We start from the raw sequence: 115343 nt of genomic DNA on the forward strand, positions 1-115343 counted from the left end.
GCCGTCCGGGAGAAAGGGGGGACAGGATACATGCCGCGCCGAACCATCTGACGACGCCCAAGCTTTCCCTGGTCGAGTTTCCTGGACGGGCGGCGCGCCCGGCATGCGCCTGTGTCGCGGGCCGCAGTGACATTGATCGTCCGCGCCGATGGGAACCAACCATCGCGTGGCCCGACGCGGATTGACCGGCAAACAGCTTCTCGAAAATCGGCTTCGACCATATCCGCGACATATGCGGCCGCGCGGGCCTCGAGCTGCACGGTGCATCGTGACCCGCGGACACCCAGAAAAAAGGACCGACAGGATGCGTGACCAATCGCAGGAACCCATGTTCACCGCCAAAGCGCGGCAAAAGCGGCTAAGCGCGGCACAGGTCGCTGCGCCCGAAACCCAGCGCGATGTGATGCGCCGCGCACAGACCGACAAGGACCGCAGACCATGGGCCTGAAAGAAATGTTCAATGTCCGGTCGCCGTTCTTTGCCCCGAAGGGGCGCAGAGTGGCCGTCTGCGCAATCGCGTCGGGCTGGGCGCTGTTCGAACTGGCGAATGGCAATGTCTTCTGGGCCGCCGTGACCGCAGCGGCGGCGGCCTGGTGCATCTACGAGTTTTTCGTCGTCTTCGATCCGGAGAACTACAAGGATCCCGACGATGGCTGATATGCTCGGGAACCCTTTGGCTCACGCGGCAAGGGGCATCAGATCACCCAAAGCGACGGCTGGCGCTCTGTCGGGTTCTCGCTCCATCGCCTGAATCGCGGGCGCGGGTCAGGGCTCGGATTTGGGCTGGCGCATCACCAGAGATTGCGCCGTGTAAACCAGGATCGCGATGCCGACCGCGCCCGCGGCCGCGATGCCGAGAAACACGATCACATCCACCGGACCACCAAGATCGGTGAGCTTTGAACTGGTCATCACCAGCACGAACCAGACCGCAGCGATCGCGCCGATGGGCATCGACAATTGCGCCAGCAGGAACTTGCGCCACGAGATGCTGTGATCGCGTATAAGCACGTAGAGATAGGCCATTGTCACAAGCGCCGCGACGACGACCATGGCCCAGAAAAGCCCGATGCCGAAGATTTCCTCGAACACGGCCAGAATGGTTCCGAATGTGAGATCTTTCATGATGTGTCTCCTCAGGCCCGACCGCGCAGCATGGCATTGTAGGTGGCCTTGAGCGCCACTTCCTTCATCAGCCAGCTGATCCAGAGCTCTTCCAGCGGGGCGATGATGCCGGGAAAGGACGGGACAAGATTGTTGTGGTAATCGAACTCGACCAGCATCGCCCGGCCAACGCGGGTGATCATCGGGCACGAGGTGTAACCGTCATAGGTTTCGGTGGCCTCGCGGCCCTCAATGGCGGCAAGGATGCCATCCTCGACCACGGGCACCTGCCATTTGACCGATGCCGCGGTCTTGCCCTTGGGCACACCCGCCACGTCGCCCAAGGCCCAGATCGTGTCGTAGCGCAGGTGCCGCAGGCTGGCCATGTCACACTCGACCCAACCCTGATCGGTCCATTTGTCAGCCCAGCTCAGGCCGGACTGGCGGATCACCTCGGGGGCGCGCTGCGGCGGGATGACGTGGATGTAATCATAGTCGCGGGTCACGCTGCCGTCAGGCGTGTCGAACGTGGCGGTCCTTGCACCGGCGTCGATGCCGCGCAGGACATGCGAATAGGCCGGCGTGATGCCCCGGTCCCCGAACAGCATGCGGACCTTCTCGGAAACGATCGGCACGCCGAACAGGCTGTTGTTGTTGGCCATGTAATGCACGTCGAGCTTGCCGCGCGTGCCCACTGTGCGGGCGATATCCTCGATCAGGAAGGTGTGCTTGAGCGGCGCGCCGGCGCATTTCATCTCGGTCGCGGGGCGGGTGAAAAGGCCCACGCCGCCGGTTTCCGTATAGGCCTGCGCCGCTTTCCACGTCGCGGCGGCGTATTGCGGACCGGCATACAGCGCGCCGATGCCGTTCTGTCCCACCATGTCGAGAGAGAAGCCTTCGATCGCGTCGTGATCCAGCACAAGCCCCGGTGCGACGACCAGGAAATCATAAGCCACGCTTTGACCGCTCGCCGTGGTGACGGTCTTTGCGTCCGGATCGATCTCGGCGGCGGCCTCGGCGATCAGGGTCACAGTGTCGGGCAGCCAGTCGGTTGTCTTGGTCACGACGTAATTGGCGGGTTTCAACCCGGCGGCAACCAGCGACAGGCCGGGTTGGTACAGATGCTCGACCCGTGGGTCGATCAGCGTGATCTCGGCCCCGTCCAGTCGCGTCACCAGCCGGTTGGCCAGCGCGGTGCCCCCGGCGCCTGCACCGATGATGACGATCCGCGCCTTCGTGGCAACCTGCGCCCGGACATCGCCTGGCGCAGCCAGCGCCGCCGCAGCGGCACCACCAGCGGCAAGCCCGAAGAACTGGCGCCTTGTTGCGGTCAGCTTGGTCATGGGATCCTCCTCGGGATATACATTCCTGCCGTTGCATATGACATTTCTGAGATGCAGGATTTGATATGTATCAAACCCATCAAGAACCGGCCCGCCCCGGCCGGTTGGCGGGGCGGGGGCTGTCTGATGACGGATGTCAGTAGCTGGCGATCCGCGCATTCGGCGCGGTCATGGCAGCCGCCATGGCCGGGGGTTGTGCCACGGTGACACCCTCCATCAGAACATCGGCCTGCGCCCCCTTGCCGGGCAGATAGATCGCGCAGACCTCGATCTTTGCGTTCGGCAATTCGGCGATCTTGGACAGAAGTCCTTTCGGGCTCATGTCGCGCGGCGGTTGCGGGGCTGTGGCAGAGGCCGGCGCGTCTTTCAGCGCGATGTCTCCGGCGGGGCCACAGAGCAGGATATGCTGCGCAATCCCCTGCTGCGCCGATGACATGGCCAGCACCATTGCCATCAACTGGGTCTGCGGCTCGGGTGCGGTCAGGATCGTCACCAGCGTGTCAGGCGCGTCCTGCGCCAGGGCCGGTCCGGTCAGTGTGATGGCCGCACATGCGGCGAGGATCAGGTTTTTCATCTGTTTTTCGTCCTTTTCAGGTTGCTTGAAAGTTGAGCGTTGGGTGTTGGACCGCTTGCCACGGGCAGGAAGACCGCCCTGCCGACCGGCATGTTGACCGGCGTCCGGCGCGACGGCGATGCGACCCACGGGCGTGACGCCGTTCCTTCCCTTTGGCCGCGGTAGGCACAGCGAAAGGAAAGCACAGACCGGCCTAGAGCGATTTCGTGGAGAAATACCAATCCTTGGTGTCATAGCCTTCGGACAATCGCGCCTCGGCAGCGGCGGCCGTTTGCGGTGTCGGGACGATCACATCCTCGCCCGGTTTCCAGTTTTCCGGCGTCGCTACCTTGTGGGTGTCCGAGGTCTGCAAGGCCTGGATGAGCCGGTAGAACTCATCAACCGAACGCCCATTGGTCATCGGGTAATAGACCATCGCACGCAGGATGCCCTCGGGGTCGATGATGAAGGTCGCACGAACCGCCTGGGTGTCCGATGCGCCGGGCTGGATCATGCCGTAGGCCTGCGCCACCTTCATGTCGAGATCGGCAATGATCGGGAAGGGGATGTCGATGCCGAAAGTGTCCTTGATCGACCGGACCCACGCGATATGGGCGTAATGACTGTCGATCGACAGGCCCAGAAGCTGCGTGTCGAGGGAGGCGAAATCATCGGCCCGGCGGGCGAAGGCGGTGAATTCGGTGGTGCAGACGGGGGTGAAATCTGCCGGGTGCGAAAACAGGATCAGCCATTTGCCGCGATAATCGGCCAGCGTCTTGCGACCATCGGTGGTCAGCGCGTCGAACGCCGGAGCGGGTTCGTTGATGCGGGGAAAGGCCATTGCGGTGGCGGCGGTCATGTCGGTGTGAGCGTTCATCTTCGATCTCCTTGTGGTCTGTGAGTCGACGATAGGCGCACTGGTTATATTCTGGAAATTGAATTAAAAGGAGATGGTGATCTGGAAAATCGATAAGCGTGACCCCCATGACAACCCTGCGGCAGATGCGATTTCTCGTGGCCCTCGCCGAGACCGAAAATTTCTCGCGCGCAGCCGAGCTTTGCAACGTGACCCAATCCACCCTGTCGACCGGCCTGAAAGAGATGGAGGCCCGGCTTGGCGTGAAGGTGGCGGAACGCAGCACCCATTCCGTCCTGATGACGCCGGTCGGACAGACCCTTGCCGACCGGGCGCGCGATATCCTTGCGTGCGTCGCCGATTTCGAGGCCGTCGCACAGGCCGAGCTGTCTGCCGGCATGACCCGGCTCAGGCTTGGCGCCATCCCGACAGTGGGTCCGTTCCTGCTGCCGCGCGCCGTGCCGAGGCTCAGGGCGGCGCGGCCCGACATGAAGATTTTCATCCGCGAGGAATTGACCGATGCGCTGGTGGCCGGCCTTCTGGACGGACGGCTTGACCTGATCCTGATCGCGCTGCCGCATGACTTGCCGCCGCAGCTACAGACCGAGCTGCTGTTCGAAGACGGCTACAGCCTTGCCACACCCCGCGCGCATCCTCTGGCGAACCTGTCGCGGATCGACGGGTCCGATCTGGCGGGGCGCGAATTGCTGCTGCTCGAGCGCGGCCATTGTCTTCAGAAACACGCCTTGTCCAGCGTTCCGGGTGTCGCGCTCGAGGAAGACGCGTCGTTTGCGGCGACCAGCCTGCCGACGCTTGTGTCGATGGTCGAAGAGGGGCTCGGCATCACCCTGTTGCCGGATCTCGCCACCGATGCGGGCCTCGCGGCGGGGCACGACCTGCACCTGTCAGAGCTTGCCGGCGCCAATCCGCGCCGCGTGGTGCTGGCCTGGCGGCAAAGCACCGCCCATGCCGATCTCTTCCGCGAGATTGCAGAGACCTTGCGCCGGGCCAGAGCCCGCTATCTGGACAAGCGCGCCGCGTCCTGAGCCGGGTTGAACCTGCCGAAGTCCGGGCGTGGTCCAGGCGGTGGCCGGTCGCCGGATCGAAGAGGTGCGCCTGACCGTCCTGAACGCGAAACCGCATGTCGCCGCCCACGCTGGCGAACGGGTGGACACCCGGCAGGCTGATGGTGAACTGTTCACGGCTGCCCGCGATCTTGCCATGCAGAAGCGTGTTGGCGCCCAGCGGTTCGGTCAAGCGCACCGAAACCTTCTGTGTCAGGGACGTGTCAGAACGAAATCCGGTGAAATTCCAGACCGTTGGATGGCACTGGGTACGTCACTATCCGCAAAGAAACCATATCCGGCAATCAGCGCCGACCGCACGCCGGCGGCCTGCGCGCCCAGGATGTCGGTATGCAGGCTGTCGCCGACCATCACGATCCGGGACCGGTCGATCGGCCCAAGCCGGGCGAAGGCCAGATCATAGATATTCGCATAGGGTTTGCCGAAGAACCGTGGCACCACGCCCGTGCTTCTGGCCAGGCGATGCGCGAAATATCCCGGCTCGACCGAGAACCCGATGTCGCGCGGCGCCACGATGTCCGGGTTGCCGACAAGAACCGGACGGGGCCTGGCCTTCAGGGCGCGCTCCAGCCGGGTTTGCCGCTCTTCCGTCCAGGTCGCGCTGCCGATCAGAAGAAAGCCCCCGGCCTGCTCATAGGCGTCCGGATCGTCCAGCAGTTGCGTCGTCCGCACGGTTCCCAGATCGTCGAGCCCATCGACATCGCCCCCCATGAGGCCCCAAAGCCTGTCGCCTGCGCCATCCAGCGCCCCGGCAAGCGATTGGCGACTGGTGACGATATCCTCGGGTCCGAACGGGTATCCGAGACGCCGGTATTTCCCCACCAGACTGGTCAGCGGGACGCTCGCGGCATTCGAGACGACAAGCACCCGCTTGCCGGACGCGATCAGGTCGGCGACCCGCTCCTGCACACCCGGTATGGCCTGTTCCCCGATGTTCAGAACCCCGAAGGCATCCAGCAGAAAGGCGTCGAAACGATCGCTCAGCGCCGAGAGATCCTCGAGGTAGACGGCAGCGGTTGTGGCAGAGACGACCGGCGGCAAGACCTGCCGCACGGCCTCGTATTCGGCGAACGCCTGGTCTGCGGTCATCGAGATCAAATGATCGCCCCCCGGACCTTGGCCGACACCCACTCGCCCAGAACGACGGCGACAAGAATGACGATCAGGATGAGGCTCACCTGCGGCCAGGCCAGCACGTTGAGCGAGGCCGACAGCTGCAGCCCGATGCCGCCCGCGCCGACAAGGCCGAGCACGGTGGATTCCCGGATGTTGATGTCCCAGCGGAAGACCGCGATACCGGCGAAGGCGGGCATGATCTGCGGCACGATCCCGTAGGCCATGACCTGCCAGCGGGACGCACCGGTGGCGGTGATCGCCTCCACCTGCGCCGCGTCGATCTCCTCGATGGCCTCGTAAAGCAGCTTGGCGCAAAAGCCGATGGACCGGATGGCGATGGCGACGACCCCGGCAAAGACGCCCGGGCCGATGATCGCAATCAGCAAAAGCGCCCAGATCAGCGAATTGATCGACCGTGTCGCCACGATGATCAGCAGCGCGACAGGTCGGACGAACAGCGCCGACGGCGTCGTGTTGCGCGCTGCCAGGAACGCCACCGGAACGGCAAGGAACAGGGCGATGATCGTGCCCAGCGTCGCAATGTTGAAGGTGTCCCAGATCGGGCGCCCCAGTTGCGTGATGTATTCCCAGCGCGGGGGTGTCGCACGGGTCCAGATGTCTTCGGCGATCCGCGGCGCGTCCCAGACGAAGAACCATGTCGTCGAGTCCGATATGCGTTGCCAGCACACGACAAAGACAGCGACGCCGATCAGCCACCCGAACCAGCGGATCAGGCTCTGGCCGGTGGTCCGCCTGCGCCATTCCCGGACGCCGTTCACATCCTCGAGCACCGGCATTACTGCACCCTCGCGCGAATGATGCCCGACAGGTATTCGAGCGCCATCACGATCCCGATGATCAGGAGCAGGATCGCGGCGGCGGTATCGTATTCATACCGATCGAAGGCGGTGTTCAGCGTCGCCCCGATGCCGCCGGCACCGACGAGACCGAGAATTGCACTTTCGCGGAAATTGATGTCGATGCGGTACATCGACAGGCCGACAAGACGGGGCATGACCTGCGGCTGAACGCCGTAGTTGATCCATTGCGTCCAGCGGGCGCCCGATGCGCGGATCGCTTCGGCCTGCACCCTGTCCATCGACTCGATGTCCTCGGCCAGCAGCTTTGACAGGAATCCGATCGTGGCGAAGGACAAGGTCAGAAAACCTGCAAGCGGGCCGAAACCGAAGATTGCGACCAGCAGGATCGCCACGATGATCTCTTGCAGGGCGCGGCTGATGGCAACGATGCCCCGGCAGATCAGGTAGATCGGCATGGGCGCGATATTGCGGGCCGCCCCGAGACCGATCGGGATCGAGATCAGGATGCCGACGACAGATGCCGCCACCGTCATCACGATGCTTTCCAGCAGCCCGCTCCAGATATCGCCGGCCCGCGAGACGAAGTCCGGTTTGGCAAAGGCCATGATGAACTGGCCGCCACGGTCCAACCCGTCGTAAACCCGGGACCAGTTGACGTCGATCGTCATGAAGGCGGCGATCAGGTAGGCGATGAACCCCAGGATCAGCACCCAGCGGAGCAGGGGGTTTGGCACGAAGCTGGGCTTGCGCCATTTGGTTCCCAGCATGTCGTCAAGTTCGCGATGGCTCATTCCGCGGCCTCGATCTCGTCTTCTTCGTCCACCTTGGCGATTGTCGCCTCCCAGTCCTCCTCGCCGTAGATTTCGGTCAGCTTGTCGGAGGTGAGACCGGTCGGCAGCCCGTCATAGACGATCTCGCCAAAGCGCAACCCGACGACACGCGGCACGAACATCTGCGCCAGGGCGACGTCGTGAATGTTGATGATCGCGGCAAGGCCGCGCTCCTGACACAGCTCGGTGATCAGGCGCATGATCTGGCGGCTGGTCTTCGGGTCCAGCGACGCGGTCGGTTCGTCCACCAGCAGGAGCTTGGGATTCTGAATCAGCGCGCGGCAGATCCCGACCCGCTGGCGCTGACCTCCCGACAGTTCGTCGGCGCGCTTGTCCGCCATGTGCAGCAGCCCGACGCGATCCAGCAGGCGAAACGCCTCGTCCACATCCGGTTGCGGATACTTGCGCAGGAAACTGCGCCAGAAGCCGACATAGCCCAGGCGTCCGGACAGGACGTTTTCCATCACCGTCAGACGTTCGACCAGCGCGTATTCCTGAAAGATCATCCCCATCTCGCGCCGCGCCTTGCGCAACGCGCCGGAGCCCAGTTTCGACAGGTCCACATCGTCAAGCAGGATGCTGCCGCCGGTGGGTTCGACCAGCCGGTTGATGCATCGGATCAGGGTCGATTTTCCGGCTCCCGACGGACCGATCAGGGCAAGGACCTGACCTTTCGGCACCTCGAGGTCGATGGATTTCAGGGCCTGGTCCCCCGTCTTGTAGGTTTTGACCAGCTTGTTCAGGCGCAGCATAAAAGACCCCTCGCAAGGGTTGGTGACAGGCCCGGGGATGGGCCTGTCGATCAAGGGCTAGGCGGTTATTCGCAGGCGTAGCTGACGCCGTTGGCCGCGTCGATCTGACGGATGACGGCCCAGAACTCCTTGTAGTTCATCGGCAGGAACTGGCCTTCGTTCGACTTCGAGAATTCTTCCTCCAGCGACGTGCCTTCCCACTGGAAATTGATGAAGGCATCGCGGATCTGCTCCTGCAACTCCGGCGTCAGGTTGTGCGCGGTGCCATAGCCCGTCGTCGGAAAGGTCTGGGATGTGTAGATCGACACGATCTGGTCTTCGGTGACGACCTCGCGTTCGGTCATGCGGTGCAGCACCGAGTTCGCGATCGACGCGGCGGGATAGTCCTTGTTGGCGACGCCCAGGATCGAATTGTCGTGCTTGCCCGAGAAGACCGGTTCGAAATCGCGTTCGGCGACCAGATCATACTCGGCTTTCAGGATCGCCGAGGGCGCCTTGAAGCCGGAATTCGACGTTGGCGAGGTGAAGGCCAGTTGGCCGCCCTTGATGTCCTCGACCTTTTCGATGCCGCTGCCCGGATAGGTGATGATTTCCATCTCGTAGCCGAAACTGCCATCTGTCGCCGCCATGAGCGCGAAGGGGCGGAATCCGGCGCAATTCACGGCGAGCGGATTGGACCCGGTGTTGAACCCGGCCACGTGCAGACGGCCCGACCGCATCGCTTCGATCTGTGCCGCGTTGCTTTGAACGGGGAAGAAGACCACTTCCTTGCCGGTCACCTCGGACAGGTGGTCGATGAAATCCGACCATGCCGTCGCATAGACAGCCGGGTCTTCGACCGGCGTATAGGCAAAGACGAGCGTATCCGGATCGACCAGGTCGCCTTCATCCGTCGGGATATCCGCGATCAGGTCGCCATCCGTGTCGCAATACCGGTCATCCAGCGCACCGCGCGGACAGTCCTGCGCCGAGGCCGTGGCCCCGAAAGACAGCAGGGCCATCGCGGATGCGCCCAGAAGCAATGTGATATTCAGTTTCATGGTTTCCTCCCAGTTTTTGTTTCTTATCTAGCCAGCCGGTCCGGCCACGCAGATTTCCACTTGTGCCGCTTCCAGCGCCGCAAGAAGCGTCCCTTTCGGTCGCGCATCGGTGAACAGGGTCGACAGGTCCTGCATCGCGCCGGCCCGCGCAAGGCCCGCGATTGCGAACTTTTCGGAATCGATCAGGACAGCGCGCACCCGCGCCCGGCGCAACATTTCGCGTTTGACCGCCGCAAAGCCGCGTACGGTTTCGGAAATGCCCTCCTCCGACACGCCCGACGCGCCGATCATGCACCGGTCGACCCGAAAATTCCGAAGAAATTCCAGAGTTTCCGTGCCGATCACGGCGCCTTCCGCCGATTGGTATTCACCCGGGCACAACATGACGTTCGCGACTCCATGGCCCAGCGTCATCGCCACGGGCAATGAATTGGTGATCACGGTACATGCGACACCGCGAAACGCCAAAGCCTTTGCAAGCTCGATCGTGGTCGAGCCGGAATCGATCATCAGCGTCTCGCCCTCCTGAACCGAGGCCGCCGCGATCCGGGCGATCCGCGCACGCTCTTCCACGCGGGCGGATTTGCGTTCGTCCAGGCTGGGATAATGTCCCTGCGACGGCGCGGACGCCCCGCCATGGGCGCGGTCGATCAGCCGGTCTTTCGCAAGCGCGTCGAGATCCCGTCGCAGGGTCTCGGGCGAGACATTGAAACGCTCTGAAAGGGCACTGATCCGCACATGCGGCCGGAGCTTGAGTTCAAGCAGGATCTGTCGACGTCGCTCGGATTTCCTGAGCTTTCCGCCGGCCGTCCTGGGCCCGTTATCCAGCATGATCTGTTCCGACACGCGACTCACTCCCTGATCTGGAAATTGTGGCTATTTCTTCGTTTTTGCAAATATTTTGTTGGATTACCCTCGTTTTGGCTTCAGCGCCGATGACGGACCGAGGCCGGCAGCTTGTCGATCGTCACACATCCGCGCCTGATCGCCGGTGTCGGGTTCGCAAGCAAACAGGCAGGGCGCGGCCCGTGCGTGATTGTTCTTGCTTTTTCAAAGGCGCGTATCATAGTTCGAGAACGCGTCTTACAATTCAAGATTGATCGATCCCATGCACGTGGACCGCCTGATATCCCTGCTCGAAGTCGTTGCCGTCGCCGGGCGGCCCGTATCGGCGGTCGAGATCCAGAAGGCGACGGGGCTGCCCAAGCCGACGTGCTACCGGTTGATCCAGACGCTTCAGGATCACGGGCTCGTCGAGGCACCATCGAAGGACGGGCGTGTGGTCATCGGCGAGCGTCTGATCCGGATCGCCTTGCTGGGCAAATCCGACGTGGATGTCCGGCGTGCCGCGGCGCCGTTGCTCAAGGCGGCGGCGGTCCAGTTCAATGAAACGGTGTTCCTGTCGCGGTTTCGCAACGAACAGGTCGAGATCATCCATGTCGAGACACCCGTCGACCCGGCCCGCGCCTATATCAGCCCCGGCCTCGGCGTGCGCCCCTTGCATGCCTGTTCCTGTTCCAAGGCGATCGCGGCCTTTGCCGAACCCGAGTTTCAGGCCCGGATCATCAGCGGCAGCCTCAAGGCCTATACCGAACACACCAAGACCACCGAAACCGAGTTGCGTGCGGAATTCGACCGGATTGTCGCGCAGGGTTTTGCGGATTGCGACCAGGAGATCGATATCGGCATCGCCAGCGTCGCGGCCCCGGTCTCGATCGGCAATATCGGCGCGACCTTCAGCGTGGGGGCGGTGGGCCCAATCCGGCGCTTCGGCAGGACCTATCGCTCCGAAATCGGTCGCAACCTTGTCGATTTGGCCAGCCGCGTCAGCGGAGCCATTCAACTGTGCAACGTGGCCGAGGTTTGAGGAGACCTCGGCCCGAGCCGAAGAAAGGAAACACGTCACGACGGCCCGTCAGGGACCACAACATTCAAGGGAGGAATTCACATGACTTTGCGACCTGATCCGACATTCCATGCCACCGCCCAACTTGCCATGCAGGCCCCCGTGGAGAACTATGCCTTCACGGTGATGCTCAGCCCCGACGGCGCGCAGCCCGACGGGATCGCGGTGATCGATCTCAACCCCGGTTCCGACAGCTACGGCACCATCGTGCATACGCTGTTGATGCCGAACAAGGGGGACGAATTTCACCATTTCGGATGGAACGCCTGTTCGTCCTCGCTGTCGCCGCTTTCCGGTCATGCCTTTCTTGAACGGCGCTACCTGATCGTGCCGGGCATCCGGTCGTCGCGGATCTACGTCATCGACACCAAGGATCCGCTGGACCTGAAGATCCACAAGATCATCGAGCCCGAGGAAGTGTTTGCCAAAACCGGCTATTCGCGGCCCCATACCATCCATTGCGGCCCCGAGGGCATCTATGTCTCGACCCTTGGCGGCGGTGGCAAAGACGGCATCGATGGGCCTCCGGGCATCTTCATCATGGATTGCGAAACCTTCGAGATCATCGGCCAATACGAAATGGACCGGGGCAAGCAGGACAAGCATTACGATTTCTGGTGGAATCTGCCGCAGGATTACATGGTCAGTTCGGAATGGGGCCTGCCGCCGCAATTCGAAAACGGCATCGTCGCCGAGGATCTTCTGTCCAACAAGTACGGCCATTCGATCCATTTCTGGGACCTGCGCAAGCGCAAGAACATCCAGACCATGGATTTCGGCGAGAATTACCAGATGGCGCTGGAAATCCGGCCTGCCCATGACCCGAAGAAATCCTACGGGTTTTGCGGTGTCGTGGTGGACACCACCAACCTGCAAGGCGCGATCTTCACCTGGTGGCGCGGCGAAGACGGCACCTGGCAGTCCAAGAAGACCATCACCATCGACCCGCGCCCGGAAGACCCGGCCAATCTTCCGCCGCTGTTGCAAGGGTTCGGGGCCGTGCCGCCGCTGGTCACCGATATCGACCTCAGCCTTGATGACAAGTATCTGTATGTCGCCTGCTGGGGTCTTGGCGAGATGCACCAATATGACGTGTCGGACCCGATGAACCCCAAGCTGACCGGCAAGGTCGAACTGGGTGGCATCGCGCGCGGCACCAAGCATCCGGGTGGGGGTGACTTCGCCTTCGGCCCCCAGATGGTCGAGATCAGCCGCGACGGAAAGCGGGTCTACTGGACCAATTCGCTCTATTCGACCTGGGACAAGCAGTTCTATCCCGATCAGGAGGGCGGCCAGATGGTCATGGCCCGTGTCGGAGAAAACGGCGGGCTGACGCTGGACACGGATTTCTACATCGATTTCCCCAAAGGCCACCGCGCCCACCAGATCAGGCTCGAGGGTGGAGACTGTTCGACCGACAGCTTCTGCTATCCCAACGTCTGAATGGAAACCGATGCAAGCACGTTGACGGCCCTCTGGGGGGCCGTCATCTTTTCCGGTTTCTATCACGGGATCAATCCCGGCATGGGCTGGCCGCTTGCCGTGTCGGCCGGGCTGATGGAGGGGCGTCACAAGGCGATGGTCAAGGCCATCCTGGCGCTGGCGCTCGGGCATCTGCTGGCGATGCTGGCGATCCTGCTGCCGTTCTCGATGATGACGGCCCTGATCGACTGGGAAACCGAAATCCGCATCGGGGCCGGAGCCTTGGTGGTTGCTGTCGGGATCTACCTGCTGATCAATCGCAGGCACCCGAGGTTCCTGGCGCGGGTGCATCCGTCCAGGCTGGTGCTCTGGTCGTTTCTCGCGGCCATGGCGCATGGGGCCGGGTTGATGCTGGTGCCGATTTACCTGGGCATCTGCGGGGTCGATCCGGGTGAGGGCGGGCACGAAGCCGCGCGGCAACTGATGGGGCAGAACGTGGCCTCGGCCTTCTTCGTGGCGCTGGCGCATACATTGGCGATGACCCTGGCGGGCGGCGTCATTGCCGCCGCCATCTATTTCTACTTCGGGCTGAAATTCCTGTCGCGGACGTGGTTCAACCTCGACATCCTCTGGGCGCTGAGCCTGATCCTCGTGGGGTCCTTCGGGATCTATTTTGCCCTGCACGGCCACTAAGCGCGCGCGCACATCCCCGTTCGGCCGATGCCGCCAGACGAGGCTGATCCTGTCGGCTGCACATGCCATCGGCTAGAGGCGCGGCGTCACTCCGAGGTGGTCGCAAGCCCACGCATGAAGCACGTCGCAGGCCTTGCCGAAATCCGCGAGATCCATCGCCTCGGCCGGGTTGTGGCTTCCGTTTTCGTTGCGGATGAACAGCATGGCCGACGGGATGCCCTGATCGGCGAATGTCGCGCAATCATGCCCGCCGCCCGAGGGCAGGTCGAGGGTCTCGATGCCGCGGCTCTGCGCCGCCGCGACCAGCCCGCGCCGGAGTCTGCCATCCATCGGGGCTGCTGCTGCCTGGGTGAAGGGGCCAAGGTCGATCCGTACGTCCCGGCGCTCCGCGATGATCCTTGCCTGCGCCTGCACCCAGGCCTCGAAGCGGTTCAGAACGGCGTCGTCCTGGCTGCGCACATCAATCGTGAAGGTCACGAGGCCAGGCACCTTGGTGATGCCGTGCAGCGCGGTGTCCGTGCTGAATTCGCCCAGCGTGAGAACCATGTCGTCGCCCCTGGCCTCGACCGCCAGCCAATGGGTTTCCATCGCATGGGCCAACTCGGCCCCTGCCAGCACGGCGTCCCGGCGGCTCTGGCGGGGCACGCCGCCGGCATGTGTGGTCTCGCCCTCGATCCTGCAAAACCTGTGCCGGATATTGCCCCGGATCGCGGTGACGATCCCGACAGGGCGCTTCGCTTCGACCAGAACCGGGCCTTGTTCGATATGGACCTCGACAAAGGCCGCGATGCTGTTCCGGTCAAGCAGCGGGCGCCCGTCGCGGATCGCCTGCGGATCGAACTCCGCTTGCGTCATGTGGTCGGCCAGGCTGCGCTTGGTGTCGCTGCGGCGCACGCGGTCGGGGGCGTCTTGCGGCAACAGTCCAAAGGCGGCCCGGCTGCCAAGGTAGTGTTCGGGAAACCAGATCATCTCTTCCGCGCGAATGGCCATCAGGGTGACATCGCAGGGCGGTTGCGGCCCGCACGCCAGCCGCTCCAGCAGCACCAGCCCGGCAAGAACCCCCGCTGCACCGTCGAAATTCCCGCCATGAGGCACGCTGTCGAGATGCGAGCCGGTCATCAGCACAGGCGCGTCGCGATCCGTTCCGGGGAGCGTGACGTAAAGATTGCCGATGGCGTCGGTTCGCGTTTCCAGACCCAGCGCGTCGGCCTCGCGGCGGATCATCGCATGGGCCGCGTCCTCGATCGGGCCAAAGCTCGCACGTGTCACACCAGGCGCGTCGGCGCTCATCTGAAGCAGTTCGTCGAACAGCCGTTTCGCACGGGCGAGGGGCGTTCTGCCGGTCACGTCGTCGCCCGTCCGACAGTGATCCGGGTGCAAACCCTTGTGCCGGCGGTCCTGCGTGCGGTGATGATCCGAGGCGTCATGCCTCGGGCGCCTTCACGCGGCTGGCGGGATGTCCTGTCCGGATGCGCGACCGGATCTGGCGGATCGCCTCTTGCGTGCCGTCGATGATCGGGACCGGGCAACGCGGTGCGATCCGTGAGGCAAGCCCCGCAAGCGGCCCACCTCCCATGACGATGCTTCTTGCGCCTTCGGTCACGCAGTCGTTGCACAGGTCCAGCAACCGCAGGAACCGATCATCCGCGACCGACGCGGGATCTCCGGGCAACGGCTCCGGCAGCGCGGCCACCCGCAACAGGACATGCCCGACACCGTGCTCGATGGCCTTGTCACGCAGGGGCGGAGCGACCTCGGGCGCGAAGGTGACGATGGCAAAGGAGCCGCCGATATGGCGCGCGGTCTCGAAGGCCGCTTCGGCGATGCCGATGACCGGAATGTCGGGCCACAGGGCGCGCACCTCTTCGGCCCCGGTATCTCCGAACGATGCCAGAACGATCCCGTCCGGGCGTTCGGGATGCCGGCGAATGGTGGCGACCACGCCGCGCGCGGCCTCGACCCCGTCCTGAGCCGTGACGATCAGGTCCGGCCCGAAGGCGGCAGGCAGGGTGATGACATGCTCGCCGGGCTGCGCCGCGGCCTGGGCAGCCAACGCGATCCGGTCGGTGATGCCCTGCGACGTGTTGGGATTGACCACAAGCAGCCGCATCAGACGATCACCGACGGCAACCAGAGCGAAATCGCCGGAAACAGGTTCACGAGGACAAGCGCTATCAGCATGGCGCCGATGAACCACAGCATCGACGGGATGATCTTGGCAATCGAGATCTTGGCGATTGCGCAGGTGATCAGCACCACAGATGCCACCGGCGGGGTCTGTTGCCCGATGCCCAGGTTGATCGTCAGGATCAGGCCGAAATGCACCCGGTCGATGCCCAGCTGATCCGCCAGCGGCAGAAAGATCGGCACCAGCATCAGGATCGCCGGAGTGCCGTGAATGATCGTGCCGGCCAGCAGGAAGAACACGTTGATCGCCAGCAGGACGACCCAGTAGCTCTCGGAAATCCCCAGGATGGCCTGCGCGATTTCTTGCGGGATGCGCTGGTTGGTCAGGTACCAGCCCAGCAGGGTCGAGGTCGCCACGATGAACATCAGCATCGCCGACCGCTTGCCCGCCACCCGCAGCGTGTCGATCAGCGTGCCCATCCGAACAGTGCGGTAAACCAGCGCCGCCAGTACGATCGACCAGAAGGCGGCGATGGCGCCCGCTTCGGTCGCGGTGAAGATGCCGCCAAGGATGCCGACAAGAATGAGGATCGGCAGGGTCAGCGGGATCGCCGCGTCCTTGCCGGTTTCCGCCACCCGCTTGAGGGAAAATTCGCCCTCGGTCGGATACCCGCGCTTGACCGAAATGACATAGGCGGTGCCCATCAGCAGGGCGCAGACCATGATGCCCGGCAGGATGCCCGCCGCGAACAGCTCCGCGATCGAGGCATTGGCGACATAGGCATAGAGGATCAGGTTCAGCGAAGGCGGCACGATGATCGCCATCGTGGCCGAGGTCGACGTGACCGCCGCTGCAAAGGCCGCCGGATAGCCGCGCTTGCGCATCTGCGGGATCATCACCGATCCGATGGCGGCGGCATCCGATGTGGCGGTGCCCGAGATCTCGGAAAAAAACAGCGATGTCAGGATGTTGACATGCGCCAGTCCGCCCCGGATATGGCCGACCAGCGAGGCCGCGAAGGCGATCAGCTTTTCGGCGATCTTGCCCTGGTTCATGATTTCGCCCGCGATCATGAACAGCAACGCCGCGACCAGCAGGTAATTGTTGGCGCCACCAAAGGGGATCAGCCCGATGATCTGCGGCACCACCGCCGGATCAAGCAGGATCATCGTGGCGGCTGTCACACCCAGCACGAAGGCGATCGGCAACCCTGCAATCAGCAGCACGAGAAGCAGGATCAGGATCATCCAGCCGGGATCAAGGAACATCAGGCGTCACTTTCCGGAAGAAGGTCATCAGGCGCGATACGCCCGGTTGCGATGCCGACAAGGCGCACCGCGCAGAAAATCGTGATGAGCAGACCGCCCACGGCCATCGTGCCGCGAAACAGCATCATCGACAGATCGACCGAGATCAGGGTCCGTCCCGCGAAACTCAACGCGGCGATCCCGCCGTACCACGCCATCAAACCGCCGAAGCCCCCCATCAGGATCAGGTTGATTCCCGTGACCACGCGCTTGAGCAGGGGCGACATGACCCGCAGGACCGCGTCGAAGCCGAGGTGTTCGTTGGTTCGGGTCAGATACGCTGCACCGATGAAGGTCAGCGCGGCCAGAATATGCGCCGGAAGCTCTTCGCCCCACGACACGCTGTCGTTCAGGACGAACCGGGCGAAGACCGCCCAGTTCAGAAGGATCAGCAGAAGTCCCGCCATGGCGATCACCAACGCGTCGAGCACGGCTGTCGTCCAGCGGTCGAGGATGTCGATCAGATGCGCCAGGCGGTCCATCACCGGTTTCCCTACTCGATTCCAAGCGCAGCCTTGGTCGCGGCGATCATGTCTTCCCCAATCACGTCGACGAAGGTCGGGCTGGCATAAAGCGGGGCAGCGGCGGCCTGAAACGCGGCAAAGTCGATCTCGTTCACCGCCAGTTTGTCCGACAGCGCCGCGATGGTCTCGGTATCGGTGGTCTCGCCCCATTCAAAGGTCCACGGTGCCACCTCCCGGGCCACGCTCAGAACCGTGTCTTTCAGGGCCGGATCGAGACCGGCAAGGAACGGCTCCCCGAAGACGAGGAAGGTCGGAAGATAGACGTGGTTGGACAGAGACATGTAGCCCTGCACCTCGAAAAGCTTGGCCGTGTCGACGACATTGGCGGGGTTTTCCTGACCGTCGATGGTGCCCTGATCAAGCGCTGAATAGACTTCGCCAAAGGACAGCGGCGTGGCGTTGGCGCCCAACGTGTTGAACATCTCGACGCGCTGCTTGTTCGTCGGGGTGCGGATCTTCAGACCTTCGAGGTCGGCGGGCACGACGATCGGGCGCACCTTGTTGGTGATCTGCCGGAACCCGTTGTCCCACATCGCGGCAAGCACCATACCTGTTCCGTCAAACCCGTCGGTCAGCATGTCGCCTGCGGGGCTCGCGGCGAAGGTCTGAACGGCGGCGCGGTCTTCGAACAGGTAGGGCAGGTCAAAGATCGCCGTGCGTGTGTTGATCTGGGACACCGCCGATGCCGACAGCGACGCATGGTGCGTGCCAAGGGTCAGGCCCTGAAGCACGTCCTCTTCCTTGCCCAATGTGTTGGACATGAAGATCTGGACGTCGATCTCCCCAGGCGCTGCCGCTTCGAGGCGGGTTTCGTATTCCTGCAGGAACACATGGGCGAAGGATCCGTCCGGCAGGGATGAATTGATCTGCAGCACGGTCTGGGCCGAGGCGAGGACAGGCAGGGTGGCGATGGTGGCTGCCAAGAGCAGATGATGGGTCATGGTGCGATTCTCCTGATCGAATGAAATAAAAACCTGGGTGATGTGAAAACAATTTTTCCCCAATTTCATGATAGGAAAAAACCTTTTCCCATCCGGCAGGCCGGGATTCCTGACGCCTGCATAAAATCTGGGCGTTTGCTGCGGGGGAAAGATCGGCTTTTGACCGCCGGTGAATCGGGCGTCACGGCGCGTTGCGGCTAAAGTTCCTCAAGACGGTCATGCATGTCCTCGATATGCCCCATCCGCTGACGGCCCTCCGGCCCCGACAGTTCGAGAGTGCGCGCGGCCAGCAGGTTGCAGACCGCCATCACACCGACATGGTTCAGCAACGGGCCCGCAGAGGTGGTCGCGCAGGGAAGGTGCCACCGCGCGGGCAGGGCCTCCATCGAGGGCACATCGCCCAAAAGCGCGACATGTGCTCCGGTGGCGATGGCGGCCTCGGCCAATGTCCAGGCCATCTTGGGGTTCCGCCGCAGCAACAGAAGGATGACCACGTCCTCCGCGGCCATGGTGGCCACCGATTCCGCAAGCGTCTCTCCGGGTTTGGGAAGCACGCTGACATGCGGCAGGACCTGCTGGATCTGCCAGCCAAGATAACTGGCCAGCGGATAGCCCGCACGGAACCCGGCCAGCCAGACACGCCTGGCCGCATGCAGGGCCTTGGCAATGTCATCGACGGACTCCGAGGCGAGACCTTCGTAGGTCGTGTCGAGGTTCAGGCGGGATTGTTCGAGATGCTGCGCGACCGTGCCGGTCCTGGCGTCCTGCGCCGTCCCGAACCGCAATAGCGCCGAGCCGGTGCGCCCTTCTTCGCGCACCGCCTTTCTGGCCTCGTCATAAGATGCATAACCCAACTTGCGCACGAAGCGCGACACCGTCGCATTCGACACCTTGGCAAGTTCCGCGATCTCGGATGCAGAATAGCCGGCCATGTCGCCGGGAAAATCAAGCACCGCTTCGGCCAGACGACGTTCCGTCGGGTGCAGATCGGGCAGGATCGCGCGAACGCGCGCCATGAAGGTTGTGGGCGAAGGACGTTTCATGCATGCAAATTGCTTTTCCTGGCCGCCAAGGTAAAGCGCGAACTGACCCTGGCCTTGACCGACAAGACAGTCCGACGCGCCACGCTACGCGTTCACGGGGTCGGACAGGCCGGAAAGCGCAAGGTTTCGAATTGGGGCGCGAAGGCAATAAGGGTGAGAACAAAAGTTGCATTCCAACCCCAAACGCAAGACATTCCAGTCATTTGAGGCGGCTGCCCGTTGAATTTGATCGCTGACTCCTGCTGTGATCGTGCCAATTGCAGCGGAAATCGGCGGCGGTTCGGTCGCAAAAGGAATAGAGAATGCCATTTGGAACTGCGATCCTGAAACGCAAGATATCGCGATCTTTCGAACTCTGGCGCAAGGTGATCGCGTTGCTGCGTTACAGCAGCCGCAGGCTTGGCCTGATCGTTCTGATCGCCACCATATTCGAAACGATCTTCACGCTGGCCGGACTCTTTTCCATCAAGTTCGTGGTGGAAAGCGTTGCGACTGCTGAAGATTTTCGCGCCAACGCCACTGAAATCCTGACCGCCGTCAGCCTGGTTCTGGTGCTGATGCTGGCCGGCCGCATCCTTCAGTCGGTGACGAACTATTACAGGGCGGCGCAGGGATATGTCGTCAGCGATTACGTCAACCAGGTCATCCAGGAACGGGCGGTTGCGGCCGATCTGAGTTTTTACGACAGCGATCTTTATTTCGACAGCCTCGAAAGGGCCCGTCAGGCCGGGCCGCAACGACCCGCCGCCGTCATCGCCAACGCACTCAATGTCTTTCGCGGCGGCGTGATGCTTCTTGGGATCACCGCGATCCTGTTTGCCGTGGAATGGCGGTTGCTGCCGGTCAGCCTCGTGGCAGTGGCCCTCATCCTGTATGTTCAGGTGCGCTTCACGCGGGAGCGGTTCAATCTTCAGCGTCAGCTTGTTCCGAAAGAGCGCCGCGCCTTTTATGCGGATTGGCTCATGACGGCAGGATCCTTCGCCAAGGAAATCCGGCTGTGGGATCTCGGGGATTACCTGCGCAAGGTTTTCCTGGCGCTTCGTGTCGAGATACGGCAGGACTACATGCAAATCGAAAAGCGCAAGGCCATGTCTGAGGCTCTGGTCGCCGTAGTCGGCACGTTGCTTTTCGTCTTGGCCGGGGCCTTCATCCTTTACCGCTTTTCCGTCGGAGCGGCGGATCTTGCCGATCTGGTCATGGTGCTTGTCCTGTTGATCCGGGCCGAAGCCGCAGGACGGGATCTCGTGTCCAGCCTGTCACGGCTTTATGACGATCAGCTGTTCCTCAATCAGCTGTTTGCGTTTCTCGAATTGAAGCCGGTCATGAAACGGGAAGGAGCCACAAAATCCGTTCCTGCCGTCACCGAAAAGGGAGTTCGCCTGGAGAATGTGAGCTTCTCTTATCCGGCCACGACGACGCCGGCTCTGGAAGATGTGACTTTGGAAATCCGGCCTGGCCAATTCGTGGCCCTCGTTGGCGGCAACGGATCGGGAAAGACGACTTTGATCAAGCTGTTATGCCGACTTTATGATCCACAGGAAGGGCGCGTTCTCTTCGACGGGCACGATGCGCGCGAATACGACCCCACCGAGTATCGCCGCCAGTTCAGCGTGATCTTTCAGGACTTCGTGCAATTCGCCTATTCCGGCCGCGACAATATCCGCCTGGGTGATATCGAAGGCGAAAGCGACGAAGGGCGGTTGCGCGCCGTATCGACGCTGACGGGCGCCCATGAGGTGTTGACGGCGCTGCCGAACGGATATGACACGATCCTGTCGCGGATGTTCGAGGGCGGGGCCGAACTCAGCGGTGGACAATGGCAAAAGATCGCCTTGTCCCGTGCGATGTTTCCGCATTCGAAATATATCATCCTCGATGAGCCGACCAGCGCGATCGACCCGAATGCCGAGGCTGAACTTTTCGATGGGTTCCGCGGCAAGATGGAGGGGCGGGGAGCGCTTGTGATCAGCCATCGTCTTTCGACAATTCGTCAGGCCGATTACACCTATGTGCTCGAAGGCGGTCGGATCGTCGAACACGGCACACACGAAATGCTCATTGCGCAGGATGGCCATTATGCCGGCATGTTCGAACGTCAGGGGCGCGGGTATCGGGCATGACAATTGCATCGGCGGGACTTGCACGGACCGGACACGCATCAACACCGGACGTTGTGGTGGATCAGTCGGAATTGCCGCAGTCTTCAACTGATTCTCGGACGTTTCGATGGCTTTCGGTAAAACTACCTCAGATTGCGCGGATTTGGCGTGTTTGCGTTAACAGTAGAAAACCTGCGCCGGGAGTCCGAGGCAATTCGGGTCGATCTGCATGGAAAAATGTCAAAAATTGGGCAAAAACGGCTTCGGATGTGGCGTGTGCGCTGGAAAATGTTGTATAGAGAAGTGCGATATTCTAATTTCTGTATGCAATATTGTTAACATTACTGGGAGACGAAAATGAACAAAGCACTTTATGAAGCCCCTGTCATCCGTGCGCATGGCAAGGTCGAGAATATCACCAAGGGTCAGGCGACTGGTTTGAATACCGACGCGGCCTTCTCAACTACAACGCCGCTTGCGGATGTGACATTCTCTTAACTTGGGTCATGCGGTTTTTTCGCCGCTCCTGAACCCATGTTAAGCATGTGGGCATGCTCCTGACCGGAAAGGGTTCACATGTCGTCCGGGCTGGAATTGGTCTGGGCATCACTACCTGCGCTTGTTGACGCAAGCATATCCAAAACTGTTTAACGGAGTATAGAATGAACAAGTTACCATACGAAGCGCCGATTGTTCGGTCGCACGGCAAAGTGGAAGACATCACCAAGGGCGGCTCGACTGGTCTGCGCCTTGACGCGTCTTTCCCGGCCGGCACGCCTTTCGGCGATCTGACACTGTCATGATCGGTATCTGGCCATGTTACGTGGCCAGATATTGACCGGGCTATAAGCTCCCGGTCACTAACAGGTATGGTCAATGCCCCTATTTGGCATTGGCCATATTGTTTTCTCGGATGGCAGCCTGGTGTGTCCCTGCTGATGCAAAGTCTGTCCATCCTCAAGGAACATGAATTTCAAATATCAAGACGGGCACGGTCCCATGACTTTTTCCGAGACTCGCTACATTGCGCAAGACAATATCATTGATTGTGATCTGGGAGGAGAGCGTGCTCTTCTCAATTTGAAATCAAACGATTATTTCACCATGAACGGGACAGCCTCGACGATCTGGCTTTCATTGAAAGAGCCGAGATCAATGGATGATCTGATCGACGCCGTGACCGAGAAGTTCGATGTGGCCGCCGACCTGTGCCGTCCGGACGTTCAACGGCTGCTGGCCGAGATGCTGAAAGCCGGCATCATCGACACTGTCACGGTTGATGCGCAGGTGTGATGAAGTACCTCCGCTGGTCTGCAATATACACGGTTTGCATTTTCGTGGTCGTGATCGTTCGCATTGGCCTCTGGGTGACGACCTATCAACGTATTCATGGATGGCTCGTGCGGCCTTGCCCCCATGACCCTCAGCCCGAGCGCGAACATACCGTGGCGCGGATCGTGCATGCTGTCGAACGCATGGCCCGGCTGATCCCGGACGCGACTTGCTTGACCCAGACAATTTCGGCGCAGGCTGTCTTGTCATGGAAAGGCATTCCCTCGACCATTTCCATGGGCCTCAGGAAAGGGTCCGAAGATGATTTGCGGGCGCATGCCTGGCTGGTCTGGAACGGACGGATCGTGCTTGAAGGCGACGAGGGAACCTTGAGCGCATTCACGAAGATGCTCGACCTGCCGACCCCCTTGTCCCCGACCATTCCCAAATGACGCATGCCTTTGCCTTTCGTGCGCCGCTCCTGACGGGCAGTTCCGGATCGGTCGGGATCAAAGATCGCCTGATGCGACTTGGGGCGGCTGGGTGGCATGTGTCCGAACCCGCGCCGCAGACGCATGTGGCGCAACAGGGCATGGCCGGATTCGTGGAAAACGATCGGCTGATCCTTGCCGGAATGGTGTTCCTGGATGACCGCGCGGCGATGGCAGGTAAGCTCGGACGCGAAATTGACCCCGATGAGACCGATCTGGACTTGGCGTTGGCGCTGCGGATTGCCCGCGGCCCCGCATTTGCAACGGATCTGCCGGGCACCTTCTCGATCGTGGTGCTTGACCGGGTGACCGGAACCCTCGAGGGCTTCCGCGACCATTTCGGGGTCTTCCCTTTCTATTATGCCACTGCAGAAGACAGCTTCACCTGTGGTTCTGATATCCGATCCGTCCTGCACCTGTCCGACATGCCGTTGAGCGCCAATCCCCTGCGCCTCGCGGATTTCATCGAAGGTAGCGAGCTGGACACGAGGATCACCGCTTATGACGGGCTGCAACGCTTGCCCACGGCGCATATGCTGACGCTGGAGGGCGGAACGGTCGACACAAAGCGGTATTGGACCCTCAAGGCCGACGATGACCCGACCATCAAGGATGACGTGGCCGCGTCACGGCTTCGCAGCACGCTGGCATCCGCCGTGGATGCCCGACTGGACGCGCCGGGTCAGGTCGGTGCCATGCTGAGCGGCGGGCTTGATTCCTCGTCGCTTGCCGGATTGGCCGCAAAGGCCGCAACCGACCGGAACCTTGCGCCGGTCAAGACCGTGTCGCTGGTCTACGGGGCGGACAAGGCATATGACGAGACCCGTTTCATCACCTCGGCCAACGACACTTTTGGAACCGACCCGAAACTCATCCAGATTACGGCGCCACCGCGACTGCGCGACATCGGACCGCTGATCGAAGAACAGATGGAGCTGTTTCTGGGATTTGGACTGCCGAAGAGCAGGTGCATCTATCCCGAGGCGAGCGCGTTTGGATTGGGAGCCTTGCTCGACGGGCATGGCGGCGACGAGGTCATTTCCCATGGATATGGGCGGTTGGTCGAACTGGCGATCGAAAGACGCTGGGTCAAACTGTTTCGTGAATTGCGGGGGGCGGCAGAGGTTCACGGAACCGACTTCTGGTCCTCCTACCTTTCGTATATCCTGCGGTATGGCGGAATGCGAACGCGTCATCCGGTGCAGCGGGTCCTGCGCAAGGTCGCGCGAAAACTGCACAAGGGCTCTCGGGCATCGGGGACTGCCATTCGACCCGGGCAGCTTCTCTCGGTTTCATTGGCCAAGACCGTTGAAGCGACTTATCGCTACAACACCAAACCGGAATCCCTTGATCTGAGGCGTCTTCGCAAGGCTGAAAAACTCGCGCACCACGAGTCCCTGACAAACCCGTTGATGCAGCATGGCTTTGAAGTGCTGCACCGAAGCGCGGTTTCTGCCGGTATTCTTCCGCTTTACCCATTTTTTGATCGCCGCGTTGTCGAGGCGTGCCTTGCGATGCCGTCGGATATGAAACTGCGCGGAGGCCGGACCCGTTGGATCCTGCGTGAAGCGATGCGGGGACTTTTGCCCGAAGACATCCGCACCCGACCGGACAAGGCAGAATTCGGCGACGAGTTTGCCGAATCCGTGCGGGAGTATTTCCGTTCCGAGGGTCTTGAGAGCTTGAACACCCTTGGCCCGTTTGTCGATCTGGACGAGGCAAGGGCGCTTTGGGAACAGGTCTCGACGAAACAGAAACCAGAAAACATAGATGCGTTGCGCGCGCTTTGGCGCCTGGTCATTCTTGCGAAATGGCTTGACGCTCTGGACGTATGGCAAGACCAGCAAAGGCGCGGCACCCTGATATGACAGTCCCGTATCACTATTCCGTCTTCGGTCTGACCCTGGCGTCCGATTTCGATTTCGAGGTTCTTGAAAAAGCCGATCCCCCCGTGGCCGGGCCGGATGTCACCGTCAAGCGGGTCATCGGCATGACCCGTCCGACCCATCCGGCGGATCCCTTTTTCGACATCACGCCCGATCGGCAATATCTGCATTGGCAAGCGGTCGCCGCGTTCTCGATCGAAAGCCCCGGCCTGGTTCTCGTCGAACCGCATGACGGCATTTCGGATCACCTCGTGTCGCAGGCGTTCCTGGGCTTGGTGATTTCGCTGGTGCTGGAACGACGCGGCGTGCTTTGTCTTCACGCCAGTGCCGTAAGCGTCAATGGACGTGCCGCCTTGTTTCTCGGTGACAAGGGCGCTGGTAAATCCACGACATCCTGCGCGGTTCAGTCGCGTGGGCATTCGCCGCTGACCGATGATCTGGTTGCCGTTGCGGACGCGGCAGGGGCGGTTTCAGCCCCTTTCGTACAGCCCGGGTTCTCGAGCATGAAGCTTTGGCCAGACTCGATCGCCGCGCTCGCACTGCCCGAGGACGCGGATGACCGCCGCGTGCATCCTTCGGTCTCAAAGATTCAAAAGCGCATGCCGATGGAGATCGCCAATGACCCCGCGCCGATGGGTGCCATTTTCCTGCTGCGACGGAGTTCGGAAACCCAGGCTCCAAAAGTTTTTCGACTCCCGCCGCACCTCGCCTTGCAGGCTGTGCTGCGGTTTACCTTCATGGCACGCTACGGAGAGTCCAGGCTGGGTCCCGACCACCTGGTCTTGCATATGAAGCGCTGTGGCGGGGTCGTGGCGAACGTGCCTGTCTTCGATTTACACATACCAGCGAACCTCGACCTGATCTCGGACGTGGCCAAGACCATCGAGGAGTGCATGGACCAGACCCGGTCACACGCGCGCATGTAACTGATACCGTACAAATAGATCTTTTCCGAAAAAAATACGCAGGTGACGCAAGGCGCCACCTGCGATGCCTTGATCACTTTCCGGTGCGGTTCAGAACAGCTCCGACTGTGGCCAAAATGACTTTCAGGTCCAGCTTCATGGAAATGTTTTGGATGTACTCCACGTCAAGCAAGACCCTCTGTCGGTAGGTAATATCGTTTCGTCCTGAAATCTGCCAAAGACCCGTCACACCCGGACGGACCGAAAAGTAATCGCGTTTGTTGCAGCCGTATTTCCGAACTTCGGCCCGCACGATCGGGCGCGGCCCGACAAGGCTCATGTCACCTTTGAGAACATTCCAAAGCTGCGGTAGTTCATCCAGACTGGTCGCTCGGAGAAATGCACCGAAGCGGGTGATCCGGGGGTCGTTTTCGAGTTTGTGGTCACGTTCCCATTCTGCGGCCGCTTCCGGATTGGCATCCAGATGAGCGCGCAGCTTTTTCTCGGCATCGGTAACCATGGATCGGATTTTCCAGCACCTGAATGTCTTGCCGTTCTTTCCGATCCGCTTGTGTCCGAAGAATATCGGCCCGCGATCACCAGAGACCACCATGACAACCGCGATCAGCAGAACAATGACCAATGTTGGTGGAACGGCGAGAGCGGCAAGGGTGAAGTCAAGAATTCTCTTTCCCGTTTCGCGGTAGGAAATGCGCCCGGCTTGAATGTGCTGGGCCCCGAGAGAAGAGATCGCTTCGGAATCTGGTTCCTCAATCAAAGCATAATGTTTCAATCTACTCTCCAATCAATAACACTTTGGATGATAACGAAGCGTGGAAAAGCGGAAGAAAATGCCCGCCCGGTTTCCACACGTTAATCATCCGACTAACTATCTACATGCTCGATTAAGAATTTTTTTATTATGATTAATGGTTAGCACTCTGTTCTGAAGGTGAGAAGAACAAATTCGGGCGGGCTCGCTGCAAACGAAGGCGTTTGTCAAATTTTGCCTAAAAAGCAGACGGATAATCGGGAAAAATGGCGAGAATCTGGCGGCAATGTGTCCAACGGTCAGGCCGCAATTTCCCGCTAAAGCCTCCCTCGGACGCCGAATCACAACCATTTCAACGGCCTGACAGCCGTGTGGTCATAGAATCACCATGCTTCGGTCATGTTTGTGCGCAGCAGTCTCCGAGGGCTTCAGCCGATTTGCCGGCGAACGGTTTTCACGCGTCTCAATTCGCTGATCGCGTTCGGAGTTTCGGCGGCGTTCTGATAAAGAGTGGTGTGACCTATTCCGGTTTCTTCTTGGGGTTGAAGGGCCGGAATTGCCTGCAACATCACAAGAATGTGACAACGGCTTTAAGCCGGTTCACCATCCATCGCCCGAATACGCGATCTCGCCCGCCGCAGATCGGGGATACAGCACCTTGCGGATCGGTGTCTTGAGATGAATTGTTATTTGGGCCGATTTTCAACCATTCCGTGTTTCTGCTGCATTTGTGTTTGCCAAGTCAACCAGGCCCGGACTTGCACGATCCGAGCCAGACCGCTTTGGCCAGACCGCTTTGGCCGGAACGCTTTGGCCGGAACGCTTTGGATTGTACGCGAATTTGAGCAAAGACTGGAGGAGCGTGCTTAAATCGTAGTCAATCCCCAGCTTTTCTGGGCGATTGTTGAGCGATTATCCTCTTCCGCAATCCCTTTCTCCCTTCTAGTATGAGGACACGCGTATCGTTCCTCGGAGCGCACATTATGACAACGCATGTTTTCTGAAGACGAAGTACGAAGAAGTTTTTGAGATGAATGATTTGCAAGACGTTTGGTCCGGCGGAGCTCCGTTTCTCGACCTGGCGTCTTGGACAAGAGTTTAGGGTTCCGGCGCAGATATGAACGAAATGAATGATATGAACGAGTACAAGCCGCGGGAAGTTCAAACGCGCTATCAGACGGATGCCGACGATACGCCCATCGGCTTCGTCGCATTGTGGCGGCTCTTGTGGCGGAACAAGCTCAGAATTCTGATGCCGGCCATTCTTCTTTCGCTGCTGGCGGCCTATGTCGTCACGCGGAGCAGCGATACCTATACCGCAGAAGCACAGATCATCCTGACCCGGGGCAACCTCGAAATCATCGAAGTGGACGGGGTCAACAGCAGCGAACTCACCTCCGGTGCCATTGCAAATGCCATGACCATCCTGAATTCGCGCAGTCTGGCGGTTCAGGTCGTCGATCGGCTTGACCTTGTCAACGATCCCGAAATCAACCCACTGCTCAGCGAAACGTTCGAGACCGGTACCAGCTGGCGCGACTGGCTCTCGTCCTGGACCCAGGCGTCCGACGAAGAGGATGTCCCCGTCGAGGTCATCGAACAGGCCGACGAGGCAACACTGGCCCGGCAATTCGCTCTGGAGTGGTTGGGCGAGTCGACCGCGATCGTGCAGTTGCCCGGCACCAATGTGGTGATCATTCGCGCCACAACGTCGGATCCGATCAAATCTGCCGCGGTTGCCAATGCATACGCGGAAAATTATCTGGAATATCAATTGAGTTTCAGCTTGCGCCAGGTCCAGCGCGCCACGGATGCGCTTGCCGACCGGGTCGGAGAACTGCGCCTTCGGGTCCAGGAGGACCAGCGCGCGCTTCAGGACTTCGGTTCCAGTTCGCCGACGATCAGTCTCGATTCCCTTCCGACCCTGGTCTCCCAGGCGAACAACATTCGCGTTCGCCTTCAGGATGCCCAGGAGAGGCTTTCGGATCTCAATGGCGCGCTGGCCAAGATCGACGGCCTTGAAAACGATCCCTCGCGGGACGGCCGTGCAGAATTCAATGCGGACCCGCTTCTGACCGAGATGGAGACCACCGTTGCCGGAGGCGCGATTGCCGCAGCAGAACTGAGGTCGCGTCTGCCCGACATTCGCGCCAGAGCAATCGAGCAACGCGACCAGGCAGTGCGGCTTGAAGCCGCGCTCAGGGAAAGCCTGCAAAGCCTCGACGAGCGGATCGTCGAAAGCAACGATTTCGAAATCGGGTATCGCGAACTCGAGGTCGAACTCGAGACCACCTCGCAGGTCTACGAGACCTCGCTTGCCCGCCTGAAGGAACTGATCATCCAGAGCGGAGTCAGGGACGCAGGTGCGCAAATCCTTGCACCGGCCGAAGTCCCGCTGCGCTATGACATCCAGGGCCGGCGCCGCCTGGTCGTGATCGCCTTCATCCTGGGCCTGTTGCTGGGCTCGGCCTATGTGCTGGCGCGGGAATCGACCAACGACCGTGTTCGCAAGACGTCTGACCTCGAAGACGCCAGCGGCGCTTACGCTGTCGTCGACATGCCGAAACTGCGGCGGGGGTTCTGGCGTCGCGACCTGCAGCGCAACGTCAGCCTGACAGAAGGCAGGTCACTGTTCTTCGAAGGGGTCCGCACGCTTAGACAATCCTTGATCAAGAGCGGCCCACCCAGACATGGCGGTCGCGTGATCGGCGTGTTCTCGGGGCTGCCGCGTGAAGGAAAAAGTCTGGTTTCGGTCGCCCTGGCGCGTTCCTTCGCGATGATGGGCCATTCGGTTTTGTTGATCGATACCGATTTGCGCAGCAGCAGCCTGCATCGCACCCTGACCCGCGGCACCAGGGGCTTTGGCCTTCAGGACGGACTCGGACCGGAACCCGTCGAATTGTCCCAGCTTGTGGTGAGCCAGCCCACGTTGCGGTTTGACGTGATCTTCGCCGGCAAAAGCACCAGGAGCCCGGCCGATCTTCTGGCCTCGGAGAACTTCGCAAAACTGATTTCCGAAGCAAGGGAACAGTATGATTTCGTCATACTCGATACTCCACCGATCCTTGTTGTGCCGGATGCAAGCCAGATCGCCCAACACTCGGACCAACAGGTTCTGGTCGCCGAGTATGATCGCAGCCCCATGATCGCCGTGCGCGACGCGGCATCGATCCTGCGAAATTGGGGCTCTGACGAGGTGATCGCCGTTCTCTACAGTGCGCCTCAGGTCTTCGGCCAACAATATGGGATCGATCGCAGCGATTTCTCGAGGTACCTGAAAAGTTGAGCCAATACGCGATATGCCCGGATCGAGGACGACGCGCGCGGTCGCGTTGGTGTGCATCTCCGGTCGCGCCCGATCTGAGGCTGGGCGAAGATTTCCAAGCACCGACAGATGACGAAGGAATTTGAGGAATGACAATTAGAGCGGCAACGTCCTGGTTCCGTACCGGCTTGTTGGCATTGGTTTTTTTGACGGCTGGTCTGACAACCGCGTGGGCGCAGGAATACCGGCTGGCGCCCGGCGATGTGATCCGTACACAGATCACCGGGTTGAACGACAGTTTCTATCTTGCGCAACTGGACATGACGGGCACCATCCGTCTGCCTTACCTCGGGACATACAAGGCGCAGGGCAAGACACTCGACGAATTGCTCAACGAGATTTCGATCGTGACCGCAGGTCGCCAGATCGAAGTGAGCACCAACGGCATCAATCAGGTTATCGTCCTGAACCAAAGCGCGATTTTCCTGGATATCGAACAGTACAGGCCGATTACGGTCATCGGTGCTGTCGCCTCACCAGGCCAGGTGGCGTTCGAACCGGGCCTGACCGTGCGGTCGGCAATCGGGATTTCCGGCGGTTTTCTTGTGCCCGGCCTGACGCAGAACCAAAGCAATCTTCCGAACCTGCGCATCCGTATCGAAGAGGTGCGCCAGAACGAAGCCTGGCTGGCGGCGGATCTCTGGCGTTTGAGCGCCTTGCTGTCAGAAGCCGACAGGGACAATCCGCCCGAAGAATATGCCTCCTTGATCCGGAACCAACTCACAGAGGCCGATATCGAGTCCCTGCGAGCCCGCATCGCGGGAGAGTTCGACCAGCTTGCGCGTGACCACGAAGACCTCAAGGCGCGCATCGAATTGTCGGGCGCGCAGGTCGAGCTGCTCAAGGTGGTCCTCGATCAATACAAAACGGCGTCCGACACCGAGGAAGAGCGGCTCGCCCGTGTCGCGTCCTTGTCGGATCGCGGATTGACCACGGTCGATGTGCTTGAACGTGCACGATCTTCGGCTCTGAACATGTCGACGCGCCTGTTGACAACACAGGCGGAACTCGCAGAGGCCGAACGTGAATTGCAGGCGTTGCAACGTCAACAGCTTGAACTGGATGCCGCGTTTCGTCAGGGGGTTCTCGAAGAAAAGGCACGTGTCGACCAGCAATTTGCCGAAGCCCGCGTGCGCTCGAAGGCCATTCGCGGCGAACTGGCGTTGGGCGCTCTGGTCGAGGATGCGGATGACACGGTGACGCCCGCATATCGCATTGTGCTACACCGTCGCAGCAACGGCGCGGAAACCAGCGCTCTCAGTGAACTGGGCAAGACTCTGGAGCCCGGCGACGTGGTGGAAGTCCTGCTTGGCGACACCTGATCGCCACGTCCAATAGACACGGGCCTGCGATCAGACGCGGGCCCGAACCCCTGTTGGGTACATGTCGGCGCAATCGAGCATCCCTGCGACAAGCCGTCTGCTTCCTGGCGCGCTAGCGCTGAAGGGCCGCCCTGGGAAGCAGGGACAGAATGGACGTATCAACCCGCAAGTTCGTCCGGCACCAGGTCACCGCCATGATGGTGAACAGGATGCGCGACACCAAAAGCCCCATGGCCGCGCCGACGATCCCGAAAGCCGGGATCAGGAACGGAAGAAGGCAAAGCCCGATCCCGTCCGAAACCAGGGTCATCTTGACGTAGTCGCGTTCGCCTCCGGCCATCAGCATCAGTTGCGGTGTCGGTCCGCCCAGGCCGAAGAACAGAAAGCTCATCGCGAGCACCACCAACGCAGGCGCGGCGGATGCGTAGGCCGGGTCGAACAGGGCCAACAGATTGGGCGCGAGGATGACCAGGAACAGGGCCCCGCCAAACAGAGGAGGGGCCAGTATGATGGCAAGCTTGCGCCCGACATCCTGAAGGTTCGCATTCTTCCCCTGGCTGTGGAACCGCGCAAAGGTCGGGGCGGCCACGACGTTGATCGCCATCACCGGCAAGAGAAGCAGCTGCGATGTCTTGTGGGCGGCGAAATAGGCGCCGATCTGGTCGTTGCTCAGGAACGGCGACGCCACGACGATGTTGAGGCTTGCCCCCATCAACGCCAGCGACGCGATCCACATCCATATGGATATCTGCTTGGGCGACTCCGTTTGCGCCGTGCGCGGCCCGGCGAACATCCGGCGGTTCCTCGAAAAGAAATAGCCCATCTGAAGGAAGATGATCAGCATCAGGATGCCGGAAATGGTCACCATCGCCGAAAGCGCATCCGGCATGACCCCGGGCCACGAGAGCGCAGCAAGACACAGCAGGATGATGCAGGCGCGCCACACGATATCGCGCGGGACCAGGGCGGCGGAAATGGCACCGAAGGCGCGCACCTGATTTGCGACCAGGTCGCTGAGCGCAAACGGAAGAATGAACGCCGAGGCCCCGACGATGATCGGCAGGCTGAAGCCCATGCCAAACCGGTTCGCGGAAAAATAGGTCAGGAAGAAACCGCCGACGCAGAGAACCGTGACCACCGCGATGATGGCATAGGACCGCAGCACAAACCGTCGTCGCGTCGCGCCTTGACCTGGCTTCTCCTCGAGCGACGACAAGACCTTGATGCTCATGGTGTGTTGACCACACAGCGCCAGCACGCCGCCGAACGTCCCCAGGGAAAACATCGTCCCGAACTTGCCGTATTCCTCCGCGCCCAAGGCCCTGGCGAGAAACAGGAACATCAGGAATGTCAGCCCCGCACTCGCGATCTTGATACCCGCCGACAGGACACTGCCAAGCAACAGCTTTTTCATCAATGTTCGCTCCAGTGCCCGATATGGTTTGCTTGGTTCGGTCTGTTGACGATGAGGCCCGTGGGGCGTGACCGTGTGGGCAGCACCTGTTTGCGTGGCCACAACCGACCCTCCGGGAGAGCCCTGTCGCTGGCATAGACTCCGAATGCCAACCCGCACACGACATACATGTGCCGCCAGTGGATCGCCCCGACGACCATCATCAGCACCAGGAGGCCCATGAGAACGGACAGGATCAGGGCGTATTTCGTCCATCCTGGCCGCTGGTCCATCACCTTGGTCGCGCATCGAAACAGCGATGACCCGTAGATGAGGATCAGACCGATACACGCGAAAATGCCATTGTGCATGGCAAAGGCGATGAACGTGTTATGCGGCAGGTACCCATAGACGAAGCGCGCCTGCACCGGTCCGATACCAAGCGGGTGCCGCAGGATCTGTACGGTCGCATCCGCGACGAAAGCAAACCTGGTGGTGTCGTAGCTTTGCAGGCTCAGCCGATCCGCGAAAAACGTGTCGGCGAGACCTGCCACGATCCGGTCTAGAAACAGCAGAACGACAAGACAGATGGCAATCGCAAGATACAGGATGATCGAAAACACCGCGCGGGATGTCGAACGCAAGGCAAGCAGGGCGCCTGCCATGACCATCAGGGAGAACAGCGCATGAACCCATGCACCGCGCGAAAAGGTCGACACCAACGAAATGAGCAACATCCCCAGCACGCCAAGGGCAAGAAAACGGTACCGTTTGGATTCGACCAGGATCCAGGTCACGAACAATATACTGGGCACCAGGAAGGGGCCAAAGACATTGGGATCCTTGAAGGTCGCCTTGACCCGATTGCGAACGCCCTCGCCGCGATAGAAAATGTCACTGTTCGGGATCAGGTCCAGAAGGGCGACAACCGTGACGATGCTCGCCAGAACGCCCCCGATGACCAATGCCAGCAGGATTGCCCGAAAGGCCTCGTCGCCTCTGGTTCGGGCGTAGTAGGCGGTCATCACGAAAAGGCCGATCATGTAGAATTCGATCAGCACGGCGCGATAGGCACCGATCGGATTGTACTGGACGAAAAACAGGCTGATCACGGAGAAGATCAGGTAAAGAAGCACCCCTGTCGTCGCCGCGCCACTCAGGAAACTGGTTGTCTTGGGCCGGGAAAAGCCGAACACGACCAGGCCGATCATGAAAATCAGGTCGCACAGCGCGGGTTCGATCACGACAAGAAAGCTGGTCGTGATGGACAACAGATAAAGACGCCATGCCAATTGCTGCATCCCGTCAGAGCGGCTTTGCGCGCTGCTGAAGATACCTGCAGAGCTCACGGCCGTCTGCGCCAATCCGACAGATCCCGATCAAGCAGCGTCTCGAGCCGCGCGATTTCGCCGGCATGCCGATCCGCGAGGATCGTCCAGTCTTCCGGGGTGTCGTAAAGCTTGGGCACGCGGCTTGGGCTGAACAGCAACCGGTCCATGAGCGGGTTGTTCTTCAGCTTGCTGAGCGCACCGCTCATTCCGGCGGCACGCATCGTGATCGCGCCCCTTTTCAACAATCCGTTCAGCCTGGGATTCCGGGCCGCCCTGGCAATGTTCTTGGCGTTGCTGTCGTCCGTGGATATCTGGCGCCGGCTCACGCCAAGGAAATCGTGCAGCATGTCCGCCGCCTTCTGCGGCTCCGAGCGGATGTCGTCGAACCACAGGATCAGCGTGTTTTCCCGTCCGAAAAGGCGCCATGACCGTTCGATCGCGTCCGAATAGGCACTGCATTTCGTGAGCAGGTGATGCGCGAACATCAACTCGTCCTTGAGCGCGCCCGTCGATTGGCCCGTCCGCAACAGGTGCTGGTAGGCCGACCAATCCCGATCGACCGGATTGCGCAGCGAAAAGAACACCTTGGCGTCCGGAATATGCTGGGCGAGCCGGTCAGCCGGTTCAGGCAGGAACAGGTAATCCGTGGTCAGGTCGACGCGGGCTACATGCTGCGCTTGCGCCTTCGAATACAGACGCTCGTACCACTCGATACCGCGGTCATAATAGTCGGTGAAAAACTGGACATATTTGCCCTCGGGCACAAAGACTTCGGGATGCCTGTCGAGCAGGTCATATATCCAGGACGATCCCGCCTTGGGAGGGCCACCGTAAATATAATTGGGCAAGGTCATGGGTCATCGTTCCCCTGCAAATGGCTAGGCAATAAATTAGTCAACACAATGTCGGTCTCTTCATACTATGGAACTCGCGAACAATCACAGCGCATGGTCGATGGGGTGGTCTCGTTCTCCTTTCAACGGGCGTTTGTGTCGCCCCACATTGTCGTCAGCAAAAAAGCGCAAGTGGGATGTGTCTCAATTCCGGCAGACTGTTCGTTCAAAATCGGTCCAAATCCGGACCCTGTTGAAATCAGTAACTTATCCACAAGGAAAATTCAAATCCGAACATCGTTTCTCGAAGTGTTATGACCGGATATCGCATGAAATTCAGGCAGTCATTGTCGGCTCCGTGAAAACGCCGATCCATGTGGCACAACGGCCATGCCGTGACGGGCGCGCAACATATGTCATCGTTTCCCGCGCAGCCGCGAAACCGTTCTCAGAAACAGTCTCGGAAGCCAGGCGATTTCGTCGAATTTCCGTTTGAGTTCGGCATGTTCCGCTTCGAGGTTCTCGAAACACGTCCCGAGATGCTGATGCGCATCGTGCAGTTCTTGCCAGGCTTCGCCAAGGCGTTTGATTTCCGCCGCATCCTTGGAATGTTTCGCAAGAAGTTCGGGATGTGCGAGATCCAGGATCGGACGTAACTTCTGTTTCAAAGGGTCTGCAAATGTCGGCTTTTGTGCAAGACATGCGCGATCCACGAAAAGCAGGATGTTCTGGCGATACCAGGGCTCGACTTGGGGAATATCCCAAATCCGCCCGCGCAAGACGTCAAGGCAGGTGTATCCTTTCGCCTCGAAATGACGACACCAATAGCTTGGGAGGGCCTCGTTGACGTGCCCCTCGCCACCCTGGCCGGGCAGGGCGGCGGAAAAGAGAATGACCGGGCTCAGCGCGGTGAGATTTCCGACAAGCGTTTCCGCGGCGCTTTCGGGCAGGTGTTCGGCGGCTTCGAGACAGAGCGCCAGATCGAAGCGGCGGCCAAGGCCCAGCGGTTGCCCGATATCCGCGGCAACGAAGTTTTCGACCGGGATCCGCAGCGTTTCTTGAGCAACCCACGGCCCATCAATCCCGAGGACATCGTCTGTGCCCCAGTCACTCGCCGCCTTTGCCCAGGCACCTGACCCGCATCCGACATCGACGAGGCTCTTGGGGTCAAGCGCATCGAGAACCATCGGCAGAACGATTTCCGCGGAACGTCGGCTGCCTTCTTCGAGCGCGGCGTGATACTCGGTATCGTAGACGCCCGTCTGCGGCACATCGGGAGGATCAGCGGGGCTCATTTTGCGTCACACGTCCCTGTGTCGGTGGGCGTACCAGCGCCCAACCAAGGTATGTCAGACCGGAAAGATACCCCCGGACCACGTCCCCGGACAAAACCGCGTAGTGGAACATGTCCTCGCCGGTATATCGCCAGAGGGCGCGGGAGATCAGCCTGCCGATGATCCATTTCGGAAGGTCGAAGAACGCCTGTCGCAGGTTGCGCCAATCCCGATCATACGCGAATTGTGCAAAAAGCGCGACGAGATGGCCTTTGAAATAGCCACGCGCCTGTTGCCGAAGGTCTTTCCAATCCGCGCGATGCACATGGCGGACAACGGAAAGCGGCTCGTAACGCGCTTCGTGGCCGGAACTAAGCGCGCGGTACCAGAATTCGGAATCGTCGCCACAGCCGCCGGCCGCGCCCGGCCCGATGCGTTCGTCAAACCCGCCAAGCTTGAGGGCCGTACTGCGCCGGATCGCCATGTTCGCACCCGCGCCGATGTCCCAGACCGGAATGGCCGTGCGCGCGAAGTGGCAAAACTCCCGGTCAAAGCGCAACGGGACGACGCCCATTCCGCCGAAGCCGAAACAGAACTCGAATCCGACCTGCGCATCGGTTTCCAGTTTGAGAGGCAGGACCAGCCCGCAGACGACCGCCACCCGGTCCGTTTCGAAGGCTGCCAGCAGCGGGTCGATCCAGCCCGGTTCCGGGCGCACGTCGTCATCGACAAAGACCACGATCTCTGCCGTCGCCTCGGCAAGCGCCGTGTTTCGTGCGTTGCTCAGTCCGCGTTTCGGTTCGGGCACGTATCGCGTCCCGCCGAATTCCGCGACAATGGCCTGGGTCCGGGGCGAAGGGGCGTTGTCGATCACGAGGATCTCTCGCCCGGCATCGATCTCGGCCTCCAGGGATTTCAGGCAGGCCCGAAGCGGCCCGGGGCGGTTGGCGGTACAGATCGCAATTGTGGCCGACAGGTTGGACCGCCGCGCAGTCCGCCAGTCCATCATCCGCTCGATGCGCTGTGACACGTCGTTGGTACTGACCGACCGGATGTCCTCTGGAAAGGTGCGGGCCGCGTGCACCGAGACCGCGGAAAGGTAGGTTTCCCCGGACGAAACAAGCGCGGGCAGGGCGGGTTGAACCGCCTGCACGGCCAGTTTCAGGAATTCGCGCCTGTGCAACGGAAATTCGCCCGCCGACAGTTCCAACCGGCCAAGATACGCCCCCTTGAACCACAAGAGCACCAGCACGGCGCGACACGCATCCGGCCGATCGATCATGTCCGGAGCGGCGTCCAGGGATACGTTCATAATCTTCCAGGGGGCTTTCGGGATCATGCGTCTTTCTCCGCCTTGCGCAGAGAAACGCGTTTCTGGCTTCGTTCATATTCACCCAAGCAGCCTGCAAGCGCCCCGGCCAGTTCAGCCCAGTTCAGACGCGGCGTCAAAGGGCCGCGCCCGGCCAGCGAAAAGACAAGGCGTTTTGCCCGCTGCACGACATAGGTCGCGAGGGTGCGTCGCTGAAGCTTGAACATCTGCGGGTCGCGTGCCTTCGTTTTTCCCAATAGGGCCCCGTTGGACAGGCCCCAGGAATGATACTGCTTGCGAAGCCCCGGCATGTCGCGACGGTGTTCGTGATGCACCATCAGACCCGGCAGATAGATCACCGGATGACCGGCCCTGATGACGCGGTAGAAGCTGTCGCTGTCGCCTCCGCCCGGCAAGGGCGGGCCGGTATCGAGCGCCTCGTCGAAACCGCCGATCTCGCGCATGACATGCGCCGAAAAGACCATAGACGCGCCGGTTCCGAAATTTCCCTGACCCGTCGGATGAAACGGATCGCCATACCGTTCCCGGGCGAAGCGCTTGAACTGAAAGCCTTTGCCAAACCCGCCGCTGCGCTCGAACCGCATTTGCGCTTCGGTCTCAAGCATCATGGGCATGATCGGACCGGCAAAACCGCCCGCAGTGGGGCTGTCGGCGATGCCCTCGATCAGCGCGTCAAGCCATCCGCGATCCGGTATCGCATCGTCGTCGATAAACCCCAGCCAGTCGCCCTTTGCCTCGACAAGCGCGCGATTGCGGCCGAAATTCAGACCGGGCACGGGTTCGACGACATATCGGACCGATGGAAAGTCGGCGACGGCATCGCGGGTGCCGCTGTCGCTCGGTGCGTTATCGACCACCACGAGGTCGACCGCCGCTCGGGTGGCCTGGTCACGGCGTTCGACAAGCGCCTCGAGACAGCGGCGCAAGAGGGCAGGGCGGTCGCGTGTGCAGATCGCGATTGTAATCGCAGGAGCCGGTTCGGGTGTCCGGGCGGGGGCAAGATCATCCAGGAAGGCCGCGCCGAAACCGGCGTCGAAGACGTGATCCACATGGGTTTGCAAAGTGTCGATGGGCACGACGTCCCCATGCAGGGCTCGGGACAGCCAGAACCGTCCCACCGGGCGATCCCGAAACCGGACAAGCACATGCGCCCCGTTGATCCCTTCGGCAAAGGCCAAAGGCTCCAGCGGGGTGTCCAGCGCGATTTCGACCATTGCAAAGGGTGGCGTCGTGAAATGTCTGTCCCACATAAACTCATCCGTCCTGCGCGATGCGGCTCTCTTCGTTGAACAGGGCCGCGTACACGCCGTCCCGTGCCGCAAGGTCGGAGGGCGTGCCCTGTTCGATCACGCGGCCTGCGTCCAGGATGACGACATGATCCGCCGTCTCGATGGTTTCCCGGCGATGTGAAATGACCAGCGTCACACGGTCTGCCCGCGTCTTGCGGATCGCGTTGCGCAACGCCAGGTCGGTCGGACGATCCAGTGCGTTCGTGGCTTCGTCGAGGATCAGCAAGGCCGGGTTCCGCAACAGCGCGCGGGCAAGTGCGATGCGTTGCCGTTGACCGTGGCTGAGCTGCACACCGGTATCCCCGATGCGGGTCTCGTAGCCGTGCGGCAGGTCGCGGATGAAATCGTCGGCTTCAGCGGCGCAGGCCGCGGCTTCGATCGCGGACCGGCTTGCCGAAAGGTCTCCGTACCGTATGCACTCGTAAACCGATGCGTCGAACAGAAACGCGTTTTGCTCAACGACCGCGATACGGTCATGCCACGCGGTCGGATCGATCTTGTCGAGATCGACTCCATCGACACGAACCCGCCCCTCGCTGGGCGGCGTGAACCGCATCAGGACCGAGGCCAGGGTCGATTTCCCCGCGCCTGACCGCCCCAGCACCGCCGTCACCTCTCCGCGCTTGATCGTGCAAGTCACATCGCTCAGGGACGGCGCAGCCGCGTCCGGATAGCGGACAGTGACATCCTCGAAGACGATCCCGTCCGTGATCTGCCTTATCGCCATCCCATTCCGGCCTTCCCGCCGGCGCGGTGACGGTTCGAGCGCGCGTACCATTTCCTCGATCGGAGCGGCAAATCCCTGAAGCGCGGTTCGGGCGCCCAGCACCTCTGCCACGCGGGGTTGCAGGCGATAGGCAATCGCAAGGAAACCGATCAGCAGGCTGATCGAATCGCCCTGCCCAAGCGCGATGGCCAGAAGGACCCCGACAACCAGTATGTTCATTGTCTGCGAGATCGGCGCGACCAGGCCAGACCGGATCTTGAACCGCAGCAATATGTTCGAAAGACGGCTTGAGCTATCGGAAAACCGCGTTCCCTCGTAACCTTCACGCCCGAAAGCGCGGATGGTGCGCAATCCCCCGATCACCTCCCAGGTCAATGACAGGAAGCTTTCGTTGGCGTTTTTCGACTCCAGCCCCAGCGCGTGGACGGCGCGCGTGGCAAGATGCACCAGGCTTGCCGTGACGAGTGTCAACAGCACGAGGGCAAGTGTGTAGATCGTCGACAGCGACAGAAGAAAGCTGAGGAATACAAGGCAGAAGACCAGGTTCACCAGGGCTCCGATGATAACGAAGACCGCGTCACAGACCTGCCAGGGAATCTCCCAGATATTGTTGATGAGCTTGCCGCGCGACGCGCCTTCGACGTCCGATAGCGGTCGCGTCAAGACCTGGTCGAAAACGGAAAGGCGCAGATTGTGGGCCAGTCGGATCGCAAGCACGTTCGAAACGATCATGTTGACGAAGCTGATAAGAATTCCGGCAACAAACGCCCCGAGGATCACCGCGACCACCATGACAGGGTCCGGCTCATCCGTTCCGCCGAACCAAGCCAAGAGCGTCCCGACAAATGCAATGTCGGTCCCGTTCGTTTCCCCTGTGACCACTTCGACCAATGGGATCAAGAGCGACAGACCCAACCCCTCGAAGAAGGCCGACATCATGGCAAGCATGATGATCAGGCCGATCAACGCCTTCTCGCTCCCGGCAAGACCGAGAACCCGCCTGAGATTGCGAATTTCGGCTGACACGGACATCCCTGTCAATTTCGCGCCGGGTGGTACAGCGTCGATAGATGCAGGATCGGTCACATCACGCTTGGGTTTCCGGCCAAGGCGAACCGAGCGGCGGTCGTTTCTCAGGGCTGAAAACGCATCCAACCAGACCCCCAGTCGGCCCGCCGCCAGATCACGCGTTCCGTACCTTGTCGACCTGCGCCATGTTCTCACGGAACCACTCAAGTGTCATGCGGACGCCATCTTCGTACCGAACCTCACACTCCCATCCGGGAAGTATCTTTCGAGCGAGAGTAAGGTCGGGACAACGATTGGTCGGATCCTGTGGCGGCGAGGGTTCATGAACGATCTTGCACCCCCCCATAATATCGGAAATGTATTTTGCGACGTCGAGCACCGGAATTTCCCGGTCATTGCCGATATTCAAGGGACCCGCATAGTCGATCGGATCGCGCCAGAAATACCGTGCGAGGCCTTCGACGATGTCGTCCACATATCCCCAGCTGCGTGTCTGCAGTCCGTCACCGTACACGGTCAGCGGTTCGCCGTTCAGGGCTTGGGAAATGAAATTGGACACCGCGCGGCCGTCATCGACACGGGTTCTGGGGCCGTAGACGTTGAAAAGACGCGTGACGCGAAGATCCAGACCGTTCACCCGACGCTCTTCGAAAAGCAGCGATTCGGTTACACGCTTCGACTCGTCGTAAGATGACCGTGGACCCGTGCAATCCACGGAACCGCGATAGCTCTCGGGCTGCGGCGAGACTTTTGGATCTCCGTAGACTTCCGATGTCGAGAAAAAGCAGAACCGGCCTCCTTTGGACAGCAGGTCAAGAAGACGCAAGGCGCCACCCAAATTCGCCGATATCGTACGTCGGGGTGCTGCCATATACCAGGGAGGGGACGCAGGCGAAGCCAAGTGGTATACTTCGTCAAACCGTTCCGACGTCTGGAATGTCTCGATGTCGGACAGTTCAAACTTGAATCGCGGGTCAGAGATATGTGCGATATTGTCGGCCAAGCCGGTCCAAAGGTTGTCGACACAGACAAGAAGCGAAACGTCACGCCGTTCAAGCAGCCGATCGCAAAGTTGGGAGCCTATGAAACCGGCTCCTCCTGCCACAAGAATGCGCTTTCCAATTTTATCGTGTAACACCATGTTGATCTCACTAAAATAAGTTTCGAGATAATCCTGTGTGATTTTGCACACAATCGTTAACGTGTCTACAGTAGAGAAGAGACCTGCGTCATCAAAGATCTTTGAGTCGAAACCCAACTCTATCTGCCGAATTGCCCGAAGCGGTACCTGTTCTGCAAAAAAAATAGCCGCTTCCTTGACGAAAAAAGAAAGCAGCGCATGGAATCAGTGTGTTGGAAACAATAGGGACCCTTCGCAATGCAACCGGTCTGAATTGCTTTCGCGATCACGCGGTCAATTGGTCATTGGGGCCATTGAATGTCGCTGGCAAGAGCACGTCGTCATGAACCTCAAGACACCAGCTTGTCTGCAAGGGGCACGACAATCCCGCCGGGGGCAAGCCGGCGGGATACTTGACGTGAGTGGCGAATCGTACGGAAAGATAAGCGCGATTTTTGTAAGTTGAATCAAGTCAGCACTTATCAACCCAAAGGTGCATACAGGCTGACGCCGTTTATTCTTTTCCGTCTATTTTGATTTGACGTGAAAATCCTGGTGAGACGTGATCACAAGAATGACACCGAATAAGACTGTCGGTGTCACTCTCGATTTCCAAGGCCACGTTTACGAGAATGCTCCCGCAGCGACAGGTTCGGATCTTGAATTTCCAGCAGCATCAAACCGGAAGATACCATTTGCAAACTCCGCCGATACGGATCGGGCAGGAGAGTCTGATCTCACTCTGAAATCCTGGGCGTCTGGATCCAGAAATAACGGGTCGACATCCACCAGGTTATCCGCAATCAGGAACGCGTTTCTTCCCCTGAACTCGTTTACGTAACCGGCAGCGCCATCACTTTTGAAGATGATGTTTCCGATAAAGTCGAAATTTCGAACAATTCCGTTTGCCTGCCAATCATCATCGGCCCAGGTGTCCAGGCGAACCGAATTGGCATAGCCCAGCTGGTTGCAATTGTAGACCGTGTTGAACCTTATGCTCACATTCGTGATCTCTCCGTTCGGCCCGTCTCCCGGATGCCCCTGGCAATAGATCCCGGACTTCTGCATGTCGCGAAGAAGATTGTTGTAAACATTGATGTTTATCAATGATTGCGCAAGCGTCACCGGATCCGGATCACTCGTGTCGGATTCTCGCGCCAGCGTGATTCCAATCGCACATTCCCACACGTGATTGTTGTAGATGTCGATATTCTCGATCGTGTTTCGGCCGGTATCCAGGTAAATACCATAGCGTTCAATGTTCCATACGCGGTTGCCATGGATCGCACCACCCGACACTCCTGCCTTGTAGTCGATGCCATATTGGCGGCTGTCGTGAACGTCATTGTAGCGCGTAATGATGTCTCCACAGCTGGAAGAAACCGTAATGCACTCGTTTACGCCGCCACCGGGCCGACCGGTCGCGTCATTTGACAGGTTCTGATTGAAATCAGACAGCATATTGGTGCTTGAAACGTCATTGTATTCGATGACGACATCTCTGGTGCGGGGCATGGGTTCCGACTCCTTGCGCCCCATCCAGGGTGGAAAGCCGACGACCATGATTCCGGGATTTCCCGTGCGTCGAATAAGGTTGCCGGAAATGACATGGTGGCCATAGCTGGTGCCTTGCTCACGGCCCAGTATGTAAATGCCCTCATACGAGCAGTCCTGGATGGTGAGATTGCGGATATGGATATGGTTCTGTGCCTCGATCCGTACGCCGCTCCGCCAGGCCATGCCCGATCTCGCCCCGGTCCCGCCATACACCGCATGATTCTGGAGATCGCCCTGGATCACCGCTTGGCGTTCTTCACCCGGCAGGGTCGTGATGGTGATGGGTTTTCCGGGCAAGCCGGAGGTCTGGACGATAAACGGGTCGTAGCTCCCCGCGCGCAGGTATACCGTGTCTCCCGGAAGCGCGGCAGCAAGCGCCGCGGTGGGTGTCCGGAACGGCGACGCAATCCCTCCGGTGCCGCTCGAATCATTGCCGCCGGGCGATACGTGAATCGATCGCGAGCCGCCAAGATCAAGCTGCCCTTGACGTCGCAAAGCCTGGTCCGAGACTTCCCAGCTGACCGCGACATTTCCGTCTTCGCTCGCAAGACGTAAAGAGACGAACCCGAATGTCAGGTCGCCATTCACGTTCAAGAATGCATTGGTGTCATTGTCTGCCGCGACCAGATCGACACTGTGCACGCCCGGGGCATAGGACAGCTGTTGGAACGCGAAGGGGCCGGAATTGTTCGTGAACAACCCCGTCGTTCCGTCGTTTCGCAGGATGCTGTAGGCCAGAACATAGCGCGCCCCCGGCGTAAGCGGGCCCAAGGCCCGCGATACAATCGACCCGCTGCCGGCAACGCGACCGGGCTCTGTCGTCTCCGCCAGTTCCGGCCCCTCGGCGAAAGACGGAAGGTCGATATTCCATTGCGCCTTGCGGCACGAGACGAATCCGAAGGTCACTGACCCATCAAGATGCATCAGGCTGGACGACGACACGTTTTCGGCGCGAACCAGGATGTTGTGAATGCCCAGATTTGTGGGAAGCGACTGCGGTGCAAACGGGCTGTCCTCAGCTGCAAACCGCAAATCGTCGCTCCCGCCGGACCCGGTAATCTCGTAAGACACCAGGTAGGCGATGCCGATTTCCAATGGCTGCGCCAGATCCGAGACGTTCAGGTTCGATCCCGAGACCAGCCCCGGATTTGGCGTCTCCGCCAGTTCCGGGCTCGTCAGGTCCAAAGCCGGAACCTGCTCGCGCATCGAAATGCCATCAATTACAAGCTGCGAAACCGTCAGGTCATCGGGCCGATAGGCGCTGGCCTCGGTCAGGCGCAGTGTCATCCGGGATTGCGTGCGATCGAAATCCGACGCAACCGTGAATGCCGCTATTTGCCGTTGCTCGGCGCCGATTCTCCTGAATCCGAGTCCGATCTTATTCATGGCTGACGGAGGCATGTATTTGGGTTTCGCTGTAGCCCCAGACGCGACTGCCAGAGCCGCCAGGCCACAGATCGCTGATCGTCTCGAAAAAGATGTCATAGGGTTTCAGCCGGATACTGCCGTCTATTGTCATCGGCGCGGCAATCGTACCGCGTTTCACGAAAAGATCATAGCTGCTCAGGTTTTGGACTCTGAGGCTGGTGACATCGTTCTCCGTCAATTCCACCCAGGAATCTGCATTCCCTTGGATATTTCGCTCACTCATGGCTAAGCTCCTGTTTGAATGGAAGATACGCGATCACAGGCGCGCCGTGATCGCTCACGCCGTGTCGGTATCTGTCGGGCAGCGTTCTGCAACGCGTTGCGGAAGACCTGCGAATTGGAAAGGCACACGGGGTCGCGCTTCCGCCTCGGCTCTTCTCCGACGCGGCGAATTCCGGTCGAAGCCGTCGCCCCGATTTTTGAAATAGTCCTTGCATCGCACATCCTGCGCAAAGGGTCGGCTTTGAAGCAAAGCGTGAGGTAAAAGTCTTTACCGGCGGTTAGACGGGCAGGCGGCTCAGCAACCGCTTGTTAACTATTTCGAAAATGGAAACGAAGAGTTGCGATTCGATGCTGGCGAGACAGGCGCGGCTGATGTAGCAATGCAAAATGGCTTCAATGTATGTTGCGACATTCCTGATCCGTCCGGCCGCGCAGCTTGTGATTTCAGCCGACAGCGACCGATTGCCCGAATTCTGGGGGAGCCGTTAAATTGATCGATCCGCATTTGGCTTCCGGTGACGTCCGTTTGCAGATTCTGCTCGCCAAGGTCAGCCTGAGCGCCGAGGAACGCGTTGCCGCGGCAAGCCTTGCGCGACAGGTCGAAGACTGGGACGCTTTGCTCGAGACCGCGGCGCGAAACTTCAGCCTGCCGATGATGCGCCTTCATCTCGGTCAGATGCCGGCAGAGGTCGTTCCGGAAGACGTTCTTTCCCGGCTGAACGAAGCGGCCAATGCATCGGCAATCCGAAACATACAGCTGATTTCGGCTCAGGCCGAATTCGTCGAAAAATGTCTTCAACCGCTCGGGATTGATGGGATATTCTTCAAGGGCGTCAATATTGCCCAGCAGTTCTATCCCGATCTGGGTCTCCGCCCCTGCCGTGACATCGACATCTTGCTGCCGCCAGGTTCGATACGCGCTGTGACGATGAAAGCGATCGACCTCGGCTACGAATTCGTCATACCAAGGCGCTCTGGGAAGCCCCTGAAGACCAAGGACGAATTTGAGGCAGCACTTTACTATCGTGGGGACGCCAACCTGATTTCCCCGGGCGGCGCGGCCATTGATCTTCAGGAAAAGCTCGACAAGCATTCCGGTATCTTCAGTGGGCTGGACGTATTCGCCCAAGCTGTTCCGATGAGCGTCGGCGGAAGAAAATTCCTGACCATGCCTCCGGCCTTGCTGTTCAATTACATCTGTCATCACCATGCGCGACACACCTGGTCGCATCTTCATTGGCTCAGCGATATCGACGCGATGGTCAATTCCCCGACATTCGATCGCGCCGATGTCCTGTCCCTGGCCGATCAACTCGGACAGCGGGGAACCGTGGAGGCCAGCCTTGAAATGCAGCAGTTGATGTCGCCTCTGGCCTCCTGGGACCGGACACCGGAAACGAAGCGAGGGTTGCAGTTCCTCGAACTGTGCTTGCTCAATCTTCCGGGGCGACTGGATCTGGAAAAACGCATCGCCATCAAGATGACCGGCGGCGAGTTCATGTTCGATTGGCAGGCGAACCCGGAACTGATCCGTCGGGCCCGTTGGCGTCAGATGCTGCACATCTTCAAACCGACGGTGCAGCAATATGACAGGTTCCCGCTGCCGCGCGGCCTGCGCTGGGTGTATGTCGTCCCGCGACTGGTCGACGTTCTCTATCAAGCCCGCGTGCGCACACGAAAACGCCCGCGCTAGGGCGGCACGGTCCAGGCGGAAACCTCTTCGCCGTCGGCACCCTGCCGCTGTCCTCGGGTGGGCCTGAACCACTGAACCACCGCGGCTGCGTATCCATTTCCCCAACCCTACCCGGCCCAGTGCGAACGGATTGCCCCCCTGCGCCTTCTGTCCTACCAAGGAGATATGACCGACGGCGTGATGATCGAAGCAGCGGAATTGCGGATGGTGCATCTGCCCTTGTTGACGCCCTTCGTCATCTCGACCGGGACGATGACCCACAAGACATTCCCGCTACTGATCCTGCGCGGCGAGGGGCTCGAAGCGGTGGCGGAAGGGGTGATGGACCCGCTGCCCGACTATCTTGAGGAAACCACCGCAGGGGCGCTGGACCTGTTGCGAGGCGCGGTGCTGCCCAAGCTGGTGGGTCAACGGATCGCGTCCCCGTCGGATATCGACCCTCTGCTGGCCCCCTGGCGCGGCAACCGGATGGCCAAGGCGGTTGTCGAGATGGCGGTCTGGGATCTCTGGGCGAAATCGCTTGACCAGCCGCTGCATCGCCTGCTGGGCGGCGTGCGTCCTGCCATCGAAGTGGGCGTCAGCCTTGGCATGGCCTCGCTTGACCAGACGCTCGACCGGATCAGTGCATCGCAGGCCCAGGGCTATCGGCGGGTCAAGCTCAAGATCGCGCGGGGGCATGACCTGGCGCTCCTGGCCGGCGTCCGGGACCGCTTTCCGGACATCAGGCTGACCGTGGATGCAAATACCGATTACGCCCTGTCGGACCTGGCCCTGATCCGAAGGATGGACGCTTTCGATCTTGATTATATCGAGCAACCGCTGGCCTTCGACGACATCTTCGACCACGCAAAGTTGCAGCAAGCGATCGGCACCGCGATCTGTCTCGACGAGAGCATCCGCTCGGCCAGGGATGCGCGGGTGGCGCTTGAACTTGGGGCCACGCGGGTCATCAACATCAAGGTGGGCCGCGTCGGCGGCTTTGCCGAGGCGCGCAGGATCCACGATGTCTGCGCCGCGTTCGATGCGCCGGTCTGGTGCGGCGGCATGCTCGAAAGCGGGGTCGGGCGGGCGCACAACATCCACCTCGCGACGATGCCGAACTTCACCAAACCGGGCGATACTTCCAGCGCCAGCCGCTATTTCGACCGGGATATCGTCAACGAACCGCTCGAGGCGACAGATGGCCTGATGCCGGTGCCACCGGGGCCGGGCATCGGGGTGAGCCTGGACTACGAATATCTCGACCGGGTCTCCGAGGTGGTTGAGGTCTGGTCAGCATGACCGACCCGGTGTTGCGCGACCTTGCCTCGCTGTCCGAGATGAAAGCCGCGGAATCCTTCCAGCGGCTGGTCTGGGGCAGGGACGACCCACCCGACAATTCCGACATGCTGCTGGCGATCCAGCACGAGGGCGGATTGGTTGCCGGGGCGTTTGTCGGCGATGTGATGGTGGCCTTCCTGTTCGGCTTTCCGACCAGCGACCCGCAGGCTCAGCATTCGCACCGCCTGGGGGTGCATCCCGACTGGCAGGGGCAGGGGCTTGGCCTGCGGATGAAGCTATACCAGAAGGACTGGTGCGCTGCCCGCGGGATCAGACGGGTTCGCTGGACCTATGACCCGATCCGTCGCGCCAATGCGGCGCTGAACATCGACCGGCTTGGGGCGACCGCCTGCACCTATTACCGCGATTATTATGGCCCGATGGAGGGGATCAATGCCGGTGTGCCCTCGGACCGTTTGCTGGCCGAATGGGATCTGACCCGCCCGGCCAAGCCCCATGTGACTGCCGAACGCATGGTGCCGATCCCGCCGGATTTCACAGCGCTTGTGCAGGACGATCTGGGAAAAGCGCAATCCGAACGCCTGCGCGTCCGCGCCGCGTTGGAATCGGCCTTCTCTGACGGGCTGCACATCGCGGGCTTCGACCGCGCGCAGACCGCCTATCTTCTGGCGCGGGGGTGATTCTAGAGACTGTCCCGGAACGTGGTCAGGAACGCCTCGGCATTGGTGCGCAGCGACGGCCCGAGATAGCCGCCTTCCTGGATGAGCACCGTCGGCAACCCCATCGCGGCGATGCGGCGGGCCATTTCGGCAAAGCCTTCAGGATAGACATCGACAGCCGCCAGCGGATCATCCGCCGCCATGTCGAACCCCAGCGACACCACCAGCGCCTCGGCGCCGAAATTCTGGATCGCGGCGATGCCCCGGTCCAGAGCCGCCATCACCTCGGCCTCGCCATCGCCCATGTTCAGCACCGCGTTGAGCGTCGCGCCCAGCCCGTCGCCTTCGCCGGTCTCGTCGGCATAACCAAGGTAGAAGGTCGGATAGACCGCCGGGTCGGGATGCAGGGAACAGAAGAACACGTCGCCCCGGTCATAGAAGATATCGAGGCTGCCATTGCCGGTATGCACATCCACGTCCAAAAGCGCCACCTTGCCCCAGCGCCCGCGCATGTGATGCGCTGCGATGCAGGCGTTGTTGTAGAAACAGAACCCGTTCGAGCAGTCGGTCATCGCATGGTGCCCCGGCGGGCGGCTCAGCCCGTAAGAGGCGCGCGCGCCGTCCATCACGTCTTTGGCCGCCGAAACCGCCGTCTGCGCCGACCAGTAGATCGCCTCATAGGTGTCCGGCGTCAACGGCGTCGACGTGTCGGTCATCCACCAGCCCATCGCGCCGTTGATGTCCTTGGGACAGCGCCCGCGCCGCGTGCCGGGATGGCGTGTCGGGATTCCCAGCGCGCCTTCGGGGGCCTCGGCCAGGAACCGCGCATAGGCATCGGCGAAGAAATCGACATAGTCGGGATCATGCACAGCCTTGACCGGACCCAGCCCGAAATCGCCCGGAGCCTCGACCGGAAAGCCGTTCGCAAGCAGCATGTCGCGGATCAGGATGGCGCGTTCGGGCTGTTCGGGATGCGGCATCGGCGCGCCGCCGCGATAGTAGACCTCGGGTTTGTGGCCCAGCTGGCGCTCGTCGAAAAAGGCTTTCATCGGGTCTTCCTTGGTTGGTCTCAATAGCCGGTGGTCTTGTCCACCGCGGCGGTCGGGCGCTGGCCGCGTTCGATCTCCTGCACGGACCGCACCAGCGTATCGCTGACCGCCTTGGGCGACGTGACACTGGCTTCGTGCGGCGTGACGATGACCTTGGGATGGGTCCAGAACGGGTGATCTCCGGGCAGGGGTTCTGTGTGGAACACGTCCAGCGATGCCCCGCCGATCCGACCACTGTCCAGCGCCGCCAGCAAATCGTCCTCGACCAGATGCTGCCCGCGCCCCAACTGGATCAGCACCGCGCCCTCGGGCATGCGGGCAAACAGATCCGCATTCAGAATGTCCCGTGTCGCATCGGTCAGCGGTAGCACGTTGATCAGGATGTCGGACCGCGCCGCCACCTGCTGCACCGCGTCAGGCCCCGCGACGCGCGTGATGCCGTCACCGCTGTCGCCACCGGTGCGGGTCGCAGCATGCACGGCAAAGCCCATCGACGCGACGGTTGTGGCAATCGCCTGTCCCATCAGCCCGTAGCCCAATACGCCGACCGTCACCTGCGATGGCGGGCGCAGCGTCTTGATCGTCGTCCGGTCCCATGTCCCGGCCTCTTGCGCGGCCAGGTAATTGCCCATGCGCCGGTGATGCCAGACCACGTGCCACGCCGCGAACCCCGCCATGATCGCGGCCTGTTCATCGTCATGCACTCGCGTGACCACCGCCCGTTCCGGCAGGCTCGGGTTGCGCAGAACGCCGTCCACACCGGCGGCGATCACCTGCACCAGTGCGATGTTCGGATACGCCTCGAACGCATCGGGCGCGGGCCGCCAGACCAGCGCAAAGCGGATGCGCGACGGGTCGGGCACGTCCTCGGGACGGTAAAGCTTGAGCCCCGGCGCGGCCTCGACCGCCGCGCCGAACAAATCAGGCAGGTCCAGTGCCGAACACAGGTAGACGCCTTCGATCACGTCCGCTTCGGCTTTGACGGCCAATTTGCTCATGCCTGCGCCTCTTTCTGCGCGGCCAGGGCCGCTTCGTGCGCCTTGCCCGGAATCGCGTCCAGCAGCGATTGCGTATAGGCGGTCTGCGGATTGCCCAGCACCTGCGCCGAGGGCCCGAACTCCACCATCTCGCCGCGTTGCATGACGATGATGCGGTCGCAGACCTGTGCCGCCACGCGCAGATCGTGGGTGATGAAGATCATCGACAGGTTCAGCCGGTCCTTGAGGTCGGCCAGCAGATCCAGCACCTGCGCCTGAATTGACACGTCCAGCGCCGACACCGCCTCATCCGCGATGATCACCTCGGGGTCGAGCGCAAGCGCACGGGCGATCCCGACGCGCTGCCGCTGCCCACCGGAAAATTCATGCGGAAACCGGTCCATCGCCGACGGATCAAGGCCCACGACGCTCAGCAATTCGCGCGCCTTGTCCCGCGCGCTGGCCTTGTCGGTGCCATAGGCGATCAGCCCTTCGGTCAAGATCGTGCCGATCCGCGACCGGGGATTGAGCGACGAATAGGGATCCTGGAACACCATCTGGATGCGCCGGCGGTGTTGGCGCAGCGCGTCGCCGGTGATCTTGGAAATGTCCTGCCCGCCGATCTTGACCACGCCGTTCTGCGGGGTAAGCAGCCGCACAAGGCACCGGCCCAGCGTCGATTTGCCGGACCCGCTTTCGCCCACGATGCCGATGGTTTCGCCCTGGTACAGGTCGAACGTGGCCTTCTGAACCGCCTTGACCACGCGGGGTTTCTTGAAGAACCCGCCGGTGCGGCTGGTGAAGGTCATGTCCAGATCACGCACGCTCAGGATCGGCTGCGCGGTCTGTTCGACGCTGTCGCGGAACGTCAGCTTGGGAATCGCATCCAGCAGCGCGCGGGTATAGGAATGTGTCGGATCGAGCAGGACTTTGTCCGCCTCACCGGCCTCGACCACCTCGCCGTGCTGCATGACGATCACCCGGTCGGCAATGTCGGCCACGACGCCGAAATCATGGGTGATGAACAGAACCGCCATCCCGTGCCGCTTGCGCAGATCTTCGATCAGGTCGAGGATCTGCGCCTGCGTCGTCACGTCGAGCGCCGTTGTCGGCTCGTCCGCGATCAGGAGCTTCGGCTCCAGCGCCAGCGCCATGGCGATCACCACGCGTTGCCGCTGACCGCCGGACAGCTGGAACGGATAGGCGCGAATGGTCGTGTCGGGGTCCGGCAGGCCAACCTCGTGCAGCAGTTCCAGCGCGCGTTTGCGGCGCTCGGGCGGGGTCAGCAGGTCATGCGCCTCGAACACCTCGGCGATCTGGTCGCCGATCCGCATCAGCGGGTTCAGCGCGCTCAGCGGTTCCTGGAAGATCATCGAGATGTCCTTGCCGCGCAGGGCCAGCATCTCGGGCTCGGACAGTGTCAGCAGGTCGCGCCCTTCGAAGGTGATACTGCCTGCCGAGGGCGTCACCCCTTCGGGCAAGAGCCCCATCAGCGCATTGGCCGACATGGATTTGCCCGACCCGCTTTCGCCGACGATGCAGAGGATCTCGCCCTTGTCCAGGGTGAAGGACACGTCCTTGACCGCCAGCTCGCGATCCGCACCTTTCGGCAGGGCGATGGACAGGGTGTCGATGGCAAGCAGGCTCATGACGTGCGCTTTCTGAGCCGGGGGTTCAGCGCGTCGTTCAGCCCTTCACCGATCAGGTTCAACGCCAGCACCGTCAGCAGGATCGCGACACCGGGAATGAAGCTGAGCCACCACGCGCTGCGCAGCACGGTCCGCGCGGCCCCGATCATGTAGCCCCAGGACATCACGTTGGGATCGCCAAGCCCGAGGAAGGACAGCGAACTTTCCAGCAGGATCGCCGTCGCCACCATCAGCGAGGCCAGAACGATGATCGGGGGCAGGGCATTGGGCAGCACCTGCCGCAGGATGATGCGCAGGTTGCTTTGGCCCGACAGCGTGGCCGCCTCGACAAATTCGCGATTGCGCAGCGACAGCACTTCGCCGCGCACCAGACGCGCGACAGGGGGCCAGGAGACAATCGCGATGGCAAGGATCACGTAACTCAGCGTCGGCTGGAAGATCGCCAGCAGAACGATGGCCAGCGCAAAGCTCGGAATGGTCTGGAAGAACTCGGTGAAGCGCATCAGCGCGTCATCGACCAGACCGCCATAGTAACCCGCAAGCGCGCCGATCGGGATGCCGATGGCCAGCGCCACGACGGTGGACACCAGCCCCACCAGCAGCGACACGCGCGCGCCGTGGAACAGGCCCGACAGCACGTCCCGCCCCAGAGCATCGGTGCCCAGCGGCAGGCCGTCCATCTCGAACGGCGGCAGGAACGGGCGCTGCACCATCGACCACGGGCTGCGCGGAAACAGGAACGGGGCGGCGATGGCGCAGGCGATCACGATGGCGATGATGACAAGGCCAATGACGGCGCCACGGTTTTGGCGGAAACGGGACCAGAACGCCTTCATTGCGCCAACCGGATGCGGGGATCGACGATACCGTACAGGATATCGGTGATCAGGTTGAACAGAAGCACCATCGCGGCCGAGATGAAGAACACGCCAAGGATGACGTTGTAATCCCGCTGGCTGATCGCTTCGAACATCAGCCGCCCGATGCCCGGCCATGCAAAGACCGTTTCGGTCAGGACCGCGCCGCCGACGATCTGGCCCGCTTGCAAACCGGCCAGCGTGATCACCGGCAAGAGCGCGTTGCGCAGCACATGGCGGCGTTGAATGACCGAATTGCGCAGCCCCTTGGCGCGCGCCGTCTTGACGAAATCCAGCCGCGACACCTCGAGCATCGAGGCGCGGGTCATGCGCATGTAGATGGCGGTAAAGAACAGGCCCAGCGTCGTTGCGGGCAGGATCAGGTGCTTGCCGATATCCAGCACGCGGGCCAGCCCGGTATAGTCGGCCCCGATGGTCTGGTAGCCGAATCCGGGAAGCCAGCCCAGCCAGACCGAAAACAGCAGCGACGCCATCAGCGCCACCCAGAAGAGCGGCGTGGCGTAGAACAGAAGCGCGAGGCTCGAAATCAGCGTATCCCACCACGTGCCCTGCGTCTGTGCCGCCAGAACGCCAGCGGCGACACCGATCACGATGGAAATGACAAAGGCGGTCGCAGTCAGCAAGAGCGTTGCGGGAAGGCGGTCCCAGATCAGCTCGGCCACCGGCATCTGCTGGCGGTAGGAAAAGCCCAGGTCAAGCTGAACGGCGCCCTTCATGTAATTCCACAATTGCACCGTGAACGGCTGGTCCAGCCCGAACCGTTCGCGCAGATCCTGCAGGAATTTCTCGTCCGCCGCACCGGCTTCGCCCGCCATCACCGCTGCCGGATCGCCGGGGGCGGCATGGATCAGAACGAAGTTCAGCACGAGGATCGCCAGCAATATGAAAACGGCCTTCACAAGCCGCGCCGCGATGAAGCCAAGCACAATGGAGTCCCTTGGTTAAATCGGTCAATGCCACCGCCGCGCCACATCTCTGGGCGCGGCGGTGCAAGGATCAGCCTTGATTACTCGCGGTCAAGCCACGCATCGCGCATACCGTCATTGACGCCGATGGCGGTGCTGACCGGGTTCTTCAGATCGCAGCGATAGATCGTCGGGAACTGAAGCTCGAGCATCCAGGCCACCGGCACGTCATCGACGACGATGTTCTGCACCTCGGTGTACAACTCCTGACGCGCAGCGTCGTCTGGCTGGATTGCGGCTTCGGCAAACAGGCGGTCGGCCTCTTCGTTGACATAGCCCGACACGTTGTTCCACGGGCTGCCTTTGGCAATGTTGGACGAGATATAGCTTCGCGCCACACCCAAAGCCGGGTCGCCGTACTGGTAGAGATAGGTGAAGGCGAGATCGAAATCCCAATCGCCGGTCTTCTGGTTCCAGCCCGCCACGTCCGTTGCCACCAACTCGGATTCGATACCGACCTCCGACAGGTTCTGCCGGACCGCTTCGGCCCAACGCTGCCAGGTTTCGCCGTAGGGCAGGGGCAGGATTTGCAGCGTTTCGCCACCGTAATCCGAGGCTGCGAGGTACTCTTTGGCCTTTTCCGGGTCATAGGAAATGTCCGGCGTGTCCGGCTCGTGGAAGCGCGTGACCGACGAGACCGGGCCCTTGGCGACGGTGCCGTTGCCGTTCCACAGCGCATCGCGTGCGAACTCGCGATCCATCGCGTGCATCACCGCCTTGCGCAGGTTCTTGTCGGTCATCGGACCTTCATGCATGTTCATCCACATCCAGGAATGCGGACCGAAGAATTCCCAGCCGTCATTGGTGAAGCAGACATTGTCCATCGCCGTCAGGCGCGGAATGTCGAAGTTCTCGACCGACCCGCCGGGAAGCAGATCGACCTGACCGGTCTCGAACGCAACCGATCGCGATGCGGCGTCCGGGATCACCTGGTAATAGATTTCATCCAGGTAGGGCTTGCCCTCCATGTAGTAATCTTCGTTCTTCACCAGATGGATATACGAACCGCGCTCCCATTCGTTGAACTTGAAGGGGCCGGTGCCGATGGGCGTGTTGTTCGCCGGGTTGTTGGCGTAATCGGTGCCTTCGTAGATATGCTTGGGGATCATCGGCATGGTCCCTGCCTCGAAGATGCCAAGGAACGGGCCGAAGGGCTGTTTCAGGGTAAAGACAACCGTCTTGTCGTCGGGTGCTTCGATGCTCTCGACATGCACGAGGCTTGCGCGCAGGCGGGCATGGGTCTCGCGCAGGAACTCATCGACCGAGAACACCACGTCTTCCGAGGTAAACGGCTCGCCGTCATGCCAGACCACGTCATCCTGAAGCGTGAACGTATAGGTCAAGCCGTCTTCCGACTTGGTCCATTCCTTCGCCAGCGACGGCATCGGATCGAGGTTCTTGTCGTAACGCAGCAGGCTTTCATAGATCTGCCCCGCCACCATCTGCGTCGGGCCGTTCTGGATCAGGCCCAGCATCAGGCCCGGCGGTTCCGGCTGGATCACCGCGTTCAGCGTGCCGCCCGATTTCGGGGTCTCCTGTGCTGCAAGCGAGGACGCGATGGCAATGGCCGCGGCGGTCGTCAGGTATTGAAATGTCTTCATGTGTGGTCTCCCTGTTGATGGAGGTGAAACACCCGGCCCGGCTTATTGTGACAGGTCCGGATAATGCTTGAGCGCAAGGCGCAGATACGCCTCCCACTCGGGGTCTTTCCTGTCCGGGTTGCCCCGGTCCTTTGTCATGGATTCGTATTGCTGCGCCGTGAATTCGGCAAGGTCTTCGGACACCCGGTTCAGATCGGCCCCGGATGACAACAGCGCCAGCTGCGCCTTGCAGGTCCGTTCGAGGTTGTACATCAGCGCGAACGCCTCGCCCACGGTGCCGCCGCAGGTCAAAAGCCCGTGGTTGCGCAGGATCATCGCCTTGGCATCACCCAGATCGGCCACCAGCCGTTCGCGTTCCGCCAGATCAAGCGCGATGCCTTCATAGTCGTGAACCGCCACGCGGTTGTAGAACTGCAAGGACCATTGGTTGAGCGGCAGGATGCCATCCTTCATCGACGAAATCGCGACCCCGGCCACGGTATGCGTGTGCAGGACACAGCTCATTTCGGGCCGGGCGGCATGGACCGCGCTGTGAATGGTGAACCCGGCGGCATTGATGCCCGCGCCATATTCATCGCGGATGATGTTGCCATCCAGATCGACCGTCACGAGGTTCGACGCGGTCACTTCGTCAAAGCGCAACCCGAACGGATTGATCAGGAACCCGTGCTCTGCCTCTTCTTTGGGCGCTCGGGCGGAAATATGGGTGAAGATGCTGTCATCCAGCCCGAAATGCGCCACAAGACGATAGGCGGCAGCCAGGTGAAGCCGCTCCGTGGGCACGCTGTCGATTGAATCATGCTTCATGTGCGGACATCTCCAACAGGTCGGATCGGCGTGGCAGGTCTTGAAAACACGTCATTTTCCAAGCCGCCCGGCAAGGCCGCGCAGGGCGGTTTGCGCTCGGGTCGGATCAGCGTAACAAGCACTTGCGCGCCTGAAAAATAGCCTGAAGCTATGTCTTGTAGTGTTTTGGGTTATGTCTCTTGCGGCGTCAGGCTTGCCAGCACCTCGTCCGCGATGTCGAGAAACGTTTGCTCGGAGGGGGTGAAATGCCGGGCCGGATCGGCCACGAAATAGAGATCGGCGCGCAGATCGGGGCCGGGCAGGTCAAGCTGCCACAGGGTCTCGTCGCGCATTTCGCGGGCCACCGCGTGGATCGGCAGGACCCCGATGCCCAGCCCCGCGGTGATCATTCGGCAGACCTCGGCGAAATCGCCGCTGGTGCCGCTGATGTTGCGGCCCAGCCCGGTGCTGTCGCGCAGCGCGATCATCGGTTCCGGCGCGCGGCCCTCGGCATCACAGGAAAACGAGATGAACGGCATGTCGCGCAATTCGGCCAATGTCACGTCGCTGCGGCCAAACAGCGGATGCTCGGCGCCGCAGAAGACGCCGTAGCGCGCCCGCAGCAGCAGGTGACAGGCCAGCCGCGACAACGGCCGCTGCATCAGGCACACGCCGAAGGGCACACTCCCCGAGGCGACATTGTGCAGGATCGTGTGGCTTGACGCGATCTGGAGGTCCAGCACCACGGACGGGTGCCGCTGATGCATCAGGCGCAGGATCTCGTCGAAGAGGTCGCTGCGTGCGCCGGTCACCACCTGCACCTTCACCGTGCCGACAAGGCCCGAATGCAGCGCACTGAGCTTTTCTTCGGCGCGCAACGACGCCTCGAACATCTTTTCCACTTCGGAAAACAGAACCTGCCCGGCGGCGGTCAGTTCAAACTCGCGCTGTCCGCGCTGCACCAAGGTCTGTCCCAGCGATTTCTCCAACCGTTGCAGGGATGCGCTGACCGACGGTTGCGTCACGCCCTGCGCCTTGGCCGCGCGGGTCACACCGCCTTGCGACGCGACGTGGTAAAAACTGCGCAACAGGCCCCAGTTGTCGCATCTGCCCGTGGCATCAAGGTCAGGTGGCAGCGCTTTGTTCATCACGCCGCCTCTTCGGTGACCAGCCGTTTGCGCAACTCCGCGATCTGCGCCAGCATCATCGGCCTGGCCGACACGAGATCCGCCTCGATGGCGCGCCGGGCAGCAGGGCCGTCGCGCCGGGTCATCGCGTCAAGCAGGGCATAATGCTGGATGTTCAGCCCGGTGGGCTCGGTGTCATAGTAACAGGCCACCAATGGCCCCATCTGAAGCCACAACCCCTTGAGGATCTTCTGGAGCACCGGCATCCCCGCCAAGTCGCTCAGGGCAAGGTGAAATTCCTGGTTGCCCTCGGTCGCATCGGCCCAGCGGCGTTTCTCGATCGCCCGGTCATTGCGGTCCAGCAGCCTCCGCAGATCGCGGATCTGCGCTTCGGTCGCATGCTCCGCCGCGCGCTCGGCGGCAAGCCCTTCCAGGGACAACCGGATTTCGAGGATCTCGAGATAGGTCGCCTCGGACATCACGGGCACGCGCACATGTTTCGGCGACCGCTGTTCCAGCACGTTTTCCTGCGTCAGCTGCTTGACCGCGTCGCGCACCGGTGTCGTGCTGACCCCAAGCTGATCGGCCAGCCCGCGGATCGTCAGCCGGTCGTTCGGGCGCATCTGCCCGGTCAGCAGCGCCTTGGCGATCCGGTCATAAACCTGCTCGCCCAGGGGGGCCCGTCCGATGATCTGCATGTCGCGCAATGCCTCCGTGCTGGGCGGTTTGATGTATGATGCATCAAATTCTCTTGCCACGCCACCCCCTGACCCGTTAGCAGTGAGCGCAGATTCACCGACATTTGCGAAAGAGCTGCCCCATGGACATGCGCCCGAACTCAGACGAAGCCCGCGACATCGCCTATCACTTCCACGGCTACACCAACGCCCGCGTGCACGAACAGAACGGCCCGCTGATCATGGATCGGGGCGAGGGCGTGCATGTCTTCGACAACCAGGGCAACAAGTATATCGAAGGCATGTCCGGCCTCTGGAGCGTGGCTGTCGGCTTCAACGAACAGCGCCTGATCGACGCCGCGACCCGGCAGATGAGCAAGCTGCCTTATTACCACAATTTCGCCCACCGCTCGCACGGCCCGGCGATCGATCTGGCGGAAAAGCTGGTCGGCATGGCGCCGGTCCCGATGAGCAAGGTGTTCTTCACCAATTCCGGGTCCGAGGCGAATGACACGATCCTCAAGATGCTCTGGTATCGCTCGAACAGCCTTGGCAAGCCGGAAAAGAAAAAGGTCATCTCGCGCATCCGCGGTTATCATGGCGTGACCATCGCGTCCGCGTCGATGACCGGGCTGCCCTACAACCACAAATCCTTCGACCTGCCGCTTGACGGCATCCTGCACACCACCTGCCCGCATTACTGGCGCGAGGGCCAGGAGGGCGAGAGCGAAGAGCAGTTCGCCACCCGCTGTGCCGAGGATCTGGACGCGATGATCCAGGCCGAAGGGCCCGACACCATCGCCGCCTTCATCGCCGAACCGGTGATGGGCGCGGGCGGTGTCGTCGTGCCGCCCGCAACCTATTGGGAGAAGATCCAGAAGGTGCTGGGCAAGTACGAGATCCTGCTGATCGCCGACGAGGTCATCTGCGGCTTTGGCCGCACCGGCAACATGTTTGGCTGTGACACCTACCAGATCAAACCCGACATCATGACCATGTCGAAACAGATCACCTCGTCCTACTTCCCGTTTTCGGCCTTCATGATGACCGAAGAGGTCTATGCGCCCATCGCCGACGAATCCGGGCGCATCGGCGTGCTGGGTCACGGCTATACCGGCGGCGCGCATCCGGTGGGCGCGGCGGTGGCGCTGGAAAATCTCAAGATCATCGAGGAGCGCGATCTGGTGGCCAATGCCGCCGAACGCGGGGCCGAATTGCAGACGGGATTGCGAAAATTTGTCGATCACCCGATGGTCGGCGAAGCACGCGGCGTCGGCCTGATCGCGGCGCTGGAAATCGTCGCCCCCGAAGGCCGCGCCGAAGACTTCGCCCCCGGCAAGCTGGGTGCGGGTCTCAACGCGCATTTCCTGAAAAACGGCCTGATCTCGCGCAACATGATGGACGCGATGGCCTTCTGCCCGCCCATGATCATCAAGGCTTCGCAGGTCGCCGAGATCCTGTCTGCGGTCGAACAGAGCCTCGACGGATTCTCGGCAGAACTGGCCGCCTGATCCGCTCGGCACAGGCGCGCCGGGCAACAAACCCGGCGCGTCACCCTGCGTCATTCCAGCGTGCGCCATGCAATTATGCGTTGACTCGCGCGCGGTCCCGACCGTTCCTGTACGTCAAGGAAGATGCGCGGTGAAAACCGCTCAAGGGGAGGGACAAGATGACATTCACCAGACTCGCATTGGCGAGCACGATGCTCACCGGACTGGCCGCGACCGCGACCGCCGAAGAACTGCGCTTTGACGATCTGTACATCATCGGCGACTCGCTCAGCGATGCGGGCACCTATTCGCAGTCGATCATCGCCGCCGGCATGGGCGCTCTGCCGGTCATCAACTACAAGTTCCTGACCAACGCACCGGACGGATCGTCGCTCACCTATGGTGAGGTGCTGGGGCAATCGCTGGGCCTGGACCTGGGCCCGAATGTCTATTCCGCCGTTCCGCTGGCCGGGCAGGACGCGGTGCAACTGGGCGGCACGATCTATGCCGAGGGCGGCTCCCGCGTGACCGATCCGACCGGCATCGGCTTCAATCCCGCCCAGGGTGTCACGACCCGGCCGCTCTCCGAACAGGTGGACCGGCTGCTCGCGGATCGCCCGTCGTTCGGAGACAACGACCTGGTGATCCTCTGGGGGGGTGCAAACGATGTCTTCGCCCAGGCCGGGGCTGTCGACAATGGCCTGATCGGGCCACAGGACGCGGCGGCCAACATGGCGCAGGCCGCCACCGAACTGGTGGGGCTGGTCGACCGTGTCAAGGCGGCGGGGGCCGAGTCGGTGATCGTCGTCACCATCCCCGATATCGGCGAGACGCCGTTCGGCCTGTCGCTGGGGCCGCAGGGTGCCGCGTTTCAGACAAGCCTCGCGGACACGTTCAACGCCACGTTGCTGGCCTCCATCGGCGACAAGGCGGTGGTTGTCGACGCGGGCAAACTGCTGACCGCGGTGCAGAACGACCCGGTCCGCTATGGCTTTACCGCGCCCAATGCCGCCACCGTCCCGGCCTGTCCCGGCAGCGCCATCAGCTGTGTGCAGGGGATCAACGCCAGCCCCGACAGCGAGGACCGCGTGTTTGCCGACGGGGTGCACCCGACCACATCCGCACATCAGATCTTCGGTCAGGCGGCTTTTGCCGGGCTTCAGGCCGCCACCCAGACCGGCGCGATCTCGGTAGCGACCATGACCGCGCTGCGTCAGCACGGGCTGTCGATCGAGAACCGGATGAACCCGACCGTGCTGCTTACCACCGATGAAAACGGAAATACCCGGCGCCGCGAGGTCGGCGAGGTCGATGTCTATGCGAGCCTTGACGTGGGCCGGTTCGAAGGCGACGCCCAGCAGGTGACACCGGGGCTCGAGGGCAATACCAAGGTGCTCAAGGCCGGTGCGGACGTAGCCGTTGCCCCGAATGCAACGATCGGCGCCGGGATCAGCCTCGACTACGGCGAGGTCGAATTCGACAATGACGCGGGAAGCTTTGACACCGACCTGATGATCGGCGTCGTCTTCGGCCAGATCGCCTTGTCACCCAAATACTATGTGAACGCGGCCTTCGGCGGCGGCCGCATCAATGTCGACGACATCACCCGCAGTTTCACACTCGGTCCGGCGACCGAACGCTACACCGCCGACACCGAGGGCGACTACCGCTTTGCCCGGATCGGCGGCGGGGCGCTTTATGCGCTGAACGACCAGGTGCGGCTCAACCCGTTTGCGCATTACACGTGGGAAAAGGTGTCGATCGACGGGTTCACCGAATCCGATGGCGCGGCCAGCCTGTCCTTCGGCGACACCGAGTACGAATCCAGCCGGATCACCGCCGGCCTGTCGGCGATCTTTGCCCCCGCCAACATGGATGGCTGGGCCTTCAACCTGCGCGGTTCGATCGAGCATGATTTCAACGACGACCCTCTCGAGGTGTCGCTTGGGCCCAATGCGGACACGCTTGGCAACGTCTCGGCACCGCGCCCGGATCAGACCTGGGGGTATGTCTCGGGGTCGGTGATCCGGGATTTCGGCTCTGGCGCCTATCTGAGCCTGACCGGATCAAGCTCTGTCGGGCTGGACGGATCACGCGGCTTCACGGGGGCCGTGACCTACAAGATGACGTTCTGAGCCCGGCGCGGCAAAGCGCGGGCAATTGTTACAGTATTGAAACAAAAAAAGGGCTGCGGATCACGCAGCCCTTTTCAAATCCTGACAGGAAACTGCGCCTTACCGGCCCCAGCTGCGCACCGGACCGCAATCCATGTGGACGAAATTCGACCCGGAGTACCGGCCGACGCCGCCCGCCTTGCACGCACTCGCAGCGCGGGCAATCTGCCCGACCGACCGCGAATTGAGCCGCAGGTCGGCCGCCTGGCCCTTGAGATGCAGGGAATTCTTGGCAACACCCGAACTGCGGCTGCGCAGCATGGCATTGGTTTTCGGGCTGCGATAGCCGCTCAGAAGCATGTAGGGTTCGGAAACATCCATCATGTTATGCGCCGCCGCCATGATGTCGATGGTGCGCAGATCGATGGATTTCACATCATTGGTGCGCCAATCGCGCATGAAGACATGAACCTCCTTCACCGCGTCCTTGATATACTCGCCCTCGATCCAGTAGATCATGTCGATCCGTTCGCCGGTTCGGCCCGAGTACATCTTGATCCGTCGGATATCGCCGCCGCCGCGCAGGAACCCTGCCGCATTGGAGTAAGTCGGCGCTGCGGATACTGCTGTGGCTGCAAATGCAGTAAGCAATCCGCGGCGCGTGAAGCCGCCAGATACTGTGTCAGTCATCTTGAAGTGCCTGTCCCGTGTTCACGTTTGCCTTGGTGTTCGCGCCGTTCCGCGAAGCTGCCGAATGCCTAGAGTGTGCAGAAACTATGACACATGAAGAATCCCAACAAAACCTAAAGTTCCGCGAAAATTTTCAGTTCAAGGGGTTTCGGCAGAATCCTGCTTAAATTGTGATCCTGTGTTAGAGTTGCGCGACACCCGCGCCAGGCGATGCATCCGGGCCGCAGGGCCGTGGCAAAAGCGATCCTGAACGCTTTTGTGAATGGACACTCTGCGGGCGGGACGAAACCATGTGAACAACCTGTGCGCTAACGCGTTGTTTTGATATGATTATAGGAGATTACGGAATGAGCGACCGGAAAGTTCTGAACGGCGTGGCAGCGATTGCGCTTGTAGCGGCAAGCTACCTGGCGCCGCAACAGGCCGCTGCCGTTCAGGTCACTGCATTTCAGCAGGCGGTCGCCGAACGCGTCTCTGCGGACGAGCAGGTCGCCGCGTTTTACCGCGACCGCGGCTTCGACCCGGTCTGGACGGGCGGAACCGCCGCCGACCTGGAACGCCGGACCGCCTTGCTCGAGGCGCTGAGCATGGCCTCGTTCCACGGTCTTCCCGCTGCCCGCTACAATGCCGAGGCGCTGCTGTCGCGCATGGCCGCCGTGCGCTCGGGGTTCGATCGCGGCGCGCTCGAAGTGGCGCTGACCGAACTCTATCTCGACTTTGCCCGCGATCTTCAGACCGGCATCATCGACACGCCGTCGCGGGTGCGCAGCGCGATCGTGCGCGAGATCCCGCGTCGCGAGACCGCGTATTACCTCGACGGGCTGCTGTCGGATTCGCCGCGCGCCTTTCTGGCGTCGCTGGTGCCGCAGTCGCAGGAATACGCGCGGCTGATGAAGGTCAAGATGCGGCTGGAACACAACGTCGCGCATGGTGGCTGGGGCGCGCCTGTCCCGTCGGGCAAATACGAACCGGGCGATACCGGGGCCGGGGTCGTCGCGCTGCGCGACCGGCTGATCGCGATGGACTATCTCGACCGGACCGTGACGGCGCGATATGACGAAGCGATCACCGACGCGGTGCGCGGCTTTCAGGAAAATCACGGGCTCACCGTCGACGGGGTTGCCGGTGGCGACACGCTCAGCGAAATCAACGCCACCGCGCAGGACCGGCTGAAATCGGTGATCGTGGCGATGGAGCGCGAGCGCTGGCTCAACAAGCCGGGCGGTCTGGGCGACCGGCACATCCTCGTGAACATCGCCGATTTTCAGGCCCGCATCTTCGATCAGGGCAAGATGACCTTCGAGACCCGCTCTGTCGTCGGCCATCAGGAATTCGACCGCCAGACCCCCGAATTCTCGGACGAGATGGACCATATGGTCATCAACCCGAGCTGGTACGTCCCGCGGTCGATCATCGTGGGCGAGTACCTGCCGAAACTGCGCAACAACCCCGGCGCGGTGTCCCATCTGGTGATCACCGACAGCCGCGGCCGGGTGGTCAGCCGCAACCAGAGCTTTGCCGGATACACCGCGAACAGCTTTCCCTTCGCCATGCGTCAGCCGCCGGGGCCGCGCAACGCCCTGGGGACGGTCAAGTTCATGTTTCCCAACAAGTACAACATCTATCTACATGATACGCCTGCAAAAAACCTGTTCTCGCGTGAGGTGCGCACCTATAGCCACGGCTGCGTCCGCCTGAATGATCCGCACGAGTTCGCCTATGCGCTGCTGGCACGACAGACCGACGATCCGGTCGGGTTTTTCCAGTCGCGTCTGCGCACGGGTAGCGAAACGCGGGTCAACCTCGATCAGCCGGTGCCGGTGCACCTGATCTACCGCACCGCCTTCACCAAGGCCAAGGGTCAGACCCAGTTCCGCCGCGATGTTTACGGCCGTGACGCGGCGATCTGGGACGCGCTGAGCGCGGCAGGGGTGGAGATCGGCGGCATTCAAAGCTAAACCTGCGGCCAGTCAGGCCGGAGGCGCGGATGCCCTACACGATATCACAGATTGCCGACGCCCTTGGCCTGCATGCCGAGGGCGACATGTCGCTGATCGTGACGGCCGTGGCGGAACCGGCACAGGCCGGCGCGTCGGACCTCGCCCTTGCGATGAAGCCGGAATTCGCCGATCAACTGTCTTCCGGCAAGGCCCGCGCGGCGATGCTCTGGCACGGCGCGGACTGGCGCGCCTTCGGCCTTGCAGCCGCTCTGCTGGCACCGCGCCCGCGCTATGCCATGGCGGGCCTGTCGGCGATGATGGATGCCGGCGCGGGCTATGCGCCGGGCCGTCACCCGACAGCCGTGATCGACCCGACGGCGATATTGGCCGATGACGTGTCGGTCGGCGCCTTTGCCGTGATCGGGCCGGGCGCCGTGATCGGCGCGGGATCGGTGATCGGCGCGCAGGTCTTTGTCGGCCAGGGCGCCCGCATCGGTCAGGGCGCGCTGCTGCATCCCGGGGTGCGGATCGGCCACGACGTGACAATCGGCGATCGCTTCATCGCGCATTTCGGTGCCAGCATCGGCGCGGACGGATTTTCCTTTGTCACGCCCGAACCCTCGGCCGCCGAAAAGGTGCGCGAAACCCTTGGCGACCAGGGCGACGCCACGGCGCAGAGCTATGCCCGCATCCATTCGCTGGGCAGCGTCACCATCGGCGACGACGTGGAACTGGGTGCCAACAGCTGCATCGACCGGGGCACGGTGCGCGACACGCAGGTCGGGTCCGGCTGCAAGTTCGACAACCTTGCCCAGATCGGCCACAACGTGGTGATCGGCACGGATTGCCTGATCTGCGCGCAGGTCGGCATCGCCGGATCAAGCCGCATCGGCAACAACGTGGTGCTGGGCGGCCAGACCGGGGTCAGCGACAACCTCTTTATCGGTGACAACGTGATCACCGGCGGCGCCACCAAGGTGCTGTCGAACGTGCCGTCGGGGCGCGTCATGCTGGGCTACCCGGCGATGAAGATGGACACGCAGCTTGATCTCTACCGGCAGCTGCGCCGCCTGCCGCGCCTGATCGCGGATGTGGCGAGGCTGAAGAAAGCGGTTTCAAAGCCCGACCCGAGCGACTAAATCACGGCGCAGACGCAATCAGTCCGGGGTGAACACATGAGCGTGAAGGACAGGGTCATTCGCATCATCGCGGAACAGGCCATGATCGAACCGTCGGATGTAACCATGACGGACACGATGGCGGATCTGGGCATCGACAGCATGGGCCTTGTCGAATGCATCTTCGCGCTTGAGGAAGAGTTCGACATCGAAGTGCCCTTCAACGCCAATGAACCGCAGAAAAGCGATTTCGACATCTCGTCGGTGGCGTCGGTCGTGGACGGGATCGAGCGGCTGGTCGCCCTGCAAAAGGATTGAACCGGAATGAAACGCGTGGTCATCACCGGGGCGGGAACGGTCAACGCGCTGGGGCTGAACGTGGCGGACACGCTTGAGGCGATGCGCGAGGGGCGCTGCGGCATCGGCCAGCTGTGTTTTCGCGACGTGGAGCGGCTGGCCATCCAGATCGGCGCGCAGGTGCATGATTTCGACGAGGCGGCGCATTTCAACCGGCAGCAATTGTCGCTGTATGACCGCTTCACCCAGTTCACCCTGATCGCCGCCCGCGAGGCGCTGGCACAGGCCGGGCTTGAGTTTTCGGACGAACTGGCGGCCAGGTCCGGGGTCGTTCTGGGCAACTCGGGCGGCGGCATGACGACGCTGGATGAAAATTACCGCAGCGTCTACGAAGAGGGCAAGAACCGGGTGCATCCCTTTGTCGTGCCCAAGCTGATGAACAACGCCGCCGCAAGCCACGTGTCGATGGAGTTCAACCTCAAGGGTCCGTCCTTTACCGTGTCCACCGCCTGTGCGTCGTCGAACCATGCCATGTCGCAGGCGTTTCAGATGGTGCATGGCGGGCTGGCCCCGGTGATGGTCACCGGCGGGTCGGAATCCATGTTGTGCTTTGGTGGGGTCAAGGCGTGGGAAGGATTGCGCGTCATGTCCAAGGACGCCTGCCGGCCGTTTTCGGCCAACCGCAACGGCATGGTGCAGGGCGAAGGCGCGGGCGTTTTCGTGTTCGAGGAGTATGAACACGCGCGGTCGCGCGGGGCCGAGATCCTAGCCGAAATTGTGGGATTCGCGATGACGTCGGACGCCTCCGACATCGTGATGCCCTCAAAGAACGGCGCGGCGCGCGCCATTGCCGGGGCGCTGGCCGATGCGCGGCTCAACCCCGAGGACGTGGGCTACATCAACGCCCACGGCACCGGCACGGCGGCCAATGACAAGACCGAATGCGCCGCTGTCGCCGATGTGTTCGGCGCCCATGCCGACCGGCTGATGATCTCGTCCACCAAGTCGATGCACGGCCATTGCATCGGCGGCACCGGCGCGATCGAGCTTCTGGCCTGCATCATGGCCCTGCGCGACGGGGTGATCGCGCCGACCATCGGCTATGAGGAACCGGACCCGGAATGCGCGCTTGACGTGGTGCCCAACGTGGCACGCGATGCACGGGTCGAGGTGGCGCTATCGAACGCCTTTGCCTTCGGCGGGCTGAACGCCGTGCTGGCGCTGCGGCGGGTGTGAGGCGGCAAGCCTGTTCGAACAGGCTTGAAACCCCGTTTCGAAACGGGGTGGCCCGCATTTTCGAAAATGCGGATCAGAGCCTTGCAAGGCTCTGGCAAGACCATTCGAATGGTCTTGGCACCGCGCGCCCGGTTTCCAGATCCTTAACGTTGCTGGTGCCATACCCCGTCCCACGATGCGCATCGAGCGGGAAGGGTCACTCCCATGCCGCGACAGTTAAACTGACACTCTCTTGTTCCCCGTCATGGGGCGACCCTGAGAAACCGGTTTCACGAAGGCCCCTGACAGGGGCGCAGGTCACGGGGGACACCCCGCCAGATGAGAGAATGTCAGGCCAAAGAGCGGCGCCGCTTCTTTCCTTCCAATACGTCATCCCGGGCCAAGACCCGAAGACCTGATGCCGGACAGATCCGCGGGTCACGCCCGTGGATGACGGCGCAGCATGTCCGCGGCCCTGTGCCGGCACCCAAGCAGGCCCATTGCACTTTCCCGCAACACATGGCCATCTGCGGCCATGAATTTTGCCAGCCGCATCACCCGACTTCCGCACGCTTACGACCTTGACCAGGGGGCCGATGCGCGGGACGCCGTGCCGTGGGCGACGGGCGACGTTGCCAGGCTGATCGACGGCGCCTGCGGGTGCAGCCCCTATCTCAAGTCGCTGGTCGAGAAAGAGGGCGGCTGGCTCGAAACGGCGCTGGACGATCCCGAGCGCGCGTTGTCGGACGAACACACCACCTTGCGCGCCACAGCCCCCGATGCGCTTGCCTCGCGGCTGCGGCAGGCCAAGCGCCGGGTGGCGCTTCTGACCGGGCTGGCCGATCTGGCCGCTGTCTGGCCGCTGGAAACCGTGACGCAGGCGCTCACCGATTTCGCCGATCTTTCGGTGCACCTGGCCCTGCGGGCCTGTGTCGGGCACGAGATCAAACGCGGCAAGCTGCCTGGCCAGACCGAGACTGACGCCGAACAGGCGGGGGGCATGGTGGCGCTCGCGATGGGCAAGATGGGGGCCGGAGAGCTGAATTACAGCTCGGATGTGGACCTGATCTGCCTCTTCGACGAAACCCGGTTCGATCCCGACGACTACCACGAGGCACGCTCCAGCCTTGTGCGCGCGACGCGCAAGATGTGCGCGATGCTCAGCGATCTGACCGGCGAAGGCTATGTGTTCCGCACCGATCTGCGGCTGCGACCCGATCCGTCGGTCACGCCGGTCTGCCTCGCCATGGAGGCGGCGGAGCGCTATTACGAGAGCCTTGGCCGGACATGGGAACGCGCCGCCTATATCAAGGCGCGGCCCTGTGCCGGGGATGTTGCGGCGGGCGAAAAATTCCTCAGGACGCTGACGCCCTTCGTCTGGCGCAAGCACCTTGATTTCGCCGCCATCCAGGACGCGCATGACATGGTGCAGCGCATCCGCGACCACAAGGGACTGGGCGGCGCGATCACCCTGCCGGGCCACAACATGAAGCTGGGGCGCGGCGGCATCCGCGAGATCGAGTTCTTCACCCAGACCCGCCAGATCATCGCCGGTGGCCGCGACCCCGACCTGCGCGTGCGGGGTACGGTGCCGGGGTTGGCGGTGCTGGCCGAAAAGGGCTGGGTGCCGCAGGACGTGACGCAAACCCTGACCGACCACTACCGCGCCCATCGCGAGGTCGAACACCGGGTGCAGATGCTGCGCGATGCCCAGACCCACGACCTGCCGCAATCCGAAGGCGGGTTCGACCGGCTCGCCGCCTTCATGGGCACCGACCGGACCAGCCTGACCCGCGAGCTGCGCGCCCGGCTGGAAGAGGTGCATGACCTGACCGAAGGCTTCTTTGGTGGCGAAACGGCCCCGGAGAGGTCCGGCTCTGTGCCGGACGAGTTGACCAATTCCGAGATCGTCAGCCGCTGGCGCACCTATCCCGCGCTGCGCTCGGCGCGCGGCAGCGGCATCTTCGAACGGCTGCAACCCGAGATCCTGGGTCGCCTGGCCAAGACCTCGCAGCCGATGGATGCGCTGATGGCGTTTGACGGATTCCTGAGCGGACTGCCCGCGGGGGTACAGGTGTTCTCGCTGTTCGAAGCCAATCCGCATCTGATCGACCTCTTGATCGACATCGTCGGCGTATCGCCGGACCTCGCACGCTACCTGTCGCGCAACGCCTCGGTGTTCGACGCGGTGATCGGTGGGGATTTCTTTGCCGACTGGCCGGGTCAGCCAACGTTGCGCGCTGCCTTGTCCGACGTGCTGGCGCGCGAAGCGGATTACGAGAACAAGCTCAACACCGCCCGGCGCTGGGGCAAGGAATGGCATTTCCGCATCGGTGTGCACCTGCTGCGCGGCCTCATCGGGGCCGAGGAGGCGGGCGCGCAATATGCCGATCTGGCCGATGCCACGCTGGGTGCGCTGGCCCCCGAGGTACAGGCCGAGTTCGCCCGCAAGCACGGCCCCTGTCCGGGGCGCGGCGCGGTGGTCCTGGGCATGGGGAGCCTGGGGTCGCGGCGGCTGCACGCCAAGTCCGATCTCGACCTGATCGTGATCTACGATCCGGGCGACGCGGAGATGTCCGAGGGCCGACGCCCGCTGGCGCCCAGGCCCTATTACGCACGGTTGACACAGGCGCTGATCACCGCCATGACCGCGCCGATGGCCGAGGGCCGGATCTACGAGATCGACATGCGCCTGCGCCCGTCGGGCAACCAGGGACCGGTGGCCACCAGCCTCACCGCCTTCGAGACCTACCAGACGTCCGACGCCTGGGTGTGGGAGCACCTGGCGTTGAGCCGCGCGCGCGTCATCGCGGGGCCGCGGGACGTCGCCGCCGACGTGGCGCAGGTTCAGGCGGCGGTGCTGTCCGCGCCGCGCGACCGCGACACGGTGCTGCGCGAGGTTGCCAGGATGCGCAACCGCATCGCCGCCGCCAAGGGGCGGGGCGATCCGTGGGACGCCAAGCTGGGGCAGGGCCGGATGCAGGATATCGAACTTGTCGCCCAGGCCGCCGCGCTGCTGGCCGGAGTGCCGCTGGGGTCGGTGCCCGACGCGCTGACGGACGGGGCGCGCTGCGGCTGGCTGTCCGACACCGACGCTGCCACCCTGAGCGACGCGTACCGGCTTTGCTGGTCGCTTCAGATCGCCTCGCGCCTGATTTCCGAAAGCCCGATTGCGCCGGAAGGCGACAACAGCGCGGCATCGGATTTCCTGTGCCGGGTCACCGGCGCGGACAGTATCGCAGGGCTGAAGGACAGGCTCGGGGACAAGGCGGATGACGCCGCGCAGGTGATCGACGCGGTACTGCCGGATGTGACAGGGGACAGCTGAGATGCGCAAGGGCGACGCCACCGACCCGAAAGGCCTGATCGCGGAATCGTTCCGGATCGACGGGATCACCTACGAGGAATGCCGGTCGATCTTCCTGGACTGGGCTTTGGCCGTCCCGGTCAATGCCGACAGCACCGCGCTGATCGAGGAACTGCTGGCCCGCCATCCGGTGCCGGATCACCCGATGACCCATGTCCTGCGCGAGGGCCTGACCGCGACAACCGCCCCCAGACGCCGAGGCGGCTGGAAGGGTCGGCGCAGTTGAGGCGCAGGCTGCGACGGGGCTGATTTCAGGATCATCAAACGAAAAAGGCCGCCCCGGGGCGGCCCTGTCCAGATCGTCGCTCCGGCGTGTCAGCCGTTGGATGCGGCCGGGGTCGGGTTGGCCGGCGCGGCGGATGCGACGGGCTTGGCCTTGCCGCCATTGAGCGGATCGTCCTGGCGTTGAACCGAGCCTTCGAAATGGGCACCGGATTCGATCGCGATGGTCTTGTGGATGATGTCGCCCTCGACGCGCGCGGTGGCGGTCAGTCGAACCTTCAAGCCGCGCACGCGACCCACGACACGGCCGTTCACGACCACGTCGTCGGCCATGACTTCCCCCTTGATCGTGGCGCTTTCGCCGACGGTCAGCAGATGCGCACGGATGTCGCCCTCGACGGTGCCTTCGACATTGATGTCGCCGGTCGTCTTGAGGTTGCCGGTGATGTGCAGATCGCTCGACAGGATCGACGCAGCGGGCTTTGCCTTGGGCGCGGAGGCCTTGAATTCCGAAGACGACGGACGCGACGAGTCAGGCATGGCCGGCCTCGGCGAACTGACGTCATCGGCCTTGGGGCCGGGCTCGTTGATTTTGCTTTTAGAAAACATCGTTTGCAGCCTTGATGTAGATCATGGGGTTGACGGGTTTGCCGCCGACACGGACTTCGTAGTGTAGGTGCGTGCCGGTGGAACGTCCAGTGTTCCCCATAGCAGAGATACGATCCCCGCGCGAGACCCTTTGACCCTTCTTCACATAGAGTTTCGAGTTATGCGCATAGCGCGTCTCGATGCCGAACTCATGCTGTATCTTGACGAGCCTACCATATCCTGATTGCCAGCCCGCGAACGTCACCACACCGTCCGCGGTGGCATAGATCGGCGTGCCATGCGCCCCGGCGAAATCGGTGCCGGCATGCAGGCGGCCCCAGCGGTATCCGAATCCGCTGGTAAAGCGGAACGAATCCTTGATCGGCATCGCGAAGGGGGCTTTCTGCGCCGCGATCCGGTACAGGTTCAGCCGGTCCATCTGGTTCAGGATGCGATTGGCGCGCAGCACGTCCTCGGAGGGCAGTGCTTCGCCGCGTGTCGAAAGGCTCAGCGGCGTCAGCGGGCCGCCCTGGCCGGAATAACCGCGCCGCACCTGGTTGAGGATGCTGTCGGCGTCCATGCCCGCCGCCTCGAACATCTTGTCGAGCGGCTTGACCGACACCGTCATCGCCTCTTCGAGCTGGCGGAAGATGGTGTCGTTCTTCTCTTCCATCAGCTTGATCTCGGTGGCCATCTCGTCGGCCCGGATCAGCGCGTCCTGCGCATCGGCGACTACCTGGTCGCGTTCCTCGGCGGTACGCGCCAGCGCGGTGGACAGGAAATCGAGCGTCGTGGTGTCAACCTCTCCGGAAGAGGCGAGGGCGGCACCGCCATCCTCGATCTCGGTGCGCAGCGCGGCCAGTTCGGTGCGGACCTCCTCGCGGGCCCGGATCGCGTCGCGCAGCTTGAGCTGCACCGCTTCAAGGCCGGATTCCAGTTCGACGCGGCGGGTTTCGGCATCCAGCAGGTTGGACTGCATGACCGACACCTGCTCCAGCGCGGTGTTGAAGCGCTCCTGCGCGGCGACGGCCTCGGCGGCGCGGGTGTCGCGCTCTTTCGACAGGATGTTGAGCCGTGTCTGGTATGTCTCGAGATCGCGTCGCGCCTGTTCGCGGAAATTGCCCGAGCCGATCGAGTCCATCAGCAGCACTGCCGTGGCGATGATGCTCCAGGCCAGAACAAGAGAGGCGCCGCCGAACGCGACGGCCTGGGTGCTTGATTTCAGTCGGATGAAGCGGGTGTCGGTGTCGGAGCGCAGAAACAGTCGGCGTTCCGGAAAAAAGCGTTCAAGTATGCCATGCAGTCTTATCGCAAGTCTTGTGCGCACCTGTATGTTCCTCTGTCCCGTCCCTCGATCACGTCTCCAAAGCCCCAACTCCGGACGCGCATCCGTTACGGCCTTACCGAGACATTCGGAAATTGGCAACATTTTTGGACCACCGGGACGCCCAGCCGCGCGATACCCCGCCGAATTGGCGAAATTTCGCCGATTTGTTCGAGGCTTACAGCCTGTTGCGGGAACCACACGGTGCCGTCGGGACGGGTCACCCGGTCTCTGTCAGCGGCCAGTAGAAATCCGGTGGCAGGCCCGCCTCGGCGCGCTTTTCCTCGTTGAAGGGCGGTTTCAGGGCGCCCTTGAAATACCGCCGCACCAGGCTGTGGAAGGCCTCCTTGGGGTCCTGTTCATGCCGCCCGCACAGGAAATGGAACCACTTGGAGCCATAGGCCACGTGGCTGACTTCCTCGGCATAGATCGTCTCGAGCGCGGCTACCGCGCCGGTCTCATTCGCCTTGCGGAAAATCCCGATCATGCCCGGCGTCACGTCGAGCCCCCGCGCCTCGAGCACCATCGGCACCACGGCGAGCCGTCCCATGAAATCCTCTGCCGTGTCCTCGGCGGCGCGCCACATGCCGGCATGGGCGGGCAGGGCGCCGTAGAAACTGCCCTGTTCCTCAAGACAGTCGCACATCAGGTTGAAGTGCTTGGACTCCTCGTCGGCCGCCCTCACCCAGTCATCGTAGAACCCCATCGGCATCGGCACATGGGCAAAGCGCGGGATGATGTCCCAATGCAGGTCGACGGCGTTCAGTTCGATATGCGCCACGGCATGCAAGAGCGCGATGCGTCCCTGCGGGCTGCCCGGCTTGCGCTTGGGCACGTCGCGCGGATCAAGCAGAGCAGGCGCGTCCGGGCGCGACGGGCGCAGGGGCGGCCGGGCCGCACCTATGGGCAGCGGCGTCCCGGCGGCGCGCGCCGCGGCCCATCGCGCGGCGTAATCCCGGGATTTCGCGGTTTTCTCCCGCCCGTCCGCGGTCGTCAGGACGTCCACCGCCATGTCGCATAATGTCATCATGACACTTTAGGTCGCGCGCCACGCTCCGGAATGCAAGAGCGCGTGCTGCCCTTCTCCGGTTTCCAAATATCCAAAAGACCGGTCTGCGTTGCGCCATCGGTTCGGCCTCATGGAGGTCGGGTGCAGGTCGGGTGGGACTTTCCCGCGCGCCGCAGGCGCGCCCCGGTCGGATCGGGCACAGCCCGATCCGACCCGAAGCCTCACAAAGCCCTGGCCGCTTCCAGAACCTCTTCGGCATGGCCCGGCACCTTGACCTTGCGCCAGGCGCGGGCGATCCGGCCCTCGGCGTCGATCAGGAAGGTCGACCGCTCGATCCCCATGAATGTCTTGCCGTACATGGATTTTTCTTTCCAGACGCCGAAATCCTCCGACGCGGTGCCATGTTCGTCCGAAATCAGCGGCACGGTCAGCTTTTTCTTGGCCATGAACTTCTCGTGGCTTTCCAGGCTGTCCTTCGAGATCCCGAAGACCTTGACGCCCAGCTGCGCGAACTCGGTCTCGAGCCCGGTAAAGGCCTCGTTTTCCTTGGTGCAGCCCGACGTATCGTCGCGCGGGTAGAAGAACAGAACCACCGGGGTTCCGCGCAGGCCGGCCAGCGAAACCTCGCTGTCCTCGCCGCCCTGTACCGGAAGTGTGAACTCCGGAGCCAATTCCAGTGTGTCGCTCATGACGCTATCCTTTAAAAGACAAGAAACGGGAAAGAGGGAGATGTCCCTGCGTCCCAAGAATAACGCAAAAGGATCGCGCTTCCAGTGACCGAGGCCGAGGCCCCTTCCGAATTCCGCGAAACGCCCCGCCGCAGACGGCGCGGGCGCTGGACGCTGGGCGTGCTGCTGGCGCTGGTGCTGGCGGTCCTGGCGGCGGGCTGGGCGGTGACCGGGCGCAGCCTGTCGGCCCCCGACTGGGTGCGCGACATGGTCGAGACGCGGCTGGCCGAGAGCCTGCCGGGCTTCCGGGTGCTGTTCGGCGATGTCCAGCTGCGGCTCGAAACGGACGGGCGCACCCGGATCATCCTTCTGGACGTCGATGTGCAGACCTCGGAAGGCGCGCCGGTGGCAGTGCTGTCGGATGTCCAGATCGGTCTGACCGCCTATGACCTGATCCGCCGCAAGGTGGTGCTGCGCGACCTGGGCGTCAGCGGCGCCTTCGTGACGCTGACGCGCAACCGCGCGGGCCAGCTTGGCCTGGCGCTGGGCGATGCCTTCGCGCTGGGCAACGCGGCGCCGGACGTGCCGACCATCGTGGCGCAGATCGACCGGCTCCTGCTGGATGACCGGCTGTCGCGGCTGCAAAGCGTCGAGGCCAACGGGCTGACCCTGCGTTTCGAGGACGCCCGCGCGCGGCGCGGCTGGACGATGGATGGCGGGCGCATCCTGCTCGAGCGCGAGGGCGACCTCTTGCGCCTGTCGGGCGACCTGGCGGTGCTGGGCGGCGGCGCCACGGCGACGCGGCTGCAACTGGATGCGTCCTCGACCATCGGCGACACGGATGTGGCCTTCGGGGTGTCGCTGACCGACATGCCGTCGCAGGACATCGCCACGCAGGGTCCGGCGCTGGCCTGGCTGGGGGCGTTGCGCGCGCCGATCTCGGGTGCGCTGCGGGCCACGATGCGGGCGGATGGATCGCTGGGTGTGCTGAACGCGACCTTGCAGATCGACGCGGGTGTGCTGCAACCCAATCCCGACACGCCGGCCATTCCGTTCAATTCTGCGCGCAGCTATTTCCGCTTCGATCCCGACCGGTCCCAGATCACCTTCACCGAGCTGTCGGTGGACAGCGACCTTGTCCGCGCCGTCGCCGAGGGACGCGCCACGCTCGACGGGTTGCAGGACGCCCGCCCGTCGCAGATGCTCGGGCAGGTCCGCTTCAGCGAATTGCGCGCGGCCCCGGACACGGTGTTCGACGAGCCGCTGTCGCTGGCGCGAACCGAGCTGGATTTCCGCCTGCGGCTCGATCCGTTCGAGCTCGACCTCGGGCGAGTCTGGATCGACGATCCGCAGGTGCCGCTGCGCATGAAGGGCCGTCTGGCGGCGACCGGGGACGCCTGGCACTATGCGCTGGATGGCAGTGTCGGCGCGCTGACGCCGGAGGCGCTGCTCCGGGTCTGGCCGGTGGCGATGGCGCCGCGCACCCGAAACTGGGTGGTCGACAACATCCAGGGCGGGGTCATCACCGAGGGCCAGTTCGCGCTGCGGTCGCAGGACGGGCCGCGCCCGGTGGTCTTTCTCAATGCCGCGTTCGATCAGGCCCAGGTGCGCTATGCCAGGACGCTGCCGGTGGTCAAGCAGGGCAGGGGCAGTTTGACGCTCAATGCCAACCGCTTTGCGGTGCGTCTGACCGAAGGCCGGATCGAGCCACCCCAAGGTGGGGCCATCCGGATCGACGGCAGCACCTTTGTGATCCCGGACACCGGGCAGCGCCCGGCGGATGGCCAGATCACCCTGGCGGGGGATGGCCGGGTCGAAGCGCTGCTGTCCTATCTCGACAGTCCGCCGCTCGAGATCATGCAAAAGGCCAACCGCCCGGTGGACCTGCTGGCGGGGCAGGTGCGGTTCGACGGCACGCTGAACCTGCCGCTGCGCCGGGGCGTGCGGCTCCCGGACATGGCGCTGGATGTGCGCGGGCGCGCAACGCAGGTGGCCAGCGACGGGATCGTGCCGAACCGCGACCTGACCGCGCAGGCGCTGGACGTATCGGTGACCAACGCCCGGCTCGAGGTGTCCGGGCAGGCGGCGCTGTCGGGGGTGCCTTTCGAGGGGACCTGGACCTTGCCGATCCCGGAACCGGGCCAGCCCGCCGGCGACAGCCGCATCGACGGGATCGTGACCCTGTCGGAAAGCGCCGCACGGGCCTTCGGCATCGCCTTGCCCGACGGCATGGTCAGCGGCAGCGGCCCGGCCGATCTGCGGGTCGAGCTGCGGCGCGGCGCACCCCCGGAATTCGAACTGACCTCGCGGCTGAGGGGCATCGGCCTGTCGCTGCCGCCGATCGGCTGGAGCCTGCCGCAAGGCACGACGGGCAATCTGCAGGTGGCCGGGGTGCTGGACCAACCGGCGCGGATCGACCGGCTGGTGCTCGAGGGGCCGGGGCTTGAGGCGCGCGGATCGCTCCGTCTGAACGAGACCGGCGCGCTGGCGTCGATCGACCTCGACCGGGTGCGCGCCGGTGGATGGCTCGACGCGCCGGTGACGCTGACCGGGCGCGGCGCCGGGGTGCCGCCTGCGGTGCGGATCGCGGGCGGATCGGTCGACCTGCGCAGCGCGCCGCTGGGCCGGGGTGGCGGCGGAGGCGGCAGCGCGGGCGGGCCGGTGCCGCTGACACTGGCGCTGGACAGCTTGCAGGTCTCCAACGACATCCGCCTGACCGATTTCCGCGCCGACCTGCGCTCGGGCGGCGGCCTGACCGGCAATTTCACCGCCAGCGTCAACGGCAAGGCACCGATCACCGGCGAGGCCGTGCCGCAGGCCGGGGCGACGGCGTTCCGCATCCGGTCGGACGCGGCGGGCAAGGTGATCCGCGAGGCGGGTATCCTCAAGACCGTCGCGGGTGGCGACATGACATTGGTGCTGTCGCCGGTCGCGGGCCAGCCCGGCAGCTATGACGGGGCGCTGGACGTGGCCAACGCGCGGCTGCGCGATGCGCCGGGAATCGCGTCGCTGCTGGATGCGATCAGCATCGTCGGCCTGCTGGACCAGCTCGAAGGGCCGGGCATCCTGTTCACGGAAGTGGAGGCAAGGTTTCGCCTTACCCCCGATCAACTCTATCTGACACGGTCAAGCGCCACCGGGCCGTCGATGGGGATTTCGCTGGATGGCACCTACGATCTCGGGACCAGCAGCCTGGACTTGCAGGGGGTGCTGTCGCCGATCTTCTTTCTCAACGGCATCGGCAGCATCTTCACCCGCAAGGGCGAAGGGCTGATCGGGTTCAACTTCAACCTGACCGGACCGGCGCGCCAGCCGAATGTCAGTGTGAACCCGCTGTCGGCGCTGACACCGGGGATGTTCCGCGAGATTTTCAGACGGCCCGCGCCGGTGCCGGGGGAGTGATCCTTGCTGTAGGCGCCGACGGCGTGTCGAGCGTGGTCGTGCCACCGCTTGAAGTGGCACGACCGGTTTGGTGGGGATCGGTCAGCAGACCGGGATCAGGCGAACCACCAGCGATGGTATCCGCGCGCACCATCGAGTTCCCAGACAGCGGAAATGCTCTCTTCGTGCATCACATTGTCCCGCCGCGCAGAGGTGCGGTTGCGGAAGAACGGCACGATGGTGCCGCCATCATCGCGGCACAGCATCTGCATTTCCGCGTACATCTCGGCCCGCAGCGCGTCATTGGTTTCCGACTTCGCAGCAAGCAGCAATTCGTTGAAACGCTCGTTTTCCCAACGACTTTCGTTCCATTCCGCACCAGCCCGATAAGCCTGCGAGAACATCACGTCAGGTGTCGGGCGCGCCGCCCAGGAGACCACGCAAAACGGCACTTTCAGCCAGACGTTCGACCAGTACCCGTCAGCCGGTTCACGCTTGACCTGGATATCCAGACCTGCGGGTTTTGCCTGTTCGGCGAACAGGGAGCACATGTTCACTGCCCCCGCGAGCAACGTGTCGTTTACCGAGATCTCCACGGACAAACGATCATAGCCAGCTTCCTTGAGGTGATAACGCGCACGGTCAAGATCCTGTTCGCGTTGCGGCAGATCGGCGTGAAAGGGCATTGTCGGAGCGATCGGGTGATCGTTGCCGACCGTGCCGCGGCCAAACAGGATTTTCTCGACGATCTCCGTCCGGTCGATCGCGTGTTTCAGGGCAAGCCGGACGTTCACGTCATCAAAGGGTGCCACGTCACAATGCATGGGCATGGTGATATGCGTGCCGGAAGCCACGTCGTCCAGGATGACCCCGGGGGCGCGTTCCAGCAGGTCCGCGGTCTTGAGGTCCACGTCGGTGACCGCATCCACATCGCCGGTGACGATGGCCGTTTGCCGGGCATTCGGGTCGTTCAGGACGGTCATCTCGATCCGGTCGAACCAGGCACCGTTATCGGCGCGGTGCCAGCCGTCATGGCGCTCGAACGTGGCCCGGATACCCGGTTCGAAATCGACGACGCGATAGGGGCCGCAGCCGATGCCGCCTTGCCATTCGATACCGCCATCCGGCTTGGCCGGTACGATCACCAGGTGATAGTCCGTCAGCAGGTAGGGCAGGTCCGCGTTGCCCTGAGCCATCGTGAAGATCACCGCGTGATCCCCGTCCGCAGAGATATCGGTTATGTCCGTCATGAGTGATTTGGCCGCAGACGTGCTGTCATCGCCGCGGTGGTAGTTCATCGAGGCAATGACATCTGCCGACGTGACCGGCCGCCCGTCATGGAAGGTGGCGTCGGGGTGCAGCGCAAAGCGCCATCTGGACGCGTCACCGTCCATCGCCTCCCAATCGGTGGCGAGGTCCGGACCAAGCTTGTTCTCGTTGGTGATTTCCGTGAGGTAGGACCGGGTCACATGGCTGGAATGGATCATCAGGATGCTTTCGGTCGTCGCCGGATTCCAGCTATCCGTGCTGTTTCCGTCATGCACGCCTACCCGAAATGTGCCGCCTCGCGTCGGCGCCGCGGACGCGCGGCGAGGAATCATCGCCGGCACGGCTGCGACCAGCCCGGTTGCGGCGGCCCCTTGAAGCAGAGTGCGGCGGCTTGGCCCGGAAGTGAGCTGCGCGGCTGGCGCAATCGGTTTGTTCTTCATGTGGACGGTTCCCTTTTTTTGAACCCGAGAGGGTAGTGCTCGGAAGGGGCGGATCAACATTCCCGCCGGGTCACCGGACCACATGCCTTTTCAAAAGCGGTGTCCGCTTTTGTTGCGCGGTCGGGTCAGGTAAGGGCTGCGGCGACACTCGTTCAGCGGACATCACCCCATGAAACTCAGCGATTTCGATTTTGACCTGCCGGAAGACCTGATCGCCACGCGGCCCGCCTCGCCGCGGTCTTCGGCACGGCTGCTGCATGTCGAGGCGGGGGCAATTTCCGATCGGATCGTGAACCAATTGCCGGACATCCTGCGCCCCACGGACCGGCTGGTGCTGAACGACACCAAGGTGATCCCGGCGCGGCTTTTCGGTGTGCGGCGGCGTGTCGGCGACACCGGGCCGACCGAAGCCAGGATCGAGGTGACGCTGTTGGAGCCGCAGGCGGACGGGACGTGGTCGGCGCTGGTCAAGCCGCTCAAGAAGCTGCGCGAGGGGGAGGTGGTGGAATTCTCGTCCGACCTTTCGGCCAGCCTCGAAGGGCGCAGCGACGGGCAGGCGCTGTTGCGGTTCAACCTGACCGGCGAGGATTTCGACGCGGCACTGGCCGAGGCGGGCGCAATGCCCTTGCCACCCTACATCGCGGCCAAGCGGCCCGCAGACGCGCAGGACAAGGAAGACTACCAGACCATCTGGGCACGCAATTCCGGCGCGGTGGCGGCCCCCACGGCATCGCTGCATTTCGACGAGGCGTTGGTGGCGGCGCTCAAGGCGCGCGGCGTCGGCATGAGTTTCGTCACGCTGCATGTCGGCGCGGGCACGTTCCTGCCGGTCAAGGTCGAGGATGTGACCACCCACAAGATGCATGCCGAATGGGGCCGCGTGTCCGAGGCAGCCGCCGCCGAGATCGCCGCGACCAAGGCGGCCGGCGGGCGGGTGATCCCGGTGGGCACCACGGCGCTGCGGCTGATCGAAAGCGCGGCGCGGGACGGGACGATCAAGCCCTGGGAGGGCGACACCGACATCTTCATCTATCCGGGATTCGCGTTCCAGGTGACCGACGGATTGATGACCAATTTCCACCTGCCGAAATCGACGCTGATGATGCTGGTTTCGGCGCTGATGGGGCAGGAGCGGGTGCGCGAGATCTACGCCCACGCCATCGAGAATCGCTACCGGTTCTTTTCCTATGGCGACAGTTCCCTGCTCATTCCGTGAGGGCAGCGACATTCGCGGCGGCCGGACGGCAAAAAACGTCGCTTGGGTGATTGCGGTCGGCTGCGGGCTGCACTAGCCCCGGGGGGAGCTGGCGCGCCAGCGCACCGGAAACCGACAGCAAGGAAGGGAACTGACATGCTCAGTGTCATCCGGACATCTTGGCCCCTGTTGCTGGGCATGCTTCTGCTGATGCTTGGCAATGGCTTGCAGGGATCCCTGCTGGGTGTGCGCGGCTCGTCCCTCGGATTCACGGCCATCGAGATGTCGGTGGTCATGTCGGCCTATTTCGCAGGCTTCCTGATCGCTTCGCGGGTCACGCCCAACATGATCCGCCGGGTCGGTCACGTGCGGGTGTTCGCGGCGCTTGGATCGCTGGTGTCGGCGGCGCTTCTGCTGTTTCCGACCTTCCAGGACCCCATTGCCTGGTCGCTGGGCCGGGTGGTGATCGGCTTCTGTTTCTGTGGCGTCTACGTGACGGCGGAAAGCTGGCTCAACAATTCGGCCACCAACGAAACACGGGGCCAGGCGCTGTCGGCCTACATGATCGTGCAGATGCTGGGCATCATCATCGCGCAGGGTCTGCTCGTGGTGCCCGATCCGACGGGGTACCTGCTCTTCGTGATTCCGTCGGTGCTGGTCTCGGTGGCCTTCGCGCCGATCCTGTTGTCGATCTCTCCGACCCCCGCCTTCGAGAGCACCAAGCGGATGACCCTGCTCGAGCTCTATCATGTCTCGCCGCTGGGCTGTGTCGGCATGTTCCTGATGGGCAGCGTGTTCGCCGCGCAGTTCGGGATGGCGGCGGTCTATGCCACCGAGGCGGGGTTGAGCCTTGCCCAGATCCCGCTCTTCACGGCGATCTTCTATATCGGCGCGATGCTGTTCCAGTACCCGGTCGGGTGGCTGTCGGACCGCTTTGACCGGCGTATCCTGATCGCGCTCTCGGCGCTGATCGCGGGCCTTGCCTCGGTGCTGGGGATGGTCTTTGGCGACAGCTACGTCACTCTGCTCGTGGCGGCCTTTCTGATCGGGGGTCTGTCGAACCCGCTGTATTCGCTGCTGATCGCCTATACGAACGACTTCCTGCAACACGAGGACATGGCAGCGGCGTCGGCCGGGCTCTTGTTCGTCAACGGTGTGGGCGCAATCACCGGTCCGCTGATCATCGGCTACGCGATGCAGGTGATGGGCCCGCCGGGATATTTCGTTCTGCTGGCCTTCATGCTGCTGACGCTGACAGCCTACGCCGTCTACCGGATGACCCAGCGCCGGGCGCCGTCCTCGGAGGACACCATCGCGTATCAGAGCATGATGCCGACGGCATCGCCCGTCACTGTCGAGATCGCGTCCGAATGGGCCATCGAAACCGCCGAGGCGGAAGCGGACTCGCAGGCGGAGGAGGACATCAAGCCGGGATCGCATGCCGCCTGATCGGCGGCGGACCGCGTCACGGCCGCGATATGTCGTCACTGACATGAAAAGTGACTGTCGCGCGATTCGTTTCTTGGTTACGCTCCCTCAGTTACTGCAAGACCACGCGTAGGATCGGGAGAGAGCCATGGTCACGCCGGACGAAGTGCTGAGTTTCTGGCTGGACGAGGTCGGGCCGAGTGGATGGTACAAGGCCAGCGATGCGCTGGACCAGGAGATCCGTGACCGGTTCGAAACCGCCTGGATCGGCGCGATGGAAGGGCGTCACGCACTGTGGCTGACCTATCCGGCCGGAACGCTGGCCTATATCATCTTGCTGGATCAGTTTCCCCGCAACATGTTCCGCGACAGCGCGCGGGCGTTTTCCTCGGACCGTTTCGCGCTGGCCGCGGCCAAGCAGGCCATCGGCAAGTCCTGGGACATGAAGATCGACGAACCGGCGCGGCAGTTCTTCTACATGCCGCTGATGCATTCGGAGAACCTTTACGACCAGGATCGCTGCGTGCGCCTGATGCATGACCGGATGCCGAAGGGCGGCGCGGCCAACCTGCTGCATGCGCGTGCGCATCGCGAGGTGATCCGCAAGTTTGGCCGTTTCCCCTATCGCAACGCGGCCCTGGGCCGTCATTCGACCGCAAGCGAGCAGAACTACATCAGCGACGGCGGCTATGGATCGACGGTGGAAGAGCTGAAGAAGGCGGGGTAGGACCTGCTCTGAAATGTCCTGCGCGGCATGTCACGCCGCGACAGGACCGGTTTTCGGAAAAGTCACGTCTTTCCAGTATCTTGCAAGCCTTGCCTCATGCTGGCAAGGCCGCCGATCAGGCGCACATCGACGCGTCGAAGATCTTGGCGATGTTGTTGCCGAGCGCGGCGTTGAACTCTGCATCCGACTGCTGTTTCGACAGCCCCTCGGCCAGTGCGCGCGAGAAGCTGGCGATCATGCCCGGGTTGCGGGCCAGCCGTTCGCAGGCATCGTCGGTGCTGTAGCCACCCGACAGGGCGACGACGCGCAGGACGTTGGCGTGGTCGGCCAGATCGGCATAGAGACCGTCCTGCGACGGGATCGTGAGTTTGAGCATCACCTTCTGAGTGTCGTCCAGCGCGTTGAGTTCGTTCAGGATTTCCTGCTTGAGGATCGCCTCGGCCTCGGCCTTGGTTGGGCTGTTGATGTCGACCTCGGGTTCGATGATCGGCACCAGACCGGCGGCGCAGACGGTGCGGGCCACCTCGAATTGCTGGGCGACGACGGCCTTGATGCCGGTTGCATCCGCCTCGTGAATGACCGATCGTTCCTTGGTGCCGAAGACACCCATCGCCTTGGCATCGGTCAGAAGAGCTTCGAGACCCGGCATCGGCTTCATCACCTGCGCGCCGTTCTCCTTGTCCTCGAGCCCCTTGTCGATCTTGAGGAACGGCACCACGCCGCGCTCTTGCCACAGGAAGGCCGGCACCGGGATGCCCTCGACCGTGTCGCGCATGGTGCGTTCGAAAAGGATCGCGCCCAGCACCTTGTCCGAGGTGAAATCGGGTGCCGTCATGATGCGACAGCGCATGTCGTGGATCAGGGCGAACATCTCGGCATCGTTGCTATAGGCGTCTTCCTCGATGCCGTAGAGGCGCAGCGCCTTCGGGGTGGAGCCGCCGCTTTGGTCAAGGGCGGCGATAAAGCCAGCGCCGGTCTTGATGCGGTCTGCCATTGCGGTGTCGGTCATGTGGAATCCCCAAGCTTGAATGGTACATCTGTGGCTGTCCTAGATCAGCCTAGATCAAAATGATAGAAGAATGCCAATAGGTTAGCGCTAACCTTCAGGCAATGACCCGCCGCACCTTTCCGCAAACCGTCTTGGGCGGGCGTGCAGCCGGATTCCGTCGCGCGCGCGGACGGTGAGATGCGCCACTGGATGCGGGGTCTGGCCGGGGATCGGCGTCAGTTCGACCGCGCGCAGGACCAGCGACAGGAGCAGCGGTCCTTCGGCCATCGCAAAGCCCGCGCCGGGGCAGACGCGGGGCCCCGCGCTGAAGGGCATATAGGCGTCGCGGATGCTGTCCCGGCTTTCGGGTCTTTGCCAGCGCGCCGGGTCGAAACAGTCGGGATCGTCCCAGAGCCGGGTGTGCCGGTGCAGGTGCCACGGGCTGAGCACGAGTTGCGCCGCTTTGGGGATGGCGCGTTTGCGAAAGGTCTCGGGCTGCGTGGTTTCGCGCACCATCATCGGGACCGGCGGGTAGAGCCGCAGGGTTTCGCGGAACACGTCGCGGGACGTGCCCAGGCGTCTGACCTCCCGCGGGTCCGTCAGCGCGGCGGCCTCTTGCGCGACGCGGGTCTGCCAGTCGGGCGACGCGGCGCAGAGATAGAGCGCCCAGGCGAGCGCGCTGGCGCTGGTTTCATGCCCGGCAAGGAAAAAGATCGCCACCTGATCGACCATTTCGGCGGCGCTGAAGCAGGTGCCGGTTTCAGGGTCCGGGGTCGTCATGATCCGGGTCGCCAGATCGTCGGGCGCGGTGCCGTTTGTGATCTCGGTCTGGCGCTGATCGACCAACTGGGTGATGAGCGCACGGATGCGCTGTGCGGCGCGTTTCGTCTCGGCCCGGTGAAAGCGCGGGAACCAGCGCGGCAAAGGGACAAAGGCGGCAAGGTTCAGGATCGGCTGGCTGCGCTGGTAGGCGCGGAATTCGTGGAACACCTGCGCCGCGATGGAATCCTCGATGGGGATCGAGAACAGCGTTCGGAAGATCACGTCGGCGGCGGCGTGGCTGGCGATTTCCTCCACTTCGATCTGCTGGCCCTCTCCGATCTGCGCCAGCAGGCGGTTGACCATCGCCTGACCGGCCTCCCACATGGCCGGCAGGGACTGCGCCAGTCGGCCGCGTTCGAAGGCGGGGTCGATGATGCGGCGCTGGTGGTCCCATGCCGGCCCGTTGGTCAGGAACACCGATTGCCCCAGCAAGGGCCGCAAGCCTTCGCCGATGCGGTCGGATTTGGGGAAATCGCGCGGCCGGTCACGCAGGATGGCTTTCACCAGCGCGGGGTCATTGGCGAGGTAGGAGCGAAAGAACGGCGTGCGGAACTCGGCCATCCACGCGCTGAAAAGCCGCTCTGGCTGGGCCGACAGGATATCGCGCCGAAAAAGCCGCATGTAGCGCCACAGCGACACGCGGTCGGGCCGGGATTTCGGCTTGGGTGGGATCACGGGGCGGTGTTCGTGTATTTCGACACCGGCACGTCGATCCGGCTGGGGGACGGGGCGCGGGTGGCGTAGCGCTGGCCCAGGGTGAGCGGGCCCGCCGTGATCCGGAAATAATCGTAATCGAGCGGTTGCTCGAAGGCGCAGAGATACTGGAAGTGCAGCTTGAAATACTTGCGTCGCAGGGCGGTCCACCGCTCGGGGGCCAGGGTGCGCGAGAACTGCGCAGAAAAGACCAGCGGCCATTGCTTGTCCCGGGTGGCGACGCCCGACACGCCCACCGGATCGCAAAGGGCAAAGCAACAGCCATCGCCCTGGGCGGTGACATCGACCCAGACGATCTCGTCGCGTTCCGACAGGAGTTGCAGATCGGCGCGTAATGCCCATGCGTCAGGCAGGAAGGACACCATCGGGATCACGTGGCCGAGGCTGAGAAAGGACAGCGCCGGGCGCGCGGGGCGGTCCGGGGCGTCACGCAGGATGTCGGCAAGGATCGACACCGCCAGATGCGCTCCCGAGGAGTGGCCAACCACCAATACCTCGTCATAGTCCTGCAAGAGCGCCGTGGCGATGGTGCCGCGGAAGGCGTCCATGCGGGTTTGCAGCGCGGGCGGGGTCGCGCCCTTGCGGCTGGCCGAGAAGGCGTAGTCATGCATCAGGTAATAGGCATAGATGCGGCGGTCCTGTGCCTTGAACCACCGCAGGACCAGCACAATGATCGCGAAGAACGGCGTCCAGTAGAGCAGCGACGTGCCCCAGTTGAGAAGGACTCCGGGACCGATGGCCCAGAGGGTCGCAGCACCAAAGAGCGTGGACAGAGCCCAGCCCACGAGATGCGCCGCCAGCAGCGCCGCCAGCAGTTGCAGGATCAGCACGCCGATCGGATAGAGCGCGGCCACAAGCGGGCCCTTGGGCAACACGGCCAGACGCCGCAGGGTGCCGGACGCGATATAGGTCCAGCTGGTGCGCAGAAGCTGCCAATAGGTGGCGAGGATGCTGTTCGACATGCTGTCGCGCACGATGTCGGACCACAGAAGCACCTCGATATCGGCGGACACGCGGGTGTCGTCGATCAGGCCGGCGGCGTGCCAGCCATAGGGGCCATCGTGACCCGAGGCTTCGACATGCAGGCCGTAGCCCGAGATCTTGGCCTGTCTCGCGCCCTCGCTGCGGTACAGCTCGCGGTACCGGCGGGCCGGGAAGGGGTCGTAACCGGGGATGTAGAACACCTTGCGACGACGCACGGAGGGCTGCGGGGCGGACATGGGCGGACTGCTCTGGTTTTTCGGCGAGTGTAACAGTAGCCGCGAAATGCGCCAAATGTTTGGTGAAGCACGGGAACCGCGCTCTAGATGGTCTGTTGACCGTCAAACCAAGAGGACCGCCATGATCGACATACTCAACATCGTTGCAGCACTTCTGAGCATCGCGCTGGGCGCCTTCGGGCTTCTTGCGCCGCGGTATACCGCCGGGGTGCTGGACCTGCGCACCGGCGACACGACGATGGGCCTTTCGGAATTGCGCGCCTCGGCGGGGGGCATGTTCGTGGTGGTGGGGCTGGCCTGCCTGTGGCTCGGCACGCCCTGGGCCTATGCCATGCTGGGCTTTGTCTATCTTGGCGCGGGACTGGGGCGGGCGGCGTCGCTTGTTCTGGACAAGCCGCCCTTTCCGAAGGCGCATCTTTACTTCGCGTTCGAGGCGGTGCTGGCGGCGTGGCTGCTGATCGCGAATCTCTGACGGGTCACGGGCTGTACCAGTCGAGCCGCCGGTCCTGCCAGATCTTCTCCCCGACGCGGCAATCGGTCGGATCGCGGGGGGCGGACTGAACCGGGACCACCTGTTCGGTCGGCGGGCGGGATACCATCTCGAGCACCAGCTTGCGTTGCACCGCATCGGCGAAATCGTCCCAGTGGGTGACGGGAATGACAAAGGATCCCGGACCGCCGATGACGCAGTTTCGGTAATAGATGTCGAGATTGTCCAGATGCCACGCGCTGCCCATGCCCTCCTGGGTCATGAGCGGCAATCCGTTGATGATGATGCCCTTGCCCAACACCGCGTCACGGGACTGAACGACATCCGGCCCCTGGTTGTTCGGCCCGTCGCCCGACACGTCGATCACCTGACGCAGACCCTTGTAGCTGTTGGTTTCGAACAGCTGCGCGGCAAAGCTCAGCGCGCCCGAGATCGAGGTGCGCCGCAGCGCCGGTTCGAAGCGCGTGGTCAGGATTTGCGCAAAGGCATCGAGATCGGCCCGCGACTGGAGCACACGCCAGTCGATCACGACCTCCTGCGTTCCGGCCCATTCGACATAGGTGATCGCCACGGTTTGCAGCAGGCCCGATTGCACCGCCTCGAACACGGCGTTCGACCGGAGCGCCTCGGCATAGCCGCGCCGCTGGATTTCCAGTTCGCGCGGAGTCATCGACCGCGAGACATCCACCAGCAGCACAAGCTCGAGATCGACTTCGATCTCTTGTGCGGTTGCCGGTTTCGCGGCCGTCAGGCAGACCGCCATGACAAGGGCAAGCAAGCGGTTCATGCCTGAAGAATGCCCAACCGGGCCGGACGGGTCCAATCACAATGTCTCTTGCGCGGCTTTGCGCCGGTGTACCAGGAGCGATCAACCGACGATCCATCCACTCGGGCGCGCGACAGCCAATCGGAGAAGGGTGCAAAAAACCGTGACAATCCGGTTGATATCAGCCCTTGAAATCCTGCCCCCGAAGCCCGATATTCGAACTGTTCCCGCAAGGGGACTATGGACATAAAGGCGCGTGAAATAAGCGGTTCGGACCCGGGGGCGGTACCCGGCGGCTCCACCATACACCCTGTCATTTGCAGGACCATGGGGCCGAAACAGGATCGACGAACGTGTAAAGACGTCTGCTTTGTCCCGGTGAGATACCACCGTTATCGGTTCGCAAAGTATAGTTGCAAATGACAACCATGCTCCGGTAGCACTCGCCGCGTAAGCGGTGTGTAATACCGAAACTTAAGCCCTTGCGCCTAGCAGCGTAAGGCGGGGTTCGCAGGCACCTGGCAACAGAAGCCTGCACTTTCATGTCATGACCGGGTTTTTCGCGTCGAGCGCCGAGCGGTCCCACGGGATCACGATCAGGCGGGGCGCGTTTCAGGCGGCCGCGTGGGGTCAAGGCATGCGCTGCGTGACTGTCCAGACCCTTGACCTTGTGCCGCAAGGCGGCATCAATGTCGGCAATGCTGTTGCGCGCTGTTCTTTTTTCGCTTTGCCTCTGCCAGCCGGCCCATGCCTGCCGGACGGCGCTGGTGCTGGCGATGGACGTGTCGCAATCTGTCGATCCCGGAGAGTTCCGGTTGCAGATCGACGGGCTGGCCGCGGCGCTGCGCGATCCCGAGATCGCCGAAATCCTGGTGCGCGACCGGGTCGCGTTGAGCGTGACGCAATGGTCCGGGGTCGACTCGCAGGAGGTGAGCCTTGACTGGACGCAGATGTTCAGCACCGGCCATGTGCAGCTTTTCGCCGATGCCGTGCAGCGCCTGCCGCGCGCCTTCGTCATGTCGAACACGGCCCCGGCCGAGGCGCTGGACCACGCGCTGGGCCATTTCGACACCGGGCCCGATTGCCAGCGACGCATCATCGACATGTCCGGCGACGGCACACCCAATGCGGGTGGCGAGGTGAACCGCCTGCGCCGCACCGCCGAGCGGGCGGGCGTGACGGTGAACGGGCTTGCCATCGAGGGGCTGGGCCGGGCGATCACCAATTTTTATGAACGCAACGTCATCACGGGGGATGGGTTTGTCGAAACCGCCCGGGGACATCGCGACTATGCCCGCGCGATCCGGCGCAAGATCCTGCGCGAAATCAGCAGCGTCTTCGGGTGACGGTTTGCCGCGTGCCCAAAAGTTCGGCGCAGGCATGGCTTTCTGTTTCGGATTTAATGCAATATGGTCAGAACAGCTTTGAGGGATTCCCGCCATGACCACTGGCATCAATTATGGAAGCCTGATGCATCAGGCGATGCGCGGTTTGATCCGCACGGTCCTTGAGGGCGTCCAGACGGACGGCCTGCCGGGAGACCATCATTTCTTCATCACCTTCGACACCGGCCACCCCGATGTCGAGATCGCCGATTGGCTGTCAGACCGCTATCCGGGCGAGATGACGGTGGTGATGCAGCACTGGTTCGACAATCTCGAGGTGAGCAAGGACGGCTTTGCAGTCACGCTGAACTTCGGTGACGCGCCGGAGCGGCTCTATATCCCGTTCGATGCGGTGCTGACCTTTGTCGATCCGTCGGTCGAGTTCGGTCTGCGCTTCGAAAGCACCGATGGCGAGGGAAGCGAAGACGGGCCGCTGGTGCCCGCCCCGCGCCCATTGTCTCAGAAACCGGCCAGCGACGAGACCGAAGACGACACGTCCCAGCCCGAGCGCAAGGATGCCGAGGTCGTGAGTCTGGACACGTTCCGCAAGTAACGCCTGCGCCAGTTTGACAATTGCCCAAAGCGGCGGTTGCGGCTAAACGGCATGCAACCGCATACCGAGGAGGCCCAGATGGCTCAGACCCGCACCGAATCCGACAGTTTTGGCCCGCTTGAGGTGCCGTCCGACAAATATTGGGGCGCGCAGACGCAGCGGTCGATCATGAACTTCCCCATCGGCTGGGAAAAGCAGCCGGTCGCCATCGTGCGCGCGCTGGGGGTGATCAAGAAAGCCTGCGCGCAGGCGAACAAGGCCTCCGGCGATCTGGATGCGCGTCTGGCCGATGCCGTCATTCAGGCGGCGGGCGAGGTGATCGAGGGCAAGTTCGACGACAACTTCCCGCTGGTCGTCTGGCAGACCGGCTCGGGCACCCAGTCGAACATGAACGCCAACGAGGTCATCGCGAACCGCGCGATCGAGATCCTCGGCGGGGAGATCGGATCGAAGGACCCGGTGCACCCGAACGATCATTGCAACATGGGCCAGTCGTCGAACGACACCTTCCCGACCGCGATGCATATTGCAGCCGCCATGATGGTGCGGGACACTTTGCTGCCCGGGCTGGACAAGCTGGCGGTGGGGCTTGAGCAGAAGGCGGATGAGTTCAAGGACATCATCAAGATCGGGCGGACCCACACGCAGGATGCGACTCCGCTGACGCTGGGTCAGGAGTTTTCCGGATACGCACATCAGGTCCGCATGGGGATTTCGCGGGTGAACGCCTGTCTGCCGGGGATTTACGAGCTGGCGCAGGGCGGCACCGCTGTCGGCACGGGGTTGAACACCAAGCAGGGCTGGGGCGAGACCGTTGCCGCCAACATGGCCGAGATCACCGGTCTGCCCTTTGTGACCGCGCCCAACAAGTTCGAGGCCCTTGCCGCGCATGACGCGATGGTCTTCATGTCGGGCGCCTTGGCCACCGTGGCAGGCTCCTGCTACAAGATCGCCAATGACATCCGTTTCCTCGGCTCCGGGCCCCGGTCCGGTCTGGGCGAGTTGATCCTGCCCGAGAACGAGCCGGGCAGTTCGATCATGCCGGGCAAGGTGAACCCGACGCAGGCCGAGGCGCTGACGCAGGTGGCAGCGCACGTCATCGGCAATGACGCGGCGATCAAGTTCGCAGGCTCGCAGGGGCATTTCGAGCTGAACGTCTACAACCCGATGATGGCCTATAACCTGTTGCAGTCGATGCAATTGCTGGGCGACGCGGCGGATAGCTTTACCGAGCGGATGCTCCTGGGCATCGAGGCGAATGAGCCGCGGATCGACAAGCTGATGAAGGAGTCGCTGATGCTGGTGACGGCGCTGGCGCCGACCATCGGCTATGACAACGCGACGAAAGTGGCCAAGACGGCGCACAAGAACGGCACAACGCTCAAGGAAGAGGCGATTGCGCTGGGCTTTGTCGATGCAGAGACCTTTGACAAGGTGGTGCGGCCCGAGGACATGATCGGTCCCAAGGGGTAAGCGGGGGAAGCCGTTTCGAAACGGCTTTTTCAAGCGCGTTCGAACGCGCTTGCTTGTGCGATTTGGAAATCGCGCAAGCAAGGCCCTTCGAAGGGCCTTGCGTCGACCGACCGGGGGCGTATCCTTGAGCCATGAAGAATGTCACCAACCTCAACCAGTTTCGCAAGGCGAAAGTGCGCGACGCCAAGCGCGCGCAGGCAGATGAGAACGCGGTGAAATTCGGGCGCAGCAAGGCGCAAAAAGACCTTGAAGCGGCGCGGGCCGAGAAGGCCAGACGCGAATTGGACGGCAAATCGACCACATGAGCGGCCGGCCGGTCAAAAGGTCACTGACCCTGCGGGGGCATCGCACCAGCGTGTCGCTGGAGGATGCGTTCTGGCGGGCCTTTCGCGAGATCGCGGAGGACAGGAACATGCCGATCAATGCGCTGGCCGCCGAGATCGACGAGGCGCGGGACATGGATGTCGGCCTCGCCTCGGCCATTCGTGTGTTCATCCTGGTCCATTACCGGGACGGCGGGGCATCCCGGCTTGCCGACACGGCCTGAGGCGAGACCGGAACGGCGCTAGCCGATCACGTTATGTGCCGGACCGTACGGAAAACCGGTGATGTTGGTCGCGCCGCCTTCGGTCACGACGAGGATGTCATGTTCGCGGTAACCTCCAGCCCCCGGCGTGCCTTCGGGAATCCAGAGCATCGGTTCGATGGACACGACCATGCCCGGCTTGAGCACCGTGTCGATGTCTTCGCGCAGTTCCAGCCCGGCTTCGCGTCCGTAATAGTGGCTCAGGATGCCGAAGGAATGGCCATAGCCGAAAGACCGGTAGTGCAGCAGGTTTTCCTGTGCGAACAGCCGGTTGATCTCGTCGCAGATCTGCGCGCAGGAGATGCCGGGCTTGATCAGGCTCAGGCCCAGTTCATGTGCGGCGACGTTGGCGGTCCAGATGCGCAAGCTGTCGGCGTCGGGATCGCCAAGGAACAGCGTGCGTTCCAGCGCGGTGTAATAGGCCGAGATCATCGGGAAGGTGTTGAGGCTCAGGATGTCGCCCTGCTCCAGCGCGCGCATGGTCACCGGGTTGTGTGCGCCGTCAGTGTTGAGACCCGACTGGAACCAGACCCATGTGTCGCGCATCTCGCTGTCGGGAAAGCTGCGGGCAATCTCAAGCTCCATCGCGTCGCGGCCTGCCATGGCGATGTCGATCTCGCGGGCACCCACCGAGATGGCGTCGCGGATGGCGTGTCCGCCCACATCGGCGATGCGCGCGCCTTCGGTGATGAGCGCGATTTCGGCGGGGGATTTGACCATGCGGGTCTGCATCGTGGCGGGCGCGATGTCGACGAGGTCCGGTGTGTTCAGGAAGTCGTCCAGCGTGGTGCGGGCAGCGAGGGTCAGGTGATCGCCCTCGATGCCGATGCGTCGGCCTTTGCCCACGAGGGCCGCGACAGCACGCCAGTAGTTGTTGCGCGACCAGTCGGTGTAGATGACGTTGTCGCAATGGGCGCGGCGCCACGGCTGGCCGCCGTCGATATTGGCGCTGACGGTGGTGCAACTGTCGTGGGTGACGACAAGGCCATAGGGGCGGCCGAAGCTGCAACACAGAAAGCCCGAATAATAGGCGATGTTCTGCATCGAGGTCAGCAGCACCGCGTCAAGCGAATGCGCCGACATGATGGCGCGCAGGCTGGCGATGCGCTGGTCGTATTCGGCGATGGCAAAGGGCAGGGGGGCCTTGTCGCCATTGTGGCAGGTAAAGCTCTGGGGGCGGTTGATCGTGCCTTCCATGGTCAAGTCTCCGTCACTGAGCCGGGACTTCATGCAAGACGCCCGGCATCACATCCGGGCGTACAGGACGATACGCTTTCGCGGGAAAGCTTGATGTGGGTCTTGCTCCGACGACGCCATCGTCGGCACATCGCGATTTCGATGCCAAAGGACGGGGCGTCTGTCAATATGGAGGGCGCGGAAAGGTGCGTGGGATCACGCACCCTCCGCCTATGCCCGGGTCATGCGCGGCGGTTGATCGCCACGGTGCCCAGCAGCATGTCCGTCAGGCCCTGACCGCGTTCGGTGAGGAACATCATCGCCACCGAGATCAGTTGCAGCGGGAAGACCGAGATCGACACGGTATAGCCCAGCGTGTGCATGAAGGCCTGGGAGAAGTCGAAATGCTCGCCCCGGCTGTCGCGGAACTCGATCGACATGAGGCGCATCCCCCAGGTGGCCGAGCGCCCGGTGATGGTTGCAACGCGGTAGATGAAGCCCACCACGAAGAACAGCAGTGGCAGGAACCACAGCGCGATGAAAAGCGTCATCACCACGATGGGCACCACCAGCGCGAGGATCAGGGCGGCGTCGATCACCCAGGCCAGACCGCGCTTGATGGTGACGCTGTCGTAAAATTCGGGCTGGACCATCGGGTCGGGCAGGTTTGGGTAGGTGTCGGAAGCGTACATCGTCGGTAACCGTGCTTTCGGGACAGGGACAGGAACAGGCGTGGCCCCGATATGGGGCCACCGGCGCGATTTTCAAAGATCAGGCGTCCTGGCTTTCACGCTCGTCCCTGGCGGACTTGGCGCGGTCGTCCATGAACTGGTCGAATTCGGCCTTGTCCTTTGCTTCGCGCAGACGTCCCAGGAAGGCTTCGAAGTTTTCCTGCTCTTCCTCGAGGCGGCGCAGGGTTTCGGTCTTGTAGGCGTCGAAGGCGGAATTGCCCGAGGACCGCATCGTCGTGAAGTTTGGCGACAGGCGGCGGCTGCGGTTGCAGGATGAATTGAACATGCGTTTGCTCCAGATCATGTAGGCAAGAAGGGCGAGGCCGACGGGCCAGAAGAAGATGAACCCAAGGACCATTGCGGCGATCCAGGCACCTTTGCCCTTGTTGTCCAGCCAAGCCTCGGCGCGGGAGAACCAACCCATGCGGGCCGGAGGGGAAGCGGGGGCGGCGATCGTACTCATTATCAACTCCGTTGTTTGTGTGATGTGAATGTGTTTCACATCCAAGAGATCGGAATTAGAGGGTCAGAACGCAAGGGGGTATGTGAATGTTTTTTACATTAACTTATTTTATGTCGTGAAATCATGCGGTTGTGCGGATGAAATTTTTGGAAGTGCGGTGGGATTCATTGGAAAGACATGCCGTGGCGTGCCTGCGGCGGCCCAGACCATGTCGAAATCGAGCAATCTGGGATCCAGCCAGGCGCGGATCGGGTTCAGATGACCGATGGGGGCCACGCCACCGATGGCAAAGCCGGTCTGTGCCCGGATCAGGGCGGCGTCGGCCTTGCCCAACGGCGCGCCCGCACAGGCCGACGCCTTGTCGGCGTCCACGCGGTTGCCGCCCGCGGTCAGGAACAGCACCGCATCGCCGCTGTCCTCGGCACGGAAGATGATGGATTTGACGATCTGGTCGAGGTGGCAGCCGACGCTGTCGGCGGCGTCCTGGGCGGTGCGGGCCTGTCCGACGTCGCGGATGTCGATGGGCAGTCCGGCGGCCTGAAGGGCGGCGCGGACACGTTCGAGGCTTTTGCTCATGGGGGCACTTTCGCTGAAAATGGTTGCTGGGCCCGTCTTAAGGCGACAGTTTGAAGCAGAAAAGGTGCGATTGCCCATTGTGCTGTGGTCCCCTCTGGCCTTATTGTAGTCGATAGCCCAGTCCGTTTCGCGGAATCCGGGCAAAGAGTTTCGCTGTTCCGAGCATCGGCAGAGTGTCCAGAGTTCAGAGCAGGCTGATACGGTCGAAAGACCTTCTACAAACACCTGAGGTTTTACCGAGCATCAGGTTCGCAACGGGTGCGGTCGCTTTGCGATTCGCATCGGAGAAGAAAACGCGATGAAACGCGCGCAGGACATGAGGCTTGAGCGACGGGGCATTCCACCCCGGCCAGCCGCTGCGCCATCCCTCGCCATGACAAGACACAGCCGATCCCGCCCCCCTTGCGAAAGGACAGGGCCGCGACGTCTGTGCATACGGAATTTATGCCTAATAAAATGCTTATCGATGCCACCCACGCGGAAGAGACCCGCGTCGTGGTGGTTGACGGAAACAAGGTCGAAGAGTTCGATTTCGAATCCGAAAACAAGCGCCAGCTTGCTGGCAACATCTACCTTGCAAAAGTAACCCGGGTCGAGCCGTCGCTTCAGGCGGCGTTTGTCGATTACGGCGGAAACCGCCACGGCTTTCTCGCGTTCTCGGAAATCCATCCGGATTATTACCAGATCCCCGTGGCCGACCGCGAGGCGCTTCTTGAAGAAGAGCGCGCTTACGCCGAAAGTCAGGCCAAGCGCGAGGAAGAGGACGAAAAGCCGAAATCGCGGCGCGGACGGAGCCGGGGTCGCTCGAAGGCGGCCAGGGCCGAGAACGAGGACGATGCGGTCGCCACCCGGGATGTCTCGGAAGGTATCTCCGGGATGGAGACCATCGACCTGAGCGAGGACGAGGAGTCCGAGGGCCTGTCGCCGATGGAAACCGTGGGCGAAACCCCGGTGGAAGAGCCCGAGGACATCGACCAGGCGGACAGCCGGTCGGATGACGAGGATGACGACGAGAACGGCGCCGGGGCACAGCCTGCGGATCGGGATGAAAACATCGAATCCGTCGCCGATGACGACACGCACGAGGACATCCGCCCGCATCGCAAGCCGCGGCCCAAGCGCTACAAGATCCAGGAAGTCATCAAGGTCCGTCAGATCCTGCTGGTGCAGGTCGTCAAGGAAGAGCGCGGCAACAAGGGTGCGGCGCTGACCACCTACCTGTCGCTGGCAGGTCGCTACTGCGTGCTCATGCCCAACACCGCGCGGGGCGGCGGCATCAGCCGCAAGATCACCAACGCACCGGACCGCAAGAAGCTCAAGGAAATCGCCAACGAGATCGACGTGCCGCAGGGCGCGGGGCTGATCATCCGCACGGCGGGCGCCAAGCGCACCAAGACCGAGATCAAGCGCGACTACGAATACCTTCAGCGCCTGTGGGAGCAGATCCGCGAGCTGACGTTGAAATCCATCGCGCCGGCGAAGATCTACGAGGAAGGCGACCTGATCAAGCGGTCGATCCGCGATCTTTACAACCGCGACATCGACGAGGTTCTGGTCGAAGGCGAACGCGGCTACCGCATCGCCAAGGACTTCATGAAGATGATCATGCCGTCCCACGCCAAGAACGTGAAGCATTACGTCGACCAGATGCCGCTGTTTGCGCGGCACCAGGTGGAATCGTACCTGTCGGGCATGTTCAACCCGACGGTGCAGCTCAGGTCGGGTGGCTATATCGTCATCGGCGTGACCGAGGCGCTTGTGGCCATCGACGTGAACTCGGGCCGGGCGACCAAGGAAGGCTCGATCGAGGAAACCGCTCTCAAGACCAACCTTGAAGCCGCCGAGGAAGTGGCGCGCCAGCTGCGTCTGCGCGACCTGGCCGGCCTGATCGTGATCGACTTCATCGACATGGACGAGCGCAAGAACAACGCCGCCGTCGAGAAGCGCATCAAGGACAAGCTCAAGAACGACCGTGCGCGCATCCAGGTCGGCCGGATTTCCGGCTTCGGCCTGATGGAAATGTCGCGCCAGCGTCTGCGCCCCGGCATGATCGAGGCGACGACCCAGCCGTGCCCGGCCTGCCATGGCACCGGGTTGATCCGGTCGGATGACAACATGGCGTTGCAGGTGCTGCGCCAGATCGAGGAAGAAGGCGTGCGCCGCCGCTCGCGCGAGGTGCTGGTCACCTGCCCGGTGTCGATTGCCAACTTCCTGATGAACCAGAAACGCGAACACGTGGCCCAGATCGAGGCGCGGTATGGCATGTCGGTGCGCATCGAGGGCGATGTGCATCTGGTCAGCCCGGATTTCTCGATGGAGAAGTTCAAGACCGCGACCCGGGCGGTGCCCGAGGCCACGGCCACGGTTGTGTCGGTCGACACGTCGCTGATGGACCAGGTGGATGAAGATTCCGCGGATGACGAAGACGAGGACGACGAGGATCAGGCCGACAGCCGGTCCGATGCCTCGGGCGACGAGGACGGCTCCAAGCCCAAGAAGCGCCGTCGCCGGTCGCGCCGCGGTGGACGGGGCCGAAACCGGAACCGCGACCGTCAGGAGGATGGCGAGAACGGGTTCGACGATCAGTCCGACTCCGAGGACGATGCGCAATCTGCCGAGCAGGAGGACGCCACTCCCGAGGCAGAGCCGGCCGCTGCCGAGGTGACGGCCGAGGCTGCCGAGACCGCGTCAGAACCGGAAGCCCCGGCAAAGCCCAAGCGCACGCCGACCCGCAGCCGCAAGGCGAAGGAGGATGCGTCCGACGAGACGCCCGCCGCCGCAGAAGAGGCGCCGGAACCGAAGAAGACCCGCAGCCGCGCGCCGCGCAAGAAGAAGGTCGACGAGACCGCGACAACGGAGGCCGAGGCGCAGCCGGAGACCGTGTCTGACGAGGCGCCGACGAAGAAACCCCGCGCGCCGCGCCGCAAGAAGACCGACACCGGCGAAGAGGGCACGGAGACCAAGGCCAAAACCCCGGCAAAGCCCGCGGCAAAACGCACGACCACCCGCAAACCGGCCAAGGTGGACGAAGCCGAAGCGGTGCAGGCCGAGGTCATTCCCACGGAGGAGATCGCGCCGGTGCCCGAAATCGCCAAGGCCGAACCCGAAGCGCCGGCACCCGAAGAGGCTCAGCCTGCCGAAACGGCGGTCGAACCTGCACAGCCAACCGAGACAGCGCCCGAGCCGTCGCAGATCAGGCCCGAACCGGAACCGGTGGGGGCCGAGGCCGAGTCGTCCGAGGATGACGAGCCGAAGAAAAAGCGTCGGGGTTGGTGGTCGCTGAGCCGCTGATCCGCGCGGCCGAGGCCAGGACGACAAGACCGCAAGCCGCCCTCGTGTTCCGCACGGGGGCGGTTTCGCGTCAGGCCTTGCGGATGACCCAGAGCATGGTGTCGCCCGATGGCTCGCTGCTGATCAGGCTGTGCCCGGACTCGTTGCAGAAATGCGGCACATCGACGATGGCGGCGGGATCGTCGGTTCGGACATGCAGGTGATCGCCCGACGACAGCGCCATCAGGCGCTTTCGCGCCTTGAGGACGGGCAGGGGGCATAGCAGCCCGGTGGCATCAAGTTCTTGACTCATGAGCGGGATCTAGGCGCTGGCGTGGCCGCTGTCCACAGCGATGGACGATCATGTGACAGCGATGGCACGATCATGTGACGCCTCGTCGCGTGACAGCGCCGATGGCTTGGCATATGTCGATGTCATGTTGGAATTTCAGATCATTGACGCGGCGCTGTTTCCCGCCATGAGTGTTGCGCTTCTGGCCGGGGCGTTGTCGTTTCTCAGCCCCTGCGTTCTGCCCATCGTGCCGCCTTACCTGGCCTATATGTCGGGCGTCAGCGTGGCCGATATCGAAGCCGGCGGCGAAGGCCGTCGCAAGGGCATCCTGGCGGCGCTGTTCTTTGTTCTGGGCCTGTCGACGATCTTTATCCTTCTGGGGTTCACGGCCTCGGCCTTCGGGTCCTTGTTCCTTCAGTACCAGACGCAACTGGCGCAGGCGTCGGGGGTGGTCGTGATCATCTTCGGCCTGCATTTTCTCGGAGTGTTCCGCATTCCGTTTCTGGATCAGGAGGCGCGGCTTGAATCGGGTCAGCAGGGCGGATCGGCGTTTGGCGCCTATGTGCTCGGTCTGGCCTTTGCCTTTGGCTGGACGCCCTGCATCGGGCCGCAGCTTGGCGCGATCCTGTCGATGGCGGCGTCAGAGGCGTCGGTGGCGCGGGGGACGGTCCTGCTGGCGGTCTATGCCGCCGGGCTGGGCATTCCGTTCCTGCTGGCGGCGATGTTCCTGACCCGCGCGATGGGGGTGATGAACCGCATCAAGAAGCATATGCGCAAGATCGAACTGGCGATGGGCGGGTTGCTGGTGATCGTGGGTCTGGCCCTTGTGACCGGGGCGTTCACGTCTTTCGCCTTCTGGCTGCTCGAGACCTTTCCGGGGCTCGCGCTTCTGGGCTGAGGCGGTCAGCGGGTCGCACGGGCCTTGAGCACGGATTGGCCCAAGGTAATCGTGTAGGCTTCGAGCGTTGCAAGCGCCCGGTCCACAGAGGCCACATCACGTATTTCCAGTCCGGCAACGATGGCGCGGTGCAGGTCGATGATCTCGGCCCGTGACCGCGCGGTGAAGGTGATCATGTTCATCAGGGGCTGCATCGCCTCGACGCTGCCGGCCAGATGATAGCTCAGCACCTCGTTGCCGGCGCAATCGACCAGAGCACGGTGGAAGCCGACGTCGGAGGCGCAGAAGGCCTCGTCCGACAGGTCGGGGGTGGATTGGGTGTCGATCTCGGTGCGCATCCTGTCCAGCAGCGCGTCGGTGCGGCGTTCGGCGGCCAGCGCCGTGCAGCTGCGTTCCAAGGCATAGCGCGCTTCGCAGGCGACCTGGAAGCTGATCGCGTTCATCCCCAGAAGCAGCGTCGAGGTCGTCACCTGCTGCGCGCGGGCGGCGTCATAAGAGAGGTGATTGACGAAGGCGCCGCCAAATGCGCCGCGTTCGGTGCGGATCAGCGATTGTGCGGCCAGCCGTTTCAGCGCCTCGCGCACGGTCGCGCGGGACACGCCGTGCTGATCGGACAATTCCGCCTCGGAGGGCAGGCGGTCGCCCACCAGGAGCCGTCCATCGACAATCGCAGTGCGGATGGCGTCCGCGATCTGAGCGGACAGGCTTTTTTCTGGCGTTGCACTTTTCATTTGTCAGGCATTTAATTGTCTGACAATTATTTTGGCAAGCCCCGAGTCGTGGGGCAGAGGGGAAAATTGCATGTTGGCAGACCGGATCAGACAGATGAGCGCGCCGCATTGGCTGGCTCTGTACGGTCTGGTCCTGCTCTGCTGGCTTGTCCTGGCGCTGATGGCGGTGCCGCCCGATCTGCGCGACGTGGCGCGGATTTTCGGCGGAGACTTCTGGGAGGCGTTCTGCACCACAACGCCCGATGCGGCGGGGTTCCTGCGCCTTTGGGTCATGTGGGGGCTGATGTCGGGCGCGATGATGGCGCCCACCGCGCTGCCGGCTCTGGCGACCTATGACGAATTGGGACAATCCACGCAGACAGACCTGAGCGCGCTGCTGGCGGGGTACCTTGCCGTGTGGCTGGGCTTCTCGGCCATCGCGGCAGGCTTGCAGATCGGTCTGTTTGGCCTTGGATGGGTCAGCGCCTTTGGCGACAGCCGGTCGGCCCTTCTGTCGGGGGCATTGCTGGTGCTGGCGGGGGCCTATCAGTTCAGCGCGTTGAAAGAGGCGTGTCTGGCCAAGTGCCGGATGCCGCTGACCTTTTTTATGGCGCATTGGGACGAGGGCGCGTGGCGCAACGGGCTGCGCCTTGGTGCGGTGTGCCTGGGCTGCTGCTGGGCGCTGATGCTGCTGGGGTTTGTCGGCGGTGTGATGTCGCTGGGCTTCATGGGTCTGGCGACGCTGGTGATGACATTGGAGAAACTGCGCGCAGGGGCGTTTGTCACCCGGCCTTTGGGCATCGTCCTGATCGGGGCGGGCGTGAGCGTGGCGCTTTTTGGATCTTGAGGGAGATGAGACATGAGTGATCGTATCGACGTGGCGGAAAAGCTGGACAACCGCCATCCGGCGGCAGACCGGCGCGCGCCGGAGATCCAGCCCTGGGCCATCAAGGGCGAGTTGATCCTGAACTGCAACTGCACGGTGTTCTGCCCCTGCGTGGTCAGCCTTGGCAAGCACCCGCCCACCGAGGGCCATTGCCAGACATGGGGCGGCGTGCGGATCGATTCCGGGCATTATGGCGATCTTGACCTGTCGGGGCTGAACATCGGGCTGCTGATCGAGATTCCCGGCATGATGGCGCGAGGCAACTGGAAAGTGGCGTTGTTCGTGGATGACCGGGCGGATGATCCGACCTTCGATGCCCTGGTCAAGGTGTTCAGCGGTGCGGCCAAGGGCACGACGGGCCTGTTCCAGGTCCTTGTCGGTGAATTCTTGGGTGCCGAACGTCAGCCGGTGACCTACGAGACCGAGGGCAAGACGCGGCACATCACCGTCGGGCGCAAGATCCAGGGGATCGTGCATCCGGTGGGTGGGGCCGATCCAGATCAGGATCTGGTGATCACAAACACGCAATACTGGATGGGGCCGGACATCACCGTGGCCACCGCCAGCAAGGGCAAGGTGCGGGCCTTTGGCCGGGTCTGGGATTTCGATGGTCGCAGCGCCGAGATCTGCCAGATCGACTGGCACGGACCCAAGTAGGATGATGATCTTCCCGGAATATTGCGTGACGATGGCGCGGTATAACGCGTGGCAGAACACGCAGCTGCGGGCGGCATTTGACGGGCTGTCCGATGCCGAGTTGCGTCGCGATCGAAAAGGCTTTTTCGGCTCGCTTCTGGGGACGGCCAATCACCTGCTCTGGGGCGATATGATGTGGTTGTCGCGGTTCGATGGCGGCGCGCGCCCCGAGGGCGGGATCGCCGAAAGCGTCGATCTTCAGCCGACGGCGGCGGCCTGGGCGGGGGAGCGGTACCGCACCGATGCGCGTCTCCTGCACTGGGCGGAGCACCTCAAGGCGGTGGACCTGAAAGGTGACCTGAGCTGGTATTCCGGCGTGATGGGGCGCGAGGTGTCGAAGCCGCTGGACCTGTGCATCACGCATTTCTTCAATCACCAGACGCACCATCGCGGGCAGATCCACGCGATGCTGACCGCAGCCGGCGGGGCGGCCCCGGTGACCGATCTGGCGTTCATGCCGGACGAGGGGCCGTGGCTCTGATCCTGTCGGCTGTCGGACGGCGCTTGTGCAAGCACGTCGCCCCGCCCGCCATCCCGTTTTTCGTGCATGAGGTGCGCGCATGACTCTGATCTCTTCCTCCCGCCGGTTGCGCCGGACCCCGTTTTCCGAGGGTGTCGAGGCTGCGGGCGTCAAGGCGTTTACGGTCTACAACCACATGCTCTTGCCCACGATGTTCCGGTCCATCGAAGAGGATTACTGGCATCTGAAGGAGGCGGTGCAGGTCTGGGATGTCGCCTGCGAGCGGCAGGTGGAGCTGCGTGGCCCGGATGCGGGGCGGCTGATGCAGATGCTGACGCCGCGCGATCTGCGGTCGATGCTGCCGGGGCAGTGTTACTACGTGCCGATCGTCGACGAGACCGGCGGGATGCTCAACGATCCGGTGGCGGTCAAGCTCGCGGAGGACCGCTGGTGGATTTCGATTGCCGACAGCGATCTGCTCTACTGGGTCAAGGGGCTGGCCTACGGGTTCCGGCTGGATGTGCTGGTGGACGAGCCGGACGTGTCGCCGCTGGCGGTGCAGGGACCCAGGGCGGACGATCTGATGGCGCGGGTGTTTGGCGATCAGGTGCGCGACATCCGGTTCTTCCGCTTCCGGATGCTGGAGTTTCAAGGCCGGTCGCTGGCCGTGGCACGGTCGGGCTATTCGCGGCAGGGCGGGTTCGAGATCTATGTCGAGGGCAGCGATCTGGGCATGCCGCTTTGGAATGCGCTGATGGAGGCGGGGCGCGATCTGGATGTGCATGCGGGCTGTCCGAACCTGATCGAACGGATCGAGGGCGGTTTGCTGAGCTATGGCAATGACATGACCGACAACAACACGCCGCATGAATGCGGGCTGGGCAAGTTCTGCAACACCCAGACCGCCATCGGCTGCGTCGGGCGGGATGCGCTGCTGCGGGTGGCACAGGAAGGGCCGATCCGCCAGATCCGGGCGATCGAGATCATGGGCGACCGCGTGCCGGTCTGCGACAGGCCGTGGCCGCTGATGGCGGGAGATACGCAGGTCGGACAGGTGACCAGCGCGGCATGGTCGCCGGATTTCGGCACAAACGTGGCCATCGGTATGGTACGGATGACCCATTGGGACGAGGCCACCGACCTGGACGTGGTGCTGCCGGGCGAGGTGCGGGCGGCGCAGGTCTGGGAGACATTCTGGGTCTGAGCGGTTGGTGACGTGGGGAATGAGGGGCCAGCCCCTCACACTCCCCGGAGTTTTCTTGGCAAGATGAAAAGGAGCAACGCATGTTCAAGGCATTGATGGTTCGCAAGGACGAGGAAAGCGGCAAGACGTCTGCCGCGGTGGAAGAGATCGGGCTTGACGATCTGCCACAGGCGGAGGTCACCGTGGCGGTCGAATATTCGACCGTGAACTACAAGGACGGGCTGTGCATCGGACCGGGTGGCGGATTGGTGCGGAAATATCCGCATGTGCCGGGGATCGACTTTGCCGGGACGGTCGAGACCTCTGACGATGACCGCTACACCCCGGGCGACAAGGTGGTTCTGACCGGCTGGCGGGTCGGCGAGGCGCATTGGGGCGGGTATTCCCAGAAGGCACGGGTGAAGGCCGATTGGCTGGTGCCCTTGCCCGAAGGACTGGACACGCGGGCCGCGATGGCGGTGGGCACCGCCGGGTTCACGGCGATGCTGGCGGTGATGGCGCTGGAGGATCACGGCATCAAGCCGGGTCCGGTCCTGGTGACCGGGGCTGCGGGCGGTGTCGGGTCGGTGGCGACCGCGATCCTTGCCGCCCTGGGGCACAAGGTGGCTGCCGTGACCGGGCGACCGGAACAGGCGGAGTATCTGGAATCGCTGGGCGCAACGCAGATCGTGGCGCGCGACGAGATCAACGAGACCGTCAAGCGGCCGCTGGAAAGCGAAAGCTGGGGTGGTTGTGTCGATGCGGTGGGCGGCGCGATGCTGGCCCGCGTGCTGGGGCAGATGGAATACAGCGCGTCGGTGGCGGCCGTCGGTCTGGCCGGGGGGGCGAGCCTGCCTGCCACGGTGATCCCGTTCCTGCTGCGCGGGGTGAACCTGTTGGGGATCGATTCCGTGATGCAGCCTTATGACAACCGCGTGCGTGCCTGGCAGCGGATTGCGCGGGACCTGCCGATGGACAAGCTCGAGGCGATGGTGACGCCGGCCACGCTGGCGGACCTTCCGGGGCTTGGCGCGGATATCCTCAAGGGGCAGGTCAAGGGCCGCATCGTGGTGGATGTGGCGGGCAGCTGAGCGCTTGCCGGAATTCGGGAAAAAACGACCAAAAACGACAGTTTTGACAAGGACGCGTCGAATCCCCCTTTTTTCATGGCAAGATCGCGCGTAACCCGTGTCGCAAAAGCGACGCGAAGCGCCGCTTCAATTTGCATTGGGGCGGCGCTTGCGTTTAGTCTCTGCACATCGGGCGGCATGTTTCCGCGCGAGTGACTGTCACGCGGAACAAACACAAGACGGGACTCACCCGTCACCGCGGGCAACTGGGGCCGGTGTGCCCGGCGCACTGGCGAGACAAGCAGGAGGGACCAGAGTGTTCAATCGAATCATGGTGCCGGTCGATCTGGCGCATGCAGACCAACTTGACCGTGCCTTGCAATGTGCCGCCGACCTTGCGGCGCATTACAAAGCCACCGTCGTCTATGTCGGGGTCGCGGCCGCCACGCCGGGATCGGTCGCGCACACACCGGAGGAATTTGCCCGGAAGATGGCGGCCTTTGCGGCGTCGCAAGGAGAAACCGCGGGCGTCGCGGCCGAGGGCCTGGCGCTGACGAGCCATGACCCGGCGACGGATCTCGATCCGACCCTTCTCAAGGCGGTCGACGACACGGGAGCCGATCTCGTGGTGATGGCCAGTCACGTGCCCAACCTGACGGATTACGTCTGGCCGTCGAATGGCGGCACCATCGCCAGGAAGGCCAAGGTGTCGGTGATGGTGGTCCGGTAACCACGGACCGGACGGTAAACATGAAAATCTGTCGCGGATCCGGAGTTTCACGAGAAATCCGGCTTCGTGGCCGAACAACAAGGGGGGCCTTACATGGCCGACACAACAACAACCGACCAGGGTATACCCGAACCCGAGGGCGTGTCAGACATCATCGAGACCGATTACGAGATCGGTCAGGACAATTACGAAGGCCAGTTCGGGCCGCTCCGGGTTGATTTCCACAATCCCGTCTTCGTGATCACGGGGTTGATGGTCGTTCTCTTCGTCGCCATCGCGCTGGTTGCGCCGGACGCGTCCAAGACCTTTTTCCAGGCGATGATGAATTTCGTCAAAAGCCAGTTCGACTGGTTCTTCCTGCTGTCCGCCAACCTTTTCGTGATCTTCGCGCTTGTCCTGATCGTGACCCCCTGGGGATCGGTCCGGCTGGGCGGGTCCGAGGCGACGCCGGATTATTCCTACCCGGCGTGGTTCGCGATGCTGTTCGCCGCCGGCATGGGCATCGGCCTGATGTTCTTCGGCGTTCTCGAACCGGTCTATTATTTCGGCACGCCCTGGGGCGATCAGCCTCTGGGCGGTGAGCTTGGCATCGTCGACGGTACCGTGATGGACGCGGCCCAGGTCGAGGCGGCGCGGCAGATGGCGATGGCGGCGACGATCTATCACTGGGGTCTGCACCCTTGGGCGATCTACGCGATCGTGGCGCTGGCGCTGGCGCTGTTCAGCTACAACAAGGGCCTGCCGCTGACGCTGCGGTCGGCCTTCTATCCGGTCCTGGGAGAGCGGATCTGGGGCTTCTGGGGCAATGCGATCGACACGATCGCGGCCTTTGCCACGCTGTTCGGCCTGGCGACCTCGCTTGGCTTCGGGTCGATCCAGGTGGCCTCGGGCCTGACCGAGGTGTTCGGCAGCGGCGACGCGCAGGAAGGCACACGCAATTTCCTGGGCTTCCTGTGGGGGAATGTGGATGACAATGTCGCCGGGGTCGAGAACAGCTCGGTCCTGCTGGCGCTGATCATCGGGTTCATCACGCTGATTGCCCTGGTCTCGGTGATGCGCGGTCTGGATGGCGGCGTGAAGATCCTGTCGGAAATCAACATGGGGCTGGCGGGGCTTCTTCTGGCCTTCGTCTTCCTGTTGGGACCGACCATTGCCATCCTGGGCGATTTCGTCGGCGGTCTTGGCGCCTATGCGCGGGAGATCGTGCCGCTGTCGAACCCGTTCGGGCGTGAGGACACCGGCTTCCTACACGGCTGGACGACGTTCTACTGGGCCTGGTGGATCAGCTGGTCGCCCTTCGTGGGCATGTTCATCGCCCGCGTGAGCCGGGGCCGGACGGTGCGCGAGTTCATCACCTGCGTGCTGCTGATCCCGTCGCTGGTCTGCGTCTTCTGGATGGCGACATTCGGCGGAACGGCGATTTCGCAGGTGATCGACGGCGCGTCGCAAAGCGGCGTGTTCCAGAACGTGATCGCATCCTACCGGCCGGAGATCTCGCTTTTCGCAATGCTGCGGGAACTGCCGCTGGCGTCGATCACGTCCTTGCTGGCGGTGATCCTGGTGATCATCTTCTTCGTCACCTCGTCGGATTCCGGCAGCCTCGTGATCGACACGATCACCGCGGGCGGCAAGGTCGATGCGCCGGTGTCGCAGCGGATCTTCTGGTGTGTCTTCGAGGGGGCGGTTGCGGCCGTTCTTCTTTTGGGGGCGGCCGGGACGGCGGGCCTGGACAGCTTGCAGGCCATGGTCATCTCGACGGGTCTGTTCTTCACCGCGGTGTTGCTGGTGATGTGCTACGCCATCCTGCGCGGGCTGATGTCCGAGCGACAGGCCTGACGGGTCTTCAAAGGGAAGTGAAAGGCTCCGGATCGTTGATCCGGGGCCTTTTTTTCGTCTGCTGCCGGGGCTTGACCTTGGGGATGCGCCGGGGTTTGGTCGCGACATTCCAAAGACAGGTGCAGAATGCTGGATATCGATTTCGTGCGCGGGAACTTCCCGGCGCTTTCAGAACCGTCCCTTCAGGGACAGGCGTTTTTCGAGAACGCGGGCGGATCCTATACCTGCGGCCAGGTGATCGACCGGCTGACGCGGTTCTACCGGACCCGCAAGGTGCAGCCTTACGGGCCCTATGACGCCTCGCGGCTTGGGGGCGAGGAGATGGACGAGGCACGGTCGCGTCTCGCCGCACTGCTGGGTGTCGAGACCGATGAGCTGAGCTTCGGGCCGTCGACAACACAGAACACCTACGTGCTGGCGCAGGCGTTCCGCCAGTTCCTTCAGCCCGGCGAGGCGATCATCGTCACCAACCAGGATCACGAGGCCAATACAGGCCCGTGGCGTCGGCTGGCGGACGAGGGGATCGAGGTGCGGGAATGGCAGGTGGACCCGGAGACCGGGCATCTGGACATTGACGCGCTTGAAAACCTGCTGGATGAAAAGGTCCGGCTGGTCTGTTTTCCGCATTGCTCGAACGTGGTGGGCGAGATCAACCCGGTGCTCGAGATCACCGCGATGTGCCATGCGGCGGGGGCGTTCGTCTGTGTCGACGGGGTCAGCTATGCGCCGCACGGCTTTGCCGATGTGGGCGCGATGGGGCCGGACATCTACCTGTTTTCCAGCTACAAGACCTATGGTCCGCACCAGGGCATCATGGTGATGCGGCGCAACCTGGGGCATCTGCTGCCGAACCAGGGACATTATTTCAACGCGGGGTCGCTCTACAAGCGCTTCACACCGGCGGGGCCGGATCATGCGCAGATCGCGGCCTGCGCCGGGATGGCGGATTACATGGAGGCGTTGGGCGCGCATCACGGGGTGTCCGCCAGCGGCGCGCATGACCTGATGCGGGCGCATGAGGTGCGGTTGTTGCAGCCCCTGCTGGATGCGGTGAAGGACCGCAATTCCGTGCGGCTGATCGGCCCCTCCGAGGCGTCTTCGCGCGCGCCGACGGTGGCGCTGGCGTTGAACCGGCCCGGGGCCGAGGTTGCGGCCGAGCTCGCGGCGCATGGGATCATGTGCGGCGGCGGGGATTTCTATGCCGTCCGCGCGCTCGAGGCGATGGGAGTGGACATGGATCGGGGCGTGCTGCGGTTGAGTTTCGTGCATTATACGTCGGAGGTCGAGGTGACCAAGGTGATCGAGGCGCTGGACGCGGTGCTTTGAGGGGCGGCGTCCCTCTGGCCTGACCTGTGGTCGCGCATGGCCTGTCCCGGCCCCGGATCAGGTCCGGGGCACCTCGGGGATATTTTCGAACCAGAGAAGACGGGGCCGGTGTTTGACCTTTCGGGGGATGCGCTTAGGTCGAGCGAAAACGGGAACGAAGGGCAGGGCGATGACTTCTCCGACATTGGTGTGGATACGCCGGGATTTGCGGTTGAGCGACCACGCCGCGTTGACGGCGGCGGTCCGGCGCGGCGGGCCGGTGATCCCGGTCTTCGTGTGCGACGACCAGGTGGACGCCCTTGGGGCCGCGCCGAAATGGCGGCTGGGCCTGGGGCTGGACTGTTACGCCGAGGCGCTGGCGGACAAGGACAGCCGGTTGATCCTGCGCGCAGGCGATGCGCGCGAGGTGATCCCGGCGCTGGTGCAGGAAACCGGCGCGGAGGCAGTCTATTGGCAGCGCGCCTATGACCCTGGTTCGGTGGCGCGCGACCGGGATGTGAAGGCGGGTCTGAAAGAGGCCGGAATCGAGGCCGAGAGCTTTGCCGGGCACGTGATGTTCGAGCCCTGGACGGTCGAGACCAAGCAGGGCGATTACTACAAGGTCTACACGCCGTTCTGGAAATCGGTGCGCGACCGGTCGGTGGCTGCGCCGCTGGCGGCACCCGGAGCGCTTCCTGCACCTGATCGATGGCCCCAAAGCGAGGCCTTGGAAGATTGGGCGCTGGGGGCCGCGATGGATCGTGGCGCCGAGGTGGTCCGCCCCTTCGTGCAGCTGGGTGAAGCGGCGGCGCAGGCGCGGCTGGGGGCGTTCATGGCCTCCAAGGTGGCCGAGTATGACCACACGCGGGATATCCCGGGTGTGGACGGAACATCGAACCTGTCGGAAAACCTCAGCCTTGGCGAGATCAGCCCGGCGCAGTGCTGGCATGCCGGGCGGCGGGCGATGGAGGAGGGCAAGGCGGGGGCCGAGACCTTCCTCAAGGAGCTGGTCTGGCGCGAGTTCGCCTATCACCTGATGTGGCACACGCCGCGCATCCTGACCGACAACTGGCGCGAGGACTGGTCGGCCTTTCCGTGGAACCGCGACGAACGCCGCGCCGAGGTCAAGGCCTGGAAGCAGGGGCGCACGGGAATCCGCTTTGTCGATGCGGCGATGCGCGAGATGTATGTCACCGGCCGGATGCACAATCGCGGCCGGATGATCGTGGCGAGCTACCTGACCAAGCACCTGATGTGCCATTGGGACATCGGCTTGAAATGGTTCGATGACTGCCTGATCGACTGGGATCCGGCCTCGAATGCGATGGGCTGGCAATGGTCGGCTGGGTCGGGCCCGGACGCCACGCCCTATTTCCGGGTGTTCAATCCGGTGACGCAGCTGGACCGGTTCGACAAGGATCGGGCCTATGTCAGCCGCTGGATCGCCGAGGAGTACGAAAATCCGCATGAGGACGCGCTGGCCTATTTCGATGCGATCCCCCGTGCCTGGGCGATGGCGCCGGGCGATGATTACCCCGATCCGATCGTGGCACCGGACGAGGGCCGCAAGCGGGCGCTGGCGGCTTATCAGGACCGCGATTTCTGACCTCTTGGGCGGCTTTGGCCGAAAAATCACAAAATCAACGAAATCCGCAACTTAACGCGGGGTTTGTCTTGCCTTTGGCAAGGTGGGACTACCTTGGGTTAACACTTGCCTGCCTTGGGGGGCTATGGCTAGGTATCGTTTGAACCAGACAGCGGATGACGTGCATGATCCTCACTTCGACAGAAAACCAGTCCGACCTGCCGCGATATTTCGCGCAGGTGTTTGCGATGGCGGACAAGCTGCGCAAGGGACGGGTTGATTTCGTTCTGCCAGACGGACGTCACTTTCGTGCCGAAGGGGCCGAGCCCGGGCCGGTGGCCGAGGTGCATGTGCACAACAACGATCTCTTTGCCCGGTTGATCCGGGATGGCGATCTGGGCTTCAGCGATGCCTATCTCGAAGACTGGTGGAGCACGCCGGATCTTCAGGCCTTCATGGACTTCGTGCATGGCGAGAACAACGAGGTCTATGACGGGTTTCCCGGCATGACCTTTGTGCGCTGGTACGAACAGTTGCGGTTCTGGATGCAGTCCAATTCCAAGCGGCAGGCGCGCAAGAACATCAGTTACCACTACGATCTCGGCAACGACTTTTATGCGCTCTGGCTAGACGAGACGATGACCTATTCCTCGGCGCTGTTCGAGACCGGGCAGGAAAGCACCGAAAAGGCGCAGATCGCCAAGTACAAGAGCATGGTCGACCAGATGGGAGCCGTGCCGGGCGATCACGTGCTGGAAATCGGCTGTGGCTGGGGCGGCTTCGCGGAATACGCGGCCCGGGAACGGGGGCTGAAGGTCACCGGGCTGACGATCAGCGAAGAGCAGTACAAGTACGCGGTCGAGCGGATTGCAAATGCCGGATTGTCGGATCGTGTGACATTCAAGTTGCAGGATTACCGCGACGAACGGGGGCAATATGACGGCATCGCGTCGATCGAGATGTTCGAGGCGGTCGGGCAGAAATACTGGCCGGTCTATTTCCAGTCGGTCAGGCAATGCCTGAAGCCGGGCAAGCACGCCACGCTCCAGATCATCACGGTCGAAGAGTCGCGATGGGAGATTTACAATCGTGGAGTTGATTTCATTCAGAAATATATCTTTCCCGGTGGAATGCTTCCCAGCCCGGGCGTGCTGCGCAAGGAAGTCGAGGCCGCCGGTCTGAAAGTCGCGCGGTCGATCGAGTTCGGCGAAAGCTACAGCCAGACGCTTCGGCGCTGGCACGATACCTTCAACGAAAAGTGGGACCAGGTGGCACATCTGGGCTTCGATGACCGGTTCCGGCGGATGTGGAATTTTTATCTGACCTCTTGCGCGGCGACATTTCATAGCGGAAACTGCGATGTGACCCAGATCACCATCACGAGACCTGCCTGACATGCCGACAGCAGCCAAAGCCATCGCAGCCTTGTGTTTGGCCGCGCTTGCATATTTGGCGTCGGAACTGGTGAAGACGCTGTTGCCGGAAATCGTGAATTTCGGACGCTTTTCAGAATACAACGCGGCGATCGGTGCAGTCGTCGGCTGGATCATCGTGGGAAAACGCGCCGGGCGCGGGACGAAGGACGCGATTGCCAATGGTCTGACCGGGGTTGCCGGGCTGATCTTCTGGACGCTGGCCTTTCACGCCAGCATCGAGATGTTCCGCATGTCGATGAAGCGGCGCTTTGACGGGCCGGTGGAAGCCTTTTCGGCGATTTTCGAGATTGCGGTGGAGTACGGCGCGCTGTTGATGAACCCGATGATGATCGCGACCCTGCTGGTCGGGGCGCTGCTGACCGGGTATCTCTCGGAATATGCCGCGCGGCACTGGAAATAACCCGGTTTGCCCACGCTTTTCTTCTACGGAACGCTGTGTCACCTGCCGCTTCTCGAAGCGGTGCTCGAGGTGTCTCCCGGGGCGTTGGCCGGGCGACTGGATGGCGCGGTCCTGCGCGACCATCGCGTGTCCTGGGTCGCGAACGAGGCATATCCGATGATCGAGCCGTCCCGCGGCGACGTGGCGGATGGCGTTTTGCTCAGATCGGTGAACGAGGACGAAGAGGCGCGGCTTCGATATTACGAAGGGGCGTTTTCCTACCATCTGGCCGAGGTCGCCGTCGATGTCGGCGCAGGGCGCGAAACGGCGATCTGCTTTTATCCGATGTCCGCAGACCAGTCCCGCGGCGCGCCCTGGGTGCTGGATGACTGGGTCCGGGTCTGGGGCAAGATGGCCGTCGGGGCCGCGCGCGACGTGATGGCGCGACGGGCGCGCTATGATGCCGAGACTGCGGCACGGTTCCGGCCTTACCTGATGGCGCGGCACTGGTCGCGGATGTTGGGCCGTGATGCACCGGCGCCGACCACGGCGCGATATGCGCCCGCTCCGGGTGACGTGACCGTCAGCAAACGGTTCGAGGGGTTTCGCGGGTTCTTCGAACTGGCGGAGTTCGAGCTGCATCACCGGCGGTTCGACGGATCGCGCAGCCCCACCGTGATGCGCGAAACCTTCCTGGCGTTCGATGCCGCACTGGTCCTGCCGTACGATCCGAGCACCGATCACATCTTGCTGATCGAACAGCTGCGCTTTGGTCCGCTCTGGCGGGAGGATCCGCACCCTTGGGTGTTCGAGCCGATCGCGGGTCTGGTCGATCCCGGGGAAGACCCGGCAGATTCCGCCCGGCGCGAGGCCGAGGAAGAGGCGGGCCTGAAGCTGGGCCCGCTGGAGCCGATGCTTCGGGTCTACGCATCTCCGGGATACACGACGGAGTTTTTTCACTGTTTTCTGGGCGTTGCGGACCTTTCTGAATTCACTGCATCAGCTGGCGGCCTGGCGTCGGAGAACGAGGATATCCGCAGCCATGTCATGTCCTTCGACGCTGCGATGGACCTGATCCGCAGCGGCGAGATCAATGTCGGGCCACTGGTCATGATGATCTATTGGCTGGCAGCAGAACGCAGCCGATTGCGCGCCTCTGCTTGAGTTCCCGGCAGAGCCCGCCTAAACCCGTGAGGAACTTATCTGACGGGGGCATCATGCGTTTTGCAGGCGAACTGGCCGAAGCTGTCGGCAACACTCCTTTGATCAAGCTTCGCAAGGCGAGCGAGCTGACGGGATGCACCATTCTGGGCAAGGCGGAGTTCCTCAATCCGGGCCAGTCGGTCAAGGACCGTGCGGCGCTGTTCATCATCAACGACGCGGTTCGCAAGGGGCTTCTGAAACCCGGCGGGACGATTGTCGAAGGCACCGCGGGCAATACCGGGATCGGGTTGGCGCTGGTCGGCGCGTCGATGGGCTTCAAGACGGTGATCGTCATCCCCGAGACGCAAAGCCAGGAAAAGAAGGACATGCTGCGCCTTGCAGGTGCCGAACTGGTCGAGGTGCCGGCGGCGCCCTACAAGAACCCGAACAATTACGTGCGTTATTCCGGGCGTCTGGCCGAGGAAATGGCGCGGGGCAGCAACAAGGGGGTGATCTGGGCCAACCAGTTCGACAACGTGGCCAACCGGCAGGCGCATGTCGAAACCACCGGTCCCGAGATCTGGGAGCAGACCGATGGCAAGGTGGATGGCTTCATCTGCGCGGTCGGGTCTGGTGGCACGCTGGCCGGCGTCGCCGAGGTGTTGCAGCCCAAGGGGGTCAAGATGGGTCTGGCCGATCCGATGGGGGCGGCGCTTTATTCCTATTACACGACGGGCGAGTTCAAGTCCGAAGGCGGTTCGATCACCGAAGGTATCGGGCAGGGGCGGATCACGGCCAACCTCGAAGGCTTCACGCCGGATGTCGCCTACCAGATTCCGGACGAAGAGGCGCTTCCCATCGTGTTCGATCTGCTGGCCGAGGAGGGCCTGTGTCTGGGTGGGTCGTCGGGCATCAACGTGGCGGGCGCGATGCGTCTGGCGCGCGATCTTGGTCCGGGCCACACCATCGTGACGATCCTGTGTGACTATGGCACGCGGTACCAGTCCAAGCTGTTCAACCCGTCCTTCCTGCGCGAAAAGGGCCTGCCGGTGCCGGAGTGGATGGAACAGGCACCACAGGACATACCGACTGTTTTCGAGGACGTATGATCCGTCTGACTGCTGCACTGCGGGCGGCGCTTGTCGTCCTGATTCTGGCCGCCATTCCCGTTTCGGCCCAGGTCCAACAGGTCGATTATGCGGCATGGGAACAGGTCGCGGACCGCGCCGATGACGCGATCTCCGAAAGCGAGATGCCGACGGACGCGCTCGAAGACCTGCGCGCCGAGGTCGCGGCCTTTCGGGACAGGCTTCTGGCGCGGCTGGGCACGGTGGATCCGCGTCTGACGACGCTTGAAGCGCAGTTGAATGCGCTGGGACCGCGGCCCGAAGACGGCGACGAGCCCGAGGAAATCGCACAGCGCCGGCGCGATCTTCAGCGGCAGATCGCCGAGCTGCGCGCGCCGGTGATGCGCGCGGAAGAGGCTTATAGCCGCGCCGACGGGCTGATCAACGCGATCGACGAGGTGATCCGGTCGCGGCAGACCGAGCGCCTTTTGCAGCGTGGACCCGAACCGCTTGACCCGCGGTTCTGGGCTCCGGCCATCGGCAGTCTTTTCGTGCCGTTCCGGGACATCGCCACCGAGCTGAGGGAGAACTGGAACGATCCGGATCGCCGCCGCACCCTGACCGACCAGCTGCCCGCCGTTCTGTTGCTGCTGGCTGTGGCGCTGGTGTTCGTGTTCCGTGCGCCCAAGCTGATCGACCGGCTGGGCACCTGGCTGCGGTCGAAAACCCGCCGGGGGACGGGGGTCTGGAGCACGATCCTGTCACTGCTGCGCCTGATGCTGCCGGTGATCGGGTTGCTGCTGTTGGTGCAGGCGGGATCGCTCAGCGGCTTGTTGGGAGTGCGTGGGCAGGAGATCATCTTCGTGCTGCCCATGCTTCTCTTCGTGGTTCTCCTGGCGCGTTGGCTGGCCGCGCAAACCTTCTCGAGCGACGATGAGGTCAACACGATTTCGCTGTCGCAGCAGCGCCGCACCGAGGCGCGCTACTATGTCAATTCACTGTCCTGGTTGCTGGCGGCCAACACGCTGTTCGCCTATCTCAACGAGATCGGCGAATGGGACAGCGAAACCCAGTCGGTCCTGGGCTTTGTCGTGCTGTTGCTGTGCGGGCTGATCCTGTTCCGCCTTGGCCAGATCCTGCGCCAGACCGGCCCGCACGAGGCCGTGGAAGACCGGCTTGACGATGACAGTTTCTCGCTGACATTTCCATCGCGCCTGGCGCGGCTGGCCGGGCAGGCGGCCATGGCGGTGGGTGTCGTGGGGCCGATCCTCGCGGCGATCGGGTATTTCAACCTCTCGGAAGCGCTGATCTTTCCGACGATCGTGACACTGGGCCTGTTCGCCTTTCTGCTGATCTGCCAGCGGTTCGTGCATGATGCCTACCACCTGTTCAAGGGGGAGCCGCTGGATGACACCCAGAGCCTGCTTCCGGTTCTCTCGGGGGCCGTTCTGGCCTTGGTGTCGCTGCCGGTCCTGGCCCTGATCTGGGGCGCGCGGGTGGCCGATCTGACCGAGCTCTGGGCGCGGTTCCAGGCCGGATTTTCCTTTGGCGAGACGCGGAT

General features: G+C 62.7%; 104 protein-coding genes and 1 other RNA gene (1 of these 105 running past the window's edge). 53 read left to right on the forward strand and 52 right to left on the reverse strand.

Translation table 11 applies throughout. The features are described 5' to 3' along the window. Nucleotides 1-304: 304 nt before the first annotated feature. A complete protein-coding gene (locus LCF60_RS05970) occupies nucleotides 305-448 on the forward strand; it encodes a hypothetical protein (RefSeq protein WP_292290382.1) in 144 nt (47 codons plus the stop codon). Further along, on the forward strand, nucleotides 439-657 hold the full coding sequence (locus LCF60_RS05975; RefSeq protein ID WP_292290383.1) for a hypothetical protein: 219 nt from the start codon (nucleotides 439-441) through the stop codon (nucleotides 655-657). Before LCF60_RS05970 ends, LCF60_RS05975 begins: the two co-directional genes overlap by 10 nt. Before the next feature lie 108 nt (nucleotides 658-765). Here LCF60_RS05975 and LCF60_RS05980 read toward each other — a convergent pair whose 3' ends face one another. The 4 genes from LCF60_RS05980 to LCF60_RS05995 form a co-directional block, all read right to left on the reverse strand. Next, a complete protein-coding gene (locus tag LCF60_RS05980; protein ID WP_292290384.1) occupies nucleotides 766-1125 on the reverse strand; it encodes a DUF5368 domain-containing protein in 360 nt (119 codons plus the stop codon). 11 nt (nucleotides 1126-1136) lie between these two features. Beyond that, nucleotides 1137-2447 carry an FAD-dependent oxidoreductase gene (locus LCF60_RS05985; RefSeq protein WP_292290386.1) on the reverse strand — a complete coding sequence of 437 codons (1311 nt, stop codon included), beginning with the start codon at nucleotides 2445-2447 and terminating at the stop codon, nucleotides 1137-1139. Nucleotides 2448-2583: 136 nt separating this feature from the next. Next, nucleotides 2584-3021, reverse strand: coding sequence for a hypothetical protein (locus tag LCF60_RS05990; protein WP_292290387.1), 438 nt, complete (start codon nucleotides 3019-3021; stop codon nucleotides 2584-2586). 193 nt (nucleotides 3022-3214) lie between these two features. Then, the gene (locus tag LCF60_RS05995; protein ID WP_292290388.1) at nucleotides 3215-3877 is read right to left on the reverse strand and encodes a peroxiredoxin; all 663 of its coding nucleotides are present in this window, start codon (nucleotides 3875-3877) and stop codon (nucleotides 3215-3217) included. A 107-nt stretch (nucleotides 3878-3984) separates the two neighbouring features. On the opposite strand from LCF60_RS05995, the gene LCF60_RS06000 reads away from it, so the two are divergent. After that, a complete protein-coding gene (locus LCF60_RS06000) occupies nucleotides 3985-4902 on the forward strand; it encodes a hydrogen peroxide-inducible genes activator (RefSeq protein ID WP_292290548.1) in 918 nt (305 codons plus the stop codon). 231 nt (nucleotides 4903-5133) lie between these two features. On the opposite strand, the gene LCF60_RS06005 is transcribed toward LCF60_RS06000, so the two are convergent. From LCF60_RS06005 to LCF60_RS06030, 6 genes are all read right to left on the reverse strand, one after another. After that, on the reverse strand, nucleotides 5134-6030 hold the full coding sequence (locus tag LCF60_RS06005; RefSeq protein WP_292290389.1) for an HAD hydrolase-like protein: 897 nt from the start codon (nucleotides 6028-6030) through the stop codon (nucleotides 5134-5136). A 5-nt stretch (nucleotides 6031-6035) separates the two neighbouring features. Then, nucleotides 6036-6854, reverse strand: a complete 819-nt coding sequence (gene phnE, locus LCF60_RS06010; RefSeq protein WP_292290390.1) for a phosphonate ABC transporter, permease protein PhnE — start codon at nucleotides 6852-6854, stop codon at nucleotides 6036-6038. Further along, nucleotides 6854-7669 carry a phosphonate ABC transporter, permease protein PhnE gene (gene phnE / locus LCF60_RS06015; protein ID WP_292290392.1) on the reverse strand — a complete coding sequence of 272 codons (816 nt, stop codon included), beginning with the start codon at nucleotides 7667-7669 and terminating at the stop codon, nucleotides 6854-6856. Before phnE (LCF60_RS06015) ends, phnE (LCF60_RS06010) begins: the two co-directional genes overlap by 1 nt. Then, on the reverse strand, nucleotides 7666-8460 hold the full coding sequence (phnC, locus tag LCF60_RS06020; protein WP_292290394.1) for a phosphonate ABC transporter ATP-binding protein: 795 nt from the start codon (nucleotides 8458-8460) through the stop codon (nucleotides 7666-7668). The genes phnE (LCF60_RS06015) and phnC overlap by 4 nt, the downstream gene beginning before the upstream one ends. 65 nt (nucleotides 8461-8525) lie before the next feature. Then, nucleotides 8526-9500 carry a phosphate/phosphite/phosphonate ABC transporter substrate-binding protein gene (gene phnD / locus LCF60_RS06025; protein WP_292290396.1) on the reverse strand — a complete coding sequence of 325 codons (975 nt, stop codon included), beginning with the start codon at nucleotides 9498-9500 and terminating at the stop codon, nucleotides 8526-8528. A 27-nt stretch (nucleotides 9501-9527) separates the two neighbouring features. Further along, the gene (locus LCF60_RS06030; protein WP_292290397.1) at nucleotides 9528-10346 is read right to left on the reverse strand and encodes a DeoR/GlpR family DNA-binding transcription regulator; all 819 of its coding nucleotides are present in this window, start codon (nucleotides 10344-10346) and stop codon (nucleotides 9528-9530) included. Between the two features lie 262 nt (nucleotides 10347-10608). Here LCF60_RS06030 and LCF60_RS06035 point away from each other — a divergent pair, with 262 nt between their 5' ends. From LCF60_RS06035 to LCF60_RS06045, 3 genes are all read left to right on the forward strand, one after another. Continuing rightward, entirely contained in the window at nucleotides 10609-11367 is a 759-nt protein-coding gene (locus LCF60_RS06035) for an IclR family transcriptional regulator (protein WP_292290398.1), read from the forward strand. 81 nt (nucleotides 11368-11448) lie between these two features. Further along, nucleotides 11449-12849: a selenium-binding protein SBP56-related protein gene (locus tag LCF60_RS06040; protein ID WP_292290399.1), complete on the forward strand. Its 1401-nt coding sequence runs from the start codon at nucleotides 11449-11451 to the stop codon at nucleotides 12847-12849. Then, a complete protein-coding gene (locus LCF60_RS06045) occupies nucleotides 12850-13521 on the forward strand; it encodes a hypothetical protein (protein ID WP_292290401.1) in 672 nt (223 codons plus the stop codon). It begins immediately after the preceding gene. A 72-nt stretch (nucleotides 13522-13593) separates the two neighbouring features. Here LCF60_RS06045 and LCF60_RS06050 read toward each other — a convergent pair whose 3' ends face one another. From LCF60_RS06050 to LCF60_RS06075, 6 genes are all read right to left on the reverse strand, one after another. After that, nucleotides 13594-14868 (reverse strand): hydantoinase/carbamoylase family amidase, encoded by a 1275-nt coding sequence (locus tag LCF60_RS06050; protein WP_292290403.1) that lies wholly within the window; start codon nucleotides 14866-14868, stop codon nucleotides 13594-13596. Nucleotides 14869-14944: 76 nt separating this feature from the next. Further along, nucleotides 14945-15631: an aspartate/glutamate racemase family protein gene (locus LCF60_RS06055; RefSeq protein ID WP_292290404.1), complete on the reverse strand. Its 687-nt coding sequence runs from the start codon at nucleotides 15629-15631 to the stop codon at nucleotides 14945-14947. Further along, nucleotides 15631-16917 (reverse strand): TRAP transporter large permease, encoded by a 1287-nt coding sequence (locus LCF60_RS06060; protein ID WP_292290406.1) that lies wholly within the window; start codon nucleotides 16915-16917, stop codon nucleotides 15631-15633. Before LCF60_RS06060 ends, LCF60_RS06055 begins: the two co-directional genes overlap by 1 nt. Beyond that, on the reverse strand, nucleotides 16917-17438 hold the full coding sequence (locus tag LCF60_RS06065; RefSeq protein ID WP_292290407.1) for a TRAP transporter small permease: 522 nt from the start codon (nucleotides 17436-17438) through the stop codon (nucleotides 16917-16919). Before LCF60_RS06065 ends, LCF60_RS06060 begins: the two co-directional genes overlap by 1 nt. An 11-nt stretch (nucleotides 17439-17449) precedes the next feature. Next, nucleotides 17450-18421: a TRAP transporter substrate-binding protein gene (locus LCF60_RS06070; protein ID WP_292290408.1), complete on the reverse strand. Its 972-nt coding sequence runs from the start codon at nucleotides 18419-18421 to the stop codon at nucleotides 17450-17452. A gap of 197 nt (nucleotides 18422-18618) precedes the next feature. Next, nucleotides 18619-19464: a MurR/RpiR family transcriptional regulator gene (locus tag LCF60_RS06075; RefSeq protein ID WP_292290409.1), complete on the reverse strand. Its 846-nt coding sequence runs from the start codon at nucleotides 19462-19464 to the stop codon at nucleotides 18619-18621. A gap of 302 nt (nucleotides 19465-19766) precedes the next feature. On the opposite strand from LCF60_RS06075, the gene LCF60_RS06080 reads away from it, so the two are divergent. From LCF60_RS06080 to LCF60_RS06110, 7 genes are all read left to right on the forward strand, one after another. Further along, nucleotides 19767-21584, forward strand: a complete 1818-nt coding sequence (locus LCF60_RS06080) for an ABC transporter ATP-binding protein (RefSeq protein ID WP_292290410.1) — start codon at nucleotides 19767-19769, stop codon at nucleotides 21582-21584. A gap of 336 nt (nucleotides 21585-21920) precedes the next feature. Then, a complete protein-coding gene (locus LCF60_RS06085; RefSeq protein ID WP_292290411.1) occupies nucleotides 21921-22061 on the forward strand; it encodes a lasso RiPP family leader peptide-containing protein in 141 nt (46 codons plus the stop codon). A gap of 164 nt (nucleotides 22062-22225) precedes the next feature. Then, entirely contained in the window at nucleotides 22226-22366 is a 141-nt protein-coding gene (locus LCF60_RS06090) for a lasso RiPP family leader peptide-containing protein (RefSeq protein WP_292290412.1), read from the forward strand. A 196-nt stretch (nucleotides 22367-22562) separates the two neighbouring features. Then, nucleotides 22563-22856, forward strand: a complete 294-nt coding sequence (locus LCF60_RS06095; protein WP_292290413.1) for a PqqD family protein — start codon at nucleotides 22563-22565, stop codon at nucleotides 22854-22856. 50 nt (nucleotides 22857-22906) lie between these two features. Further along, nucleotides 22907-23287 (forward strand): lasso peptide biosynthesis B2 protein, encoded by a 381-nt coding sequence (locus tag LCF60_RS06100; protein ID WP_292290414.1) that lies wholly within the window; start codon nucleotides 22907-22909, stop codon nucleotides 23285-23287. After that, on the forward strand, nucleotides 23284-25194 hold the full coding sequence (locus LCF60_RS06105) for an asparagine synthase-related protein (RefSeq protein ID WP_292290415.1): 1911 nt from the start codon (nucleotides 23284-23286) through the stop codon (nucleotides 25192-25194). Before LCF60_RS06100 ends, LCF60_RS06105 begins: the two co-directional genes overlap by 4 nt. Then, a complete protein-coding gene (locus LCF60_RS06110; RefSeq protein WP_292290416.1) occupies nucleotides 25191-26138 on the forward strand; it encodes a hypothetical protein in 948 nt (315 codons plus the stop codon). Before LCF60_RS06105 ends, LCF60_RS06110 begins: the two co-directional genes overlap by 4 nt. A gap of 73 nt (nucleotides 26139-26211) precedes the next feature. Here the strand turns inward: LCF60_RS06110 and LCF60_RS06115 are convergent, their stop codons facing one another. Next, nucleotides 26212-26910 (reverse strand): sugar transferase, encoded by a 699-nt coding sequence (locus tag LCF60_RS06115; protein WP_292290417.1) that lies wholly within the window; start codon nucleotides 26908-26910, stop codon nucleotides 26212-26214. A gap of 1114 nt (nucleotides 26911-28024) precedes the next feature. Between LCF60_RS06115 and LCF60_RS06120 the strand changes: the two genes are divergently transcribed. Both LCF60_RS06120 and LCF60_RS06125 read left to right on the forward strand, forming a co-directional pair. After that, complete coding sequence (locus tag LCF60_RS06120) at nucleotides 28025-30175, forward strand: Wzz/FepE/Etk N-terminal domain-containing protein (protein ID WP_292290418.1); 2151 nt, start codon at nucleotides 28025-28027, stop codon at nucleotides 30173-30175. A 128-nt stretch (nucleotides 30176-30303) separates the two neighbouring features. Next, nucleotides 30304-31536: a polysaccharide biosynthesis/export family protein gene (locus LCF60_RS06125; protein WP_292290420.1), complete on the forward strand. Its 1233-nt coding sequence runs from the start codon at nucleotides 30304-30306 to the stop codon at nucleotides 31534-31536. Between the two features lie 112 nt (nucleotides 31537-31648). Here LCF60_RS06125 and LCF60_RS06130 read toward each other — a convergent pair whose 3' ends face one another. From LCF60_RS06130 to LCF60_RS06175, 10 genes are all read right to left on the reverse strand, one after another. Then, nucleotides 31649-32950, reverse strand: coding sequence for a polysaccharide biosynthesis C-terminal domain-containing protein (locus LCF60_RS06130; protein WP_292290421.1), 1302 nt, complete (start codon nucleotides 32948-32950; stop codon nucleotides 31649-31651). Next, nucleotides 32950-34278 (reverse strand): hypothetical protein, encoded by a 1329-nt coding sequence (locus LCF60_RS06135; RefSeq protein WP_292290422.1) that lies wholly within the window; start codon nucleotides 34276-34278, stop codon nucleotides 32950-32952. The genes LCF60_RS06130 and LCF60_RS06135 overlap by 1 nt, the downstream gene beginning before the upstream one ends. Continuing rightward, entirely contained in the window at nucleotides 34275-35114 is an 840-nt protein-coding gene (locus LCF60_RS06140; RefSeq protein ID WP_292290423.1) for a sulfotransferase domain-containing protein, read from the reverse strand. Before LCF60_RS06140 ends, LCF60_RS06135 begins: the two co-directional genes overlap by 4 nt. A gap of 395 nt (nucleotides 35115-35509) precedes the next feature. Next, a complete protein-coding gene (locus LCF60_RS06145; RefSeq protein ID WP_292290424.1) occupies nucleotides 35510-36388 on the reverse strand; it encodes a methyltransferase domain-containing protein in 879 nt (292 codons plus the stop codon). Then, entirely contained in the window at nucleotides 36375-37706 is a 1332-nt protein-coding gene (locus LCF60_RS06150; RefSeq protein WP_292290425.1) for a glycosyltransferase, read from the reverse strand. The genes LCF60_RS06145 and LCF60_RS06150 overlap by 14 nt, the downstream gene beginning before the upstream one ends. Further along, the gene (locus tag LCF60_RS06155; RefSeq protein ID WP_292290426.1) at nucleotides 37703-38947 is read right to left on the reverse strand and encodes a glycosyltransferase; all 1245 of its coding nucleotides are present in this window, start codon (nucleotides 38945-38947) and stop codon (nucleotides 37703-37705) included. Before LCF60_RS06155 ends, LCF60_RS06150 begins: the two co-directional genes overlap by 4 nt. A gap of 4 nt (nucleotides 38948-38951) precedes the next feature. Continuing rightward, nucleotides 38952-40739 carry an ABC transporter ATP-binding protein gene (locus LCF60_RS06160; RefSeq protein WP_292290427.1) on the reverse strand — a complete coding sequence of 596 codons (1788 nt, stop codon included), beginning with the start codon at nucleotides 40737-40739 and terminating at the stop codon, nucleotides 38952-38954. 157 nt (nucleotides 40740-40896) lie between these two features. Next, the gene (locus LCF60_RS06165) at nucleotides 40897-42000 is read right to left on the reverse strand and encodes an NAD-dependent epimerase/dehydratase family protein (protein WP_292290428.1); all 1104 of its coding nucleotides are present in this window, start codon (nucleotides 41998-42000) and stop codon (nucleotides 40897-40899) included. A gap of 486 nt (nucleotides 42001-42486) precedes the next feature. Then, nucleotides 42487-44805, reverse strand: coding sequence for a right-handed parallel beta-helix repeat-containing protein (locus LCF60_RS06170; protein ID WP_292290429.1), 2319 nt, complete (start codon nucleotides 44803-44805; stop codon nucleotides 42487-42489). Further along, a complete protein-coding gene (locus tag LCF60_RS06175) occupies nucleotides 44798-45070 on the reverse strand; it encodes a hypothetical protein (RefSeq protein ID WP_292290430.1) in 273 nt (90 codons plus the stop codon). The genes LCF60_RS06170 and LCF60_RS06175 overlap by 8 nt, the downstream gene beginning before the upstream one ends. 525 nt (nucleotides 45071-45595) lie before the next feature. Between LCF60_RS06175 and LCF60_RS06180 the strand changes: the two genes are divergently transcribed. From LCF60_RS06180 to LCF60_RS06190, 3 genes are all read left to right on the forward strand, one after another. Then, entirely contained in the window at nucleotides 45596-46762 is a 1167-nt protein-coding gene (locus LCF60_RS06180) for a nucleotidyltransferase family protein (RefSeq protein ID WP_292290549.1), read from the forward strand. A 165-nt stretch (nucleotides 46763-46927) separates the two neighbouring features. Then, a complete protein-coding gene (gene menC / locus LCF60_RS06185) occupies nucleotides 46928-48043 on the forward strand; it encodes an o-succinylbenzoate synthase (RefSeq protein WP_292290432.1) in 1116 nt (371 codons plus the stop codon). Next, nucleotides 48040-48723: a GNAT family N-acetyltransferase gene (locus tag LCF60_RS06190; RefSeq protein ID WP_292290434.1), complete on the forward strand. Its 684-nt coding sequence runs from the start codon at nucleotides 48040-48042 to the stop codon at nucleotides 48721-48723. Before menC ends, LCF60_RS06190 begins: the two co-directional genes overlap by 4 nt. 2 nt (nucleotides 48724-48725) lie before the next feature. On the opposite strand, the gene LCF60_RS06195 is transcribed toward LCF60_RS06190, so the two are convergent. From LCF60_RS06195 to LCF60_RS06235, 9 genes are all read right to left on the reverse strand, one after another. Next, nucleotides 48726-49751: a histone deacetylase family protein gene (locus LCF60_RS06195; RefSeq protein ID WP_292290435.1), complete on the reverse strand. Its 1026-nt coding sequence runs from the start codon at nucleotides 49749-49751 to the stop codon at nucleotides 48726-48728. A 20-nt stretch (nucleotides 49752-49771) separates the two neighbouring features. Further along, nucleotides 49772-50749, reverse strand: coding sequence for a glyoxylate/hydroxypyruvate reductase A (locus tag LCF60_RS06200; protein ID WP_292290437.1), 978 nt, complete (start codon nucleotides 50747-50749; stop codon nucleotides 49772-49774). Then, nucleotides 50746-52377, reverse strand: a complete 1632-nt coding sequence (locus LCF60_RS06205) for an ABC transporter ATP-binding protein (protein WP_292290439.1) — start codon at nucleotides 52375-52377, stop codon at nucleotides 50746-50748. The genes LCF60_RS06200 and LCF60_RS06205 overlap by 4 nt, the downstream gene beginning before the upstream one ends. Next, entirely contained in the window at nucleotides 52374-53213 is an 840-nt protein-coding gene (locus LCF60_RS06210) for an ABC transporter permease (RefSeq protein WP_292290441.1), read from the reverse strand. The genes LCF60_RS06205 and LCF60_RS06210 overlap by 4 nt, the downstream gene beginning before the upstream one ends. After that, nucleotides 53210-54181 (reverse strand): ABC transporter permease, encoded by a 972-nt coding sequence (locus LCF60_RS06215; RefSeq protein ID WP_292290443.1) that lies wholly within the window; start codon nucleotides 54179-54181, stop codon nucleotides 53210-53212. Before LCF60_RS06215 ends, LCF60_RS06210 begins: the two co-directional genes overlap by 4 nt. An 80-nt stretch (nucleotides 54182-54261) precedes the next feature. Next, on the reverse strand, nucleotides 54262-55821 hold the full coding sequence (locus tag LCF60_RS06220) for an ABC transporter substrate-binding protein (protein WP_292290445.1): 1560 nt from the start codon (nucleotides 55819-55821) through the stop codon (nucleotides 54262-54264). A gap of 42 nt (nucleotides 55822-55863) precedes the next feature. Next, nucleotides 55864-56628 carry a class II aldolase/adducin family protein gene (locus tag LCF60_RS06225; protein ID WP_292290447.1) on the reverse strand — a complete coding sequence of 255 codons (765 nt, stop codon included), beginning with the start codon at nucleotides 56626-56628 and terminating at the stop codon, nucleotides 55864-55866. Between the two features lie 170 nt (nucleotides 56629-56798). Beyond that, nucleotides 56799-57755, reverse strand: coding sequence for a LysR family transcriptional regulator (locus LCF60_RS06230; protein ID WP_292290450.1), 957 nt, complete (start codon nucleotides 57753-57755; stop codon nucleotides 56799-56801). Further along, on the reverse strand, nucleotides 57755-58432 hold the full coding sequence (locus LCF60_RS06235; protein ID WP_292290451.1) for a GntR family transcriptional regulator: 678 nt from the start codon (nucleotides 58430-58432) through the stop codon (nucleotides 57755-57757). Before LCF60_RS06235 ends, LCF60_RS06230 begins: the two co-directional genes overlap by 1 nt. A gap of 122 nt (nucleotides 58433-58554) precedes the next feature. On the opposite strand from LCF60_RS06235, the gene LCF60_RS06240 reads away from it, so the two are divergent. Further along, on the forward strand, nucleotides 58555-59922 hold the full coding sequence (locus tag LCF60_RS06240; RefSeq protein WP_292290454.1) for an aspartate aminotransferase family protein: 1368 nt from the start codon (nucleotides 58555-58557) through the stop codon (nucleotides 59920-59922). Between the two features lie 158 nt (nucleotides 59923-60080). Continuing rightward, complete coding sequence (locus LCF60_RS06245; protein ID WP_292290456.1) at nucleotides 60081-62036, forward strand: autotransporter domain-containing protein; 1956 nt, start codon at nucleotides 60081-60083, stop codon at nucleotides 62034-62036. Between the two features lie 99 nt (nucleotides 62037-62135). Here the strand turns inward: LCF60_RS06245 and LCF60_RS06250 are convergent, their stop codons facing one another. Continuing rightward, nucleotides 62136-62705: a DUF882 domain-containing protein gene (locus tag LCF60_RS06250; protein ID WP_292290458.1), complete on the reverse strand. Its 570-nt coding sequence runs from the start codon at nucleotides 62703-62705 to the stop codon at nucleotides 62136-62138. Between the two features lie 347 nt (nucleotides 62706-63052). On the opposite strand from LCF60_RS06250, the gene LCF60_RS06255 reads away from it, so the two are divergent. From LCF60_RS06255 to LCF60_RS06280, 6 genes are all read left to right on the forward strand, one after another. Then, a complete protein-coding gene (locus LCF60_RS06255) occupies nucleotides 63053-64663 on the forward strand; it encodes a L,D-transpeptidase family protein (protein ID WP_292290460.1) in 1611 nt (536 codons plus the stop codon). 29 nt (nucleotides 64664-64692) lie between these two features. Beyond that, a complete protein-coding gene (gene lpxD, locus LCF60_RS06260) occupies nucleotides 64693-65784 on the forward strand; it encodes a UDP-3-O-(3-hydroxymyristoyl)glucosamine N-acyltransferase (RefSeq protein ID WP_292290462.1) in 1092 nt (363 codons plus the stop codon). Between the two features lie 36 nt (nucleotides 65785-65820). After that, the gene (locus tag LCF60_RS06265; RefSeq protein WP_292290464.1) at nucleotides 65821-66081 is read left to right on the forward strand and encodes an acyl carrier protein; all 261 of its coding nucleotides are present in this window, start codon (nucleotides 65821-65823) and stop codon (nucleotides 66079-66081) included. Nucleotides 66082-66087: 6 nt separating this feature from the next. Beyond that, the gene (locus tag LCF60_RS06270) at nucleotides 66088-67296 is read left to right on the forward strand and encodes a beta-ketoacyl-[acyl-carrier-protein] synthase family protein (protein WP_292290466.1); all 1209 of its coding nucleotides are present in this window, start codon (nucleotides 66088-66090) and stop codon (nucleotides 67294-67296) included. A gap of 514 nt (nucleotides 67297-67810) precedes the next feature. Next, the gene (locus LCF60_RS06275; protein WP_292290468.1) at nucleotides 67811-70603 is read left to right on the forward strand and encodes a glutamine-synthetase adenylyltransferase; all 2793 of its coding nucleotides are present in this window, start codon (nucleotides 67811-67813) and stop codon (nucleotides 70601-70603) included. Between the two features lies 1 nt (nucleotide 70604). Then, entirely contained in the window at nucleotides 70605-70868 is a 264-nt protein-coding gene (locus LCF60_RS06280) for a hypothetical protein (protein WP_292290470.1), read from the forward strand. Nucleotides 70869-70957: 89 nt separating this feature from the next. Here LCF60_RS06280 and LCF60_RS06285 read toward each other — a convergent pair whose 3' ends face one another. The 4 genes from LCF60_RS06285 to LCF60_RS06300 form a co-directional block, all read right to left on the reverse strand. Next, nucleotides 70958-71473, reverse strand: a complete 516-nt coding sequence (locus LCF60_RS06285) for a polymer-forming cytoskeletal protein (RefSeq protein ID WP_292290472.1) — start codon at nucleotides 71471-71473, stop codon at nucleotides 70958-70960. Then, nucleotides 71463-72779: a M23 family metallopeptidase gene (locus LCF60_RS06290; protein WP_292290474.1), complete on the reverse strand. Its 1317-nt coding sequence runs from the start codon at nucleotides 72777-72779 to the stop codon at nucleotides 71463-71465. Before LCF60_RS06290 ends, LCF60_RS06285 begins: the two co-directional genes overlap by 11 nt. A gap of 217 nt (nucleotides 72780-72996) precedes the next feature. Next, a complete protein-coding gene (locus LCF60_RS06295; protein ID WP_292290476.1) occupies nucleotides 72997-73806 on the reverse strand; it encodes a ferritin-like domain-containing protein in 810 nt (269 codons plus the stop codon). A 200-nt stretch (nucleotides 73807-74006) separates the two neighbouring features. Further along, the gene (locus LCF60_RS06300; RefSeq protein WP_292290477.1) at nucleotides 74007-74474 is read right to left on the reverse strand and encodes a peroxiredoxin; all 468 of its coding nucleotides are present in this window, start codon (nucleotides 74472-74474) and stop codon (nucleotides 74007-74009) included. 84 nt (nucleotides 74475-74558) lie between these two features. On the opposite strand from LCF60_RS06300, the gene LCF60_RS06305 reads away from it, so the two are divergent. Continuing rightward, nucleotides 74559-77855 (forward strand): DUF3971 domain-containing protein, encoded by a 3297-nt coding sequence (locus LCF60_RS06305; protein ID WP_292290478.1) that lies wholly within the window; start codon nucleotides 74559-74561, stop codon nucleotides 77853-77855. Between the two features lie 95 nt (nucleotides 77856-77950). Here LCF60_RS06305 and LCF60_RS06310 read toward each other — a convergent pair whose 3' ends face one another. Further along, nucleotides 77951-79543 (reverse strand): ABC transporter substrate-binding protein, encoded by a 1593-nt coding sequence (locus LCF60_RS06310; RefSeq protein WP_292290480.1) that lies wholly within the window; start codon nucleotides 79541-79543, stop codon nucleotides 77951-77953. Nucleotides 79544-79712: 169 nt separating this feature from the next. Here LCF60_RS06310 and queA point away from each other — a divergent pair, with 169 nt between their 5' ends. From queA to LCF60_RS06325, 3 genes are all read left to right on the forward strand, one after another. Then, nucleotides 79713-80759, forward strand: a complete 1047-nt coding sequence (gene queA, locus LCF60_RS06315) for a tRNA preQ1(34) S-adenosylmethionine ribosyltransferase-isomerase QueA (protein ID WP_292290482.1) — start codon at nucleotides 79713-79715, stop codon at nucleotides 80757-80759. Between the two features lie 135 nt (nucleotides 80760-80894). Beyond that, complete coding sequence (locus LCF60_RS06320) at nucleotides 80895-82187, forward strand: MFS transporter (RefSeq protein ID WP_292290484.1); 1293 nt, start codon at nucleotides 80895-80897, stop codon at nucleotides 82185-82187. Nucleotides 82188-82314: 127 nt separating this feature from the next. After that, nucleotides 82315-82893: a DUF924 family protein gene (locus LCF60_RS06325; protein WP_292290485.1), complete on the forward strand. Its 579-nt coding sequence runs from the start codon at nucleotides 82315-82317 to the stop codon at nucleotides 82891-82893. 115 nt (nucleotides 82894-83008) lie between these two features. Here the strand turns inward: LCF60_RS06325 and LCF60_RS06330 are convergent, their stop codons facing one another. The 3 genes from LCF60_RS06330 to LCF60_RS06340 form a co-directional block, all read right to left on the reverse strand. Continuing rightward, nucleotides 83009-83902, reverse strand: a complete 894-nt coding sequence (locus tag LCF60_RS06330; protein ID WP_292290487.1) for a fructose bisphosphate aldolase — start codon at nucleotides 83900-83902, stop codon at nucleotides 83009-83011. 87 nt (nucleotides 83903-83989) lie between these two features. Beyond that, entirely contained in the window at nucleotides 83990-85378 is a 1389-nt protein-coding gene (locus tag LCF60_RS06335) for a cytochrome P450 (RefSeq protein WP_292290489.1), read from the reverse strand. Then, nucleotides 85375-86637 (reverse strand): hypothetical protein, encoded by a 1263-nt coding sequence (locus tag LCF60_RS06340; RefSeq protein ID WP_292290491.1) that lies wholly within the window; start codon nucleotides 86635-86637, stop codon nucleotides 85375-85377. The genes LCF60_RS06335 and LCF60_RS06340 overlap by 4 nt, the downstream gene beginning before the upstream one ends. A 121-nt stretch (nucleotides 86638-86758) precedes the next feature. Between LCF60_RS06340 and LCF60_RS06345 the strand changes: the two genes are divergently transcribed. Beyond that, nucleotides 86759-87109, forward strand: a complete 351-nt coding sequence (locus tag LCF60_RS06345) for a DUF4345 family protein (protein WP_292290492.1) — start codon at nucleotides 86759-86761, stop codon at nucleotides 87107-87109. A gap of 4 nt (nucleotides 87110-87113) precedes the next feature. On the opposite strand, the gene LCF60_RS06350 is transcribed toward LCF60_RS06345, so the two are convergent. After that, nucleotides 87114-87914: a DUF1194 domain-containing protein gene (locus tag LCF60_RS06350; protein ID WP_292290495.1), complete on the reverse strand. Its 801-nt coding sequence runs from the start codon at nucleotides 87912-87914 to the stop codon at nucleotides 87114-87116. Between the two features lie 163 nt (nucleotides 87915-88077). On the opposite strand from LCF60_RS06350, the gene ssrA reads away from it, so the two are divergent. The 6 genes from ssrA to LCF60_RS06380 all read left to right on the forward strand — a co-directional run bounded on the left by ssrA (nucleotide 88078) and on the right by LCF60_RS06380 (nucleotide 91851). Then, nucleotides 88078-88432, forward strand: a transfer-messenger RNA (tmRNA) gene (gene ssrA, locus LCF60_RS06355). Between the two features lie 150 nt (nucleotides 88433-88582). Further along, a complete protein-coding gene (locus LCF60_RS06360) occupies nucleotides 88583-89239 on the forward strand; it encodes a DUF1194 domain-containing protein (RefSeq protein ID WP_292290497.1) in 657 nt (218 codons plus the stop codon). 94 nt (nucleotides 89240-89333) lie between these two features. Next, nucleotides 89334-89831 (forward strand): ClpXP protease specificity-enhancing factor SspB, encoded by a 498-nt coding sequence (locus LCF60_RS06365; RefSeq protein WP_292290499.1) that lies wholly within the window; start codon nucleotides 89334-89336, stop codon nucleotides 89829-89831. 78 nt (nucleotides 89832-89909) lie between these two features. Continuing rightward, the gene (gene fumC / locus LCF60_RS06370; protein WP_292290500.1) at nucleotides 89910-91304 is read left to right on the forward strand and encodes a class II fumarate hydratase; all 1395 of its coding nucleotides are present in this window, start codon (nucleotides 89910-89912) and stop codon (nucleotides 91302-91304) included. A 131-nt stretch (nucleotides 91305-91435) separates the two neighbouring features. Continuing rightward, complete coding sequence (locus LCF60_RS06375; RefSeq protein WP_292290502.1) at nucleotides 91436-91609, forward strand: DUF4169 family protein; 174 nt, start codon at nucleotides 91436-91438, stop codon at nucleotides 91607-91609. Beyond that, the gene (locus LCF60_RS06380; RefSeq protein WP_292290504.1) at nucleotides 91606-91851 is read left to right on the forward strand and encodes a ribbon-helix-helix domain-containing protein; all 246 of its coding nucleotides are present in this window, start codon (nucleotides 91606-91608) and stop codon (nucleotides 91849-91851) included. Before LCF60_RS06375 ends, LCF60_RS06380 begins: the two co-directional genes overlap by 4 nt. An 18-nt stretch (nucleotides 91852-91869) precedes the next feature. Here LCF60_RS06380 and LCF60_RS06385 read toward each other — a convergent pair whose 3' ends face one another. From LCF60_RS06385 to LCF60_RS06400, 4 genes are all read right to left on the reverse strand, one after another. After that, nucleotides 91870-93087, reverse strand: coding sequence for an aminopeptidase P family protein (locus LCF60_RS06385; RefSeq protein WP_292290506.1), 1218 nt, complete (start codon nucleotides 93085-93087; stop codon nucleotides 91870-91872). Between the two features lie 221 nt (nucleotides 93088-93308). Next, nucleotides 93309-93758, reverse strand: a complete 450-nt coding sequence (locus tag LCF60_RS06390) for an RDD family protein (protein WP_292290508.1) — start codon at nucleotides 93756-93758, stop codon at nucleotides 93309-93311. A gap of 79 nt (nucleotides 93759-93837) precedes the next feature. Next, complete coding sequence (locus tag LCF60_RS06395; protein WP_292290510.1) at nucleotides 93838-94260, reverse strand: DUF2852 domain-containing protein; 423 nt, start codon at nucleotides 94258-94260, stop codon at nucleotides 93838-93840. 108 nt (nucleotides 94261-94368) lie between these two features. Continuing rightward, nucleotides 94369-94836, reverse strand: coding sequence for a YbaK/EbsC family protein (locus LCF60_RS06400; RefSeq protein WP_292290512.1), 468 nt, complete (start codon nucleotides 94834-94836; stop codon nucleotides 94369-94371). 456 nt (nucleotides 94837-95292) lie between these two features. Here LCF60_RS06400 and LCF60_RS06405 point away from each other — a divergent pair, with 456 nt between their 5' ends. Further along, nucleotides 95293-98127, forward strand: a complete 2835-nt coding sequence (locus tag LCF60_RS06405; protein ID WP_292290513.1) for an Rne/Rng family ribonuclease — start codon at nucleotides 95293-95295, stop codon at nucleotides 98125-98127. Nucleotides 98128-98197: 70 nt separating this feature from the next. Here the strand turns inward: LCF60_RS06405 and LCF60_RS06410 are convergent, their stop codons facing one another. Continuing rightward, complete coding sequence (locus LCF60_RS06410) at nucleotides 98198-98419, reverse strand: sulfurtransferase TusA family protein (RefSeq protein WP_292290515.1); 222 nt, start codon at nucleotides 98417-98419, stop codon at nucleotides 98198-98200. 124 nt (nucleotides 98420-98543) lie between these two features. Here LCF60_RS06410 and LCF60_RS06415 point away from each other — a divergent pair, with 124 nt between their 5' ends. Next, on the forward strand, nucleotides 98544-99296 hold the full coding sequence (locus tag LCF60_RS06415) for a cytochrome c biogenesis protein CcdA (RefSeq protein ID WP_292290550.1): 753 nt from the start codon (nucleotides 98544-98546) through the stop codon (nucleotides 99294-99296). Between the two features lie 5 nt (nucleotides 99297-99301). Here LCF60_RS06415 and LCF60_RS06420 read toward each other — a convergent pair whose 3' ends face one another. Continuing rightward, the gene (locus tag LCF60_RS06420; RefSeq protein WP_292290517.1) at nucleotides 99302-100027 is read right to left on the reverse strand and encodes a GntR family transcriptional regulator; all 726 of its coding nucleotides are present in this window, start codon (nucleotides 100025-100027) and stop codon (nucleotides 99302-99304) included. A gap of 94 nt (nucleotides 100028-100121) precedes the next feature. On the opposite strand from LCF60_RS06420, the gene LCF60_RS06425 reads away from it, so the two are divergent. From LCF60_RS06425 to LCF60_RS06490, 14 genes are all read left to right on the forward strand, one after another. Beyond that, nucleotides 100122-100853 (forward strand): DUF2182 domain-containing protein, encoded by a 732-nt coding sequence (locus LCF60_RS06425; protein WP_292290519.1) that lies wholly within the window; start codon nucleotides 100122-100124, stop codon nucleotides 100851-100853. Between the two features lie 12 nt (nucleotides 100854-100865). Further along, nucleotides 100866-101549: a DUF1326 domain-containing protein gene (locus LCF60_RS06430; protein WP_292290521.1), complete on the forward strand. Its 684-nt coding sequence runs from the start codon at nucleotides 100866-100868 to the stop codon at nucleotides 101547-101549. 1 nt (nucleotide 101550) lies between these two features. Further along, nucleotides 101551-102069, forward strand: coding sequence for a DinB family protein (locus LCF60_RS06435; RefSeq protein ID WP_292290523.1), 519 nt, complete (start codon nucleotides 101551-101553; stop codon nucleotides 102067-102069). A gap of 79 nt (nucleotides 102070-102148) precedes the next feature. Next, nucleotides 102149-103252 (forward strand): dimethylsulfoniopropionate demethylase, encoded by a 1104-nt coding sequence (locus LCF60_RS06440; protein ID WP_292290525.1) that lies wholly within the window; start codon nucleotides 102149-102151, stop codon nucleotides 103250-103252. Between the two features lie 80 nt (nucleotides 103253-103332). Then, entirely contained in the window at nucleotides 103333-104322 is a 990-nt protein-coding gene (gene acuI / locus LCF60_RS06445; protein ID WP_292290527.1) for an acryloyl-CoA reductase, read from the forward strand. A gap of 295 nt (nucleotides 104323-104617) precedes the next feature. Beyond that, nucleotides 104618-105031, forward strand: coding sequence for a universal stress protein (locus LCF60_RS06450; RefSeq protein WP_292290529.1), 414 nt, complete (start codon nucleotides 104618-104620; stop codon nucleotides 105029-105031). A 93-nt stretch (nucleotides 105032-105124) separates the two neighbouring features. After that, entirely contained in the window at nucleotides 105125-106867 is a 1743-nt protein-coding gene (locus LCF60_RS06455) for a BCCT family transporter (protein ID WP_292290531.1), read from the forward strand. A 126-nt stretch (nucleotides 106868-106993) separates the two neighbouring features. Further along, a complete protein-coding gene (locus tag LCF60_RS06460) occupies nucleotides 106994-108193 on the forward strand; it encodes an aminotransferase class V-fold PLP-dependent enzyme (RefSeq protein ID WP_292290533.1) in 1200 nt (399 codons plus the stop codon). Nucleotides 108194-108362: 169 nt separating this feature from the next. Then, the gene (locus LCF60_RS06465; RefSeq protein WP_292290534.1) at nucleotides 108363-109778 is read left to right on the forward strand and encodes a deoxyribodipyrimidine photo-lyase; all 1416 of its coding nucleotides are present in this window, start codon (nucleotides 108363-108365) and stop codon (nucleotides 109776-109778) included. A gap of 164 nt (nucleotides 109779-109942) precedes the next feature. Next, nucleotides 109943-111151: a cyclopropane-fatty-acyl-phospholipid synthase family protein gene (locus LCF60_RS06470; protein WP_292290535.1), complete on the forward strand. Its 1209-nt coding sequence runs from the start codon at nucleotides 109943-109945 to the stop codon at nucleotides 111149-111151. Between the two features lies 1 nt (nucleotide 111152). Further along, the gene (locus LCF60_RS06475; protein WP_292290536.1) at nucleotides 111153-111593 is read left to right on the forward strand and encodes a TrgA family protein; all 441 of its coding nucleotides are present in this window, start codon (nucleotides 111153-111155) and stop codon (nucleotides 111591-111593) included. A gap of 6 nt (nucleotides 111594-111599) precedes the next feature. Further along, entirely contained in the window at nucleotides 111600-112736 is a 1137-nt protein-coding gene (locus tag LCF60_RS06480) for an NUDIX domain-containing protein (protein WP_292290537.1), read from the forward strand. 53 nt (nucleotides 112737-112789) lie between these two features. Then, complete coding sequence (locus LCF60_RS06485; protein ID WP_292290538.1) at nucleotides 112790-113824, forward strand: cysteine synthase A; 1035 nt, start codon at nucleotides 112790-112792, stop codon at nucleotides 113822-113824. Further along, nucleotides 113821-115343: the 5' portion of a DUF3772 domain-containing protein gene (locus LCF60_RS06490; RefSeq protein ID WP_292290540.1), read on the forward strand. The gene runs 850 nt beyond the window's last position; only the first 1523 of its 2373 coding nucleotides appear in the window; it begins with the start codon at nucleotides 113821-113823; its stop codon lies off the right edge, out of view. Before LCF60_RS06485 ends, LCF60_RS06490 begins: the two co-directional genes overlap by 4 nt.

The sequence above is a fragment of the Marivita sp. genome, assembly GCF_020055635.1.
GTDB lineage: Bacteria > Pseudomonadota > Alphaproteobacteria > Rhodobacterales > Rhodobacteraceae > Marivita.

Bases quoted from the DNA above. Each gene is read 5' to 3' on its own strand.
- LCF60_RS06280 (WP_292290470.1), top strand. From the start codon at position 70,605: ATGCGCAAGGGCGACGCCACCGACCCGAAAGGCCTGATCGCGGAATCG.
- LCF60_RS06340 (WP_292290491.1), bottom strand. From the start codon at position 86,637: ATGTCCGCCCCGCAGCCCTCCGTGCGTCGTCGCAAGGTGTTCTACATC.
- LCF60_RS06040 (WP_292290399.1), top strand. From the start codon at position 11,449: ATGACTTTGCGACCTGATCCGACATTCCATGCCACCGCCCAACTTGCC.
- LCF60_RS06110 (WP_292290416.1), top strand. From the start codon at position 25,191: ATGACAGTCCCGTATCACTATTCCGTCTTCGGTCTGACCCTGGCGTCC.
- LCF60_RS06395 (WP_292290510.1), bottom strand. From the start codon at position 94,260: ATGAGTACGATCGCCGCCCCCGCTTCCCCTCCGGCCCGCATGGGTTGG.
- LCF60_RS05985 (WP_292290386.1), bottom strand. From the start codon at position 2,447: ATGACCAAGCTGACCGCAACAAGGCGCCAGTTCTTCGGGCTTGCCGCT.
- LCF60_RS06405 (WP_292290513.1), top strand. From the start codon at position 95,293: ATGCTTATCGATGCCACCCACGCGGAAGAGACCCGCGTCGTGGTGGTT.
- LCF60_RS06360 (WP_292290497.1), top strand. From the start codon at position 88,583: ATGTCGGCAATGCTGTTGCGCGCTGTTCTTTTTTCGCTTTGCCTCTGC.
- phnE (WP_292290390.1), bottom strand. From the start codon at position 6,854: ATGCCGGTGCTCGAGGATGTGAACGGCGTCCGGGAATGGCGCAGGCGG.
- LCF60_RS06455 (WP_292290531.1), top strand. From the start codon at position 105,125: ATGGCCGACACAACAACAACCGACCAGGGTATACCCGAACCCGAGGGC.
- LCF60_RS06145 (WP_292290424.1), bottom strand. From the start codon at position 36,388: ATGAGCCCCGCTGATCCTCCCGATGTGCCGCAGACGGGCGTCTACGAT.
- LCF60_RS06080 (WP_292290410.1), top strand. From the start codon at position 19,767: ATGCCATTTGGAACTGCGATCCTGAAACGCAAGATATCGCGATCTTTC.
- LCF60_RS06060 (WP_292290406.1), bottom strand. From the start codon at position 16,917: ATGTTCCTTGATCCCGGCTGGATGATCCTGATCCTGCTTCTCGTGCTG.
- LCF60_RS06140 (WP_292290423.1), bottom strand. From the start codon at position 35,114: ATGACCTTGCCCAATTATATTTACGGTGGCCCTCCCAAGGCGGGATCG.
- LCF60_RS06085 (WP_292290411.1), top strand. From the start codon at position 21,921: ATGAACAAAGCACTTTATGAAGCCCCTGTCATCCGTGCGCATGGCAAG.
- phnE (WP_292290392.1), bottom strand. From the start codon at position 7,669: ATGAGCCATCGCGAACTTGACGACATGCTGGGAACCAAATGGCGCAAG.
- LCF60_RS06325 (WP_292290485.1), top strand. From the start codon at position 82,315: ATGGTCACGCCGGACGAAGTGCTGAGTTTCTGGCTGGACGAGGTCGGG.
- LCF60_RS06175 (WP_292290430.1), bottom strand. From the start codon at position 45,070: ATGAGTGAGCGAAATATCCAAGGGAATGCAGATTCCTGGGTGGAATTG.
- LCF60_RS05990 (WP_292290387.1), bottom strand. From the start codon at position 3,021: ATGAAAAACCTGATCCTCGCCGCATGTGCGGCCATCACACTGACCGGA.
- LCF60_RS06380 (WP_292290504.1), top strand. From the start codon at position 91,606: ATGAGCGGCCGGCCGGTCAAAAGGTCACTGACCCTGCGGGGGCATCGC.
- LCF60_RS06075 (WP_292290409.1), bottom strand. From the start codon at position 19,464: ATGAAACGTCCTTCGCCCACAACCTTCATGGCGCGCGTTCGCGCGATC.
- LCF60_RS06150 (WP_292290425.1), bottom strand. From the start codon at position 37,706: ATGATCCCGAAAGCCCCCTGGAAGATTATGAACGTATCCCTGGACGCC.
- LCF60_RS06005 (WP_292290389.1), bottom strand. From the start codon at position 6,030: ATGACCGCAGACCAGGCGTTCGCCGAATACGAGGCCGTGCGGCAGGTC.
- LCF60_RS06265 (WP_292290464.1), top strand. From the start codon at position 65,821: ATGAGCGTGAAGGACAGGGTCATTCGCATCATCGCGGAACAGGCCATG.
- LCF60_RS06195 (WP_292290435.1), bottom strand. From the start codon at position 49,751: ATGAAAGCCTTTTTCGACGAGCGCCAGCTGGGCCACAAACCCGAGGTC.
- LCF60_RS06125 (WP_292290420.1), top strand. From the start codon at position 30,304: ATGACAATTAGAGCGGCAACGTCCTGGTTCCGTACCGGCTTGTTGGCA.
- LCF60_RS06330 (WP_292290487.1), bottom strand. From the start codon at position 83,902: ATGACCGACACCGCAATGGCAGACCGCATCAAGACCGGCGCTGGCTTT.
- LCF60_RS06460 (WP_292290533.1), top strand. From the start codon at position 106,994: ATGCTGGATATCGATTTCGTGCGCGGGAACTTCCCGGCGCTTTCAGAA.
- phnD (WP_292290396.1), bottom strand. From the start codon at position 9,500: ATGAAACTGAATATCACATTGCTTCTGGGCGCATCCGCGATGGCCCTG.
- LCF60_RS06120 (WP_292290418.1), top strand. From the start codon at position 28,025: ATGAACGAGTACAAGCCGCGGGAAGTTCAAACGCGCTATCAGACGGAT.
- LCF60_RS06270 (WP_292290466.1), top strand. From the start codon at position 66,088: ATGAAACGCGTGGTCATCACCGGGGCGGGAACGGTCAACGCGCTGGGG.
- LCF60_RS06365 (WP_292290499.1), top strand. From the start codon at position 89,334: ATGACCACTGGCATCAATTATGGAAGCCTGATGCATCAGGCGATGCGC.
- LCF60_RS06070 (WP_292290408.1), bottom strand. From the start codon at position 18,421: ATGACCCATCATCTGCTCTTGGCAGCCACCATCGCCACCCTGCCTGTC.
- LCF60_RS06250 (WP_292290458.1), bottom strand. From the start codon at position 62,705: ATGACTGACACAGTATCTGGCGGCTTCACGCGCCGCGGATTGCTTACT.
- LCF60_RS06415 (WP_292290550.1), top strand. From the start codon at position 98,544: ATGTTGGAATTTCAGATCATTGACGCGGCGCTGTTTCCCGCCATGAGT.
- LCF60_RS06210 (WP_292290441.1), bottom strand. From the start codon at position 53,213: ATGAAGGCGTTCTGGTCCCGTTTCCGCCAAAACCGTGGCGCCGTCATT.
- LCF60_RS05995 (WP_292290388.1), bottom strand. From the start codon at position 3,877: ATGAACGCTCACACCGACATGACCGCCGCCACCGCAATGGCCTTTCCC.
- LCF60_RS06090 (WP_292290412.1), top strand. From the start codon at position 22,226: ATGAACAAGTTACCATACGAAGCGCCGATTGTTCGGTCGCACGGCAAA.
- LCF60_RS06190 (WP_292290434.1), top strand. From the start codon at position 48,040: ATGACCGACCCGGTGTTGCGCGACCTTGCCTCGCTGTCCGAGATGAAA.
- LCF60_RS06035 (WP_292290398.1), top strand. From the start codon at position 10,609: ATGCACGTGGACCGCCTGATATCCCTGCTCGAAGTCGTTGCCGTCGCC.
- LCF60_RS06295 (WP_292290476.1), bottom strand. From the start codon at position 73,806: ATGATGACATTATGCGACATGGCGGTGGACGTCCTGACGACCGCGGAC.
- LCF60_RS06200 (WP_292290437.1), bottom strand. From the start codon at position 50,749: ATGAGCAAATTGGCCGTCAAAGCCGAAGCGGACGTGATCGAAGGCGTC.
- LCF60_RS05970 (WP_292290382.1), top strand. From the start codon at position 305: ATGCGTGACCAATCGCAGGAACCCATGTTCACCGCCAAAGCGCGGCAA.
- LCF60_RS06350 (WP_292290495.1), bottom strand. From the start codon at position 87,914: ATGAACCGCTTGCTTGCCCTTGTCATGGCGGTCTGCCTGACGGCCGCG.
- LCF60_RS06000 (WP_292290548.1), top strand. From the start codon at position 3,985: ATGACAACCCTGCGGCAGATGCGATTTCTCGTGGCCCTCGCCGAGACC.
- LCF60_RS06245 (WP_292290456.1), top strand. From the start codon at position 60,081: ATGACATTCACCAGACTCGCATTGGCGAGCACGATGCTCACCGGACTG.
- LCF60_RS06155 (WP_292290426.1), bottom strand. From the start codon at position 38,947: ATGTGGGACAGACATTTCACGACGCCACCCTTTGCAATGGTCGAAATC.
- LCF60_RS06465 (WP_292290534.1), top strand. From the start codon at position 108,363: ATGACTTCTCCGACATTGGTGTGGATACGCCGGGATTTGCGGTTGAGC.
- LCF60_RS06285 (WP_292290472.1), bottom strand. From the start codon at position 71,473: ATGTTTTCTAAAAGCAAAATCAACGAGCCCGGCCCCAAGGCCGATGAC.
- LCF60_RS06420 (WP_292290517.1), bottom strand. From the start codon at position 100,027: ATGAAAAGTGCAACGCCAGAAAAAAGCCTGTCCGCTCAGATCGCGGAC.
- LCF60_RS06230 (WP_292290450.1), bottom strand. From the start codon at position 57,755: ATGAACAAAGCGCTGCCACCTGACCTTGATGCCACGGGCAGATGCGAC.
- LCF60_RS06275 (WP_292290468.1), top strand. From the start codon at position 67,811: ATGAATTTTGCCAGCCGCATCACCCGACTTCCGCACGCTTACGACCTT.
- acuI (WP_292290527.1), top strand. From the start codon at position 103,333: ATGTTCAAGGCATTGATGGTTCGCAAGGACGAGGAAAGCGGCAAGACG.
- LCF60_RS06105 (WP_292290415.1), top strand. From the start codon at position 23,284: ATGACGCATGCCTTTGCCTTTCGTGCGCCGCTCCTGACGGGCAGTTCC.
- LCF60_RS06385 (WP_292290506.1), bottom strand. From the start codon at position 93,087: ATGGAAGGCACGATCAACCGCCCCCAGAGCTTTACCTGCCACAATGGC.
- LCF60_RS06375 (WP_292290502.1), top strand. From the start codon at position 91,436: ATGAAGAATGTCACCAACCTCAACCAGTTTCGCAAGGCGAAAGTGCGC.
- LCF60_RS06130 (WP_292290421.1), bottom strand. From the start codon at position 32,950: ATGAAAAAGCTGTTGCTTGGCAGTGTCCTGTCGGCGGGTATCAAGATC.
- LCF60_RS06205 (WP_292290439.1), bottom strand. From the start codon at position 52,377: ATGAGCCTGCTTGCCATCGACACCCTGTCCATCGCCCTGCCGAAAGGT.
- LCF60_RS06320 (WP_292290484.1), top strand. From the start codon at position 80,895: ATGCTCAGTGTCATCCGGACATCTTGGCCCCTGTTGCTGGGCATGCTT.
- LCF60_RS05975 (WP_292290383.1), top strand. From the start codon at position 439: ATGGGCCTGAAAGAAATGTTCAATGTCCGGTCGCCGTTCTTTGCCCCG.
- LCF60_RS06225 (WP_292290447.1), bottom strand. From the start codon at position 56,628: ATGAAGCATGATTCAATCGACAGCGTGCCCACGGAGCGGCTTCACCTG.
- LCF60_RS06400 (WP_292290512.1), bottom strand. From the start codon at position 94,836: ATGAGCAAAAGCCTCGAACGTGTCCGCGCCGCCCTTCAGGCCGCCGGA.
- lpxD (WP_292290462.1), top strand. From the start codon at position 64,693: ATGCCCTACACGATATCACAGATTGCCGACGCCCTTGGCCTGCATGCC.
- fumC (WP_292290500.1), top strand. From the start codon at position 89,910: ATGGCTCAGACCCGCACCGAATCCGACAGTTTTGGCCCGCTTGAGGTG.
- LCF60_RS05980 (WP_292290384.1), bottom strand. From the start codon at position 1,125: ATGAAAGATCTCACATTCGGAACCATTCTGGCCGTGTTCGAGGAAATC.
- LCF60_RS06055 (WP_292290404.1), bottom strand. From the start codon at position 15,631: ATGCGGCTGCTTGTGGTCAATCCCAACACGTCGCAGGGCATCACCGAC.
- LCF60_RS06475 (WP_292290536.1), top strand. From the start codon at position 111,153: ATGCCGACAGCAGCCAAAGCCATCGCAGCCTTGTGTTTGGCCGCGCTT.
- menC (WP_292290432.1), top strand. From the start codon at position 46,928: ATGACCGACGGCGTGATGATCGAAGCAGCGGAATTGCGGATGGTGCAT.
- LCF60_RS06425 (WP_292290519.1), top strand. From the start codon at position 100,122: ATGAGCGCGCCGCATTGGCTGGCTCTGTACGGTCTGGTCCTGCTCTGC.
- LCF60_RS06065 (WP_292290407.1), bottom strand. From the start codon at position 17,438: ATGGACCGCCTGGCGCATCTGATCGACATCCTCGACCGCTGGACGACA.
- LCF60_RS06045 (WP_292290401.1), top strand. From the start codon at position 12,850: ATGGAAACCGATGCAAGCACGTTGACGGCCCTCTGGGGGGCCGTCATC.
- phnC (WP_292290394.1), bottom strand. From the start codon at position 8,460: ATGCTGCGCCTGAACAAGCTGGTCAAAACCTACAAGACGGGGGACCAG.
- LCF60_RS06485 (WP_292290538.1), top strand. From the start codon at position 112,790: ATGCGTTTTGCAGGCGAACTGGCCGAAGCTGTCGGCAACACTCCTTTG.
- LCF60_RS06435 (WP_292290523.1), top strand. From the start codon at position 101,551: ATGATGATCTTCCCGGAATATTGCGTGACGATGGCGCGGTATAACGCG.
- LCF60_RS06430 (WP_292290521.1), top strand. From the start codon at position 100,866: ATGAGTGATCGTATCGACGTGGCGGAAAAGCTGGACAACCGCCATCCG.
- LCF60_RS06235 (WP_292290451.1), bottom strand. From the start codon at position 58,432: ATGCAGATCATCGGACGGGCCCCCCTGGGCGAGCAGGTTTATGACCGG.
- LCF60_RS06345 (WP_292290492.1), top strand. From the start codon at position 86,759: ATGATCGACATACTCAACATCGTTGCAGCACTTCTGAGCATCGCGCTG.
- LCF60_RS06240 (WP_292290454.1), top strand. From the start codon at position 58,555: ATGGACATGCGCCCGAACTCAGACGAAGCCCGCGACATCGCCTATCAC.
- LCF60_RS06410 (WP_292290515.1), bottom strand. From the start codon at position 98,419: ATGAGTCAAGAACTTGATGCCACCGGGCTGCTATGCCCCCTGCCCGTC.
- LCF60_RS06390 (WP_292290508.1), bottom strand. From the start codon at position 93,758: ATGTACGCTTCCGACACCTACCCAAACCTGCCCGACCCGATGGTCCAG.
- LCF60_RS06095 (WP_292290413.1), top strand. From the start codon at position 22,563: ATGACTTTTTCCGAGACTCGCTACATTGCGCAAGACAATATCATTGAT.
- LCF60_RS06300 (WP_292290477.1), bottom strand. From the start codon at position 74,474: ATGAGCGACACACTGGAATTGGCTCCGGAGTTCACACTTCCGGTACAG.
- LCF60_RS06440 (WP_292290525.1), top strand. From the start codon at position 102,149: ATGACTCTGATCTCTTCCTCCCGCCGGTTGCGCCGGACCCCGTTTTCC.
- LCF60_RS06255 (WP_292290460.1), top strand. From the start codon at position 63,053: ATGAGCGACCGGAAAGTTCTGAACGGCGTGGCAGCGATTGCGCTTGTA.
- LCF60_RS06470 (WP_292290535.1), top strand. From the start codon at position 109,943: ATGATCCTCACTTCGACAGAAAACCAGTCCGACCTGCCGCGATATTTC.
- LCF60_RS06310 (WP_292290480.1), bottom strand. From the start codon at position 79,543: ATGAAGAACAAACCGATTGCGCCAGCCGCGCAGCTCACTTCCGGGCCA.
- LCF60_RS06220 (WP_292290445.1), bottom strand. From the start codon at position 55,821: ATGAAGACATTTCAATACCTGACGACCGCCGCGGCCATTGCCATCGCG.
- LCF60_RS06170 (WP_292290429.1), bottom strand. From the start codon at position 44,805: ATGAATAAGATCGGACTCGGATTCAGGAGAATCGGCGCCGAGCAACGG.
- queA (WP_292290482.1), top strand. From the start codon at position 79,713: ATGAAACTCAGCGATTTCGATTTTGACCTGCCGGAAGACCTGATCGCC.